The sequence below is a fragment of the Pseudomonas sp. P5_152 genome (assembly GCF_033989915.1).
Taxonomy (GTDB): domain Bacteria; phylum Pseudomonadota; class Gammaproteobacteria; order Pseudomonadales; family Pseudomonadaceae; genus Aquipseudomonas.
Genome location: NZ_JASFAH010000002.1, coordinates 5309627 through 5424969, shown reverse-complemented (window position 1 = coordinate 5424969; position 115343 = coordinate 5309627). Strand labels below are relative to the sequence as shown.

Here is a 115343-nt window from a genome sequence, read left to right as displayed (position 1 = left end):
ACTACACCGAAGCCGCCAAGGGCCTGATCGAGGGCGGCGCCGACCTGATCCTGATCGAGACCATTTTCGACACCCTCAACGCCAAGGCGGCGATTTTCGCTGTGCAGGGCGTGTTCGAGGAGCTGGGTTTCGAACTGCCGATCATGATTTCCGGGACCATCACCGATGCTTCCGGTCGCACCCTGTCGGGGCAGACCACCGAAGCCTTCTGGAACTCGATTGCCCACGCCAAGCCGATTTCCGTCGGCCTGAACTGCGCCCTGGGTGCCAGTGAGCTGCGTCCGTACCTCGAAGAGCTGTCGAACAAGGCCAACACCCATGTCTCGGCGCACCCCAACGCCGGCCTGCCGAACGAGTTTGGCGAGTACGACGAACTGCCGGAGGAAACCGCCAGGGTCATCGAAGAATTCGCCCAAAGCGGCTTCCTCAACATCGTCGGCGGTTGCTGCGGCACCACGCCGGGGCACATCGAGGCCATCGCCAAGGCCGTTGCCGGCTATGCCCCGCGGCAGATTCCAGAAATCCCCAAGGCTTGCCGCTTGTCGGGCCTGGAGCCCTTCACCATCGATCGCAACTCGCTGTTCGTCAACGTCGGCGAGCGGACCAACATCACCGGTTCCGCCAAGTTCGCCCGGCTGATTCGCGAAGACAACTACACCGAAGCCCTCGAAGTCGCCCTGCAGCAGGTGGAAGCCGGCGCCCAGGTGATCGACATCAACATGGACGAGGGCATGCTCGATTCGAAGAAGGCCATGGTCACCTTCCTCAATCTGATTGCCGGCGAGCCGGACATCTCCCGCGTGCCCATCATGATCGACTCCTCGAAATGGGAAGTGATCGAAGCCGGCCTCAAGTGCATCCAGGGCAAGGGCATCGTCAACTCCATCAGCATGAAGGAAGGCGTCGAGCAGTTCATTCACCACGCCAAGCTCTGCAAGCGCTACGGCGCCGCCGTGGTGGTGATGGCCTTCGACGAGGCCGGCCAGGCCGACACCGAAGCGCGCAAGAAAGAAATCTGCAAGCGCTCCTACGACATCCTGGTCAACGAAGTGGACTTCCCACCGGAAGACATCATCTTCGACCCGAACATCTTTGCCGTCGCCACCGGCATCGAGGAGCACAACAACTACGCGGTCGACTTCATCAACGCCTGCGCCTACATCCGTGACGAACTGCCCTACGCCCTGACGTCGGGCGGGGTGTCCAACGTGTCGTTCTCGTTCCGTGGCAACAACCCGGTGCGCGAGGCGATCCACTCGGTGTTCCTGCTGTACGCGATCCGCAACGGCCTGACCATGGGCATCGTCAACGCCGGCCAACTGGAGATCTACGACCAGATCCCGAGCGAGCTGCGCGACGCCGTGGAAGACGTGGTGCTCAACCGTACTCCGAACGGCACCGACGCCCTCCTCGCCATCGCCGACAAGTACAAGGGCGATGGCAGCGTCAAGGAAGCCGAGACCGAGGAATGGCGCGGCTGGGCCGTCAACAAGCGCCTGGAACACGCGTTGGTCAAGGGCATCACCACCCACATCGTCGAAGACACCGAAGAGTCGCGCCAGTCCTTCGCCCGGCCGATCGAAGTCATCGAAGGCCCGTTGATGTCCGGCATGAACATCGTCGGCGACCTGTTTGGCGCCGGCAAGATGTTCCTGCCCCAGGTGGTGAAGTCCGCCCGGGTAATGAAGCAGGCCGTAGCCCACCTGATTCCGTTCATCGAACTGGAAAAAGGCGACAAACCGGAGGCCAAGGGCAAGATCCTCATGGCCACCGTGAAAGGCGACGTGCACGACATCGGCAAGAACATCGTCGGCGTGGTCCTGGGGTGCAACGGCTACGACATCGTCGACCTCGGCGTGATGGTCCCGGCGGAGAAGATCCTGCAGGTGGCCAAGGAACAGAAGTGCGACATCATCGGCCTGTCCGGCCTGATCACCCCATCGCTGGACGAGATGGTCCACGTCGCCCGCGAGATGCAGCGCCAGGACTTCCACCTGCCGCTGATGATCGGTGGCGCGACCACCTCCAAGGCCCACACGGCGGTGAAGATCGAACCCAAGTACAGCAACGACGCAGTGGTCTACGTCACCGACGCTTCCCGTGCGGTGGGCGTGGCCACGCAGTTGCTGTCCAAGGAACTGAAGGCCGGTTTCGTCGCGAAAACCCGCGAGGAATACATCGAAGTCCGCGAGCGTACCGCCAACCGTAGCGCCCGCACCGAACGCCTGAGCTACCCAGCGGCGATTGCCAAGAAGCCGCAGTTCGACTGGAGCAGCTACGTACCGGTGAAGCCGACCTTCACCGGCGCCAAGGTCCTGGACAACATTGACCTGAAGGTCCTGGCGGAATACATCGACTGGACACCGTTCTTCATTTCCTGGGACCTGGCCGGCAAATTCCCGCGCATCCTGCAGGACGAAGTGGTGGGTGAAGCCGCTACCGCGCTGTACGCCGATGCCCAGGAGATGCTCGCCAAGCTGATCGACGAGAAACTGATCAGCGCCCGTGCGGTGTTCGGCTTCTGGCCGGCCAACCAGGTGCACGACGACGACCTGGAAGTCTACGGCGACGACGGCAAGCCAATCGCCCGCCTGCACCACCTGCGCCAGCAGATCATCAAGACCGACGGCAAGCCGAACTTTTCCCTGGCCGACTTCGTTGCACCCAAGGACAGCGGCGTCACCGACTACGTCGGTGGCTTCATCACCACCGCCGGGATCGGCGCCGAGGAAGTGGCCAAGGCCTACCAGGACGCGGGCGACGACTACAACTCGATCATGGTCAAGGCCCTGGCCGACCGCCTGGCCGAGGCCTGCGCCGAGTGGCTGCACCAACAGGTGCGCAAGGAACACTGGGGTTATGCCAAGGACGAAGTGCTGGACAACGAGGCGCTGATCAAGGAGCAGTACAGCGGTATCCGCCCTGCCCCCGGCTACCCGGCCTGCCCGGATCACACCGAGAAGTCGACCCTGTTCAAGCTACTCGACCCGCAAGCCTCGGAGCTCAAGGCCGGCCGCAGCGGCGTGTTCCTCACCGAGCACTATGCGATGTTCCCGGCAGCTGCGGTCAGCGGCTGGTACTTCGCCCATCCGCAGGCGCAGTATTTTGCCGTGGGCAAGATCGACAAGGATCAGGTGCAGAGCTACACCGCCCGCAAAGGCCAGGAATTGAGCGTGAGCGAGCGTTGGCTGGCACCCAACCTGGGCTATGACAACTGAGGCTTGAGTGGGTGCGGGTCGAACTTTATCGACGCCGCGCCCTCTAAACTTCAAGTTTCCCCCCACAGCGTGAACACACGGAAGACCCCCATCATGCGATTGATCCTGTCTACTCTTGCTCTAGGCATTCTGATCACCCAAGGCGCCATGGCTGCCGGAGATGGCACTGCTGCCGTCGGCGGCGGGATAGGTGGTGCGCTGGGTAACGTCCTCGGCCAACAGATCGGCGGCAGCACTGGCGCGGCGATTGGCGCGGGTGTTGGCGGTGCTGCGGGCGGTGCCATCGCCGCCCCCAAAGGCAACAAGAATGAAGCCGCGATTGGTGGCGGCCTCGGCGCAGCCGGTGGCTCGGTGATCGGTAACCAGTTGGGCGGCTCCACCGGCTCGACCATCGGCGCCGGCCTTGGCGGTGCCGCGGGCGGCGCGGTTGGCAACAACCTGGCCGATGACGACGATCATCACAGCTCTGGCGGCAACAGCCATAAGCACAAACACAAGAACAAGCACAAAAACAAAAACCACTGATTGGTGGTCTTCAGGGAGCTGCCTTGCGGCAGCTCCCACGGTCACACTGCAACCTTTACCCGCGCTTCACCCGCACCCCGGCATGGATCAAGCCATGCATCGCCAGCCCCACCAACACCCCCCAGAATGCCCCGCCCAGCCCGAGCAGGGTGACATTGGCCGCGGTCGCCAAAAAGGTGATCAACGCCGTTTCCCGTCCTCGCACATCACTCACCGCCGTCGCCAGGCTGCCCCCTATTGCCCCCAGCAAGGCCAGGCCGGCCAACGTGCTGATAAAGGTGGCTGGCAGGACCACGAACAAGGTGGCCAGGGTAGTGCCGAATACCCCCACCAGCACATAGAACAGCCCGCAGGCGAGGCCGGCGATGTAGCGTTTACCGGGCTCTTCGTGGGACTCCGGGCCGGTGCAGATAGCAGCCGTGATCGCCGCCACGTTGAACGCGTGGGAGCCGAACGGCGCCATCAGCAATGACCCCAGCCCCGTCATCGTGATAATCGGGTTGGCGCTGGTGGTGAAACCGTCGTTGCGCAACACCAGCATGCCCGGCATGTATTGCCCGGTGAGGGTGATCAGAAACAACGGCAAGGCGACGCTGAGCAGCGCGTTGACGGAAAACTCAGGCGTGGTCCAGACCGGCGCTGCCAGGCTCAACTCGACACGGTCGAAACTGACCTGGCCCATCCCCAGCAGTAGCGCGATACCGATCAGCAGCACGCCGACTATGGCGTAGCGGGCGGTGAAACGACGTAGTACGCCGTAGCTGACAATCAGCACGCCCACCAGCAGCGGATCGACACTCGCGCCACCAAACGCGCCCATGCCGAAGCGCAACAGAATGCCCGCCAGCAGACCTGCGGCAATCCCCGGCGGAATCAGCCTGACCAGCCGCTCGAAGTAGCCCGACAACCCCAATATCACGAAACCAGCGGCCGATAGCAGGTAGGCTCCGATGACTTCGGCAAAAGGCGTGTGGGGCAGCACCGTGATCAGAAAGGCCGCACCGGGGGTCGACCAGGCTGTGATGATCGGCTCGCGGTAGCGGTAGCTCAACCAGGCCCCGGTCAAGCCGACCCCGATCGAGATCGACCAGATCCACGAGGCGGTCAACTCAGGACTGAGTCCGGCGGCCGTGGCGCCCTGGAATACCAGGATGAAAGTGCCGCCGTAATTGACGATCACCGAGATCAGGGCCGCCACGATCGGGGGCAGCAGATCGCTGGACTTCAGGGGTAAGGCAACAGCGCTGTGGTTCATCCGTGATTGACCTTCAAACGTGCGCGCCACCAGGCCTGGCCTGGGGAGCTGGGCTAACAGTGGCGCCAGTATCGGGACAAAATGGACTGTTTGAAATATCCACTTCCAGCAGATAAATTAGACCACTTTCCCTTTGGCTGTCCCTTGCCCATGAAGACCCGCGCGACCGCTTACCCGGTCTGGAACGCCTTTGTCCCCAGCCCCGACAGCCCGCTGACATTGCGCGAACAACTGCTGCGGTTTTTCCGCAAGGGGGTCGCCGACGGCACCTTGAAGCCCGGCATCCGCCTGCCCGCCTCGCGCCTGCTGGCGCAGGAGTTGGGGGTGTCGCGCATGACCGTGACCGGGGTCTACGAGCAACTGCTGGCCGAGGGATTCTGCGAGGCACGACAAGGGGCCGGCACCTATGTCGCGAGCCGGATCAACGCCCGGCCGCCGCCCTCGCCCACCGCGCCGCCGGGGTTACTGGGCGGCTCCTTGCGCGCCCGGCAACTGGCCGGGCCGGACTCCATGTCGCTGGGGCATCCCGACTGGCCGCTGACCCCCGGCCTTCCTGCCCTGGATGCCTTCCCCTATGCCCTGTGGGGCCGACTCGAAGGGCGATTCTGGCGTGGCCGGCTGCCGACTCACTCGTCCTACGGCGATCCCCAGGGCTCGCTGCCCTTGCGCCAGGCCCTGGCGGAGTATCTGGGAGTGGCCCGTGGTGTGGTCTGTACGGCCGAGCAGATCATCATCACCCCCGGCGCCCAGGCCGCGGTCTCGATCGCCGCGCTCGCCCTCACCGACCGTGGCGAGCGGGCCTGGGTCGAAAACCCCGGCTACGATGCGACGTACCGCAGCCTGATCCTCGCCGGGCTGGAAACCGTCGGCGTGCCGGTGGATGCCGAGGGCCTGGACGTGCAGGCCGGTCGCCGCCTGGCCCCCGATGCCCGGCTGGCACTGGTGTCGCCCTCGCACCAATACCCCACCGGCGTGACCATGAGCCTGGCCCGGCGCCTGGCCCTGCTGCAATGGGCAGACCAAGCCAATGCGCTGATCCTCGAAGACGACTACGACAGCGAGTTCCGCTACGACTGTGGACCGACCCCTGCGCTCAAGGCGCTGGATGGCCACAACGGCCGGGTGATATATGTGGGCACCTTGAGCAAGCTGTTGATCCCCGGCCTGCGCCTGGGGTTCCTGGTGGCGCCCGAGGGCTTGGTGGATGTCCTGCAACGGGTGCGCAACGGCAGCGGGCATCGGGTGCCTAAGTCATTGCAGGCGACGGCCGCCGACTTCATTGGCAACGGCCACCTGGGCAGTCATATTCGCCGCGCCAAGGCACTCTATAGCGAGCGCCGCGCCGCCTTGCTCGCAGCCCTCGACAGCCACGCCGATGGTCTGCTTTCAGTGGCGACGGCGGCCACCGGCTTGCACCTGCTGGCGTACTTGCCTGAAGGCTGTGACGACCAGGCGCTGACCCTGGCCGCACGCCGCCGGCAGATCGGCGCAGGGTCCTTGTCGAGCCTGTGGGTGACGCGCCCGACCGCGGCGCGCCATGGACTCCTGCTGGGTTTTGGCAACACCGCGGCAGACGCCATGCCGGCAGCGGTACGCAGCCTGTGCCAACTGATTGAGGCCCAGCTCGCCGGGCGGTCCCTCGATTAAGCGCCCTCCCGGGGGGTTTTAGATACGGCTGGGTGAGACGATGATCTTGACGTTGTGCTCCTTGTTGTTGACCAGCTCCTCGAAACCCTGGCCGACGATCTGCTCCAACTGGATGCGCCCAGTCACCAGCGGCGTGATGTCCAGGCGGCCGTCGGCGATAAAGGCGATCACGTCGGCGAACTCGCCGTTGTAGGCCAGCGCGCCAAGCACCTGTTTCTCGGTGGCCACCAGCTCGAAAAAGTTGAACTCGCTGGGCTCCTCGAAGATGCCCACCAACACGCACTTGCCAGCCTTGCGGATCAGGTCGATGGCCAGCTTGGCCGTGTGCTTGTTGCCGATGCATTCGAAACTGACATCGGCCCCCAGGCCCCCTGTCAGGCGCCGGACCTCGGCCAGGGCATCACACTCCTGGGGATCGAGCACATGACTGGCGCCCACCTCCAGCGCCTTGGCCTTGCGCGCTCCGGACATTTCCAGGGCGATCACCTGTGCCGCTCCGGCGGCCTTGGCACACATGATGGTGCACAGGCCGATGGTCCCGGCACCAACCACCACCACGTTCTGCCCCAGCAGGCTGCCGGCCTTTTTCACCGCGTGCATGCCCACGGCCAAGGGCTCGATCAGCGCCCCGGCTTCGGCGGGAAAGTTGGCCGGCAGCTTGTACAGCAGGTTGGCCGGCACGTTGACCAGTTCGGCAAAGGCACCGTTGTTCATCAGGCCGGTGAAAGCCAGGTTCTCGCAGATGTTGTACAGCCCGTGGGTGCAGTAGTAACAGGTGCCGCAATGCTGGCAGGCATCGGCGGCCACCGGCTCGCCAACACTGAAGCCCTCGACCCCGGCGCCGATTTCGACGATCTCGCCACAGAACTCGTGACCGAGGATGCACTGGCCCTTGATCCCGGTCAGCGGATGCGGCGCGTCCACCGGGATGAACACCGGCCCGGCCACATACTCGTGCAGGTCGGAACCACAGATGCCGCACCACTCGACGCGGATCTGCACCCAACCGGCGGGAGGCGCCACGGGCAACGGTACGTCTTCGACCCGGATATCGTGGCGGCCATGCCAGACGGCGGCGCGCATGCTGCGGGGCGGGTTATTGATCAGGCTCATGGTGAAATCTCCTTGAAAACAAAGGCTGCCGGTGACCGTCGCGGGTCACCGGGAGCGCGTTCAGTGGCTCTGCACGAAGTCCAGGAGCAAGCAGTTGACCTGCTCCGCCGCTTCCATCTGCACCATGTGCGCCTGGCCCGGCAGGATCTCGACCTGGGCTGCCAGGCCTTGGCTATGGGCCGCCGGAATGATCGCGTCGTCGCTGCCCCAGATCACCAACACCGGGTGCCGGGCGTCCTGCACCACGGCACGCAGGTCGACTTGTTGCCGGCCCGCATGAAACAGCGTGGCCGCGAGTTGCCGCAGCGCATCGTCGACCCCTTCCAGGCGCTTGTACTTGAGCATGTCTTCGAGCATCTGCCGGTTGACCAGCTCGGCGTTGGAGAACAGTTGCACCAGCGGCGCCTTGAGGGCATTGCGGTTGCCTGCTTCGATGAAGCCTTGCAGGTAGTCGCCGTTGATTTGCGGGCCCAGGCCGGCGCTGCCGATCAGGCTCAGCGAGCGCACCCGCTGGGGCGCCAGGCGCGCCGCATTCAAGGACACCGCGCCGCCCATGGAATGGCCCACCAGGTGCACCTGGGCGATATCCAGGTGATCGAGCAAGGCCAGCAGCACGCCGCTCAACTCATCCAGGTCGCCGCGTTGCAGTTGCTTGCTCGACTCGCCATGCCCGGGCAGGTCCAGGGCGATCACCCGGCGTTCGGCCGCCAGGGCCTGGTGGTTGAACAGCCAGTTGTTCAGGTCGCCACCAAAGCCGTGCACCAGCACCAGCGGGATACCGCCTGCGCCGCGCTCGAAGTAGCGGATCACCCGGCCATCGAGCTCGACCTTCTGCGGTTTCGGTCCCAGGTCTTCCTCGGCGCCGGCACCCGGCACGAACGCCGCCTGGAACTGCTCGACCACGGCATCGATCTCGGCCTCGCTGGCGTCGCCCTCGACCACAATCCCGAGCAAGGCACCGACGGCCAGGGTTTCGTCCTGGCGGGCGATCTGGCGTCGCAGCACCCCGGAAAACGGCGCCTCGACACTGCTGGAGATCTTGTCGGTCTCCACGTCCAGCACTTCGTCGCCCTTGTTGATGGCTTGCCCCGGCTCCTTGAGCCAGGCATCCACCCGGCCTTCGGTCATCGACAGGCCCCACTTGGGCATGGTCAGGGTATGGATCTGGCTCATGAACGCTTGCTCCACTCAATCAGCTTGAGCACGGCGTTCTCGATCTTCGCCGCGTCAGGGATGTAGAGGTCTTCCAGGGCATCGGAAAACGGCACCGGGGTGTGCGGCGCGGTGACCATTTCAATCGGCGCCTTGAGTGCGCCGAAGGCCTTTTGCACCACCAGCGCCGAGATGTCGGTGGCCATCGAGCAGCGCGGGTTGGCTTCGTCGATCACCACCAGGCGCCCGGTCTTCTCGACGCTTTCGAGGATGCTGTCTTCGTCCAGCGGGCTGGTGGTGCGCAGGTCGATCACCTCGCAGTCGATACCGCGCCCGGCCAGGCTGCGGGCCGCGTCCATCGCGGTGTTGACGGTGCGCCCGTAGGACACCAGGGTCACGTCCTTGCCATCGCGCAGGAAGTTGGCCTCGCCAAACGGGATGGTGTAGAGCTCTTCCGGCACGTCGCCCTGCATGCTGTAGAGCAATTTGTGCTCGCAGAAAATCACCGGGTCGTTGTCGCGAATGGCCTGGATCAGCAAGCCCTTGGCGTCGTAGGGGGACGAGGGGCAGACCACTTTCAGGCCCGGGATGTGGGTCCACAGGGAGGTGAGCATTTGCGAGTGCTGGGCAGCGGCGCGCAGCCCGGCGCCGACCATGGTGCGAATCACCAGCGGCGTGGAGGCCTTGCCGCCGAACATGTAGCGAAATTTAGCGGCCTGGTTGAGGATCTGATCCAGGCAGCAACCGGCGAAGTCGACGAACATCAACTCACACACCGGACGCACGCCACAGGTCGCCGCCCCCACCGCCGCGCCGACATACCCCAGTTCCGACAACGGGGTGTCGAGCACCCGCCCGGGAAACTGGTGGTAGAGGCCCTTGGTCACGCCCAGTACGCCGCCCCAGGCATCGTTTTCGCCAGGGGCACCGGCACCGCCGGCCACGTCTTCACCCATGATGAACACGCTGGGATCGCGGCGCATTTCCTGGGCCAGGGCTTCGTTGATTGCCTGCTGATAACTGATTTTTCTCGCCATGATGAAAGTCTCGATTCTTGTTATAGGGGGGCGTTCAGGGATAGGAGACGTAGACGTCGGTCAGCAGGTCGGCCGCGCTCGGCTTGGGGTCGGACTTGGCCTTGCGTACGGCGTTCTCGATCAACGACTCGACCTCCTGGTCGATGCGGTCCAGTTGGCTGGCCTCAAGCAAGCCGGCGCGGGTGGTGCGTTCGCGAAACTGCATCAGGCAGTCGTTGTGCTCACGGAAATGCTTGACCTCGTCCGGCGCCCGATAGGTCTGGGCATCACCTTCGAAGTGTCCGTAGTAGCGGGTCAGCTTGACCTCGATCAGCGACGGCCCCTCCCCGGCCCGGGCCCGCTCCACGGCGGCACCGGCGGCTTCGTGGACGGCAAAGAAGTCGAACCCATCCACCGTGACCCCGGGCATGCCGAAACCGGCGGCGCGGTCGGCGATATGGTCGCAGGCCACCGACCAGTTGGAGGCAGTGGCCTCGGCGTAGCCGTTGTTCTCGGCAATGAACAGGCACGGCAGGTTCCACACCGAGGCCATGTTCATCGCTTCGAACACCGCCCCTTCGTTGGAGCCGCCGTCGCCGAAGAACACCACCGCAACGCTGTCGGTGCCCTTGAGCCGGGCGGCCAGCGCCGCGCCAACCACCAGCGGTGCGCCGGCCCCGACGATGCCGTTGGCGCCGAGCATGCCCTTCTCGAAGTCGGCGATGTGCATGGAGCCGCCCTTGCCCTGGCAGACCCCGGTTTTCTTGCCGTAGATCTCGGCCATCATCCCGTACACATCAACGCCCTTGGCGATGCAGTGACCGTGACCACGGTGGTTGGAGGCAATGCAATCGTCATCGCCCAGGTGGGCCATGACCCCGGCGGCCGACGCTTCCTCGCCGGCGTACAGGTGGACAAAACCGGGAATCTCGCCGGTGGCGAATTCCACGTGCAGGCGCTCTTCGAAGGCGCGGATGGTGCGCATCACCTGGTAGGCATGCAGCAATTTTTCAGCAGTCAGCGGTGTCGACATTTTTATTCTCCAGGAGTGTCTTGGGACTGAAGGTTCACGGGGTGTTGCGGGTGTTCGCGACCGATGGCCAGCAGGCGCTCTTGCGCGACATAGGCCAGGGCCGCATGCACATCGATGCTCAGCGGGCCGCCGGCATCGAGGGTGACGGTGGGTCGGTCGTGGACGTTGAATTCGATCTCGCGCTCGCCGTCCAGGGCCAGGGTCCCGCTGGCGAGCGCCAGGCCATGGGCGACGCCGGGTTCCAGGCTGCCGGCCGCCAGCACGCCGCAGCCTTGCAGCAGGCCTGGCGCCAGCGGCACCAGCAGGGCCTCCGGGGATTGGCCATCGAGGCGCATCCAGGCCCCGCCCGGCGCTTGCCGCGACACCGGCAACCAGAGCCCGCAGAGGGCCGACAGGCCGATCGATTGCGGCTCGGCAAAAGTCACGAAGACTTGTGCCAGGTCCGCGGCTCGGCTAATGGCCCGGGCGCCGATGAAGGGCAACGAGGACACCGCGACATCCACCAGAGCGATCTCGCACAAGCCCCGGTTTGGCTCGCGCACCACCAACCGCTTGTTGCGACGCAGGGCGATGGCCGGGGGAATCCGTCCGCTGGCGTACAAGCCACCGGCCAGGCCGGCACTGGTGGCTTCGCGCAGTTCCGGGAAAGCGTTGTTGGTGCCGGTAGACAGGGTCAGCATGGGGATGTCGCCGATCTCGCCGGCCACCGCCTTGTGGGTGCCGTCGCCGCCGAGCACGGCGATCAGGCTGACGCCGCGCTCGGCCATCAGGCGCGCGGCCTGGCGGGTGTCGGCGACGCTCTGGCGCAAGGTGATGTCGAGAAACTCCAGCGCCGGCCAGTGGCTCTCGCGGGCCTGGCGGCTGTGGCTGTTTTTCTGGACGGCGGCGGCGATACCGGTCATGTCGGTGGGCAGCAGCACCCGCTCGATGCCGGTGGCCCCAAAGGCGGCGAGCAGGCGCTGGATCACCGAGACCTTATCGGTACTGGAAAACAGCCCGGCATTGGCGGTCAGGCGGCGCACGTCACGCCCGGACGCCGGGTTGGCGATGATTCCCACGGTCAACGGCGGGCGGCTCATGGCGCGCTCCGGGACAGCTCAGGCACAAAGCCGCAATGGCAGGACATAAGGCACCTCGAATTATTGTTGTCAGGCTTGCCAGGGCTAGAGCAAGCCTGGTGCCAGTTTTCCAATAACCGCCGGAGAAGCCCGTTGCAGAGGCTTTTCATCCGCCTGATCGCAACGCCGGGCCAGGCCCGGTTGAGACGTCGGATGTCAGGTTGCACGGGGTGGCACCGAGACCGTGAGACGTCGCGTCTCACGCGCAGCCGTGCTCCCCCTGGCGCTTGTCTGCAGGCATTGATCGGCGCTTAATGGCCGCACAACGACAAGAAGCTGGAACCGGAGGCCTGAATGCTTTCCGTACACTCGAAGGCGCACGTGGATTGCGTCAGCCGGGTCTTGAAGAACGCTGCCCATTTGCCGCAGTTGCCTGTGCCCGACCTGATCCTCGACTCCTGGCGCCGCTCCATGGAGCAACACCATCTGGACCCCGGCTCGCTGCAGGGGCCACGGATCCTTTCGCACAACGTGCTGCAGGAATGCCGTGAGCGCTCGGAGCTGTTCTTGCGCATCGCCAGCGAAGAAGTCGCCCGCCTCCACGGCCGCGTGCGAGATGCCGACTACTGCGTGCTGCTCACCGATGCCCAGGGCCAGACCATCGACTACCGGGTCGAAAGCACGATCCGCAACGATTGCCAGAAAGCCGGCCTGTACCTGGGTACCTGCTGGTCGGAGGGCGAAGAAGGCACCTGCGGCGTGGCCGCGGTACTCACCGCCCGCACCCCGGTGACGGTGCACAAGCGCGACCACTTTCGGGCGGCCTTTATCGGCCTCACCTGCTCCGCGGCACCGGTGTTCGACCCTCAGGGTGAGTTGCTCGGGGTGCTTGATGTATCGGCCGTGCGCTCGCCGGACGAGCGTCGTTCCCAGCACCTGATCCGGCAGATGGTGGTGCAGAGCGCGCGGGAAATCGAACAGGCGTTTTTCATGAACAGCGTCCAGGGCTACTGGGTGCTGCGCGCGCACCGCAGCCCGGGGTACGTCGACAGCCAGCCCGATTACCTGCTGGCCTGGGACGACGACGGTCGCCTGCAAGCGCTCAACCCGGCGGCGCGCCAATGGCTGCTGCACGGCTTTGGCCGGCTGCCGGAACACATCGGCCAGGTGTTCGATCAAGCACAGCTGCAGGCCGCCCGCGACGAATCGCTGTGCCTGTTGCACCACCAGGCGGGCACCCAGGCCTTGCACGGACGCCTGAGCGCGCCCCGCCGCAGCAACCGCCGCCAGCGCCTGGTGTTGAGCCCGGCCGAACTGGACCCGCGCCTGGCCGAGAGCCTGCGCCTGGCGGTACGGGTCAAGGACCGCAACCTGCCGGTGCTGATCCAGGGCGAGACCGGATCGGGCAAGGAAGTCTTCGCCCGCCAATTGCACCAGGCCAGCCAACGCCGGGAGCAACCCTTCGTCGCGATCAACTGTGCGGCCATCCCGGAAAGCCTGATCGAGAGCGAGTTGTTCGGCTACGTCGCCGGGGCCTTTACCGGGGCCTCGCACAAGGGCATGCCCGGCCTGCTGCAACAGGCCGACGGCGGCACGCTGTTCCTCGACGAGATCGGCGACATGCCGCTGGCACTGCAGACCCGCCTGCTGCGGGTGCTGGCGGAAGGCGAAGTGGCCCCCCTGGGCGCTTCACGGCGCAAGGCGGTGGACCTGCAGGTGATCTGCGCCAGTCACCGTGACCTGGAAAGCCTGGTGGCCGCCGGCGAGTTCCGCGAGGACCTGTACTTTCGCCTGGGGGGCGCGCGTTTCCAGTTGCCCCCGCTGCGCGAACGCAGTGACCGCCTGGCCTTGATCAACCGGATCCTCGCTGAAGAGTCGAGCCACTGTGCTACTACCCTGCAACTGGGCAGCGCCGCCCTGGAGTGCCTGCTTGGCTATCGCTGGCCAGGCAATGTCCGGCAGTTGCGCCACGTGCTGCGCTACGCCTGCGCGGTGTGCGAAGGGCCGCTGATCCAGCCCTGCCACCTGCCCGAACCCCTGCACAGCCAGGGCCTGCCCGGCTCGGTACTCGAGGATGCCCGGGAGCTCGAGCCCAGCCCGCAACGCCAGGCCCTGATCGACGCCCTGATCCGTCACCGCTGGAAACCCACAGCCACCGCCAAGGCCCTCGGCATCTCCCGGGCAACCCTGTACCGCCGGGTGCACCAGCATGGCATCGAGATGCCGGGGAGAAGCCCAGCCTGAATCCCGCATACACCGTTCAAACCTGTGGGAGCGAGCTTGCTCGCGATGGCGGTGTGTCAGGCGACATTGATGTTGAATCTACTGGCCCCATCGCGAGCAAGCTCGCTCCTACAGGGGGGGTGGCGGCTTGCAGATTTTGCATGCCCCAGACACCTGGTCATATCTGGAAACATCCGGTCAATTGCCAATACCCCCCACCTCTGTTTGCATCCGCGCTCAATTCTGTCAGTCGGGTCAAGGAGACAATCGATGAAAACCCTGGTGGTCGGTGCTAGCAAAGGATTGGGCAGAGCCTTGATCGAGGGCCTGGGGGAGCCCGGGGACACGCTGATCGGGGTTTCCCGCAGCCGCCCGGAAAACCTGCTGCCCCTCGCCGGAGTGCAGGTGCGCTGGCTGGAAGCCAACCTCGGCGAACCGGCCGAGGCAGCCCGGGTCATCGAGCAGGCGGTGGCTGCCGACGGCCTCGACACCCTGGTCTACAACCTGGGCATCTGGGAAGAGCGCGCGTTTGATCCGGCCTACAGCTTCCTTGCCGATGACGACCAGCAACTGCAAGCCATCGTCAGTTGCAACATCACCGCGCCTATCCTGCTGATCAAACGCCTGCTGCCGCTGCTGCTGAAAAGCCCAAACCCACGGATCATCCTCACCGGCTCGACCTCCGGCCTGGCACAAAGTGGTCGTCCGGAAGTGGCCTTCGGCGCCTCCAAGTTTGCCCTGCACGGGATCGCCGATGCACTGCGCGAAGGCTACCGTCAGCAACGCCTGGCGGTCACCTGCCTGAACCTGGGCTACCTGAACACCGACGACCCGCTCAGCACGCCCCGCGAGTTGGCCGAGCAGCGTGGCGAAGGCCAGTTGATTCCGGTCCACGACGTGGTGCAGGTAGTGCGCATGGTGCTGAGCCTGTCCGCGGCCAGCTACGTCAAGGACATTACCCTGCCGGCCCTGCTGGATGAGCGCTTCTGAAATGATCAGGATCAGTACCCCGCAGGACACCGACGCGGTCCTGGATATCTGGCTGTCAGCTTCTATCCAGGCCCACGATTTTATCGACGCCTCGTTCTGGTTATCCCAGGTCGACGCCATGCGCACGCTTTACCTGCCAGCCTCAGAGGTCTACGTGTTCGAGCGTGACGGTGGGGTAGTCGGCTTCCATGCGCTGCACGGTGACAATTTGGCCGCCCTGTTTGTCGCGCCGGCATTGCAAGGCCAGGGCATTGGCAGCCAGTTGCTCGCCCATGCGAAAAACCAGAGAGCCGTGCTGAACCTGTCGGTTTACCAGGAGAACCAGGCCAGCTGTCGGTTCTATCTGGCCCAGGGCTTCGTCGTGGTCAGCGAGCAGACGGACGCACACACCGGCCACCGCGAATACAGCATGCGTAGCGGCGGCCAATAACCGCCAGGCAGGCTCAGCGCTCCGACATCACCACCATCACTTCGGCATCCGCCCCGTCGTCGCTTTGCGCCAGGTAGATATGACCAATGGCGCTGTTGAAATAGGCGGTTTCGCGGCAGCCGATGCTGATGGACTCGCCGGTTTCGAACTGGATGCGCACCCGCCCGCTGAGCACCAGGGCGAACTCTTGCCCGGGGTGGCGGATGTAGTCGTCGAACTGGGTCAGTTCCCGGGCAAAGATCCGCGCGTACATCGGCGTCATGCTGCGCCCGGGGAAATCGCCGGCCATCGGGTGGTAGTCGTAGTTGCCGGTGCTGTAGCCCGCGGCACTGTCGATGGCCGTGCTGACCACTGTCGGTTGCACCAGGTCCGTACGGTCCTTGGCCGGGCTGAACAACTGGGCAATGTCGACGCTCAGGGCACGCGCCGCCGCCGCGAGTTTTTCGTAGCTCACCGAGACTTGGGCCAACTCCATTTTCGACAGGGTCGACAAGGCCACGCCTGAACGTTCGGACAATTGCTTGAGGGTCAACTTCTGGAGTTTGCGGATCGCCCGCAGGCGTGCGCCAACCTGGGCTCGATCAATCAGCGGATGGGCCTGGGTATTGGAGGCGAGCGGTGGGCGGCTGGAACTCATGCAGTCTCTCTGTCATACCAATTTTCAGGCCCTGGGGAGCCGGGCCGGATGCGTGGCGCGATATTACCTCAAGACAATGGCTTGACTGGCAAATTCTCATATCTTACATTTCTCTTATGTGAGAATTTATCCAGCCGGTGCGGGCGTCGTCACTTCTCCCCCCACCCACCACGGAGGTCCTTGGGCATGCACGACAGCGATTGTTTCGATTTCGTCATCATCGGCGGCGGTATTGCAGGGGCCTCCCTGGCCTATCGCCTGGCGGGACAGGCCAGTGTGCTGGTCCTGGAACGCGAGTCGCAGCCCGGCTATCACGCCACCGGCCGCTCCGCCGCAATGTTCATGGAAGCCTACGGCACCCCGCAGATCCAGGCGCTGACCCGTGCCAGCCGGGCGTTCTACGAACAACCACCAGCAGGGTTTACGGAACATCCGTTGCTGGAACCCCGGGGCTGCCTGTACATCGCCAGCCCGCAACAACAGCCCCTGCTCGAACAAACCTATGCCAGCCTGCGCAGCTGCGCGGCCAATGTGTCCTTGATCGACGCCGAGCAAGCCCTGGCCCTGGTGCCGTGCCTGCGGGCCGAGGCAATCGGCGGGGCGATCCTCGAAACCGATGCCCGAGACCTCGATGTGCACGCCCTGCACCAGGGTTTTCTGCGGGCCATGCGCCGCGCCGGCGGTGAACTGATGTGTGATGCCGAACTGTGTGCAGCCAATCGAGAAGGCGATGCCTGGGCCCTGACCCTGGCCGACGGCCGTCAAGTGCGTGGGCGAACCCTGGTCAACGCGGCCGGCGCCTGGGCTGACCAGGTGGCGCAGCAGTGCGGTGTGGCCCCGATTGGCCTGCAGCCGTGCCGGCGCAGCGCCTTTACCTTCGACGGCCCCACAGACACCGACTTCTCCCGCTGGCCCGCGGTGATCGGCATCGACGAGAGTTTCTACTTCAAGCCCGATGCCGGCCAGTTGCTGGGCTCGCCGGCCAACGCCGACCCCGTACACGCCCAGGACGTGATGCCCGAAGAGCTGGACATCGCCACCGGGATCTATCACATCGAAGCCGCCACCTCTTTGCAGATTCGTCGCCCGCGCCACAGCTGGGCCGGCTTGCGCTCCTTCGTGGCCGACGGCGACCTGGTGGTCGGCTGGGACGATCAATGCGCTGGCTTCTTCTGGCTGGCGGCCCAGGGCGGCTATGGCATCCAGTCCGCGGCAGCGGTCTCGCAACTGGCCTGCGCCCTGCTGCTGGATCAACCCTTGCCCGACCACCTGCACCAGCAAGGCGTCGATCCCCTGCGCCTGGCGCCGGCGCGCTTGCGTTAATCACTCACCCAACAACCGAGGTTCCGTGCCATGTCCAACACTCTCCAGCGCTACCCCAGCACCCTGCCCTACCCCTTCTCCAAGGCGATCCGGGTTGGCGATCTACTGTTCCTTTCCGGGCAGATCCCGATGACCGCCGAAGGTCAAGTGGTTCGCGGCGATATCGCCACGCAAACCGCCGCCGTGATGACCCGCATCGGCGAGACCCTGGCCGAATGCGGCGTGGGCTTCGACCAGGTGGTCAAGGCCACGGTCTGGCTGTCGGACATGCAGCATTTCGCCGGTTTCAACCAGGAGTACCAGCGTCACTTCAGCAACGGCTTCCCGGTGCGCTCCACCGTCAGCGCCGGCCTGGCGCTCGGCGTCGACGTGGAAATCGAAGTCCAGGCCTGGCTCGGCGCAACCGCCTGAACCACCCCGCCCAAGCAGCAGTGCAATACCCCGTAGAGGCTCAACGAAGCCCATAACAACAATAGATCGAGGGAATTGGTCATGAAAGAAAGTCTGAAAATCGCCGGTGCATTTGTCGGTGTCATCGTCGGCGCGGGGTTTGCCTCGGGCCGGGAGCTGTTGTTGATGTTCGTCGACTTCGGCGTCTGGGGCCTGCTCGGCGCGGTGGTCAGCGCCGCGCTGTTCACCTTCCTCGGCATGGCGCTGGCCGGCATGGGCAGTCGCTTGCAGGCGACCTCCCACAAAGACGTGGTGTACGCCTTGTGCGGCCGCTACCTGGGGACCTTTGTCGACCTGATGATCACCTTCTTCATGTTCGCCGTGACCGTGGTCATGCTGGCAGGCGGGGGGGCGTTGCTGGAGCAGCAGTTCGGCATTCCGGCGGTGCTCGGCAGTGTCCTGGTGACCCTGATCGTGGTCGCGGTGGTATGCCTGGACGTGCACAAGGTGATCGGCATGATCGGTGCTGCGACACCCTTTCTGATTCTCACCGCAGTGGCCGTGGCACTGTATGGCGTGGCCAGCCGCGACCTGGAATTCGCCCAGCTCGATCAGTTGGCCAGCCAGCAACAGGCCGGTGCCAGCCATTGGTTGCTGGGGGCATTGCTCTATGTGTCGTACAACATTGTGGCGGGGGTGCCGATCCTGGCGATCATGGGCGGCGCGGCGAAAACCGAAAAGCAGGCGGTCTGGGGCGGCATCCTTGGTGGTGCGGCGCTGGGTCTGCTGATGCTGGTGATGAGCTTGGGCCTGCTGTCGCGCCTGGACAGCGTGGCGGACCTGCCGATGCCGATGCTGTCGATCGCCACCGAGATCTCTCCGGCGCTGGGGTTGCTGATGGCGTTGATCATTTTTTGCATGATCCTCAACACCGCCGTCGGCACGCTCTACTCCTTCTCGGCCCGCCTGCTGCCTGCCGGCACTCGCAAGTTCCGCATCGGCTCGGCCGCGGCCGGCGCCCTGGCCTTCGTGGGCAGCCTGGTGGGTTTCATCAACCTGGTGGGCCAGGTGTATCCGCTGTTCGGCTACCTGGGCTTCCTGCTGATCGCCGCCGTCCTGATCGGCTGGCTGCGCCGAGACCGCCTCGCAGCGGCCACGGTGTAAGGGCTTTGTAGGAGCGGGTGCCCGCTTGCGGCCTGCTCGCGATGACCTGGAGAGCACCGCGTGCACCCTGAATGCACGCGATATCGTTAACGACCATCGCGGGCAAGCCCGCTCCCACAGGGTTTGTGGCGTACCCGAGGTTGGTGTTGGCCTGGGATGGTGTGCGCAGGACGTGTAGGAGCGGGTGCCCGCTTGCGGCCTGCTCGCGATGGCCTGGAGAGCACCGCGTGCACCCTGAATGCATGCGATATCGTTAACGACCATCGCGGGCAAGCCCGCTCCCACAGGGTTTGTGGCGTACCCGAGGTTGGTGTTGGCCTGGGATGGTCTGGAGAGCACCGCGTGCACCCTGAATGCATGCGATATCGTTAACGACCATCGCCGGCAGGCTCCCACAACGCGGCCCTAGCGCTTGACCTTCACCCAGGCCATCAACAGGGCCGACGACAGCACCCCGGCCGTCATGAAGATGTAGGCCGCGCCGGGGTTGCCGGTCAGGCCGATCAGGTAGCCGACGATCCATGAGCCGATAAAGGCCCCCAGGGCGCCGCACGCATTGATCAGGCCGATGGCCCCGCCGAACACGTTGGCCGGCAGGATCTCCGGGATCAGCGCGAAGAACGGACCGTACGGGGCATACAGCGCGGCACCGGCAAGGGTCAGCAAGGCAAACGACCACCAGAAATGACTGGAGCCCAGCAGGTAGGAGCAGAAGAAAGCCAGTGCCCCCAGGGCCAGCAGCGGCCAGACGAAATGCTTGCGCTGCTGGGATTTATCCGAGGCCCAGGACACCGCCAGCATGGTGCCAACCGCCGCGACATAGGGCACCGCACTCAACCAGCCAACCGTGACGATGTCCGCCGCAGCCGCCTGCTTGATGATGGTCGGCAGCCACATGATGAAGCCATAGACCCCGATGCTCCACAGCGCGTGGACGCAGCACAGCTGAATCACGACCGGGCTGGTGAACGCCTGGCGGTAGTTGCGCACCACTGGCATGCCTTTCTGTTCTTCGGCCAGGGTCGCGGCCAACTGGTCTTTTTCCTGACGGCTGAGCCAGTCGACCTGCTCGGGTTTGTCCCGCGCCAGGCGCCACCAGACAAACGCCCACAGCACGGCAGGCGCGCCTTCGATGACGAACATTTCGCGCCAGCCCCAGGCGTGGATCAGGTAGCCCGAGACCACCGACATCCACAGCACCGTCACCGGATTGCCCAGCACCAGGAAGGTATTGGCCCGCGAGCGTTCCTTGCGGGTGAACCAGTTGCTGATGAAAATCAGCATCGCCGGCATAACCGCCGCTTCAACAATTCCCAGCGAAACCCGGATGATCATCAGCATCGGTATGTTGGTCACCAGCCCCGTGGCCATGGCGCAGAAGCCCCACAGGATCAGGCTCCAGAACACCAGTTTGCGCACGCTGTATTTCTGCGCGTAGATCGCCCCCGGCACCTGGAAGAAAAAGTAGCCGAGAAAGAACAAGGCACCGATCAACGACGAGGTGCTCTTGGTGATCCCCAGGTCCTGCTCGATCCCGGCGGCACTGGCAAAGCCATAGTTGGCGCGGTCCAGGTAGGCCAGGCTGTAGGTGATGAAAATCAGCGGGATCAAGTACCACCAGCGTTTGCTGGCAAAGCCCTGGACCTTGGTCTGCTGAACGCTGTTATCGGTCAGCGGCAGTAACGACTCTTTGAGTGCACTCATGGGTGTCCCCTGTTGTTGTTTTTATAACGACGGGTGTTCGGTTCAGACCACGCTGGTCAAGCCACCATCGACGAATAGCGTCTGGCCATTGATGAAGTCAGAAGCCGGTGAAGCAAGGAAAACCGCCGCGCCACACAACTCCTCGACCCGCCCCCAACGTCCGGCCGGCGTGCGTTTGCACAGCCACTGGGAGAACTCCTGGTTGTCCACCAGCGCGCGGTTCATCTCGGTAGCGAAGTAACCAGGGGCCAGGCCATTGGCCTGGATGCCGTGGCGCGCCCATTCGGCGCACATGCCCTTGGTGAGCATTTTCACCGCGCCCTTGGAGGCGGCGTAGGGCGCAATGGTCGGCCGCGCCAGCTCGCTCTGCACCGAGCAGATGTTGATGATCTTGCCGCGACCGCGGGCAATCATGTGCCGGGCGACGGCCTGGGAGACATGGAACACCCCGTCCAGGTTGACCCGCATCAGCTCGTGCCAGTCGTTGGGGTCGAAATCCTCCAGCGGTGCACGGCGCTGGGTCCCGGCGTTGTTGACCAGGATATCGATGGCCCCGCTGTTCGCTTCGAGGTGGTTGATCGCCTCCAGGAGCTGGACCCGATCGGTGACGTCGAACACGGCAAATTCGGCCTCGATCCCTTCCTCTCGCAGTTGGCTGGCAACCAAGCGTGCCTTGTCAGCATTGCGATCATTGATCACCACCCTGGCGCCCGCAGCACCCAGACCCCGGGCCAGTTCCAGGCCAATGCCCTTGCCTGAACCGGTGATCAGCGCCCTGCGCCCGTCCAGTCGAAAGCTGTTGCTGGTGAATCCCATACTGTTCTCCGTCAATGGCCCTTTGTTGTCGAACGGCCTTGGCAGCAGTTCACCGCAGCCCACCCACAGCGTCCAATGGTGATTGCTGATCTGGTGATCAAATTCTATGATCAACCTCTTTGGCGCCCGCCTTCCCGGAGTCCCTGCATGGAAATCAAGCTGCTGCGCTCATTCGTGACCCTGGCCCAGGAGCTGCATTTCGGCCGCGCCGCGCAACGGCTGTCCATCGTGCAGCCAGCCTTGAGCATGCAGATCAAGTTGCTCGAGGATGAACTCGGGGTGCGCCTGTTCGAGCGCAACCGCCACTCGGTGGCGCTGACCGAGGTCGGCGCGATGTTCCTCCCGGAAGCGCTGGCGACCCTGCATCAGGCGGCTCACGCCGTGGATGTGGCGAAGGCGTCGGGGCGCGGGGAAATCGGCCGGGTGCGCCTGGGTTTCGTCTCCTCGGTACTGCCGCAGCTGTTGCCCACCCTGGTGCGCTCGCTGCATGAGCAATTCCCGCGGATCGAACTGGAACTCAAGGACATGTCTGGACCTGAGCAAGCCACGGCCCTGAAAAGCGGCCAGCTGGACTTTGGCCTGATGCGCTTGCCGGCGGTGATTCCCGGGATCCAGACCCTCGAAGTGCTGCGCGAGACCGTGATGCTGGCCTTCCCCAGCGACCATCCCCTGGCCACACGCGCCAGCCTGGCGCCGGCATCACTTGCCGGGGTGCCGGTGTACATCCTCGCCAGACGCTACGCCCCCGGCTTTTACGATGGCTTGATGCAAGCGCTGGCCAGCCACGGCATCCAGCTGCAGATCAGTGCCGAACTGGGCGAATTCACCACCATGCTGGCCCTGGTTTCCGCCGGACTCGGGGTCGGCCTGTTGCCCGCCAATGCCGGGCGCGCACTGCCGGCGAATGTGCTGTCCCGACCCGTGGAGTTGGGCGACTATCGCGCCACCACTGGACTGGCCTGGGTCGACTTGAACAGTGCGGTAAAAAGCAACGTATTCGACCTTATAAATAAAGTGTTCAAAAACGTTACTTGAAAACATCCCATTTTAAATTTTGACGCCAATTAAAAGTCCAACTAACGAAAATCATCCGCAACTACAATCCGCATAATCGAACACTCTGAAAAATAATTAAAAACACAAAACCCAACAAATACGCACACTTCGATAACTTGGATCCATCTATAACCAACCATTCGTCGCCGGTCGCTCCCGCGCCACAAATGATCACCAACAAAACAACTACATTCGTCATAAGAGCAATCCATAACGGACCTGCGGCGCGCTGCTGGAGTTCTTATGAAAACAATAAATATGCTTGCTGTTGCCTGCGCAGTTATCGCGGCAACTGCTGCGCCCAACTCCACTGCGGCCGTAAGTACCGAGCCAGTTTTTGCAGTGGGCTTGCTCGGGAGTTACAGCGAACTGGAGTTCAAAGGGCAAAGCAACGACATCGAGCGCATGCCCGAAGGCGGAGTGTTCCTCAACTACGGCAACAAGCTGACCGGCCATGCCGGCCTGGTGTTTCAGGCCGAAATCAGTGGCCAGTACTCGGAAAAACAGGGGCAGCGAGTCAAAGACCTGCAGGCCGACCTGGATCTGGGTTGGCGCCTGGCGCTGGATGCCAACAACTTTCTCGACCTGCTGGTTGGCGCTGGCTACAAATGGAATCGATTTGATCCGGGCTATAACAAATACGATATTGAACTGACCAATCGCAGCCCCTTCGCCAAAGTTGCGATTGGCTATAACCATCAGTTCGATACTGCTGTCCTGCGCCTTGAAGCCGGCGCGCGAAGATCCCTGCAGGGCGAAGCGCAACTGGATATCCAGGGCGTTTCCAATCAAACCCTGGACTTGCAGGACAGTACCGACCCTTATGTTGAATTAAGCCTGCTGTTCAACCAGCAAGGCAGCTTGCCGATTATCGCCAGCCTGTACTACAACCGTTTCAACTATGACCCTGAGGGTCAGTTTGACTTCACTCATTACGACAAGCAGATCAGGAATGAATACGGGGCAAAACTGGGCATCGTGTTTTAACTGCCGCTCACGACGTTCGCCTTACTTGACCAGGCGCTTCTCCTTGGACGGCCGATACCCAAAGTATGCGCTGTAGCACTTGCTGAAATGGCTCGGCGAAACAAACCCGCAGGCCACCAGGACGTCCACCTGGGACAGTTCGGTGTGCTGCAGCAAGCGACGGGCTTCGGTTATGCGCAGTTCCAGGTAATAACGTTGCGGCGTGGTGCCTAATTGTTCCTTGAACAAGCGCTCGAGCTGGCGCCGCGAACGCCCGGCATAGACCGCCAGTTGCTCGAGTTCCAGCGGCTCTTCGAGGTTGGCATCCATGAGCTTCACCACTTCGCGCAAGGGCGCGCTGAGGCAGACGTTTTCCGTTGGCTTGATGCGTCGGTAGCGCGACTCCTCGAACGCCAGGATGTCCTCGACGCCCTCGACCAGGGCTTTGTCGTGCAGGCCCTTGATCCAGTCCAGCGCCATGTGGAAGGCCCCCGAAGGGCTGGACGCGGTGAGCCGGTCACGATCGATCACGTAGGGCTCACTGCTGACGTGGGTGGCCCGGGCGATTTCCGTGAGCGCGGGACGGTGTTCGGGGTGAATCGCGCAACGATAGCCGTCCAGCAAGCCCGCCCTGCCCAGGAACCAGGCACCATTCCACAGTCCGGCGAGGTGGGTGCCCCGTTCGGCTGCGGTCTTGAGCAAGCCGATGAAATCATCGCTGACCTTGAGTTCGGTGCGGTAACCGCCACAAATCACCAGCAGGTCGAGGTCGTTGAGCGCACCCGCATCAAGACGCGCATCCGGGCGAATGACCAGCCCCAAGTCACTGATAACCTCAGACTCACCCAGGCCGAACGTGCGGGTGGTGAACAACCCAGGGCGCAGCAGGTTGGCGGTGATCAGGGTATCCAGCGCCTGGGTGAATGCCGGCAAGGAGAAATGCTCGAGCAGCACAAACCCGGTACGAACCGTTGCCGGCATGGCGTTGGGGGTTTCCTTCAGGTACCGAAGATTCTTGCCCTTCATGCCACCGCTGAATTGCCGTCGCTCCATCACGTTCGATCCACTCGAATAGCTGCACCAGGCAGGTGTCTGCTGCGTTGCGAAAAAGCCAATGGTAACTGTAGATGCGGGCAAAGCCCTAGTGCTGTCACGGGGCGGTCTCGGCACTTGGTCGACCCGGACCTGGCCGGCGATGCAATCGACTACGCTCTAGGTACGGGGTGCCGGCTCCTCTTGCCTGGCCGCCAAGCGTCGGAGATAAGCATGTTCAAGTCCTTGAGCCCGATTGTCCTGCTCGCTGCCGCGATCTGTCTCAGCGGCGCGTCCTGCCACGACCAGAGCAGTACCGACCCCGCCACCCCACAGAAGCCGGCCACCCTGGACGGGGGCAACAATCGATCCGGCTCGGCGATTGTGCCCCGCCAACAGATTCAGCCGCGCATGCACCGCATGTAGCCATTAACGGCAGCCAAGTGTTCAGCGCTGATCTTGCCCCGCGAGCGCCAGGTAGCTGTCGACGGCGTCGTCGATGGTTGCAAAGAACGCCGCTTCACCAAGCCGGTCGAACAGTCCGAAGCGCTTGAGCTTGTCCTTGACCGGGTCCTTCATCTCAGCCACGCACAATCTGATTCCTGCCGCATGCAGGGTGTCGTACAGTTCGGCCAGCATGTCGGCGGACGTCACGTCGACACTGGTCACTGGCTCCGCCGCAACCACCAGCCAGCGCACCGGCGTTGGCGAGGCTGTTACGGCTTGCAGCACGCGGTCGTTGAACAGCTCGCCATTGGCAAAAAACAACGGCGCATCCCAGCGAAACAGCACCAGCCCCGGGATCAGGCTCGCGTTGGGGTAACGCTGCAGGTCGTGGTAACCCTTGACCCCGGCAGCTTGCCCGAGCACCGCGGAATAAGGGCGCCAGGCATCCCACAGGAACTCGATGATGGCGATCACGATGGCCAGGCCGATGCCCTCGATCGCACCCAATACGGCGACACCGATGGTGCAGACGATCGACAACCAGAACTCCCAGCGCTGGATACGATAAATCCGGCGCAGGTCACTGACCTCGATCAGACCGATGGCGGACGCAATTACCACGGCGGCCAGGGCACTGCTGGGCAGGTCCTGCAACAGGTTCGGCGCGACCATCAACAACCCCGCCACCGCCAGCGCACCGACCACCCCGGTGAGTTGGGTCTTGGCCCCGGCGGCTTCGGCTACCGGGGTGCGCGAAGAGCTGCTGCTGATGGGAAAACCCTGGAAAAACCCGGCGGCCAGATTGGCAAAACCCAACCCCGCCATTTCCTGGTTCGGGTCGACATAAGTGCGGGTCCGCGCCGCATAGACCCGTGACAACACGCTGGTGTCGGCGAACGACACCAGGGCCACGGCACAACCGCCGATCAGCACCGGGACAATATCGGCACGGGTGATCCACGGCAGCGCAAATGCCGGCAACCCTTGCGGCAGCGAGCCCAGCACCGCCACCCCGGCCCGCGTGCCAAGGTCCAGCACCCCCACGGCGATTGTCGCGCCGGCTACGGCGATGAGGATGCCTGGCACACGCTTGCTGCCCTTGAGCAGCAGGATCACTGCCAGGGTGGCAGCGCCCACGGCAAAGGTGGTCCAGTTGCTCCTGCCGTCCAGCACCCCGGTGGCGATCGACCACAGGTTACGCAGCGGGCCATCGGAGTCGATCGAAAACCCGAACAGCTTGGGCAACTGGCTGATCAGTACGGTCACGGCGATCCCGTTCATGTAGCCATAACGAATCGGTTTGGACAGCAGTTCGGTGATGAATCCCAGGCGCGCGATACCCGCCAGGATGCACACGGTTCCGGAGACGAGCGCCATCATTCCTGCCAGGGCGATGGCCCGTTGCGGATCGCCACCGGACAGGGGCAGGACCACGGCGAGGATCACCGCGGCCAGGGAAGAGTCCGGCCCCAGCACCAGGATCCGGCTGGGGCCGAACAAGGCATAGGCCAGCAGCGGAACGATGGTCGCGTAGAGCCCATAGATACCGGGGACGCCCGACGCCACCGCGTAGGCAATGCCCACGGGAACCAGCATGGTGGTCAGCACCAGCCCGGCGACAATGTCGTGACGCAACCAGGCGAGCTGGTACTGCCGCAGCGTTTGCAGGCCGGGAAGCCAGCGGGCCCAGCCCGGCTGGCTGTCGCTGGACTGACGATGGGCGATGCGCCCCGGTTCCGGGGCGGGAGGCAAGGGATCCGTCTGGCTCATGGGGTGGTGGCCTTCTACTGTAGAGCGAATGGAAAAATCAACGTGCAACAGGACTGGCTATCACCCTGATGCCCAGGTACGCAGCGCGGCGCTCAGCCGCCGAGGGCGATGATCGCGGCAATCAGCGCAGCGCCGGTGGTGGCTGTGGTCAAGGCGCCTTGCCAGGGTTTGCCACCGGCATACTTGGCCAGCACCCAACCGGCAATGAACAGCACCAGCAGCCCGATCAGGTTGGACAGACGTACCGCCAGCGCCGTCTGGTCGAGCAGCAGGAACGGCACCACGAGGGGAAATGTCGACAACACCACCAGCAGGAAAACCCCGGCAGCCCCCTTGAAGTCATCCCAGCCCAGGCGCGGCTGCACCGCCGTCGTCGCGTGCTGGAGCAAGCGTTGGCGCAACGCCTCCAGCTCCTCAGTACCGGCCGCGGCCACCAGGCGCCCAGGCAATGCCTGCGCGATCAACGCTCGCCCGGCAGCCGGGTCCGCCCCGCCACGCAGGCTGTCGAGCAAGGAACGCTTGCGGCTGTGTTCGATCAGGCTACGCAGCAGATACATCACCGCATCGGCCAGGCCCCAGGCCAGGTTGCATCCCAACGCGGCGATCATCATCGTGCGCTCTTCCTCCTGGCCACCGGTAGCGACGCTGATAGTGCCGGTGAAGGTCATTGCCATGAGCAGGCCGAAGATAACTTCGGTGACTCGTTCGACGGGGTCCAGGACCCGGGCGCACTTTGCGTGGTCGGTGTTGGCCATGCACTGATCCTCATCACTGTTAATTCGATCTGCTGCGCGTTGTGCAAAATACCTAGGCCAGAACATGGACAACGCCAGCCTCTGGGGCCCAATCCAGATTCAGTGTAGTGTGAAAAATTCTTCGCGCTGCCTGTCAAAGGCCTGGAGGTCGAGATGCCCACTGCCGAATCCGCCCTGCTGCAAAGCTGGCACCACAACGCCTCATCCTGGATCGAGGCGGTGCGCAGCGGCAGCATTGAAAGCCGTCGGCAGGTCACCGACCAGGCGATCCTGCTGGCGGTGCTGGGGCGCCAGCCCGAACGCGTGCTCGACCTCGGTTGCGGCGAGGGCTGGCTGTTGCGTGAGCTGAGCAAACGCGGGATCGAGGCGGTCGGCGTGGATGGCGCGCCAACCCTGGTGGAGGCCGCGCGGGCAGCAGGCTCGGCGCCCGTACACCTGGCCAGCTACGAGGCGCTGGTCGAGTCCCGGGTCGACATCGGGAACCAGTACCCGCTGATCTGCGCCAACTTCGCCCTGCTGCACCAGGACATCATCCCCCTGCTCGCCGCCCTGCACGCCCTGCTCGCTCCTGGCGGCGCCCTGCTGATCCAGACCCTGCACCCCTGGACAGCGGCGGCGGGCGAATATCAGGACGGCTGGCGCGAAGAAACCTTCGCCGGGTTCAAGGGCGACTGGCAACCGATGCCGTGGTACATGCGCACCTTGTCCAGTTGGCTCAACGCCCTGGACATGGCTGGTTTGCGCCTGAGCGCCCTGCAGGAACCGCAGCACCCACAGAGCCCGGTGCCGCAGTCGCTGCTGTTGATTGCCCAGCGCCAGGACTAAAAGATCCGCGAGTACTCAGTAGCTTTTCCAATCTCGCTGCTACGCTGATTTCACCTGCCGGGGGCAATGTGGATCGAGGAGTGGTTGATGGCCGACTCAAGCAAAAAAATGAGCCTCACCGGGCTCACCACGCTGGTGACGGTGAACATGATGGGGTCGGGCATCATCCTGCTGCCGACGAGCATGGCCCAACTGGGGGCCGTCTCGTTGCTGTCCTGGATCGTCACGGCCATCGGCTCCATGGCCATCGCCTATTGTTTTTCCCAGTGCGGCATCTATTGCATGCGTTCTGGCGGGTTGTCCGCCTACACCGAGGAGGCCCACGCCAAATCGGGCTTCTTTCTCTGTTCGTACCTGTACTTTCTCTCGCTGGGCATCGCCAATGTGGCCGTCGCCATCTCTGCGGTGGGCTACATGACCGCGTTCTTGCCCTGGCTGGGCAGTGGCGCCATTCCTCTGTTCGTCGGTACAGTCGGCCTGCTCTGGTTGACCACCGTGGCCAACTTCGGTGGCCCGCGAATCACCGGCAAGATCGGGGCGCTGACCGTCTGGGGGGTGATTGTCCCAGTGGCCGGCTTGAGCATCATCGGCTGGTTCTGGTTCAAGCCCGAGGTGCTGATTGCCGCCTGGAACCCCAATGAGCTGCCGATCTCCGAAGCCATCAGCAAGGCCATTCCCCTGACCCTGTGGGCGTTTCTTGGCATGGAGTCGGCGGCCCAGGCCAGCGATGCGGTGGAGAACCCCAAGCGCAACGTACCTCTGGCCTGCCTGTTCGGCACCCTCGGTGCGGCTGTGGTCTATGTGCTGTCGACGACGGTGATCCAAGGCATGATCCCCAACGCTGAACTGGCCAACTCGACCGCGCCCTTCGCGCTCGTCTATGCCCATATGTTCAACCCCATGGTGGGTAACATCGTCATGGCGCTGGCCGTAATGGCGTGTGTCGGTTCGCTGCTGGGCTGGCAGTTCACCCTGGCACAAACCGCAAAGATGACCGCTGACCAAGGGATGTTCCCGAAATTCTTCAGCAAGGTCAGTGCGCAGGATGCCCCCATCATCGGCATGCTGGTGTGCGGCGTATTGCAGACCTTGATGGCGCTGTCGACCATTTCGCCCAATGCCAGCGCCCAGTTCGCCAAACTGGTGAGCCTGGCGGCGGTGACCAACCTGATTCCCTACGTGACAGCTGCCACCGGGCTGATGGTGATGATGTACAAAGCCCGCGTCAGCACGGCGATCTACACCCGCAACACCCTGCTGTTGCTGATCGCCGTGGCTTACTCGTTGTACGCCCTGTATGCCTGCGGCAAGGATGCGGTGTTCGGCGGCCTGATTGTCCTGGCATTCGGTTACTTGCTCTACGGTTTCCTCTCCAAGCGGTTTGTCGACATCCAGGCACCCGCCCCGAGCGGGACCGGTAATCCCTAGCACTGATTTGCCGATCGCACAGACAGCCGACTGCGGGGCCAGACGATGAATCAACAACGCACCAGAACTACCCACCTGCTCTTTACCTGCCTGCTGGCAATTGCGCCGATGATCGCCAGCGCCAGTACCCTGGAGCGCGTGCGGGCGAGCCATACCTTGACCCTCGGTTACCTGGCGAATTTCGCCCCCTTTAGCGTCCAGACTGGCGACAACGCCAACGGCTATGCCATCGACCTGTGCCTGAAAGTCGCCGACAAGCTCAAGAACGAGCTGGGATTACCAACGTTGCAGGTGCGCTACCAACCGGTGGCCAACGACGACGAGATGCTGGCCGTCAGCTCAGGCAAGGTCGATATCCTCTGTACGCCGACGCCACCGACCCTGGCGCGGCGCCAGCGGGTGAGCTACTCGATCCCGATCTATACCGCGGGCCTGTCGGCCGTGGTGCGCCAGGATGCATCCGAATCGCTGCTCAACGTGCTGGACGGCAAGGTCGCTCGGACCGGGCCGACCTGGCGCGCGACCGTCAATCATGGGCTGGCCAACCAGACCTACGCCACCACCGCCGGCGGTATCACCGAAGCCTGGATCCGCCAGCAAATGCAATTGCTGGGCGTGGTGTCCAGCCTGGTCACCGTGCCGGACACCGCGGCGGGTCTCAAGTTGGTCGCCGAAGGCCAGGCCGATGCCTTCTTCGCCGAACGCATGCTGCTGAGCAACCTGCTCGCTAATCAACCCGCCGCCAACCTGGTCCTGCTGGATCGCGTGTTCGAGTACTCGCCGACGGCCATGGCGCTGGCGCGCGAGGATGAAGATTGGCGCCTGCTGGTCGACACCGTCTTGAGTGAGATGTATCGCTCGGGCGAGATCGAACAGGCCTACGCCAGGCACCTGGGTGGTGTCGGCGAGACGGCGAAAAAGCTGTTCAAGGTCTATGCGATTCCTTGAGCGCGACCGGGCCGGGAGCCCGTACAGCACGATCGGCGATCGTTGCGCTGAACAGACTGCGCCCCAACTGCCGCGCCAGTTGCAGATGCGCTCGCGGGTCTTGGGTTTCCGACTCCAGCAGTAACTCAGACGTCATGACCTGGGCCCCGCAGTAATCGAAGATCCCGTGATCTATCTGGGTCTTCATCGCCAGCCCATAGCCGTGCCGTTCGTAGGTGCCGCGGTCCGCGCCACCGACCCCGATCAGGTGCACCTGCAGGTGCTGGAGTTTTTTCAGCAGTGGCGCATCGGCGGTGAAATCGAACGCCCAGCCATTGCTGAACACTCGATCGATCCAGCCCTTGAGCAGCGCCGGCATCGACCACCAGAACACCGGATACACCAGCACCAGGGCATCGGCGCGGTCGATCCGTGCCTGCTCGGCCGCCACCTCGGCAGGCGCCGGGGCTTGGCGGTGATGCACGGCAAAATCGGCAGCACCAAACCTGGGGTCGAAACCTTCCGCCCACAGGTCAGCGACTTCCAATGTGTTGCCAGTATCGGCCAGGCCCTGGGCGATCTGCGCCGCGATACTCTGGCTCAGCGAGCGGGGATCATGATGAGCGACCACGATGAGTGCATGCATGGCAAAACTCCTGCTGACGGGTGAGGACGAGAGCTATATACTTTTAGTAAGTTAACGCCACTAAGTTACGTTTGGTATATAAGCATGTCAAGTCGCCAACCGCCTCAGTCAGATCCCACCGCCCCAGCGCGGCGCCGCCTGTCTCGCGAGGACCGCCTGCGTCAGTTATTGGATGTCGCCTGGCAACTGGTCCGGGAGGAAGGCACCGAGGCCTTGACCCTGGGACGCCTGGCCGAGGCAGCCGGGGTCACCAAACCCGTGGTCTATGACCATTTCATCACCCGGCCGGGGCTGCTGGCGGCGCTCTATCAGGATTTCGACGGACGCCAGACGTCACTGATGGATGCGGCGCTCGAGGCTAGCGAACCGACCCTGGCCAGTCGGGCGAGTGTAATCGCCAGCTCCTATGTCGAGTGCGTCTTGCTACAGGGCAACGAGATACCAGGGGTAATCGCAGCGCTGGCGAGCTCGCCGGAGCTGGAAAAAATCAAGGCTGAGTACCAGGCGATCTTCATCGAGAAATGCCGCAGCGCCCTCGCCCCTTTCGCCAAGGGTGGGCAGATTGCAGCCGCCGGCCTGCGAGCAATGCTCGGCGCCGCCGAGGCGCTCTCCCACGCCGCCACGACGGCTGAAATCACCCCTACCGAGGCGCAAGACGAACTGTTTGCAACCATCGTCGCGATGGTCGAACGCAGTGGCAGCTCGGCAGGCCTTGAGTAAACGTTGAAACAGGGTGTTCCCAGCCAGAACGCCTCACACGCCGTTGCCACTGGAAGGCTTCAGGCCTGTGGCGAGGACCTGCAGCAAGGCACTGATGCGGGGAAGTACCTGCCGGCTTTTTTGCCAGACCAGGTTGATCGCCTGGCCGTCGGTTGCCAACCGAGGGAGCACTTCGACCAGAGTCCCCACTTCCAGGTGCTGCTGGATCAACCACGTCGGTAGTTGCGCGATTCCGCCCCCCGCCAGTACCGCGACCAACAATCCTTCGCCATCCCCCACCACCAGCGTGGCAGGCACCTGCCGGCGCTCGGTTTCCCCGGCGCGGGTGCCGGCAAAGCTCCACGGGCTGACGTTGCCATCGACCCAGCCGTAGGCGATGCACTGGTGATGCTGCAGATCGTCCTCGGACACGGGCGTGCCATGCTGGCTCAAGTACGCGGGTGACGCGCAGAAGACATGCCACTCATTGCCCAGGTAGTGATGCCCCAGGGTATCGGGCCAGATGTCCGCGCCCCCAATGCGCACCACAATGTCGACACCTTCGGCAATCGGATCGCTGTAACGGTCGGAAAAGGAAATATGCGGCAGCAGCCGCGGATGCTCCTGGGCAAACTGCAGTATCAGTGGCAGTGCCTGGGCCCGGCCGAAGGCACCGGGAAGATCCAGCCGAACCCGCCCCTGAAGCTCAGTGGTTTCGCTATGCAGCGCCAGCTCTGCCTCTTCCAGATTGGCCAGCACCCCGCTACAGGTGCGATAGAACGTCATCCCCGCATCGGTCAATGCCAGGCGTCGCGTCGTGCGCTGGAACAACCGCGCCCCCAGCCGCGCCTCAAGGCGGGCGATGCTTTTGCTGATGGCCGAGGCCGTCAGGTGCATCCGCTCGGCGGCAACCCGGAAACTGCCAGCGTCCGCGACACAGACAAACACATCAATGCCCTTCAAGCGTTCTGAAGAAAACATACACGTCCCACATTAATGAATCAGATTCCGGCAGCAGTGGAAAAACCATCACCAATCCGAACAGCATTCCCCAGTAAGCTGGATTCCAGCGCATCTATCAATGCCCCGCGCCTGACAACGCTGCTGAATCCACCCCGTTGAACGATGAGGAACGGATGCTTGCCACCCTGAAAAATTATCCACGCACAGTACAACTACTGCTCAGTGCCTCCCTGGTCTTGACCCTGGCGCGGGCAGTCACCCTGCCCTATCTAGTGATCTACTTGAGCGCCAACTTCGGCTTGAGTGTGGCGGATGTCGGACTGGTGATTGGCAGCAGCCTGATCGTCGGGTCGTTGTTGAGCCTCTACGGCGGCTTCCTGGTGGACAGAGTGTGCAGCCACCGCCTGATCCTGGTTTGCAGCGCGGTGTTTGCCCTGGGTTTTCTCGGCACGTTCCTGGCGCGCAACCTGTGGCTGTTCTACCTCTGCCTGGTGGTGATCAACCTGGCATTTGCGGTAATCGATATCGCGGTCAAATCCGGGTTCGGCCGCCTGCTCGCACCAGGCGAGCGCAGCCGGGTGTTTTCGATCAAGTACACCCTGAGCAATATCGGTTACGCCGTCGGCCCATTGCTGGGCGCCGGGATGGCCCGGCTGGATATCAGCTTGCCTTTCCTGTTGTCCGCGGGGCTCGGCGCAGGCTTCTTCGGGGTCTATTGGCGGTGGGGCGACAGAGCGCTGCAGGTGCTTGATACGACCCGTGCGCCCGGCGCATTTCTGGCGACGGGCAAACTGCTGCTCAAGGACCGGCGACTGGTCTGCTTCACCCTGGGCGGGCTGCTCAGTGCCGTGGTCTTTGGTCAGTTCACGGCCTACCTCTCGCAGTACCTGGTGGTCACGACCACGCCCGAGTTCGCTTATCAGGTCATCAGCGCCCTGGTCACGACCAATGCCGTCATGGTGATCAGCCTGCAATACCTGATCGGCCGGAGGATCTCCCAGCGCCAGCTGAACCTCTGGCTGGCGGCGGGCTTGAGCATGTTCCTGCTGGGGTTGGGCGGGTTTGCCCTCTCGACCAGCGTCATGCTCTGGGTGCTGTCCATGGCCATTTTCACCCTCGGCGAAATCATCGTGTTCCCCGCCGAATACATGTTCATCGACCACATTGCCCCAGCCCCTCTGCGCGGTTTGTACTACGGCGCACAAAACCTCAGCAACCTCGGCGCGGCACTGGGGCCGGTGCTGTGCGGTATGGTCCTGGCGAGCCAGCCTGCGCACTTTATCTTCTACATGCTTGGGGGGTTTGTGGTTGCCGGTGGGGTGTTTTACTTTCTCGGGGCTTCTGACCTGGTTACAGGTAGAAAAGCCTGACCAGCAATCCGCTATCGAAGCAATGTCTTTACCTTGACTTTCAGCCAAAGTTTAAAATTGTAAAATGTGCGCTTTAGATTATTTCTTAACAGGCGCACACCGCGCTCTTTCCACTGTTCCTTGGTAGGGAGCATCAAGTGATGGGGCTTTTTGACTGGAGCCGCGACTTTTTCAATGACAATGAATTGGTCATCGCCGCGCCCGGAAAGATCATAACCTGAGCTAGCGAGAAAATTTTCGAGTGGGGTGAAATCCCAGAGATGCCAGACGAATTCGGTATTGTGAGCAACTATTTTAAAACCTGCATGCTCTACGATTTGCTGCATCTCGCTCAAGGTAAATTCGCGGAAATGCCAGTCATACATCAGCGGGGCATTTTTCACCAGCGCTTGTTGGAGCGCCCACAAACTGCTGGCGTTGGGAGTAGAAATCAGCGCCCTGCCACCCACTCTCAGTACTCGATGCACTTCACCAAGGAAAAAAAATACGCCATCCAAGGTGGTTGCCTGCTCGTAATCTATATCTGAAATATGTTCGATAACTTCTGTGCAGATCACATTATCAATAGAATTATCGGCATAGGGGATTGGATCTTTGCGCAGGTCATGGGAAGTTCCTCGCGCAATCGCTTCTGGAAAAAAAGACCAGATCACACGAGAGCTAAGGTATTCAAGGCTGCCGATCTCAAGGCAATAACCTTGATGCAACCCATAGGCCTTCATGTATTCGACGGTCACCGCAAAACGACGACTATCGAAATGTAACCCTCCGTCCCCAACCCCCAGGCTCAGGCCCTGCGCCGCGACACGCTGCACGACCTCATTGATGGTATGTTCAACGACAAATGGAGAGTCAAAATCAGTTCCGACAGAGTGTACTTGTGTGGCGAGCGTGGGTTTCATAGACGTGAGTGGCTCCTGGCGCATAGCGTGGATCTGCATGCAAATTGGCTCCCGTCCAACCAAGGATCCAGAAGCTTTCCCGTCAAACCTATCTGTACGTACTTTTTAACCACAAAAAAGCATAGACCTGATTCGACAATCCCTCAACGTGATCCCAATACATCGCTGTTAAACCACTGGCACTGCCGGTGCCGTGTCACGATCTAAATCGTGTTCAACGACTCCACACCCACCTCGTCCCAGATGGACTCAGCAAGATGGAAGCTCGCGTTGGCAGCAGGAATGCCACAGTAGATAGCACTCTGCATCAAGACTTCCTTGATCTCATCACGGGTCACGCCATTGTTCTTCGCCGCACGTAGATGCAGGCGTAACTCACCTTCGCGATTCATCCCGATCAGCATGGCAATGGTGATCAGGCTGCGGGTATGGCGTGGCAGGCCGGGACGGGTCCAGATGTCGCCCCAGGCATGTCGGGTAATCATTTCCTGGAACTGCGCATTGAAGGGCGTCAGTTGTTCCAGGCTGCGATCAACATGGGCATCGCCCAGCACCTCGCGGCGCACTTGCATGCCGGCTTCGTAACGTTGCTTTTCGTCCATTTCACAATCCTCTTGCCAAGCGTTCAAAGGGTAAAAGCCTGATGATCGGCAACCGCGCGCTCGACCCAGCACTGCGCTTGCCCCAGGTAATGGGAGGGGTCGAGCAGCCGCTCCAGTTCATCCGCGGACAGCTGCGCGCTGACTTGCGGTTCGCTGTCGAGTACTTCACGTAAATGCACGCCGTGCTCTACGGCGCGGCGACAGCATTGCTCTATCAGGTGGTGGGCAGCATCGCGACCGATACGCTGGGCAAGAGCGATACTGACGGCCTCTGCCAGCACCAGCCCCTGGCTCAGCTGCAAGTTGTGCAGCATGCGCTCGGCATCGACTTCCAGCCAGGGAACCACCTGCAGCGCCTGTTGCAATGAGCCCGATACCAGGCAGCACAATTGCGGCAAGGTTTCCCATTCGGCATGCCAGAGCCCGAGGCTACGTTCATGTTCTTGTGGCATGGCGGCAAACATGGTCGACACCAGTCCCGGCGCACGGGTCGCCGCACCGATCATCACCGCTGCGCCAACCGGATTGCGCTTGTGCGGCATGGTCGAAGAACCACCCTTGCCCGGCGCAGTGGGTTCGAACACTTCCCCCACTTCGGTCTGCATCAGCAGGCTCAGATCCCGGCCGACCTTGCCCAGACTGCCGGCGATCATTCCCAGCAGGCTGGCAAATTCCACCAGGCGATCACGCTGGGTGTGCCAGGGCTGCTCGGGCAGGTTCAATTTCAGTTCAGTGGCCAGGGCTTGCGCCACAACAAAGGCTTGATCACCTAGCGCCGCCAAGCTGCCGGAGGCACCGCCAAACTGCAGGCAGAGCAAACGCGGCTTGATTTCAACCAGGCGTTGGCGATGACGGGTGATGGCGCCCAGCCAGCCAGCGATCTTCATACCGAGGGTCACCGGCGTTGCCTGTTGCAACCACGTACGTCCGACCATCGGCGTGCCCGCATAACGCAGCGCCTGCTGCGCAAGCACGTCGGCCAGTTGCGCCATATCGCCTTCCAACAACTCGATGGCTGCACGCAATTGCAACACCAGGCCGCTGTCCATCGCGTCCTGGCTGGTTGCGCCCAGGTGTACGTAACGTTCAGCCGCCGGATTCTGCCCCGCCACCTCCTTGCCCAGCGCCTTGACCAAGGGAATCGCCGAGTTGCCCGCGCTGCCAATGGCAATGGCCAACGCATCGAAATCGTAGCGTTCGGCGCGACAGGCCGCGACGATATCCGCCACCACTTCGGGGGGAATGAGCTTGATGCCGGCTTCGGCGCGGGCCAGCGCGGCTTCGAAATCCAGCATGCCCTGCACCCGGCCCCGGTCGGAAAAAATCTCGCGCATGGCCGACTGTGTGAAATAGCTATCGAAGAGTTGATTGGTGGGTCTGTTCACGCCATTACTCCAGAATTCAGAAATCAGTCAGGTCATCTCAGGTGGCGTCCGCATGGCTCACCAGCCCCTTGATCACGACCGCAACGGTGGCCAATGCCGCGGGCACCACCAAGGCGCTCAGCACCTGCTCGAAGTTCCACCCCAGCCCCAGTAATGTCGCCCCAGTCCAAGCACCGAGGATTGCCCCAAAACGGCCAACGCCGAGCATCCACGACACACCCGTGGCGCGCCCCTGGGTCGGATAAAAACGCGCCGCCAGCGATGGCATCGCCGATTGTGCGCCGTTGATGCACATACCCGCCAACAGCACCAGGGTCGCAAGCAAGGTGACATTGCCCAGGCTCTGCCCGACCAGCCAGACAAAGACGCCAGCCAACAGGTAGGTGATGCCGATGACCTTGTGCGGATTGAACTTGTCCATCGCCCAGCCCACACCCACTGCACTGAGCACGCCACCGAACTGGAACAATGCACCGATGAACGCCGACTGCTCCATGCTCGCGCCGCTGTCACGCATCAGGGTTGGCAGCCAACTGGTCAACAGGTAAACGATCACCAAGCCCATGAAGTAGGTGAGCCAGAGCAACAAGGTGCCGACGCTGTAAGTACCGGAGAAAATCACTTTCAGCACATTGCGGCTTTGCACCACGCCCTGCTCCGGCACGCTGAAGCCCGCCGCCGAGGCGACCTCCTGCGGGGCGATCGGTGCCAGTACCTGGCGAATCCGCTTTACGCTGTGATTACGCACCACCAGAAAGCGCGCCGACTCCGGTAGCCAGAGCAACAGCACCACGGACAACACCAATGGCAAGATCCCGCCGAGCATCAACAGGCTGTGCCAGCCCAGCAGCGGAATCATCTTCGCCGAGACGAATCCGCCACACGCCATTCCCAGGTTGAAACCGCAGAACATGCTGGTCACCAGCAGTGACTTGAGTCGATCCGGGGTGTATTCGGACAGCAATGTGGTGGCGTTGGGCATCGCTGCTCCCAACCCCAGGCCGGTCAGCAGACGCAAAGCCAGCAACTGCTCGACGTTGTTGCTGTAGGCCGAGAGCAAGCTGAACAAGCCGAACAGAAACACCGAGACCACCAGCACCACTTTGCGCCCGAAACGGTCCGCCAGTGGCCCGGAACCCAGGGCGCCGAAGACCATGCCAATCAATGCCGCACTCATCACCGGCCCCAGGCTGGCGCGATCAATGCCCCAGTCCTGGCTCAGCGCCGGTGCGATAAAGCCCATGGCGGCCGTGTCCAGACCATCCAGGAACACGATCAGAAAGCACAGCAAGACGATCCGCCATTGGTAGGTGGAGAGTGCCTTGGTGTTGATCAACGCCTCGACATCGAGCGTGCCGGCCACCGGCGCAGGTACGGAGACAGTCATGCAAAATTTCCTTTATTTTTATTAGACGCTTGGAAAACCGGTACAGCGCACGCAGGCTTGCAACCCTAGAAGTCGAAGAACACTGTTTCCGCCTCACCTTGGACACGAATGTCAAAGCGGTAGGCCAGCTTGCCGTCAACGGTGCAACGCTTGGCGATCAAGCTTTCCCGACGTTGCGGCTGCTCGATCAGGTTAAGTACCGGATCGAGGGAATTGGCCTCGACCTCATCGTCGAAGTACAGGCGGGTCTGCAGGTGAATGTTGATGCCACGGGCAAACAACGCCACATTGATATGCGCCGCCATGGGCACACCGGCTGCGTTGCGAACGACGCCCGGCTTGATGGTATGCAACCGCCACTCGCCGACATCCGTGGTGGCAGTCCGGCCAAAACTATTGAAGGGGTTTTCAAGGTTGTATTCGACCTCGTACACACCCTCGTGGTTGGCCTGCCAAAACTCCAGGAACGAGTCACGGATCAGGTGGCCATTGCCGTCATAGACATTGCCCAGCAGCAGAATATGCTCGCCCGGGGCTCCGGGTTTGGCCATCTCGTTCCAGATTTCCTGCTCGCGGGGTGGATTGCCAGCCGCCTCCAGCGCCAGGCCGATATGCACGTAAGGGCCAGCCGTTTGCGAAGGGGTTTCAGGTAAAAGTTGAACGGGCATGCGCGAGCCTCCTCAGCAGTTTTCGAAATGGGTCTGGCGTTGACCGCGCAAAACGATATCAAAGCGATAAGCCAGGCAGTCCATCGGATTGGCCATGCTCATGTCGAGCTTGGCGATCAAGCTCTGTACCGCATCCGGATTGGCGATCGACTTGACGATCGGGCACATGGGGATCAGTGGGTCGCCTTCAAAATACAGCTGAGTGATCAAGCGGGTCGCAATGGACGGGCCACTGATCGAGAAGTGAATATGCGCAGGCCGCCAGTCATTGGGTCCGTTGCGCCATGGGTACGGGCCAGGTTTGACCGTGCGGAAACTGTAGTTGCCGTCGCGGTCGGTCAAGGCCCGGCCAACGCCACCAAAATTGGGGTCGATGGCTGCCAGGTAGCTGTCTTTCTTGTGCCGGTAGCGACCACCGGCATTGGCTTGCCACATCTCGACCAGGGTATGGGGGATTGGCTTGCCGTATTGGTCACAGACCCGCCCGGCCACGATGATGCGCTCGCCGACGGGAAGCCCACCGTGGTTGAAGTTGAGCAGCAGATCGTTATCGTGCTGGCCCATTTTCAGGTGGGAAAAGTCCGGCCCGGTGGTTTCCGAGAGAGACTGAGGAATGCTGACCAGGGCCTGCCGGGGGGAACGCAAGATCGAGGTTTTGTAATCCGGGGTCAGGGCCTTGGGATGCCAATTGCGGTCACGAATGACGAAGCGGGCATTGTCCGCATCAGACATATCAGTCTCCTTGATTGTTATGGGTAACGGCTGATAGGCAACAGCCTGTCGCCCAGTCTCTCCCGGCAAGAGCTGATCCAAAACTGAAAAAACAGCCGCTATCCATATCCAAATGGTTATGGATAGCGTCCCTCGCGATACTCCTCCCCCACTTCGCGCAGCACCTCCACGCACCATTGGGTTGCCAGCGGCATGGGCAGCGCGGGGTTGCTGCACATGCCAACCGAGCCACCCGGTTCACGAATGCCCAAATCCAATTCGACCAATGCACCGCGGCTCAGGTCTTGCCTGACGGCATCCAACGGCGCGACCCAGACCGCCTCACTGCACTCCACGTAACGCCGACTCAGGGTCAGCGACAAGGTTTCAAGACGCCGGCGCGGCGGGCTGATGTCGTGCTGCACAAACAGGCTGTCGGCGAACTTGCGGATCGTCGTCCCGGCCAATGGCAGTACCAGCGGATAGTCTTCAAGACTTTGGTGACCGTGGGGATCGCTCAGCAGCGGATGGCCGCTACGCACCACCAGGGTCATGGATTCGCTGTACAGGTGCTCGAATGCCAGGCCAAGAATCTGTGGACTATCGGTCATCCGCCCGACCACCAGATCCAACTCACCGACGCGCAGTTGCGACAGCAGGTACGCGCTGGGTCCGGTCACCACGCTCACGACCAAGGCCGGATGGCGGGCGTGCAAGCGGCAGATGACTTCCGGTACCAGCAGGCTTTCCACTGTGGACAGTACGCCGAGCCTTGCGGTGATCGGCGCATGTTCACCGGAACGCAGGTTATTGACCCCTTCGCGCAGGGCTTGCACGCTCGGTCCGGCATAGCGCAGAAAAGCCACCCCAGCGTCGGTCAGCGCGGCGCCACTCTTGCTGCGTGTGAACAAGCGGGTGGCCAGCAAGGTTTCCAGTTCCTTGAGGGTTTTGGAAAGCGCTGGCTGGCTGATTGCCAATTTATCCGAGGCACGGGCCAGGCTTCCCTGGCGCGCTACTTCGAGAAAACACAGCAAATGACGAAATTTTATCCGGGTATCGATATTCACCGCAGTTGGCTGCCTTGCAGGTCTGGCATCCGCTAACGCGGGATGCGAAATTGTTTCGGTGACTGCCCGGTTCCGCGTTTGAAGAAGCGCGAGAAGTAGGCAGGCTCGGAAAAGCCCAGGCTGTCCGACACCTGATTGACGGTCATCGCCGTATACACCAGATTGCGCTTGGCTTCGAGCAGCAGTCGCTGGTTGATCATCGCCAATGCCGATTGCCCACACAAGCGCCGACACAGGGCATTGAGGTGAGCAGCGCTGATCCCCAGCGCCGTCGCATAGTGCTCGATGGGCAGGTGCTCGCGAAAGCGTAACTCCAAGGCTCGGGTAAACCCCTGCAGATGCTCTCGACCACGCTCACGGAGTTTGGTGTCGGGCGGTGAAAGCGCCAGGCTGCGACGACTGAGCCAGACAACCAGCAACGTGATCAACGAGTGCAACATCGGATCGCGGCCAGGTTGGTCCTGGCTATATTCCCGACTGATCGCGGCGAACAGCGTGTCCAGGTAAGCAGACTCAGGACCTGGCAAATAACAGCCCGGGGTATTCAGCGCCGTGCTGTCCAGCGCAGCGCCGAGCTGCTCGACCAAGGGCACGGCCAGAGTAATGACATGGCCCTGGATATCCTCGGAAAACCTGAAGGCGTGCACACTCAATGCGGGTACCACCTGTAACGCCGGGCCTTGAACTTGCGTGCTCAGGTCTTCGACTTCCAGTACCGCCTGTCCCGCCTGCACATACAACAGCTGGACCAGATCGCTGTGCCAGTGCGGTTTTATTTCCCAACTGTGCAGCTGACTGCGCTCTGGAATGGACTCGCAATGCAGCAGATCGGGAGTCGGCCAGACCGTGGTCTCACCATAGAGTTTGAACACTGGAACAGACATGGCAGAAGATTTCACGTTTCCCCCCAATGGCGACGATCCACGAAAAGTCCATGGATCTTGCCGGATAGTGCCTTCTTATCGGTACTTTAGTCATCAAAAATACAGGAGACAAAAATAACAGCGTTCTGTAAGGCGTAACGCCTTCAGCCGCACAGACAGGACTACAACAATGAAAACTCAAGTCGCCATCATCGGCGCCGGCCCCTCCGGCTTGCTGCTCGGTCAATTGCTGCATCGCGCCGGCATCGACAACGTCATCATCGAACGCAAGAACCCGCCGTACATCCTTTCGCGTATCCGTGCGGGTGTGCTGGAGCAAGGCATGGTCGATCTGTTGCGCGAGGCTGGTGTCAGTGAACGCATGGATGCCAATGGCCTGGTGCACGACGGTTTCGAACTGGCCTTCGATGGACGTCGTGAACACATTGACCTCAAACAGCTGACCGGCGGCAAGACCGTGATGATCTACGGTCAGACCGAAGTCACCCGTGACTTGATGGAGGCTCGCGCTACCGCAGGTGCCACGACCGTCTACGACGCCGAGAACGTGCAACCTCACGGCATGAAGAGTGACAGCCCTTACGTCACCTTTGAGCGTAACGGCGAGATCGTCCGCCTGGACTGCGATTACATTGCCGGTTGCGACGGTTTCCATGGCGTCTCGCGACAGTCAATACCGGCAGACACCCTGCAGGTGTTCGAGCGCGTCTATCCCTTTGGCTGGCTCGGTATCCTCGCCGACACCCCACCCGTCCACGAGGAACTGGTCTACGCCAACCATGAGCGCGGCTTCGCCCTGTGCAGCATGCGCTCGAAAACTCGCACCCGTTATTACGTGCAAGTGGGAACCGAGGAAAAACTCGAGGACTGGCCCGATGAGCGCTTCTGGGGCGAACTCAAACTGCGCCTGCCCGCGCACCTCGCCGACCAGTTGGTGACCGGCCCCTCCATTGAAAAAAGTATCGCGCCGCTGCGCAGTTTCGTCGTCGAACCCATGCAATATGGCCGCCTGTTCCTGCTCGGTGATGCGGCTCACATCGTCCCGCCGACCGGTGCCAAGGGCCTGAATCTCGCCGCCAGCGATGTCAGCACGCTGTATCGAATTTTGCTCAAGGTCTATGGCGAGGGTCGCACCGATCTGCTGGAGAAATACTCGCAGATCTGCCTGCGCCGAGTGTGGAAAGCCGAGCGTTTTTCCTGGTGGATGACCTCGCTGCTACACCGGTTCCCAGACACCGACGCCTTTGGCCTGCGCATGCAGCAAACCGAGCTCGACTACTTCGTTAGTTCGCCCGCCGGGCGCCAGAGCATTGCCGAGAATTACGTCGGCCTGCCCTACGAAGCCATAGAGTAATGGGCAAGTCGTGACCTGAGCCCGGTGCTCAGGTCAATGTGCAGGAAACACCACACCGACCTGCTCGGCATACTGCAACCATGCAGCCTTGAGCCGTTGCACCGTCTCGGGCCGGGAGGCAGCCAGGTCGGTGGTTTCGCCGCGATCCTGCGCTACATCGAACAATTGCCATTGCAGCGCCTGCGCGTTATCGCCAAAGCCTGCCTGGGGTCGCATACCCAACAGCTTGAGATTTCCCTCGCGGTAATAAGCGTTGCCAAACAGCTCTGCGGCCAGGCTATGGTTGCTGTGCGCGCTGCCCTTGCCGGCGAGCATTGGCAGCATGGATTTGCCGGTAATCGGGTGTTTAGCGCTATCGCTCGGCAATGCGATACCAGCCATTTCCAGAAACGTCGGCGCTATGTCATCCACTCGCGCAACGCCACGTTCCACACCCTGACGACGCAGTGTCTTGGGCAACTGGACAATCGCCGGCACGCTGATCCCACCTTCTGCGGTGGTGCCTTTGAACAGATGGAACGGTGCCGCGCTGACTTCAGCCCAGCGCAGGCCATAGTCAATCTGTGAGCCTTTTTTTCCGAGGTTGGCCAAGCTATTGTCGGTGTGCGCGCCCAACGCAGAGAACTGAGTGTGGTTTTCGCCTGCTGCGCCGTTGTCCGACATAAACACAATCAGCGTGTTGTCGTACTGCCCGCTCTGGCGCAGGTAGTCGATCAAGCGGCCAATGTTATGGTCGAGGTTATCGACCATGGCGGCGTAGATTTCCATCTTCCGTGCTTCGACTCGTTGTTGTTCAGGGCTCAGTTGCTCCCACCCAGGCAGCTTGGGGTTCGCCGGCAACGGCTGCGCAGGCAGGGCATCGCTCGCCATGAGGCCGAGGCTTTTCATCCGTTGAATGCGGGCCAGACGCACGCTGTCGTACCCCTGATCAAACCGCCCACGGTATTTGTCCAGATATTCCCTGGGGGCTTGCAGCGGCCAGTGCGGCGAAGTGAAAGCCGCGTAGGCGAAAAACGGTTTCCCGTCTTTTTGGCTGTTTTGCAGGTAACCGATCAACTTGTCGGTGTAGAAATCCGTGGAGTAGAAGTTATCCGGCAGCACCACGGCCTTGCCATTTTCGCGGTAGTGCACTTGTTCAAGCTTGCTTGGGTCGACACTGGACGGCTTGAAGTGCGAGGCGCCGCCCTCCAGCAGGGTGAACGATTGCCCGAATCCGCGCTGATCCGGTCCTTGATCCGGCTCTAGCCCCAGGTGCCACTTACCAACCATCAGCGTGCTGTAGCCGCCTTGTTTCAGCAGCTCGGCAATCGAATACGAGCGCTGGTTCAGATACCCCTCGTAACCCGGCTTGCCGCGTTGAAACGGTTGCAAGGCTTCAGCCATGGTGCCGAGTCCGGCCAGGTGGTTGTCGGTACCGGACATCAGCATCGAACGCGTGATCGAACAGGTCGGCGCGGCGTACATGTTAGTGAACTGCAAACCCTCCCTGGCCAGTTGATCCAGGGTTGGCGTGCTGATTTCACCGCCATAGCTGCCCAGGTCCGAGTAACCCAGGTCATCAGCCACGATCAACAGGATATTGGGCTGCGCCGGATCAGCACTGGCCGCCACGGCCAGACTGCTGCCCAGGACCAGAACGGTCGTGCGTAAGGTTTGAGGCAGACGCAAAAGAGCCATGTTTTTTCTCTTGTTATGTTTGACCGAGGGCTTTTTCTGCTTTTCCCGCAGGCGCCCTACTCTTCGAATATCGCCACCGCACGAACAAAACCCGCCGATGCATGCTTGATCTTGTAGGGGAAACACGACACCACGAATCCACTGGCCGGCAGGGATTGCAGGTTGGCGAGCTTTTCCATTTGCCCATAACCGATATCGCGCCCGGCCTTGTGCCCTTCCCAAATAATCGAGGCATCGCCGTTGGCGGCAAAACGCTCACGGGTGTACTTGAACGGTGCATCCCAACTCCAGGCATCGGTGCCGACGACCCGCACGCCACGCTCCAGCAAATACATCGTGGCTTCGCGACCGATTCCGACACCGGCATCCAGATAACCCGGTTGACCGAACAAGGCGCCGGCACGGGTGTTGATCAGTACGATTTCCAGAGGCTGCAATTGATGGCCGATTCGCGCCAGCTCGGCTTCGATCTCGCCGGCAGTCACCACATGACCATCGGCCAGATGTCGAAAATCCAGCTTCACACCCGGCTGTAGACACCAATCGAGCGGCAGCTCATCAATACCAAAAGCCGGCTGGCCGCCATCGGTGGTCGAAGCGTAATGCCAGGGCGCATCCATGTGTGTGCCGCTGTGGGTGGTGATGTGCAATCGTTCGGCTGCCCAGGATTCGTTGCCCGGCATCTGCTCAAGTTGCAGGCCCGGAAACATCGCGGCCATTTCCGGCCAGCCTTGCTGGTGATCCATGTAATCGATCTTGGGCAGCAACGGTGGTGGATCGGTGTAGGGGTTGTTGTCGAGGGTGACCGAGAGGTCCACGAGACGACGTTTGGATTTAGTTGGCTGCGACATGCAAGGTGTCTCCGGTCAGTGGCAAGGGTCGACGGGGCGAAGGATTCAGGGCGTTGCGCACCAGCGTGGCGGCGTTGCGGTCATGGTTGAAGCCGGCGGCGCGTGCCAGTGGTGTTTTTAATGGCGGCATACAGGCGAACAATGCTTGCAGGCGGGCGTCGGGTGCATAGCTGATCAATGCGCGGCGCTCCTGGCCGTAACGATCGGCCAATGCGTCGACCACCTGGGCGATCGACAGATGCAATACCGGCAACTGCCACACCCGTTGCGCCCCAAGTAAGCCGCTGTCCAGTTCTGCAGCGTGGATCAGGTTGCTCACGCAACAACGGGCTGACATCCACCATGCCGTCGCCTCGGGAGATACCGGGCAGCAATAGGCTTCACCTTCAGCGAAGGCCCGCATCAGATCGCTCATGAATGCAGAACGCAGTCCATTGGGCTCGCGGGGCCGAGCGACGATGCCCGGCAAGCGCAACACCCGCCCATCGACATCGCCGCGCCTGGCAAGATCGCTTATGGCACTTTCCACCATGGCTTTGTGGGCGCCATAGGACAACTCAGGATGCAGTTCGGCAGCCTCGCTCATTCGCGCCGGGAGGTCGCCGCCGTACACCGCAACGCTGCTGGCATACACCAGCACCGGTGGCTGATTTACGTTACGCAGTTGGTTGAGCAATTCCAGGCTGGCCAACAGGTTGACCTGATAGCCGAGTTCGTAATGCTCTTCCGCCGCGCCACCTGGAACACTGACCAAATGGAACACCACATCAACGCCGTCGGCCAATACCCGCCGCATCAAGGCCGGGTCGGTCACGCTACCGAAATGACGCCGAAGACGCTTGTCCTCCGGCAAGGCCTGCAAGTCTTTATCCAGCACCAGCAACGAGCCAATGGCCCGTCCGCGCAAGCTGCCCTGCGCCAGCAGGCAACGCACCAGCTCTCGCCCGACAAAACCATTGGCACCGGTAATCAACACACGCATAGGGCGCCCCTCAGCCTTGGGCCTGAACAACACATTGATCGATTGCACCGAACAGCGACTGGCCATCGCTGCCTGTGACATCCATGTGCACGCGGTCGCCAAACCGCATGTAACCTGTGTGGGCGGCGCCATGCTCAATCATCTCGATGGCGCGACGCTCGGCAATGCACGCCGACCCCGCACTTCTTCCAGCATTGGAGACCGTACCGGAGCCAATCAACGTCCCCGCTCGCAGCCTGCGGGTGAGCGCAGCGTGAGCGATCAACTGGCCGAAACTGAAGTTCATCTGCCCGCCATGGGGATGACCAAACCATTGGCCGTTCCAGTGCACCTGCAAAGGCAAATGCACTCGACCGTCATGCCAGGCATCGCCCAGTTCGTCCGGGGTAATGGCCAGCGGCGCGAAGCTGGAGGACGGCTTGGCCTGCAAGAACCCAAAACCTGTACTCATTTCACGGGGGGCCAAGGCGCGCAAACTGACGTCGTTGATTTGCAGGATCAGCTTGATGTGTTGCAGCGCCTGCCCCGCTGCGCAGCCCATGGGTACATCATCCACCAACACGACAAACTCACCTTCGAAGTCGATGCCCTGGCTCTCGCTGGGCAACGCGATATCGTCGCGTGCGCCAATGAAATCGTCGCCTGCCCCCTGGTACATCAGCGGCGTATGTTCGACGCCGTCGATTGGATCGAGGTTGAACGCTTTCTGCATCAAGGCGCCGTGACTGAGAAATGCCGAGCCATCGCACCATTGATAAGCGCGGGGCAATGGAGCCATGGCCTGGCTTGGGTCAAAAACAAAGGCATCCGCCGCCTCGCCCGCATTCAACTGATTCGACAGCACCTGCAAGCGAGGCTGGCTGCTACTCCAGCTCTCGATCGCCTGTTGCAAGGTGAGCGCCACGGAGCCGGCATCCAAGGCCCAAGCGAGATCCCGCGAGACCACCACGAGTCGACCATCGCGACTACCGTTTTTCAGGGTGGCGAGTTTCATGCCGATGCTTCCTTGTCGTTGCTCAATTCAGCGCCATAGCGCCCGTCGAGGAGGATGAAGACCATGCGCGCCATCGCTTCGGTGCGATTGCTCCAGGCATGATTGGTACCGCGTTGAACCACCACGTCGCCGCGCTTGAGGTGCACCTCCTCTTCATCCAGGACCAGCCAGACCTCGCCTTCGGTGACGATGCCGTAGTCGAGCGTCTCGGTGCGGTGCATCAACTTGTGTTTGGAGTCGCGTTGGCCAGTGGCTGCGTGGGGCTCGCCGATTTCGGCGAACACCGCCGCGGCATCTTCAGCGCTGACCTGGTCCTGCACGCTATCCGGTGGAATGTCCACCACCCGGATGACACTGCCCCGGGCCCCAGGGCTCAGTTGCAGGGGCTTGCTGCTGGGGTCACCGGCGTTGTCGAGCAAAGCCGGGCTGGTGCTGCTGTTCCACAGTTCATAAAACACCGTACCTGGCACCGCTGATAGCGCGAACACGTTCGGCGTGGGTCCGTTGCTGGCGACGATGGCCTGGCCATGCTGATCGTGACCGGTGACCACTCGTTTGAATTCAGGAAGCGTTTGCATGGAAAATCCTCGTTCAGTTTCCGTCACCGATGGTCGTGCCACCGGGTACAGCATTTGCGTCGTGCAACAGACCGCCGAGCCTCGGTACGGCCAGGCAAAACAGCGCGACCAGCAGTTGCAACCCACCGACAATGGCCAGCGCCTGAGGTAGCTCGGTGGCGACACCTCGGCTCAGGCCCAGAACCACCAGGGGGCTGATAAATTCGCCGGCAAAGATCGCGGCAGTGAAACACCCCGCCGCCCGCCCACGCTGATGGAAATTGACTTGCGCCATAATCCAGGTGATCAGTGTTGGCAGCATCAAGCCGATGCCCAGTCCATTGATCGTCACTGCGACCACAACCTGCAGATGGCTCGCGGCACCCGCCATCAACAACCCGCCGACGCCCGCCAACACGTAGGCAATCAGCAGCATGTGCTGCCCACGCATGCCACTGAACAAACGAAAACTCAGCGCCCCGACGAGCACGCCCAGCTGGTTGGCGCCCATGGTCATACCGATTTGTTGAGGAGCATCCACGTGCAGCAGGTTGAGCAAGTAACCGGCCTGCACCGGCACGATAAACAGGCTCAAACCTGCCAACAGCGACAGCACATACATGGGCGTGAGCGCACGCCACGGAAACTTCCCGGTCGGCACCGACTGTGTGGGTTGCTCGGGTTGTGTGCGGGCTTGCGGTTCCCACAATTTCCAGGCCATCAGCGGCAGGAAAATCAGACCCACGGCATACAACGCAAATGGCGTACGCCAGTCGTTTTGCCCCAGAAAGCCACCCAACGCGATGAACACCGCAGCCGACAACGACGTGGCGACCATCTGCAAGGCAAACAGACGCTCGCGCCTGGCGCCGCTGTAGTAGTCGCCCATCAGTGTGGTGCAGCAGGTCATGATGCCCGCCTCGGCCAAGCCAATGCCCGCTCGGCTGAGCACGATGGCCTGCAGTGAGTCGAGCCACAGCGGCAGCACGCCGCAGATCACGTACAGCAGCATGCTTGCCAGCAACAACGGCTTGCGCCCAAGGCGATCGGCGATCAGCCCGGCGAATGGCGCCAGCACTGCGATCACCAACGCTGGCAACGTCAGAACGATGGGAACCAGCACGGCGCTACCCTCCACGCCGGCAAAATGCGCCTGCATCCGTGGCAGCACCGGGGCCAGCAACACCGCGCCCAACACCGGCAGGCAGCTGCCCAGCAGGAGCAATAGCGATTGCATCGATCCGGCTTGGCGCGCGGGTTTTACGAAGGTATCAGCGACCATGACAAAGCTCCTTGATGCGCAAGGGCTGAACATCCACGTCCACCGCCGCCTCAGCGCCCACCACGTGAGTCACCGACCTCGGCACAACGGCACCCTGCGGCTGGTTACGCGCTGGTAACAGGAAGTACGCCAGCGCCGGCAGCAACACCAAGGCACCGACCATGTTCCAGACAAACATGAAGGCCAACAGCACACCCATGTCGGCCTGAAACTTGATGGGTGAAAACGTCCAGGTCGCCACGCCGATAGCCAGGGTGATACCGGTCAGCATCACCACCTTGCCGGTGGAAACCAGTGCACGGTAATACGCTTCGGACAGGCTCGCCCCTTGGCGCAGATGGCCCAACAGAATGCTCATCACGTACAACGCATAATCGACGCCGATACCGACGCCCAGGGCGATGACCGGCAGCGTGGCGACTTTCACACCGATGTTCAGCCAGACCATCAAGGCTTCGCAGAGGATGGACGTGAGCATCAGCGGAATCACCGCACACAGCGTCGCGCGCCAGGAACGGAAGGTAATCAGGCACAGCACAATGACCGCGCCGTAGACCCAGACGAGCATCTCGCGGTTGGCTTGTTTGACCACAATGTTGGTGGCCGCTTCGATCCCAGCGTTTCCGGCCGCCAACAGAAATTGCACTTCGTCTGTATTGTTCTCGGCAGCGAACTGCTCGACGTGCTCCACCAGACGGGTCAGCGTTTCGGCCTTGTGGTCGGTGAGATAGGCATAAAGGGTCAACAGACTGCAGTCTTCGTTGTACAACCCGCGCGGTGCGCTGGCGGTGATCATGTTGAGCATCGCCTGGTTGTTCTGCAGCTCGTACCATTTTGGGTTGCCTTCACTGAGCCCGACCAGCATGCGCCGGTTGAGCAACGCCAGCGAGTTGGTCGAGTCCACGCCCGGCAAGGCACGCAGTTGCCAGTCCAGCGCATCGACTTTGGCCAGGATGTCGTAGCGTGCACAGCTGCTGGCTGGGGTTTTCACCATCACCGCAAACAGGTCACTGCTGGCACCGTAATGACGGGTCAGGAAGGCATCGTCCTGGTTGTAACGCGAGTCTGCACGCAGTTCCGGCGCACCGGCATCCAGGTCACCAATTTTCAGTTGCAAGCTGACCAAAAAGCCCACGGCTGCCAACGCAAGGCTGATGGCGATACACAGGCTGGCCCAACGACGATGGGTGAACAGATCCAGAAAACGCCAGAACCCATGGCGGGTCTGACCGCTTTGCTCGGCCTGCTCGCTCTTCAGGCTCAGTTGGGCGGCACGCGGTGAAACACCAACATAAGAGAGCAAAACCGGCAGCAGGATCAAGTTGGTGAAAATCAACACGGCCACGCCAATGCTGGCGATTACCGCAAGGTCTTGAATCACCTGGATCTTGATCAGCATCAGCACCGCGAACCCCACGGCATCGCATAGCAGCGCTGTCAGCCCCGCCAGGAACAGGCGTCGGAAGGTAAATCGTGCTGCCACCACCCGGTGCATGCCACGCCCGATGTCCTGCATGATGCCGTTCATTTTCTGCGCGCCGTGGCTCATGCCGATGGCAAACACGAGAAACGGCACAAGCACCGAATACGGGTCCAACTGGTAGTTCAGCAATGGCAGCAACCCAAGTTGCCAGACCACCGCCACTAGCGAGCACAGCACCACCAGCACCGTGCTGCGCAGGCAGCGGGTGTACCAGAACAGCACAGCGGTGGTGATCAGGATCGCGACGGCGAAGAACAGCAGAATCTGCTTCAGGCCGGCAATAAGATCGCCGACTTTTTTCGCGAAACCGGTGATGCGAATATCAATGTTGTCACTTTGATAGGTGCTGCGCAGGGTTTCCAATTGCTCGGACAAGACCGAGTAATCCAGCGGTTTACCATCAGTGGTGCTCGCCAGCAACGGCACATAAATGATGCTGGAGGTCTGGTCCAGGGCCACCAGTTGCCCCAGTTCGTTGGAGCGCTGCACATTGCGGCGCAAGGCATCCAGGTTGGCGACGGTGCCGCTGTAGTCGTCCGGTATCACCGGCCCGCCGTCGAGGCCGTCTTCGGTCACGGCGACCCAGCGCGTGGCCGGTGTCCAAAGTGACTTCATGTATGCCCGGTCGACACCCGGCAGAAGGTAGAGTCGGTCGCTCAGGGCCTGCAGGGTCTTGAGGTACTCGGCGTCATAGATATCGCCTTGCTTGTTCGCAACCACGATGCGCAGGGCGTTGCCCAATCCCGTGAGCTGTTTCTGATGCTCAAGGTAGTTGGCAATGTAGGGTTGCTGTGTGGGGATCATTTTTTCGAAGCTGGCATTGAGCTCGATACGGGTGGCTTGATATCCCAGCACCAGCGTCGTCAGTACACACACCAGCAGAACCCACAGGCGGTGATTAAACAGCGTGCGTTCGACCACTGAACCGGAGCGTGGATCGAAATTCGCCAGGCTAGCCGTGGCGTTGTCGAAAGACTTCATAACCTCACTCCGAAGCGCTAGTGGTTGACGGCGATACGCGCGTCAATCCAGTAAAACCAGCCAGCGTCAGGCTGCCATCGGCGGCCTGGATAACACTGGAGACGGGCTTGCCGAGCGGTTTGCCGAAGGGCTTGAGCATTGCGCCGGGCTGACTGTTGGTGCGAAACAAGGCGCCGCTCTGGTTAACCAGCAGCAACTGGCCGTCGTCGGTGCGAATGGCATCGCTGAAAGACACCGGCATCGAGACCGGCGCAGGTTTGAAACTGTCGCCCAGGTCACTGGAGACAAACGCATTGCCCTTTAACCCAGCCACCAGCAAGACGCCGTCATCGCGCATTTGTAGGGTGAAAAAGCTGCCCGCATAGGGGCTTTGCAATGGCGCGAACGATTTGCCGGCATCGTCCGAACGCGCGAGGTAGCCCTGCTCGCCGGCCAGGAACCAGTGCTCTCCTTGCTGAGCGATGGCGGACAGATGGGCGCCCATCGGGTTATCGATGTTGCCCATGAGCGATTGCCAGGTTGTACCGCCATCGAGGGTGCGCAAGGCCAGGCCGTATGCCCCCACGATCAGACCGCGCTGGGCGTCCACAAAGTGCACGGCCAGAAACGGCTTGTCAGCACCCTCATCGACCAGGCGCTCGGCTGTTTGGACCCGCGCGGCGGCAGCCTCCAGGTCATTGGCCAACGGCAGTTGCCGGCGAGCGTCTGCCAGCTCTAGCTGTGCCGCTCGCAGTCCATCCAGTTGCGTAACCCAATGCTCACCCGCGTCATGCGAGACCAAGACCACACCCGCATGCCCGACTGCCCAACCCGTATGGGCGTCGACAAACTGCACGGCCGTGAGGCTGACCGACACCGGCACTTGCGCTTGACGCCAGCTGACACCGTTGTCATCGGAAAGCAGCACGATGCCCCGCTCGCCCACCGCCACCAGCCGCGCACCTGCACGGGCCAAGTCCAGCAACACCGCGGATTTTGCTTGTGGGGCCTGCATTGCCGGCGTAGCGAGCGCGTCGCCCACCGCCGCGGCGTGCGCCTGACTCAACGGCAACGCCATAAGACACATCAGCCGACCGACCACCTGACAGATTCTGTTCATTGCGACCTCGACAACCCTTGTGAAACCGAATCACGGTTGGTAAACCGCGATCCGGCCTTGCTCAACGAACCCCGGCACCCGCCATCGCCGCCGGTGAAAACTCGGAGGCCTTGTAGCGATCCACCATGCCGTACTGCTCAGGCTGGCCGGTGTAGACGTTCTGGATAAACCAGGCGCCGGAGGTCAGGTCGTAGAAACCCGAGGACAATTGCGCTTGCGCAGGCAGGTCCGGAAGTACCGCCGGCAACGACCACAGCGTCTTGGCCAATTGGCCGTTGGCGTCCCAGCGGTCGCCCAACATGGCTTGCCAAGTGTCCTCATCGAGGTAGTAACGGCCCTTCGGCAACTGGTGACGTTTGCCCGGTGCCAGGTCCGCTTCCACGACCCACACCCGGTGTAGCTCCCAACGCACGTAATCCGGGTTCATGTGGTGAGCGAGGAACAGGTCTTCAGGTTTGGCGGCGGCTTGCACCTTGTTGGTGTTGTAGGGGATGTACATCTCCTGCTTGCCGATCAGCTTCCAGTCGAAGCGGTCCATGCGACCCTGGAACACGCTCAATTCGTCAAACGACATGACCCCGGCTGTCGCTGGTGTCGGCGTATCGCAGCAGGCATTGGGCAGCTTGCGCACACGGCGCTGACCGGTCAGGTAAACGTGCGCCTGGGACAGGTCGCCGTTGATGTTGGTGCGGCCCATGATCTGCTCGCCAGCGCGCAATGGTGGGCCGACGTTGAGCAGCCGGAACAGCCAGTAGTCACCGGCAAACGACTCTGGTGTCCCTTCCTGGTAGTAATACGGCATCTCCTGAATGGCCTTGCCGTCGGTGGTCATCACCTGCTTGCCGTCGGCCGTCATCAGGTAATGCCGAAAATGCATCGACACCGAGGTCCCGCGCCAATTGAGCACGTGGTTCCACATGGCTTCGGCGCCGTTTTTCGGGATCGGAAACGGAATGCCGCCAAAAGCGCCTTCGGGAACCGGACCGGCGCTGCTCTCGACTAATTTGGCGCGGGTGGCGTTTTTCAGGGTGTTGTCATACACCCATTGCGGCGCGGCGGCGGTGCGCCGTGTCGGGTAAACGTCGATGCGATAAGTCTCGGGGAAACGCTTGAACATTTCCTTGGTGCCGTCGCTGAGCTTGCCAGCGTATTGCGCGAGGTTTTTCGAGGTAATGCTCAACAGCGGTTTGTCGGCAGCGAATGGATCGGAGCGCTTGCCGCCCTCCTTGTACGAAGGATCCACCTTGGTGTAACCACCGTCCCAGGCGGGAATGCTGCCGTCAGCGTTACCAGCGCGCTCGGCGCCGAACGGTGTCAGGTTCTTTGACAGTTTGGCCGCCTCTTCAGCCGTCGCCGCCAATGTCACTTGGCTGCAAATGGCCAGGCCGCCGAGCAGCGCCAGGCAAAGGGCTTTGAGCTTGAAGGCTGCGGTTTTCTTATTGTGGGTCATGCGCAAGTCCTCTTAAAACGTGGTCTTGACGGAAAAGGCCAGGTAGTCCCGGTCTTTGAGCGATTGCTTGTAATTGAACTGGCTGGCAGCGTTGAGGTTGGTGTCCTCGGCGCCGTAGTAATGCGTGTAGGTCAGGCCGGCGGTGACGCGATCCAGGTAGGTGGCGGTGATACCGATGTTCATATCGCCGCCTTTGTCCGGACCGAACGAGCTGACAACGGCCGATTTACCCAGCGGGAAGTAGCTGAGGCCAAGCGGAATGCTGATATCGATGCCGGAGAAAAACTGGCGATAGGTCGGGGTGTAGACCACCTTGAACCCGAGACCGTCATCGGTAGCGTTGGGGTCAAGGGCGGCACGGTTTTTTGTGACGCTCAGCAGGCGGTTCCAGGCGATCTCACCGACCAGTCCCGACTCCCTGGCAAGGAAGTTCGGCCCGAATGAAGCCAGGACGTTTAGGTTGACGTGAGCGGTACGGCCCACTGCATACAGTGCATCGTCATCGTTGTCGGCGACGACACCCGGCAGGACGGTTTGCCCGTTGGAAACCAGCGGCATGTTCCAGCGCATCGAGGCTTCACCGGCGAAACTGTATTCGTCGACCGTGGTGGAAAAACTGCCCCCAAAGGCGCGAATATCCTCCGGGTACACCCAGTAGTACTCGCCGATCTGGCCGGTACTGAAGTTCGGCACACCGGTAGAGGGTTTGAGGTACAGCTTGGGGGTCTTGTCGTGATATTGAATCGCGTACAGGCCGTACTCGACCGTTTCCGCGCTGTATTTCAACTGCAGGCCGCCCTGCCCTGAACTTTTCGCTTCCTTGTCGTTGCCATGGAAGAACGCCGCCGGACTGCTGGGATTGCCACCGAGGAACGCAGGAAACGGCGCCCCTACGATCAAGCGTTCATTGCCTTCACCAATGGTGTCGCTAGTGGAGAAATAACTACCGGCACCCGGCAGGCGTGTCTCCTCCCACTCCAACTGGTAGAAGGCGCCGAGCGACACATCGTCGGTCAGCTGGAAGGTACCCGACAGCTGATTGACCGGCCGGGTGATTTCCTTGAACTGGGTGTTGGGGACGGACTGCGCTTTCACCACGTCGACCGGCGCCATGCCACCGGCAATGCCGTTGGCGCCGAAGAACAGGCTCTCGCCCCAGATCAACCCGTGGCGGCCGACACGCACGGACGTGGAATGATCAGCCAGCTCGCCGTTCCAGTACACGAACGCATCGAGCAATTCGCCGTCGCCGCCATGCAGGTGGCGGGTGTCGTCGGTGAATTCGTCATAGCCCACGGAACGCGCGTTGGCCCGCGCCGGATCGTCGTTATCGTTGTCGTGCTGGTAGGCGGTGTCGTACCAGGCGGCTCCACTGAGGCGCGCGCCGACGTTTTTGAACGACATATCCAGCTCGGAGAGGATGTCCGTGCGGTTGGAAATCAGACCCTTTTTGAACGCCCGATCGCCATCGTCCTGGTTGAGTGCCACCTGGCCCTCGGTCAGCTTGCTGCTGGGATTCTGGGTGCGCCAGGCGGCGCTGTACTTCACGGTGTTATCCCAGCGCAGGTTGAAATCCGGATTGCCGGTATCCACCGAAAAGGCATGGGCGGCCTGGCTGAACAGCACCAACGCCGCGGCCAAACTGAAACCAAAGGGTGCAGACGTGCAGACCCGGCGGCGCGCAAGCGTCGCAGTCGTGGAACTAACCATCGCGTTAACCTCTTGTTTTTATAGTGGTAACTGCTGTGGGTGACGGCCCTGTCGAATCAGATCGGCTCAGCCGTGCGCGCAAGCATCTGCTTGACCAGGCCGATGCGGTCGAAGTCCCGGTCGTGCTGCATTTCCTTGTCGCCGGCCAGCACCGAGCTTTCGCTGATGTACTTGCAGCGCTCGAAACGGCGCGTCATGAAGCGTTGAAGCTGCTGCTCGACGCTGCCGTCGCGGGTCAGCTCTTCGCTGAGCACGATGGCATCTTCAATTGCCATGCCGGCCCCTTGCCCGAGGTGCGGCGTAGTCGCGTGCGCGGCGTCACCGATCAGCAGAACGCGACCGCGGTACCAGGGCTCGTCGACGAAGACCACTTCCATTGGCTTGTAAACCACTTGGCTGCTGTCGGTGATCTGTTCACGCAATTGGCCGATGAGGCCGGTGAAGCCTTGCAAGCGCTGCCGCATCTGTTCGGCCAGCGTCGCGGGGTCCATCCGCGGATTGGACGGTTCATGGGAGGTGAGGAACAGGTACATCAAGTCGCCGGCCAGCGGTACCAGGCCGGCGTTGCCTTCGGCGCTCTGGTAGTTGGCGAGGTGATCGATTTGCGGATCACGCGCGAAGTTGTAGCGCCACACCGATTGGCCGGTGAAGCGCGGCGTGTAGGTGTCGCCGAGCAGCAAATCTCGAACCTTGGAGAACAGGCCGTCAGCTCCAACCACCAGGTCGTAGGCGGCGCTGCTGGCATCGGTGAACAGCACTTCCACGCTGTCGCCATTGTCGTTCAGGGATTCAACGCTAAGCCCCAAACGGACCTTGGCGCCCAGCTCCAGCGCCGTTTCACTGAGGACTTTGTGCAGCGCCAGACGCGAGATGCCGACGTTGGCCGGGTACGCAGGCCCTGCCAGGCGCTGGCCCGGGATGCGCGCCAGTTGCTGACCCGCCGGGCCGTAGATCGCGACGTCTTCAAAGGCATACGCCGCATCGAGATAACCGTCGAGCACACCCAGCTTGGCCATTTCGCGGACCACGTTGCTTTGCTGGATGATCCCGACACCGTAAACGGTCCATTCTGACTTGAGTTCGACCAGATCGACCTCAATGCCCTTGCGTCGTAGGGCTATGGCCGCACACAAGCCACCAATACCACCGCCCACGATCAGAACTTTGTTCACTGCACTCATGGCTTACTCACTTTTTATTCTTGTGATTCGATGCAGCGCCGGGCACTGCGTCGGTAGGTCCAGCTTCCGGTCAAAACAAGGATTTGACTAATCGCGTGTAGGGATGCGATGTATCGCCAAACGCAATACCTCAATCGCCCCTGAGCACGCTGTTGTTACAGGCCTTCCAGCACCACCCAGCCGGCCTCCTGGTGCCAAGGCAAGGCGGCCAGTTTTTGGCCCAGGCACGGGCCGTAGACACATTCGCCAGTGCTCGGGAGGAACTGCGCACCGTGGGCGTAACAGACAATCAACCGCCCATCAGCCGACAAGAACCGGTCCTTGCGGTACTCCAGGCGCACGTCCAGATGCGGGCAACTGTTGCGATAAATCCGCACCTGCCCCTCGTGCACCAGTGCAAAGACACTGTCCCTGCCGCGCTGCAATGGATCGAAGCCGCGCGCCTGTCCTTCCACCAGTTCGTCCATCCGGCACAGGGAGAAATCGCTGTGATCCATGACAGATACCTACCGCGGCGGGCCGCCCGGCGCCCATTTTTCCTTCGAGGTGAACAGGAACAGCTGCGAGTTATCCGCCGACAGAGGGGCACGGCGCGCCTCCCAGGCGTCATCGTGCTTGTCCATGTCGGCGTCGTATTCGATGTGGCAGCCCAGCGGACTGTTGAAGTACCAGAACCAGTTGGAGCCAAACAGGTGACGGCCAGGGCCCCAAAAACTGGTCCAGCCTTTTTGCTCGAAGCGTGTACCGGCCAGCAACACTTCAGTGCCGCTGCCCATGTGGAAGGTGAAGTGCTCGCAGCCCTTCATGTGCGGCGGGGTCTGGATCATGAACAGGCAATGGTGATCATCGGAACCCGCCGGACGCATGAATGGCCCCGCCCCAATGAAGGTGTCAGTGGTTCTGAAACCCAGGCGGTCGGCGTAGAAGGCCTCGGCCTTGGCGGCATCGGGGACGAAATACACCACATGGGACAAGGTACGTGGCACCGCACGCATGTCGAGGGTAATGCCGGGTTGGTTGAGCGGACGCTGTGGCGCATGGCCGGCGGCGTTGGTCAAGTCATCCGGGGCGCTGTAGGACCTGCGAACAGTGACCTGGAATGCGATGGCAAACCCCATGTCGTCGAAGCTGTGCAGCACACCGTTTTCACGGGTGACCTGACGATCGCGCGCCAACTCATCTTCGATTGCATCAAGGTCTGCCGCGCTGGCAACGCCGTAAATGGTTTCGCGAATCGACGGTGCCGGGCCGATGGCAACCGGCAGCGTTGGATCGTCCGCTCGACGAATGATCACAGACGTGCCGTCCAATGCTTCAAAACGCCCACCCGTGTTGTCGACGTCAACCGGCGTCAGGCCGTAATCACGCAGGCAATCGGTACAGGCTTGGATGTCATCGACGCCAAAGATCAGGGCATCAAGGCCAATGATGTTCATGGCTACCACTCCATTGAAATTAGTATCCGCAAACCGGCACCGACGGCTCGACAGGCCATTGAGCGATGCAGGGAATCCGGTGGTGGTGTCGGCAAGAAGTCCGACTGCGGCGAAGATTGCCGTGCGGTTTGGCAGCTGACTAATCGCGAGTGGGGATGCGACCTATCCGAAAACGCGATACCTGAGTGCGCGGGACGGCAGCGCACAGGTGGGGTTGACGGGATGCTCAATTCACCGGAATGTATCGCGAAAATAAATACAAAAACGGACCTGCCCAATGCGTTTCAATCATCTGGATTTGAACCTGCTGGTCGCCCTCGATGTTTTGCTCGAAGAGCAGAACATCACCCGTGCCGCCGAACGCCTGCACATGACTCAGTCCGCCACCAGCGGTGTATTGGGACGCCTGCGTACTTATTTCGAAGACGAACTGCTGGTACAGGTGGGGCGTAAGATGCAGCCCACACCGTATGCCCAGGAACTGGCCAAACCGATCCGCGAGGTACTGTTGACGATCCAGTCGTCGATCACTGCCAAGCCGGTGTTCGACCCCACGACCAGCAAACGTCATTTCCGCCTCGTGACCTCGGACTACCTGATCAGCGTGCTGTTTGCCCAGGTGATTCAGAAGATTCACCAAGAGGCGCCCAACATCACTTTCGAGATGCTTGGCCCTGGCGACAATTCCGGTGAGTTACTGGTTCGCGGCGAGGTCGACCTGATGATCGTGCCTGAGCGTTACATCATTGACGGTCACCCTCACAAGCTGCTGTTTGAAGAGGAGCATGTCTGCGTGGTGTGGGACGGCAATACCCAGGTCGGCGACAGCCTGACCCTTGAGCAGTACATGGGCATGGGCCACGTTTCTGTCGGGTTCGGCCGTAGCCGGCACTTGAGCATCGAAGAGTGGTTCATGAACCAGTACGGTTTCAATCGGCGTATCGAGGTCATCACGAACGACTTCAACACCCTGCCACAACTAGTCGTTGGCACCCAACGCATCGCCACCATGCACCAGCGTCTGGCGCGGTTGTATGCCGAACACCTGCCGCTGCGCATCCTCAATCCGCCGGTGAAGATACCGGTGATGCGCGAGGTCATGCTCTGGCACCGCAGCGTCGACGGCGACCCCATGCACCGCTGGCTGCGCGAACGCATCAGCGAATTCATCCAGCATCTTGAACACGATCATATCGCTGCTCGCGATACCTCCCATCCCGACTCACGATTGGCCAATTAGTCGGGGCGTCCTTACCTTGCCTTGTAAACGCCAAGGCAACCATAAGGACAACAACAATCATGTTCCGCTACTTCCCGACCAATTACGTGTGGAATCTCTCAGTCGACCTGGCCATCGAGATGGGTGCCCGGATGGGCGAAATTGAGGAGATGTGTGCACCGCTTCAGGAAGCCGCCCAGCAGCCTGACGCCGCTGGAACCAAAGCATTTCGCGAAACCTGGGCGAAGATGGCTGACAAGCTCTGCGGCCTGGCCGAAGAAGATGAAGGCCATGGACGACTGCTGTCCGCCGGCGAGAAGTACAGCCGCGCCGCCACTTACTACCTCACCTGCGAGCGCCTTCAAGCCCACGGGGCCCCTGGTCGTACAGCGCTTTACCAGCGCTTCCTTCAGACATTCAAACGCGGTATCGAACTGTCACGGGAGAACTGCGAGCGCGTTGAAATCCCCTACGAGGGCAAACATATTTCCGGCTTGCTGGTGCGTGCCGAAGGCGTGACCGGCCCAGCGCCGATCCTGGTGCAGGTCAATGGACTGGACTCGACCAAAGAAATGAAATATCGCGTCGGACTGCCGGGGTGGTTGGCAAAACGCGGAGTGTCATCGTTGATTATCGACCAACCCGGAACGGGTGAAGCACTGCGCTTGCATAACCTGATTGCCCGATATGACAGCGAGCATTGGGCCAGCCGCGTGGTCGACTGGCTGCAAACCCGAAGTGACGTTGATGCCCAGCGTATCGGCCTGGAAGGCGTTTCACTCGGCGGTTATTACTGCCCGCGTGCGGTGGCGTTTGAACCACGGTTTGCCTGTGGTGTGGTGTGGGGCGCCAACCATGACTGGCGCGACGTGCAAAAACGCCGCCTGGAAAAAGAAGGTAGCTTCCCCGTCCCGCACTATTGGGCGCACGTGTGCTGGGTGTGGGGGGCAAAGGATATGGATGAGTTCATGACCATCGCCGAAAATGTGCACCTGGACGGCGTACTGGACCGCATCAAGGTTCCGTTCCTGGTCACCCACGGTGAAAAGGACTCGCAGATACCGCTCAAGTGGGCACAGCGTACTTACGAGCAACTGGTTAACAGCCCTAAACGTGAGCTTAAAATCTTCACCGAGCGCGAAGGCGGCGTACAGCATTCCAGCTTTGATAACAGCATCAACGCGGGTCATTACATCGCTGACTGGATTGCCGAAACCTTAGGCGGCCACACCGCTTAAAACGCTTGGCAAGACAACAAACGCCGGACAGCCCTGGGGCTCTCCGGCGTTTTTCGCATACCCCAGATACTCCGACTTGCCTTGCACCACCCCCGCGGTGTGTAAGTACACCCGATCGTCGGCGAACAACTGCGCGACACGCGAATAGTCTTCCTCTACCAATGCCCGGCGACGTGCTTGCTCAAGTGCCCGGAGTTCGGTTTTTTCGGTTGCGGTGGTCATCGGACCGCTATCGACGCCATCAATACGTGAGCATTGATACAAGTTGCTGGTGGCATCCAAGGCTCTGCCCTAGCTTCGCTTTGCATAACAATCAGCAAAGTGAAATTGCCATGCCCGCCCTGCACCTGAAATGCCAGACGCTGTTCGACGGAACCGGTCTGCACACCCGTCAACAGCAAACCCTGGTCGTGGAAAACGGCCTGCTGTCATATGTCGGCCCGACCGCTGCTGCACCGCAGCCACAACCGGGAGACACGCTGCTGGACGCCGGCGATAACTTTGTCATGCCCGGCCTGGTGGATGTGCACACCCACCTGGCCTTTGGCAACGCGCAGAGCGAAGAAGACATTGATATCTGGACCAGTGACGAGTTCCGCGCCCTGCGCGGCATGTTCTTCGCCCAACATGTACTGGCCGCTGGCGTGACCAGCATGGTCTGCCCTGGCGATAGCGGCCAACTCAGCATCGCGGTGCGCACTGCAATCGCGGCCGGCTTGTTCGAGGGCCCGCGCATCGCCGCCAGCAGCCGGGTCATCACCAATCGACAGAGCCTCAACGACTGGTTCCCGAGCCGCGTAGGCGCTCCGGAATATTTCACCGCGCACCTGGTCACCAGCCGCAGTGAAGCATTGGCGCAAATCCGCAAACAAGCCAAGGATGGCGTCGACCTGATCAAGATCGCCATGGACGGTACTCACCGCCGCTCGAATGGCGAAATCATCGCCGCGTTCACCGCAGAAGAAACCTATGAAATGGTCCAGGAAGCCCATCGCCTGGGCTGCAAAGTAGCGACCCATGCCTATGGTCGAGAGGCGGTGATGTATGCCGCGCGCGCCGGTGTCGATCTGGTGTTCCATGCCTTCTACATGGACGACGCATGCATCGAGGCCTTGCTCGAAGCCGGCAGCATCCTCGCGCCGACCATGACCTTCCCGCAAAACACCGTGGACTTCTGCCAGCCCCACGATCCGGCCATCAGCACCGGTTACGCCGGCTATTGTGCCCGCACCCTGGAAATCGGTTCAGCGGTGCTCAAGCGTGCCAAAGCCGCGGGCGTGCCTTTCGCCTGCGGCAGTGACAGTGGTTTTGCAGTAACGCCTTATGGCGAATGGCATGCCCGTGAACTGGAGTTGTTGGTCACTCGCCTGGGCTTCACACCCGCAGAAGCGTTGTACGCCGCCACGGCCGTCGGCGCACGTTGCATGCCACGTGGTGAAACCATCGGCACCCTCGAAGTGGGCAAGCAAGCGGACTTCCTGTTGCTCGACGGTTCGCCGCTGCACGACATCCGCATCCTGCAAGACCGCTCTCGCCTTAAAGCCGTGTACAAGGCAGGCCAACCTGCGCGCATGGAGCGCAGCCCTTACAACCCCAAGCAGGTTTCTGATTTCAACTCGCTGAAATGGACTGACCTGTACACCAGGGACCGCGTTACCCAATTGGGCAAGTGGGCGCAATGAGAACCGACACGATGCAACACCTCGACCTGATGACCGCCACCCATATCGCCAGTAGCGCGATCCGTATCGCCCGGGAAACGGGCATCAAGCCACTGGCCGTCGCCGTGCTGGATGCTGCAGGTCATCCGCTGGCAGTCTTGCGTGATGAAAGTGCCAGTTTCCTGCGCCCACAAATTGCCACCGGCAAGGCCCGGGGTTGCCTGGGAATGGGTTTCGGCGGGCGTGAACTGGCCCGGCGCGCACAGGCGATGCCGGCGTTTTACGACGCCATTAACAGCCTGACCGGCGGCGAGGTCATTCCCGCGGCCGGCGGCGTGCTGATTCGCAATGCCGAGGGCCTGATCCTGGGGGCCGTGGGTGTCAGCGGCGACACTTCGGACAATGACGAACGATGCGCTTTGCAGGCTATTGAGCAGGCGGCACTGGTGGCGGACACCGGTGATCAGTTGGCACTTTGATCAAGCAACGCGGCCTGCTCCGATAGCAGGCCGCGGAACCACGCCATTGCCGGGTCATGGTCTTGATAGGGATGCCATTGCAGCACCTGCACAGCGTCGGGAAATGCCAACGGTGTCGGGTGAATACGCAGCGGATAATGTTGAGCGAAGCGCTGTGCCTGTCGGCGAAACACCGTGGCGATCCGCGCAGTACCTACGATGAACTCGGGCATCAGCACAAAACTTTCCAGGGCCACCGCCACTCGACGTTGAATACCCAACTCATGCAGATGCACAGCATCCATCGCCAGGTTTTGACCCTCGGCAAACTCGCGAACCACGTGCTCGGCGCTGCAGTAGTCGGCCAGGCTTAATCCGTCGGCGAACTGCGGCTCCCGCGCGCAGACGATGCAACAGAGCTGGTCACTCATCAGTGGTACATGAGGGTAAGCCGGGTTCAAGCGCCGCTTGGGAACAATCACATAGTCACTGCGTCGATAATCGAGCGCTTCGCTGACCACATCACCGTCGCGCGGTACGGGCAAATCCCGCAGACTCAAGCGAACGCCAGGTGCGACTCGGGCCAATTCAAGGCTGACTGCCGGCAACAACACGCCAGCCACGTAGTCGGACGCCACCAACGTGAAGTTGCGATAACAGTCGGCCGGCTCGAAGTTGACCGGTGCATCGATGATTTCACGCGTCAGTGCCAATGCTTCACGCACTTTGGGAAGCAGCGCCACCCCCAGTGCCGTGGCTTCCAATCGCCGTCCTACCTGGACCAGCAACGGATCATTGAAATGCTCGCGCAAACGCCCGAGTGCCGAACTGGTTGCCGACTGACCCAGGCACAATCGCTCGGCGGCCCTGCTGACGCTGCCTTCGCTCAACAAGGCTTCCAGCGCGACCAGCAGGTTCAAGTCAAGGCGTCGATAACGCATGTTTTACCTGTCTCGCACCCTGGAGTTTTCTGATGACAGCCAGACTGCCGTGACTGAGGGAGGCTGACTAATCGAGTTCAGGGATGCAACCTATCGTCAATCGCGATACCTGGCGCGCAGGCGCATTGGGTGTGAACTCAAGCGTCTAGCGGGTCGTACTCGTTGACGTTGGTGACCTGCGAATGCAGCCGGCCCAACAACTCGACGAGGGTGTCCACTTCCGAGGCAGAGAGCCCGCTGAGCAGGCGCCGCTCGCGTTCCAGTGCCACCTTCAATACTCGTTCATGCAAGGCTTTGCCGGTGTCCGTCAGGCTGACGGTGTAGCGTCGGGCATCGGTTGAATCGACTTGGCTGCGAATGTGCCCTGCCGTTTCCAGGGACTGGAGTGAGCGACTGACCGCGCTCTTGTCCAGACCGATCGTCTGGCAGATTCGATTGGCCGTGATGTCATTTTCCACGGCAAGCATCGAGAGCATTCGCCACTCGACCACACCGATACCGAAGTGTTTGCGATAGCACTGCGATGCCCCTGCAGAGAGCTTGTTGGACAAAAAATTCAACAGTGCAGGGACATAACGCGTCAGGTTCAGTTGGGATTCTGCGGACATTGAGCGAATACCTTGGATCGGCGGGGCCTTGGAATATTGGTTGACACCGCAACTAAATAATCGGAGGATTTCTCAACCGAACATTACGGGCGATTCGCTGCATGATAGGCCGTCGCCCTGCCTCATAAAAATAATTATCAGGTTTTGGTCATGCACCCTTTCAATCTCATCGCCTTCGTTTTTCTCGTGCCAGCACCCGGCTGACCCGTCCCCGGCCAGTGCTCTAACCGACGCTTTTTTTCAGCAGCCACTTCAGTGTGGAGGGACAGGTCATGCTTCAAGTCAACGTCACCCGCAAAACAGACGAAGCCGAAGGCATCTGCAGTTTCGAGTTATGCGCCGCGCACGGCAGCCCGCTGCCGGCGTTCGAGGCCGGTGCCCACATCGACATTCATCTTGCCGATGGCCTCACCCGCCAGTACTCCTTGTGCAACGATCCCAAGGAACGTCACCGCTACCTGATCAGCGTGCTCAAGGACCCGAACTCACGGGGCGGCTCCAGGGCCATGCACGAGCAGATTAAGTCTGGGCAAACAATCACCATCAGCGCTCCGCGCAATCTGTTCCCGCTTGATCGCTCAGCCAAGCGACACCTGCTATTTGGTGGTGGAATCGGTATCACACCCATGCTGGCCATGGCCTGGGAGCTGTCGCATCAAGGAGCAGATTTCGAGCTGCACTACTGCTTCCGTTCGAGCGAGCGTGCAGCGTTCGTCGCGATGCTCGAGCAAACCCCTTTCGCCGACCGCATAAAGCTTCATGACGACAGCGGCCCCCAGATGCAGAAGCTGGATGCACGCGCCTTGCTCACACCCTGCCAGGCTGGCACGCATCTGTATGTGTGCGGGCCGAGCGGTTTCATCAACTACATCCTCGATTCGGCGCAGAACGGCGGGTGGCCGCAGGAGCGGGTACACAAAGAGTTCTTCGCCGCCGCCCCTATCGATCAAGGCGCCAATGCAGCGTTCGAAGTTGAACTGGCAAGCAGTGGCCAGGTTTTTCAGATTCCTGCCGAACGTACGGTGTTTGAAGTACTCGACGAGGCCGGCATAGCGATCGAGTCATCCTGCGAGCAAGGCGTCTGCGGTACGTGCGTCACCCGCATCCTCAAGGGTATTCCCGAACACCGGGACAAGTTCCTGACCGTGGCCGAACACGCCGCAAACGATCGTTTTACCCCCTGCTGCTCCCGCGCCAGATCATCACGCCTGGTGCTCGACCTGTGAATTCAAACAACAACATCAACCGTGCCTCCTGGAGAACACCATGAACACCTCCACTCTCCAAACCCTTGCCGAAGAAATTCCGGCACCTGCCTTGCCCAGCTTTCCCCTCAACCAGTGGTACGTCGCTGCCCTGGGTTGGGAGTTGAAGGACAAACCTGTGGGCCGAACATTACTCAACAAGCCAGTGGTGCTGTTTCGCAAGGCCAACGGCGAGGTCGCGGCATTGGAGGACCGCTGTTGCCACAGGGCACTCCCCCTGTCGAACGGCACGCTCGAAGCAATGGGCATTCGTTGCGGTTATCACGGCCTGCTGTTCGATGACCATGGAAAATGCATCGAGATCCCGGGCCAGGACAAGATCCCGAGCAAAGCCAAAGTGCCGGCGTATCACGTGCGTGAGCAGGACCAGATCGTCTGGATCTGGTTTGGCAGCGAGGCACAACCTGAGCCTATGTGTGAGCCACCGGCCTACGCCGTGCACAGCAGTGGCAAATACCTGTTCGACGGCAACGTGTACCACTACAACGCGCCCTATCAGCTGATCCACGACAACCTCATGGACTTGAGCCATTTGGGGTATGTCCACCTGCGCACCATCGGCGGTAACGCCAGCATCCACATGAATGCGCGGATGAGTGTGGAAAGCGAAGACAACGTCGTACGGGTGGTGCGCCATATGCCGGACTCTGTTCCACCGCCCACTTACACCGCCGCCTACCCCTTCAAAGGCAACGTGGACCGTTGGCAGGAAATCGAATTTCACGTCAGTCATCTGCGGATCTGGACCGGCGCGGTGGATGCCGGCACCGACTCGCTGGACGACCCCGATCGCGGTGGCTTCCACATGCGCGGGTTCCACGGCGTAACGCCGGAAACCGACACCACCAGTCACTACTTCTGGACCATTGCCACCAACCCGGCGAGTGATCCAGAAACCATCAAGGCCAAGGTCGTCGAGCAAACTATCCTGACCTTCGATGAAGACAAGGAAGTGATTGAAGCCCAGTATCAGAACATGTGCCGGTTCGGTGCGCGTCCGATGATCGACATCCACGTTGATGTCGGCGCCAATCGCGCCCGCCGAATCATCGAGCAACTTCGCCAATCCAATCGTTGAATCCAGTTAAATAAACGCCAACTTTGCTCGCGCCCCACGCACCGCAGCCATGTGCTGCTCGGCCTGGGGCAGCAGGTAGCTGAAAAAGAACCCGGCGGTTTCCAGTTTGACGGCGCGCAGCGGATCGTCTTCAGGCAATTGCCGCGAGACCCGAGCCGCCCGTGCCCAGGCCTGCGCTAGCAAGGTCAGGCCGCATAGCTGAAGAAAACTCCCTGCAGCTCGATAGGGGTACTCGACATCTTCGAGTGATCGCTCACGCACCTCGCCAACCAGCACGTGAAGCGCACTACACAGGTTCGCCAGTTGTGCAGCAAAGTCGGCGCACTGTGGCATTTCGGCGCCCAGCCTGGACTCCTCGCGCAATTGCGCCAACAACAGGTCGAAAGCCTGGCCCTGGTCGCCCAGTACCTTGCGTAGCAGCAGGTCGTTGGCCTGAATCTCGTTGCTACCTTCGTAGATCATGGCGATACGGCTGTCGCGCAGGGTTTGCTCGATGGCAAATTCGGTGACGTAACCGTAACCGCCAAACACCTGCAAGGCGTTGCTGGCCTGGCGAAAACCCTGTTCGGTGAAAAACGCCTTAATGATCGGCGTTAGCAGTTGCGCCAGTTGCCCGGCTTGTTGCCGAGCCAGCAGCTGCGGGTCATGTTCGGCCTGGTCCAACAGGTGTGCGACCCAATAGCCAATAGCGCGCATGCCTTCGCTGGTGGCGCGTAACTCGAGCAGGACGCGGCGTATTGCCGGATGGTAGTGGATCGGGTCGGCTGCCTGCGCCACGACCCCGGCCGGTCTTGACGGTGCACGCATCTGCTGGCGTTGACTGGCGTAGCTACGGCAGTTCTGCCAGGCCGCTTCACAGTGCCCCAGGCCTTGCAGGCCTACGTGAAGACGTGCTGAGTTCATCATCACGAACATCGCCTTCAAGCCACGATTGACCTCGCCAATCAACCAGCCCTGGGCCGCCTCGAACACGAGGGAACAGGTGGCACTGCCCCTAATCCCCATCTTGTGCTCGATACCGTCGCAGGCCACGCCGTTGGCCTGTCCTTGATTCAATAACTTCGGCACCAGGAACAGCGAAACCCCTTGGCTGCCGGTTGGCGCTCCCGGCACGCGAGCCAGCACCAGATGCAGGATGTTGTTGGTGAGGTCGTGCTCGCCGCCCGAGATAAACAGCTTGCTGCCACTGAGCCGATAACTGCCGTCGTCCTGAGGTTCGGCGCGACAGCGTAGCAGGCCGACATCACTGCCAGCCTGGGGCTCAGTCAGGCACATGGTGGCCAAGGTTTCGCCACTGATTATCCCGGGAAGATAGCGCTCCTGCAGCCAAGCGGCTGCGTGGGTCTTCAAACACAGGTAGGCGCCGTGGGCGATGCCGGTGTACATGGCCCACGCGTGGTTACTGGCGTAAAGCATCTCTTGCAGCGCCGCGTCGAGCACTTGCGGCAAGCCTTGTCCGCCCAGTGCCTCGGCACAGGCCAGGGCCGGCCAACCGCCTTCGACATAGGCCCGATACGCTTCGGCAAAGCCATCCGCAGTGGTGACCCGCCCCTCGACCAAACGGCAACCCTGACGATCGCCAATGCTGTTTAACGGCGCAAGGATGCCACTGCTGAAACGCCCAGCTTGCTCCAGTACCTGCACGGCCAGCGGCAAATCCAGCGCCTCGAATACCGAACTCCGACGCCACGCTTCGGGTGCCTGCAGCCAGTGTTCAAGAACAAATTGCATATCGCGCAAGGGCGCCTGATAGCTCCACATGTGAAACCTCATAGGGTAGTGAACAGGTGACATCCGTCGCTACGAGCGGGCTACTGATGCCTCAGGCGCGCCAGGTCGGGTTCTCGATCAGCAGGGCCATGCCCTGCCCGCCGCCGACACAGGCCGCGGCAATCCCATAGCGCAGGTTGTGTTCGCGCAGTTGCCGGGACAGGGTCAATACCAGGCGCAGGCCACTGGCAGCCAACGGGTGACCGAGGGCCAGCGAGCCCCCCTGGACGTTGAGACGGCAGCGGTCCAGCTGCAACTCCTGAGCCACGGCGAGGACCTGGGCGGCTTGGGCTTCGTTGATTTCAAACCTGTCGATCTGATCCAGGCTCAAGCCGCTGCGCTGCACCAACAGACGAATCGCCGGTGCAGGTCCGATCCCCATGAACTCCGGTGCCACTCCCACCACCGCGCTGGCCCGCAGCAAGGCTAACGGTGTGCCGCGGCTAGCCGAAGCAGGTCCGACTAGCGCCGCCGCCGCACCATCGGCTACCGCACAGCTGTTTCCAGCGGTTTGTACGCCGCCCTCGTGCACGGCGCGCAGCCGGGCCAGGGCGGCGAGATTTGCGGGTCGTGGGTGGCTGTCTTTACTCACTGAGTCGACGCCCCGAGGCAAGCGAATACTGCGAGATTGATAGCCTTCAAGTTCGAAGATCTGTGGAGCCACAGCAACAATCTCCGGCGCCAGCCACCCTGCCTGCTGCGCTGCAAACGCCTGCTGATGACTGGCACAGGCATAGGCGTCCACGGCTTCGCGACTCAGCCCATAGCGCCGTGCCAGCTTGTCGGCAGTGGCGATCATGTCCACCCCGGGCGCTGGGTCGTACAACGCTTCCCAGAGAAAGTCCTTGAACTGTACCTCGGCGCCAAGGCGAAAACCGCCACGATGGGTATAGGCGGCAATCGGATTGCGTGACATCGACTCGGTGGCCACGCACAGCGCCAGTTGCACACCGTCATCCAGTTGCCTGGCGGCCTGGCGCAGCAATTCGAATCCGGTGGCACAGATGCGCTGCACGCCCAGTGCCGGAACCGATTGCGCCACGCCGCTATACAGACCGATATGCCGTGGCAGCAGGTAGGCATCGAAACTGGCCTGGGCCATGGAGCCCGCCAGCACGCTGTCTACCGCCAGTGGATCGACGCCCGCACGAGCCAGTACTTCGCGCCCGACCTTGATGCCCAGGTCGATCGGCGAAACTTCGGCCAGTGCACCACCGAGGTCCACCCACGGCGTGCGCACTGCATCGAAAATCGCCGCATCGGCAAAGGCCGAGTACTGCCCGCCGGTGTTCAGCACTTCGCTCACGATTTCGCCCCGGCCCGCAGGATGGTCGGATCGAGCCCGCGATACAGGGCCTCGACCTGCTCCGCGCGCCACTGCAACACCGCACGCTGATTGATCGAGCCCTTGTCGGTGATTTCCCCACGATCAATGGAGGCCGGCTCGTCGAGCAAGGCAATCCATTCCAGGCGACTGGCATTGCCGCCGGCTTCGCGATTGAGCCGCTGCAACCAATTGGCGAACCACTCGCGTACCGGCGCGCTTGCCAACACCTGGGCGTCGCTGGCACTGGCCGCCAGCCCCGCCAGGCGTCGGCATTCGTACAATCGCGGGAACACCAGCGCGCCGAGGCATTGACGATCCGGCGCGGTCACTACCAGGTCCTGGACATAGGGCGAACCCTCCAGTACTGCACGATTGCGCAGCGGGCCGACACTGACGAACACCCCTGAAGACAGCTTGAAGTCCTCGGCGATGCGCCCATCGAACATCAGCCCCAGTTGCGGGTCATGCGCGTTGGCCAGCTTGAGCGCATCCCCGGAGCAGTAAAAGCCTTGTTCGTCGAACACCTCGGCGGTCTGCTGCGGTGACCGCCAGTAACCGGGCATGATGTGCGGCCCACGGAAGCGCCCTTCCAGCTTGCCGTCCTTGGGTACCAACCGAACCTCGCAACCCGGCGCCGGCAAGCCGATATAACCGGCCATGGACAATGGCCCGGTGGTAAAGGTGCAGGAAGGCGCGGCCTCGGTCATGCCGAGCCCGGCCATCATCCGGATGCGTTCGCCACAGTGTTGTTCGGCGACCCGGTCCAGGCGGTCCCAGACGCTTTGCGACAGCCCGGCAGCGGCGAAGAAAAATAGGCTGACGCGCTTGAAAAAACACTCCCGGAGCTCCGCGTCCTGTTCCAGGGCCGAGACCAGTTCTTCCCAACCCTTGGGCACGGTCAGGTAGGCAGTGGGAGATACCTCCTTGAGGTTGCGCAGGGTCTGGGCAAAGCCCTGAGCAGTAGGTTTGCCGTCGTCCAGGTAAAAACTGCCGCCGTTGTAGAGCACGATGCCCAGGTTATGGCTGCCGCCGAACGTGTGGTTCCACGGCAGCCAATCCACTAGCACCGGAGGCTCTTGACCGAACACTGGAAAAGTCTGCAACAACATCTGTTGGTTGGCGCAGAGCATGCGCTGGGTGGTGATTACGGCCTTGGGCAGCCTGGTCGAGCCGGAAGTGAACAGAAACTTGGCGATGCTGTCCGGGCCGGTGGCGGCAAAAGCGGCTTCAGCCTCGGCGCCGCCCGGTTGCTCAAGCAGGCTGGAAAAGCTCACCTGGCGGCGGCCCGCGACCTGGCCACGGACGCTGATCAGTGGCGTATCGGCCGGCAGCACAGCCTCGATGGCGCGCTGGTACGCCGGGGCATCACTGACGAACACCAGGCCTGGTTGCAACAGGTCGCACACATGGCGCAGCTTGGAGAAGTCCTGGGACAGCAGCGAATAGGCTGGCGACACCGGGCAGTAGGGAATGCCCGCATACATGGCACCGAAGGCGACTTGCAAATGCTCGATGTCATTACCCGAAAGCAGCACCAGGGGTTTGTCAGCCGAAAGGCCATGGCCCAGCAGGCATTGGGCGATAGCCCGGACACTGGCGAGCATTTGCGCGTAACTCACCCGACGCCATTCACCGTCGTCCTGGCGGGCGGCGATAAAGGTCTGCTCGGGACGCACCTGGGCCCAATGCACCAGACGGTCGAGCAACCGCCTGGGCATCTCGGCCAACGGTTCGAGGGAGCGCATGTGCAATACACCCTGCTGCTCGGTAACCTCGACCGCCGCGCAACCAATGGACACGTGGCGATAGCGCGGTGCGCTGGCTTGGGCATGGGGTTGCAAACTGAATTCGGAACTCACCTGTTTCTTCTCCGTCGAGGCACGCTAAACCCAAGCCACACACAGGCGACTCAGCGATAGCGTGGCAGCCGTTGGCTGCAGCCTTGTTATTGTTATTTCGGCCTTGCACACGGGCATTTGACTTGCGGGGGAAGCCAATGCCCGCCTGTTCAGATCGGGTAGTGCCGCGGTCCATTCTGCAAGGTGACCCAACGCAACTGGGTGAAGTGCTCGATGGATGCCTTGCCACCGAAACTTCCGTAGCCGCTGGACTTGACCCCGCCAAAGGGCATCTGCGCCTCGTCGTGCACGGTCGGGCCGTTGATATGACAGATGCCCGACTCGACCCGTTGGGCCAAGGCCAGGGCACGCCCGCTATCGCGGCTGAAAATCGCCGCCGACAAACCAAACTCGGAGTCGTTGGCCAAGTGCAGAAGTGCTTCATCCCCCTCACCGCGCAGCAACACGGCCACCGGTCCGAACGACTCCTCGCGGTACAGGCGCATGCTTGCGTTGACGCCGTCGAGCAGGGTCGGCTGCAAGATGCTGCCGTCCAGTTGCCCGCCGACCACCAGCCGCGCGCCCTTGGCCAGGGCATCGTCGATCAAGCCCTTGATGCGCGTTCCGGCGCTTGCGTCCACCAGCGAACCGAGCACCGACTCCGCAGCCGCAGGGTCTCCCGCGCGCAGGGTGGCGACCTTGGCCGCCAACTTGTCGACAAAGGCATCGGCAACCTTGGCATCGACGATCAGACGCTCGGTGGACATGCAGATCTGCCCCTGGTTGAAATAAGCGCCAAAGGCGGCCGCCTCTACCGCGGCGTCCAGGTCGGCATCGTCGAGCACCAGCAGCGGTGCCTTGCCGCCCAGTTCCAGCAACGCCGGCTTGAGGTGGCGCGCGGCGAGTTCACCGACGATACGTCCGACATGGGTCGATCCGGTGAAATTGACCCGGCGTACCGCCGGGTTGGCGATCAGCCGCTCGACAATCGCCGCGGCATCCTCAGGTGCGTTGCTGATCACATTGACCACGCCATCGCCCAGGCCGGCGTCTTGCAACACCTGACCGATCAGGCGATGCACCGCAGGACTGAGCTCGGAGGCCTTGAGCACCACGGTGTTGCCGCACGCCAATGGCATGGCGATCGCGCGGGTGGCGAGAATCACCGGGGCGTTCCAGGGAGCGATACCCAAGACGACGCCGCAGGGTTGGCGCAGGGCCATGGCGAAACTGCCAGGCACATCCGAGGGGATGACTTCGCCATTGATCTGCGTGGTCATCGACGCCGCTTCACGCAGCATGTTGGCCGCCAGCCGCACGTTGAACGCGTACCAGTTGGCCATGGCGCCGGTTTCGCCGGCCGCCTCGATGAACTCGGCACTGCGTGCCTGCAATTGCTCGGCCGCCTTGAGCAAACGGCTCCGGCGTTCATTGGGGGCCAGGGCAGCCCAGGCGGGAAACGCCTTCTGCGCAGCGGCCACCGCGGCGTCGGCATCTTCCAGGGTAGCGGCGGCGACCCGCGACACCAACTCGCCAGTCACCGGGTTACGGCGTTCGAAGGTTCGACCGTCGCGGGCGGGGCACGACTGGCCGCCAATCAGCAGGGGCACGTCCAGCATGGTGATTCCTCTTTATAGTCTTTGTCGGGAATACATAGGAACGAGGTAACCGCAGCTCCCGGCGCATCCGCCCGTAGCAGGATGCGCCCGACTGCCTGGCGCGGCACCTCAGCGTTTGTACGCTTGCAGGCCCGGCTTGATGCTCTTGTCGTCGAGGAATTGTTTCATGCCCTGCTCACGGCCGCCTTCGGTGTCCAGCAGGCGTGACTGATCGAGCTTGGCGTACAGGTAATCCTCGTTCTGCTCCCACGTCAGTTCGCGGCAACGTTTGAAACCATGCTTGGCCGCACGCAGCACCACCGGGTTTTTCTCCAGCAGGTTACGCGCCAGCGCCACAGTGACTTCCCGCAGTTGTGCCAGGGGTACGCTTTCATTGACCAGGCCCATCTCGGCGGCCTTCTGCCCGCCAAAGGTCTTGCCGGTCATGATGTAGTACAGCGACTGGCGATGGCCCACGGTGTCGGCCATGGCCTTGCTGACCAGGTTGCCCGGCGGGATACCCCAGTTGATCTCCGAAAGGCCGAAGGTCGCTTCGTCGGCACAGATCGCCAGGTCGCAGGCCACCAAGGGGCTGAAGCCGCCGCCGAAGCACCAGCCGTTGACCATGGCAATGGTCGGCTTGGCGTACATGCGCAACAGCTTCCATTGCCATTGCGAGGCTTCGCGGCGGATTTTTTCCTGGAGGATCTCCGGGCCAGCGTCCACTTCGCGAAAGTATTCCTTGAGATCCATCCCCGCAGTCCAGGCTTCGCCCGCACCGGTCAGTACCAGCACACCGGCGTCCGGATCCTGCTCCAGGGTCTCCAGAACATCGATCATCTCGCGGTTCAGGGTCGGGCTCATGGCGTTGCGTTTTTCCGGGCGGTTGAGGATGACCCACGCGATGCCTTCCTCGATTTCCACTTTGACCGTTGTCCAGCGACCTTCGTAATTGCTCATGACGATGCTCTCTTGTTCTTGGTTTGAAGATGACTGGAAATTAAATCAGCCAATTAGTTATGTCAATTAACTATTAATAGAATTAACCAATTTCCTCGCACTGGAAGCTTCCATCCCCCAAACGCCAGGCAACATTGGTCATAGCAATCACCGGTCAACGCCGGCAAAATAGATAGTCTTGTTAACCTCCAACCTTCAGGACTCACCTGCAATGGCCAAGCCCTCCCCCCTCGCCGAGTCGATCGAGGCAGCGTCGACCAACGTCGAGATGCAGGCACCACTCGATTCGGCGTTGAACGACCTGATCGGCTACGCCATGCGCCGCGCACAACTCAAACTGTTCCAGAACCTGATTGGCCGCCTCTCGGCCCACGATCTGCGACCCGCCCAGTTCTCGGCCCTGGCGATCATCAATCAGAACCCCGGCCTGATGCAGGCCGACCTGGCCCGGGCACTGACTATCGAGCCGCCCCAGGTGGTACCTCTGCTCAATAAACTGGAAAGCCGTGCGCTGGCGGTTCGCGTGCGTTGCAAGCCGGACAAGCGTTCCTATGGGATCTTCCTGAGCAAGACCGGCGAGACCCTGCTCAAGGAACTCAACCAGATCGCCGCGCAAAGCGACCTGGATGCCACCGCGGCACTGGACGATCAGGAACGCGAAGAGCTGCTGCGACTGCTGAAGAAGATTTATCAGGAGTGACGCACGCCCCCAACGGGCGTGTCGGTGAGAAGCCTGCAGTCCCCGGGGTTACCAGATCGGCAAGGTGTAGGTCACCAGGAAGCGGGTCTGGTTTTCATCGCGAAATGCTGCGCCGGCCGGGAAATCGTTGCGATAAATCGCCTTGCGCGCCACCAGTCCAACGTTTTTCAGCGGCCCGCTCTGCACCACATAGCCCAGCTCCATCTGGAACTCGCGCTCCTTGCGATCTTCGGCGTTGAAGGCTGCCAGCTCGATATTGTCACCGCGCAAATAACGCAACCGCCCCCTTAGCCCGGGCACTCCGGACGCTGCGAAATCATAGTCATAGATGGCCTGCCACGTGCGCTCCCTGGCGTTGAGAAAGTCCGAAGCCATGGTCAGCTCACTCATCCCCATCAACTCTGTCCCGGAGATGTAGGGCGTCGCCGAGTCGCCACTGGAATGCATGTAGCCGAGGCCCAGGCGATGCCCGCCATAGCGGTAGCTGAACAGCCCCGAGACGTTGCGGTTGTCCACTTCACCGGCCTTGGCACTGCCATCCTCGCGACTGAAAAAACTGCGCAGGTCGCTGGTCAATGTCCCACCGCCCAGCGGCAGGTCATGCAGCAAGGCAAAGGTATCCTGTTGGTACAGGTCGGCCACCTCGGCGTGGTACGCACGCAGGCTCAGCGTCTTGCTGACCTGATAATCGCCCCCCAGATAGGCCATGTGCGAGGTCGTGGCAGTCGCGTTGAAGCGCCGGTTGGGCGAGGCGATGGTCATCGCCTCATAGTTGGTGGAATTGCGCTTGTCGATGCGATCGATGTACCCGGTGTTCAGCGTCAGGTCATTGATGTCCCTGGAGCTCAGGATGGTGCCGCGAAAGGTTTGCGGCAGCAGTCGCGAGGGGCTGGCAAACGCAAACGGCAGGAAGATCGACACGTCCCCGGACTTCACCGTGGTCTGGGCAAAACGCAGCTTGGCGGTCGGGGCCAGGCGCGAGTACTCATCCGCCGCCCGATTGTCGCTGGCCGACACCGGCAACAACTCGGTGCCGCTGCGATCCGGCGCGGAGTCGAGCTTGACCCCCAGCAGCCCGCGGACGTCCAGTCCAAAACCCAGCGGCCCCTGGGTAAATCCCGACTCCATGTTCATGATGAAACCCTGGGCCCACTCCTGGGCAGCGGTCTTGGCCCCATCGTCCTTGTATTGGCGGTCCAGGTAGTAATTACGCAGGGTCAAGGTGCCATGGCTGTCTTCGATAAAGCCCCCGGCGCGAAGCTGGGTGGGCAGAACGCTCAAGCCGAGCAGTGCCAGGACACACCCGCGACCGATACCGGGCACACAGGTGGCTGACGCCGTCGCAACGTCGTACGTGGGGAGATTGGGCATGTTCGATTTCCATTTTTTATTATTGTTTGTGCTGCCAGGAGAGCGCAGCACAGCCGGCTTCGCGGACAGAGAATGGAAATTGCCCATGACTCCTGTCAATGGTAACTGACCGATAATCGAACATTAATATTGTTATCTATTTTTCATAAGGTCTCATGATCAGTTGTTTAGCCATTGATTTATATAACTTTTATCCTGTTTTTATAGATTTTTATGGGTCAGTTCATTTTTTAGTTATCTTTGTTATCTTATTAATCAGCAGTCATCTTCAGCGTACCTCGTGCGATGGGACGGCTCGACTCCACAACAAAAACAACAATGAGGTTCCCCCCATGGACAGCCCATCGCGTCGTTCGACGCTGACAATCGCTTTGTGCTTTATCGTTGCGTTGATCGAGGGTTTCGATCTGCAGGCCGCCGGCACTGCTGCCGCCGGGCTGCGCCAGAGTTTTGCCCTGGACCCGAAAATGATGGGTTGGGTGTTCAGTGCCGGGATCATCGGCCTGCTGCCTGGGGCGTTTTTTGGCGGCTGGGTCGCCGATCGCATCGGCCGCAAGAAAATCCTCGTCGGTGCAGTGCTGCTGTTCGGCCTGTTTTCCCTTTGCACTGCCTATGTCGAGAGCTACTCCAGCCTGTTGCTGGTGCGCTTCATGACCGGGTTGGGCCTGGGTGCCGCCCTGCCCAACCTGATAGCCCTGTGCGCCGAGGCCGTAAGCGAACGCAACCGCGGCACCGCCATCAGTGTCATGTACTGCGGCGTGCCCCTGGGCGGTGCGCTCGCGGCAGTGGTGGCGATGTTTTCCAGTGAACACTGGCAAACCACCTTCATCATCGGCGGCCTGGTGCCCTTGCTGGTTGTACCGCTGATGGCCCTGCTGCTGCCCGAGTCCACTGCCTTCCGCCAGCAACGTTCAGCAACTGGCAGCCCACGGCCGTCCACCGCACAGGCGCTGTTCGGCGAAGGCCGGACACGCAACACCCTGGCCTTGTGGCTGAGCTATTTCTTCACCTTGACCGTGATGTACATGCTGCTCAACTGGCTCCCTTCATTGCTGCTGGAACAGGGCTTCAGCAAACCCCAAGCGGGCATGATCCAGATGCTGTTCAACATCGGTGGCGCCCTCGGCTCGCTGCTCGGTGGCCTGCTTCTGGACCGTTGCAACGGCCTCAAGGTCGTGCTGTTCGTGTATGCCGGGTTGCTGGCGGCGCTGGCCGGGGTCGGCCTGTCTAGCGGAATCGTGCCAATGTCGATCGCCGGGTTTGCCGCCGGGCTTTTCGTCATGGCTGCGCAACTGGTGCTCTACGCCCTGGCGCCACCGTCCTACCCGACCGCAGTGCGCGCCACCGGCGTCGGTGCGGCCGTGGCCATCGGTCGCCTGGGCTCAGTGGCAGGCCCCTTGGCCGCCGGGCAGATCCTTGCCGCCGGTGCCGGCACTACTGGCGTGCTGCTGGCGACTTCGCCCGGGCTGGTGATCGCCGCCTTGTCGATCATCACCGTGATTGCCCGCTCCAGTTCGACCACTGAAGCACCGCTGAATACCGCCAACTGAGCATCACTGCGAAGTTTTCAACCTTGCAGCAAAATCCAATCGAGTAAGGGGCGGTTTCACCACCGCCGTCCTCTCCCAGTGCCAGCGTGCACTGGGACTGGGCGCGTGCAGTTACAACATCCCGAATCGCAAAGCATGTCCCAGGCTCTACCCCATCAGCCCATCACGCCCCTCTATTGGATCCCTTGCGAGGAAATCCACGAAACGTTCGATAATCGAACACTTTAAAAAATTATAAGTATTTGTTTTTTAAACGTTTTTATAAACCAATATCAAGAAACAGAGCAAAACCCTCTAACAGCCACTTTTCAATGGATCCATAAATCGATTGACTGGCGCCACACGGTGTCAGGTAAACGCCTGCCCGCTCATAAAAATAACAAGGGTGTCGTGATGAGTGACTTCTCAATCGGGCTCAAGTCTTGGCTTGTACCCACCTTCGTGTGCCTTTCTCGTTTTACCTGTACGCAGCCTCGTCTCAAGGGGCAGCAGCTATGACTGTCGCGCTGAAGAACGTGGTAGATGAACGGCCGATGGCGTCGTTCCAGTGGTTGGCCGTGGGTATCTGTATTGTCCTGAACATGATCGATGGGTTCGACGTGCTGGTGATGGCCTTCACGGCCTCCTCGGTCTCTGCCGAATGGGGCCTGAACGGCGCGCAGATCGGGCTGTTGTTAAGTGCCGGGTTGTTTGGCATGGCGGCCGGCTCTCTGTTTATTGCACCGTGGGCGGATCGCTTTGGTCGTCGACCATTGATTCTGTTTTGCCTGCTGCTCTCGGGGGTCGGCATGCTGTTGTCGGCGCTGAGCCAGACGCCCGTGCAACTGGCGCTACTGCGTGGGCTGACCGGCTTGGGAATCGGCGGGATCCTGGCCAGCAGCAACGTGATTGCCAGTGAATACGCCAACAAACGCTGGCGTGGGTTAGCGGTGAGCCTGCAATCCACCGGTTATGCCCTGGGTGCGACCTTCGGTGGCCTGCTTTCAGTATGGCTGTTGACGCACTTTGGCTGGCGCTCGGTATTCATCTTCGGTGGTGCCGTAACCCTGGCAGTGATTCCGCTGGTGCTGGTGTATTTGCCCGAATCGCTGGACTTTCTGCTCGCCCGCCGCCCCGACAACGCCTTGGCACGTATCAATCGCCTGGCCGCCCGCCTCGGTCAGCCATCACTGCGCGAGCTGCCCGCCGCCCTCTCGGCGCCGACTTCAGGCCGCGGGCGCTTGGCGCAGTTGCTCTCACCGGCGTCACGGCGCACGACCCTGCTGATCTGGCTGCTGTTCTTCCTGGTGATGTTCGGCTTCTATTTCGTGATGAGCTGGACACCCAAGCTGCTGGTATCGGCAGGGCTTTCGGCACAGCAAGGGATCAGCGGCGGCGTGTTGTTGAGCGTCGGCGGTATTTTCGGCGCAGCCCTGATTGGTGCCCTGGCCTCGCGCTGGCGCCTGACCCGTGTGCTGTCGCTGTTCATGCTGGCTACGGCAGGTTTGCTGGTGCTGTTCGTTGACTCGGCCTCATCAGTATCCATGGCCCTCGGACTGGGTCTGTTGATCGGGCTGTTTGCCAATGGCTGCGTGGCGGGCTTGTACGCGCTGTCACCGATTGTCTATGACGCTTCGGTACGAGCAACTGGCGTCGGCTGGGGCATCGGTATCGGGCGGATCGGCGCGATTCTGTCGCCGACCGTGGCCGGCCTGTTGCTCGATAGCGGCTGGCAGCCACTGCATCTGTATGGGGTGTTTGCTGTGGTTTTCGTCATCGCCGCAGCCGTGCTGCTACTACTGCGACCTGAAGCCAAACAGCAACCTGACGCCCAATTCAGCCAGGCTTGAGCCTATGCCAAGAGTAGCGAGGGGCCGCCCTCGCTACTGACTACATCCTCCAGGAATACAATAATAATGACTCGCTCCCCCCTCCCTCCCCGGGCCTTGCTCGGCGGTGCAATCCTGATCGCCCTCCTACCTTCAGCGCATGCTGAGGACGGTGGCTTTTTCGAGGATTCCAAGACCAGCCTGGTGCTGCGAAATTACTACTTCAATCGTGATTTCAACGATCCGGGCGCCAGCAAGAGCAAGATAGAAGAATGGGCCCAAGGCGCTATCCTCAAGTTCAATTCTGGCTATACCCCTGGCGTGCTCGGTTTTGGCCTTGACGGTATCGCGATGCTTGGCCTCAAGCTCGACAGCGGCCCACAACGCAGCGGTTCGGAACTGCTTCCGGTGCACGACGACGGACGCTCCGCCGACGATTACGGGCGCATTGGCGTGGCCGCCAAAATGCGCCTATCCGCCACAGAACTGATGCTCGGCGAGCTCATGCCGGACATCCCGCTGCTGCGCTACGATGACGGCCGCCTGCTGCCACAGACCTTTCAGGGCACCATGCTGGTGTCCCGAGAGTTGCCGGGACTGAACCTGCAAGCAGGTCAATACACCGACGTGAGCTTGCGCAATTCCTCGAACATGCAAGACCTCTCGGCGTGGGCAGCCCCCACCGTGATGTCGGACGGTTTCAACTACATGGGCGCCGAATACCGCTTCAACCAACAACAAACCCTGGTCGGCGCCTGGCACTCGCAACTCGAAGACATCTATCAGCAAAGCTATCTGAACCTGCTGCATAAACAGCAGTTCGCTGACTGGACCCTCGGCGCGAACCTGGGCTATTTCATCGACAAGGAAGACGGCAGCGCACGGATCGGCAATGTGCAAAGCCACACCGCCTACGGGTTGTTCTCAGCCAAACTTGGCGGCCACACCCTGTACCTGGGCCTGCAGAAGGTCAGCGGTGACACCGCCTGGATGTCGGTATATGGCAGTAGCGGGCGAACCCTGGGCAATGACATGTTCAACGGTAATTTCAGCAACGCCGACGAACGCTCCTGGCAGGCTCGATATGATTACGATTTCGCTGCCGCCGGGATCCCCGGCCTGTTGCTGATGACCCGCTACGGTCACGGCGAAAACGCCACCACCAAGGCCGGCACCGATGGCAAGGAATGGGAGCGCGACACTGAAGTCAGCTACACCCTGCAGAGCGGTCCACTGAAAAGCCTGAGCGTGCGCGTCAACAACGCCACCAACCGTCGCAGCTTCAACAGTGACTTCGATCAGACCCGCATCATCATCAACTACCCGCTGTCACTCTGATCCTCCCTGCAGGGGCGCTTGTCGCCCCTGCAGCTCTCCCCCTCCTTGCGTTACTATGGCGAACCCCCTCTCTGGAAGTCGCCTGCATGAGTAAACCCGGTCAAATGGTGCTAGTGGCACTGCGCAAAATGATTGCCTCGGGCGAGCTGGCGGCGGGCGAGCGGCTGATGGAGATTCCGACGGCGGATCGCTTCGGCGTCTCGCGCATGCCGGTACGCATGGCTTTCCTGACCCTCGAACAGGAAGGCTTGCTGGTACGCCACGGCGGACGGGGTTATCAGGTGCGCTCGGTGAGTGCCGACGATATTGCCGGCGCCGTGGAAGTGCGTGGGGTGCTGGAGGGGCTGGCCGCCCGGCAGAGTGCCGAACGTGGCTTGAGCGAGCAAGCGCGGGCGGCACTGCATGAATGCCTGGTGCAAGGCGATGCACTGTTCGACAAAGGCTACGTGACAGAAGAAGACCTTGAGGCGTTTCATGACCTCAACATGCGCTTTCACCAGGTGATCGTCGAAAGCAGCGCCAACCCGGCCATCGCCGAAGCCCTGGCGCGCAATGACCATCGTCCCTTCGCTTCAGTGTCGGCGCTGGCTTTCGATCGCGAGGACATGGCACGCGAATACCGGCGCTTCAACTTCGCTCACATGCAACACCACTCGGTGGTCGACGCGCTGGTCAGTCGCCAGGGTGCTCGCGCCGAAGCCATCATGCGCGAACATGCCAATGCGACCCTGCGTTATGCCGAGGTGTTCGGTGCGAGCGGCACCAGTAGCGAAGGGATTAAAGTGATCGCGCGCGGCGAATGATCGTTTGGCTCAGAGGTCCAGCACCAGCAACGCCGATCTGGATCTCGAACAGCAGGGTGTGAACTGATCATTGGCAGCTTGCTCCTCTTCGGTGAGAAACAGGTCACGGTGCTCGGGCACCCCTTCCAGCACACGGGTCAGGCAGGTTCCACAAACACCCTGCTCACAGGAAATCGCGATCTCGACACCGTGACTTTCCAGCACCTGGACCACCGTCTTGTCGGCCGGAATGTCGAACACCCGGCCGCTACTGCCAAGCTTCACCTGGAACGACCCATCGGCACTGGTATCCACCGGCGCTGCGGCGAAATATTCACGGTGTAACTGCGCTTCACTCCAGCCCTGGAGCCTGGCGCTGTCGAGCACATGCTGCATGAAGCCTGAAGGACCACAGACATATAGGTGCAAGTCCGGTGCCGGACCGGCGAGAACGTTGGCCGCATCCAAGCGCGAATCGGGGTCTTGATCAAAATGCAGGTGCACGCGGTCCGCAAAGGGTGACCCCTTGAGTCGCTCGACAAAAGCCGCACGGTCACCGGCGCGCGCGCAGTAATGCAGTTCGAAATCGGCACCGCTGTCGGCCAGTTGCTCGGCCATGCAGAGAATCGGGGTGATGCCGATACCGCCGGCGAACAACAGGCTGCGCCGCGCTTCAGCCACCAACGGGAATAGATTACGCGGCTCGCTGATGTACAGCCGATCGCCGCTGTTGACCTGCTCATGCATGCACTGGGAACCACCGCGCGAGGCTGCGTCCTTGAGTACGCTGATCTGGTAGCGATGGCGCTCTTGCGGGTGATTGCACAGTGAGTACTGACGGATCAGCCCGCCAGGCAAGTGCACATCGATGTGGGCGCCGGCAGTGAAGCCGGGCAGCTCCCCACCCTGGGCACAGGTCAGCTCGTAGCTACAAATATCCAGCGCTTCGTTGTTGCGGGATGTCACGACGACTTCAATCATGTCGCACCTTCAAGACCGGCCACCGCAGTGGCCGCGATATAGGGGAATGGGAGTGGACCGCGGTATGTTGGAGGGCGCTCGTCGTCGCTATTTGACCGAGGTGATCAGCTCGACCGCCGGGGTCCGCTCTCGGGCGATGATGCGCTCCAGCACTCGCCTGGACTGCACGCCACCGGCATCGATATTGAGCTTGAGCAAGTTGCGCTCAGGGTTGGCCAGCAGGTTTTTCTGCTGTTGCTCGAGCATGTCCAGGTCTTCGCTGAAGATCTTGCCCTGGCCCTCACGGATGCTTGCGGTCAGCGCTTCGTCATGCGGATTGAAGTTGCGTGCCATACCCCAGAAGTACCAGATCGAGGTGTCGGTTTCCGGTGTAATGAAGTCGACCACGATACTCGCGGCTTTGTGTTGCGGCTCGGCGTCGTAACCGCCCTTGCCGGCATGGGCCACCCCCACCTCGATCAATACGTGACTGGGCGGACTGAAGCGGCAGATCTGCCAACGGTCCACCAGCACGTCGTCGGCCAGGTTGTTACCCCGCAGGGCCATGCGCCAGAACGGCGGCGCCATGATGTTTTGCATGTGCCGCGCGGTGACCACTTCGTCACCCTGAACGGTGGTGACCGGTGCCGCTTCATCGATTTCCTTCTGGCCAATGCTGGAAGCGTGCACGTAGGTTTCGTGGGTCAGGTCCATCAGGTTATCGATCATCAGGCGATAGTCGCAGCCGATATGGAACAGCCCACCACCATAGGCCCACTCATCGCTGACCGCCCATTGCAGATGGTGGATCAGCGCAGGGTCGGCCTTGTCCTGTTCCCCAGGCCAGACCCAGATAAAACCGTAACGCTCTTCAACGGCATAGGTCTTGTTGCACGGAAAGCCCCGTACGCGCTGCCCCGGCATTTCGACGGTCTTGCCGTCACAGCCCATCACCAGGCCGTGGTAGCCGCAGACCAGGTTGCCGTTCTCGACATAGCCAAGCGATAAGGGAGCGCCGCGATGCGGGCAAAAATTCTCGACGGCGGCAACACGCCCTTCATGGCCGCGATAGAAAACGATTTTCTCACCGCATATTTGCCGCCCCAGGGGCTTCTCGGCGATCTCGTCGGGGGTACAGGCGACATACCAGGTGTTTTTCGGATACATGGGGATCTCCAGGCCAGGTTTATTCTTATGGATCCATTTGATCGATTTTGACCCGGGCAAGTCAAGAGATTTTACCTTATTAAGTATTTAATGGATCCATTAATGCGTTTGCAGTGTTTTAATCCTGCGCATTAACCCCATGCCTGGCGTGGTCGATGCGGTGATCTTCAGCTTGGGGGGCGATGGTTATTCCCTGGCAGTCAGGACCGTTGAGGACCTGCTGCGTCGTCAAGTGGGCAACCGCTAACCATGGGCTACTTCATTGGCAAGGAAGAGGGTGCCAGCTTGGCCGGCGACACGGACAACAAAACAGGGGAGCAGCACGTTACATGCTGGCTTGCAGAAGCTCACCGCAGATACCGCCTGGGTGCGGGTTAACGGTGCCAGTGGCGGCACCTTGGTCAACGACCGCTTCAACTCTAGTTTCGATAACGCGCAGGAACGCACTTGGCAGTGCTCGTCACGACTTCACGCTGCTTCAGGCCGATTACTACCTGAAGTGAAGGGCCGCTGCCGCCCCTTCGCTTCAGGCAGCCAGCCCCTCGGACAATCGCCTGCTCAGGCCTGCAACCCGAACGGGTCGTCCACGGAGTGGCTCGGCTGGGTAAACCAGCGCGGGCCAGTGGCGGTCATGTAGAAATGATCCTCCAGGCGAATGCCGAACTCGCCAGGCACACAAATCATCGGTTCATTGGAGAAGCACATGCCCTCGGCCAGCGGCGTCTGATCACCCCGCACCAGGTAGGGACCCTCGTGAATGTCCAGGCCGATGCCATGTCCGGTGCGGTGCGGCAGGCCGGGCAACTGATAGTCCGGGCCGAGACCGGCGACTTCCAGGCTAAGCCGTGCGGCGGCATCCACCGCCTGGCAGGGTTCGCCCAGGCGTGCGGCGTCGAAGGCAGCCAACTGGGCGGCCTTTTCCAGGTTCCACAGCGCGCGCTGGCGGTCGCTCGGGGTGCCGAACACGTAACTGCGAGTGATATCCGACTGGTAGCCGTGGAGCAGGCAGCCCGTGTCGATCAGCACCATGTCGCCGTCCTTGAGCACCTGCGCGTGCTTCACCCCATGGGGAAAGGCGCTGGCCTCGCCGAACAGCACGATGCAGAAGGTCGAACCCGGCGCGCCCACCTTGCGGTGCGCCTCGCGGATGAACTCGGCAACCTCGGTGGTGCTGATACCTGCGCGCAGGATGCTGGCGGCAGCCTTGTGCACTTGCAAGGTCATGTCTTTGGCGCGCTGCATCAGCGCCAATTCTGTAGCGCTCTTGTGATAGCGACACAGGTTGATCACGCAGGAAGCGTCTATGAACTCCAAGCGCGATTCGAGGCGGCGGATTGCCTCGAACATGCAGAACGCCAGGGACGGGCATAGACCCACCACTGCGTCGTCGGCGATGCCCATTCCAGCGAGCATGTCGAGCAGCAGGCGGTAAGGACTCTCATGCTCCTGCCAACCATGGATAACCCCATCCACCTCGCGGAAGTCGCGGATGGTGCCCTCTTCAAAAGCCGGGGCGATATAGGCCAGCGGGCCGTTGGCGGGCAGCACGGCACCGACCAAACGTTCGCTCGGGTTCCACTTCACTCCGGTGAAGTAGTACAGGTTGCTGCCGGCGTTCAGATAGAGGGCAGCAATGCCCTGCTCAAGCATCAGGCTCTGGGCCTTGGCAATGCGTGACAGGTATTCGTCGAGGCCGATGGGCTGCATGCCCGCAGTCATCTTCGTCAGGCCGGCCAGCGCCTGTTCCGCAGTTTTGCCACCAACACCGACTGTCATCTCGTTCTCCTGAATTATGTGTAATGCTCTAAATTTAAGCCTGACTTAAACTTCAGTCAACGCCTATTTTCAGTGCTACTTAATTTCAGCTAGGCGAAAAGCCTTCTCAGCGATGCGTCGCCCGCTATACTGGCGCCTTCCAGAATACGAGCCACGCCAATGACCGTAGAACAGATCGGGGAACGGTTGCGCCGCTACCGCCGTGCCGCCAACAAGACCCTGAACCAAGTCGCCACTGAAACAGGCCTCACCGCCAGCTTCCTGTCCCAAGCGGAGCGTAACCTCACTGGCGTGTCCATCTCCTCGCTGGCGAAAATCGCAAGTGCCTTGGGCATTCCGCTCAATTCCCTGTTCGAACAGCCTCCCCAGCCCCAGCCTGACTCCCACCAGGGCCAGCGCGTGCGGTACACGGTCGGCAGCCAGCCGTTGGTCTACGAGCGCCTGTCCAGCAGCTTTCCCGGCAACCTGATCAACGCGATGAAGATGACCATGGCGGTGGGCTACCAGTCCGAACTCATCTCCCACGAAGGCGCAGAGTTTACCTATGTGCTCTCCGGGCAGATCGTCTACACCATCGAAGGCCACACCTACCCGCTCGGCCCGGGGGGATCGGTGCATTTCGACTCCACCAAGCACCATTCCATCGCCAACTCTGGCGACGATGTTGCCGAAGTGCTGGTTGTCACCACCATGGGCGGCCTGCTCGACGACCACCCCGCGACTTGAGCGGTCACGTCGAATAAGTAAGTGTCACTGAATTTAAGTTGTATTTAATTTTAGAATAACTTAAGTTTTGCCTCGGCCGCTGACGGCGCGAGTTTCCCTCTCCCCTTCAGCGTCACCGCCCAAGCCAGCACGTCGGCCTTTGGCTCCCTGTCGCACATGACGGGCAGCCTACAGCCCGTAAAGCCGCAGGGTCAGGTGCCCCTCCCCTGGAATGAACGACCTGATCTGCCGCCCTCAAAAATAACAACAATGAGGTTCGCATGCGCAAAACAACCACGCTCAAGACCATGATTGCCGCCGGCCTGATCCTCGGCTCCGGCTTCACCCACGCCGCCAGCAACCTGGTGTTCTGTTCCGAAGGTAGCCCTGCTGGCTTCGACCCAGGCCAATACACCACGGGGACCGACTTCGACGCCTCAGCCGAAACTGTCTTCAACCGTCTTTCGCAATTTGAACGTGGCGGGACCAAGGTCATCCCGGGGCTGGCAACCCGCTGGGACGTTTCTCCCGACGGCCTGACCTACACCTTCCACCTGCGTGATGGGGTCAAGTTCCACACCACCGACTACTTCAAGCCGACTCGCGACTTCAACGCCGACGACGTGCTGTTCACCTTCAAGCGCATGCTCGACAAGGACATGCCGTTCCGCAAGGCCTACCCCACCGAGTTCCCCTACTTCACCGACATGGGGATGCACGAAAACATCACCCAGGTCGAAAAAGTCGACGACCATACCGTCAAGTTCACCCTCAAGGGTGTCGACGCAGCCTTCATCCAGAACATGGCCATGAGCTTCGCCTCGATCCAGTCGGCCGAATATGCCGACCAGTTGCTCAAGCAAGGCAAGGCCCAGGACATCAACCAGAAGCCGATCGGCACTGGCCCGTTCGTGTTCAGCAAATACCAGAAAGACGCCCAGATTCGCTACAAGGGCAACAAGGATTACTGGAAGCCTGAAGACGTGAAGATCGACAATCTGATCTTCGCCATCACCACCGACGCCTCGGTGCGCATGCAAAAGCTGAAAAAGAACGAATGCCAGATCACCTCCTTCCCGCGCCCGGCCGATATCAAGCCGCTGCAGGAAGACAAGAACCTCAAGATGCCTAGCCAACCAGGCTTCAACCTTGGCTATATCGCCTACAACTTCACCCGCAAGCCGTTTGACCAGCTCCAAGTACGCCAGGCGCTAGATATGGCGGTAAACAAGCAAGCCATCATCGACGCCGTTTACCAGGGCGCCGGCCAGTTGGCCGTCAACGGCTTGCCGCCGACCCAGTGGTCCTACGACGAGACCATCAAGGATGCCGACTACAACCCGCAAAAGGCCAAGGAGTTGCTCAAGGCTGCAGGCGTCAAAGAAGGCACGGCAATCAACCTCTGGGCCATGCCGGTGCAGCGCCCCTACAACCCCAACGCCAGGCTGATGGCCGAAATGCTCCAGGCCGACTGGGCCAAAATCGGCATCAAGGCCAACATCGTCAGCTACGAATGGGGCGAGTACATCAAGCGCGCCCACGCCGGCGAGCAGGACATCATGTTGATTGGCTTCACTGGCGATAACGGTGACCCAGACAACTGGCTGGGCACCCTCTACACCTGCAACGCGGTCAACGGCAACAACTTCTCCAAGTGGTGCAATGATGGCTACGACAAGTTGGTAGGGGCCGCCAAGGCCACCGCCGATGTGGAGCAGCGCACCGCGCTGTACAAACAAGCGCAGCATCTCCTGAAAGCGCAGGTGCCGATGACCCCGGTCGCCCACTCCACGGTCTACCAGCCGATGCGCGCCAGTGTGCAGAACTTCCAGATCAGCCCTTTCGGGCTCAGCAGCTTCTACGGCGTCTACAACCAGCAGTGAGCAACAGGGGCCGGCCAAACGGCCCCCTTCGCCTTCCTCGAGCCGGCGCCAGACCGGCGAGGACGGTCTCACCTGCTACAACCAAAAATATCCAGCGCCACACCGGGACACGTCGAGCCCAAGCCTTTACCCATGCAGCCTGAACTGCTGAGAACGGCCAGCACGATGACCGGCATTACAAAAAAGATAAGGAGTGAGTCGCCCAAATGCTGAGTTTTATTGCCCGCCGACTGGGGTTGTTGATCCCCACCTTTTTCGGCATCACCCTGCTGACTTTCGCGTTGATTCGCATGATTCCTGGCGACCCTGTGGAAGTCATGATGGGCGAACGCCGGGTCGACCCCGAAATGCACGCTCAGGCAATGGAACGCCTTGGCCTGAACAAGCCGCTGTATGCCCAGTACCTGGACTACATCGGCAAACTGGCCCAGGGCGACCTCGGTGAATCGCTGCGCACCCGTGAAAGTGTCTGGAGCGAGTTCACTTCGCTGTTCCCCGCGACCCTCGAACTGTCCATGGCTGCCCTGCTGTTCGCCGGGATCCTCGGTTTGCTGGCCGGGGTGATCGCGGCCCTCAAGCGCGGATCGCTGTTCGACCATGGGGTGATGGGCATCTCCCTGGCCGGGTATTCGATGCCGATCTTCTGGTGGGGCCTGATCCTGATCATGTTCTTCTCGGTGTCCCTGGGCTGGACCCCGGTTTCCGGGCGGATCGACCTGCTCTACGACATCGAGCCGGTCACCGGTTTCATGCTGATCGACACCCTGCTGGCCGATGACACGGGCGCATTCCTCGACGCCCTGCACCACCTGATCCTGCCGGCCATCGTGCTCGGCACCATCCCGCTGGCGGTGATTGCGCGGATGACCCGCTCCTCGATGCTCGAAGTGCTGCGCGAAGACTACATCCGCACCGCACGGGCCAAAGGCCTGTCGCCGTCGCGCGTGGTGTTCGTCCACGGCCTGCGCAACGCGCTGATTCCGGTACTGACCGTGGTCGGCCTGCAGGTCGGCACGCTGCTGGCCGGTGCGGTCCTGACCGAGACCATCTTCTCCTGGCCCGGCATCGGCAAATGGCTGATCGAAGCCATCGGCGCCCGGGACTACCCCGTCGTACAAAACGGCATCCTGCTAATCGCCTGCCTGGTGATCCTGGTCAACTTCGTGGTGGACATCCTCTACGGCTTTGCCAACCCACGCATCCGTCATCAGCGCTGAGATCATTACCCATGAGTACTCCAACACCCTCGGTAGCAGTCGATCAAAGCCTGCTGTATCCGTCCCCGTACAAAGAATTCTGGCAAGCGTTCTCCAAAAACAAAGGCGCCGTTGCCGGCCTGATGTTCATGTTGCTGGTGATCTTCTGCGCGATCTTCGCGCCCTGGGTTGCCCCGCATAACCCCAGCGAGCAGTACCGCGACTTCCTGCTGACCCCGCCGGCCTGGCTCGAAGGCGGGCAACTGCAGTTCCTGCTCGGCACCGATGAACTGGGGCGCGACCTGCTGTCGCGCTTGATCCAGGGTTCGCGCCTGTCGCTGATGATCGGCTTGTCGTCGGTGGTGATGTCGTTGATCCCGGGGATCCTGCTGGGCCTGTTCGCCGGGTTCTTCCCGCGTCTACTAGGCCCGACCATCATGCGCCTGATGGACATCATGCTGGCCCTGCCCTCCTTGCTGCTGGCCGTGGCGATTGTCGCCATCCTCGGCCCTGGCCTGATCAACACCGTGATCGCCATCGCCATCGTGTCCCTGCCGTCCTACGTGCGCCTGACCCGCGCCGCGGTGATGGGCGAGCTGAATCGTGACTACGTGACGGCCGCGCGCCTGGCCGGTGCCGGCCTGCCCCGCCTGATGTTCATCACCGTGCTGCCCAACTGCATGGCTCCGCTGATCGTCCAGGCGACCCTGAGTTTCTCCTCGGCGATTCTCGATGCCGCCGCCCTGGGCTTCCTCGGTCTTGGCGTGCAACCGCCAACCCCGGAGTGGGGCACCATGCTGGCCTCGGCCCGCGACTACATCGAACGCGCCTGGTGGGTGGTAAGCCTGCCTGGCTTGACCATTTTGCTCAGCGTGCTGGCAATCAACTTGATGGGCGACGGCCTGCGCGATGCGCTGGACCCGAAACTCAAGAACGCCGCCTGAGGAGATTCCCATGTCACTGTTAGAAATCAAGAATCTCAACGTGCGTTTCGGCGACAAGACCGCCGTTCCGGTGGTCGACGGCCTCGACATTAGCGTGGACAAGGGCGAAGTCCTGGCCATCGTTGGCGAGTCGGGGTCGGGTAAATCGGTGACCATGATGGCGCTGATGGGCCTGATCGAGCACCCCGGAATCGTCACCGCCGACGCCCTGAACTTCGACGGCAAGAACATGCTCAAGCTGAGCAACCGGCAGCGGCGGCAGATCGTCGGCAAAGACCTGGCCATGGTCTTCCAGGACCCGATGACCGCGCTGAACCCGAGCTACACCGTCGGTTTCCAGATTGAAGAAGTGCTGCGCCTGCACCTGAAAATGTCCGGCCGCGCGGCGCGCAAGCGTGCCATCGAACTGCTGGAAAAAGTCGAGATCCCCGGGGCCGCCAGCCGCATGGACGCCTACCCGCACCAGCTCTCCGGCGGCATGAGCCAACGCGTGGCGATTGCCATGGCAATTGCGGGCGAACCCAAGCTGCTGATCGCCGACGAACCGACCACCGCCCTCGACGTGACCATTCAGGCGCAGATCATGGACCTGCTGCTGGCCCTGCAGAAAGAGCAGAACATGGGCCTGGTGCTGATCACCCACGACCTTGCCGTGGTCGCCGAAACCGCCCAGCGCGTGTGCGTGATGTACGCCGGCCAAGCGGTGGAAGTCGGCCAGGTGCCGCAGCTGTTCGACATTCCCGCGCACCCGTACAGCGAAGCCCTGCTCAAGGCGATTCCGGAACACAGCCTGGGCGAATCGCGCCTGGCCACGCTGCCGGGTATCGTTCCCGGCCGTTACGACCGCCCGCAGGGTTGCCTGCTGTCGCCACGCTGCCCTTACGTGCAGGACAACTGCCGCGCCCAACGCCCGGCCCTCGATCCGAAAAGCAACAGCCTCGCTCGCTGCTTCTATCCTTTGAATCAGGAGGTGGCGTAATGGCCGTCGTTCTCACCGCCCGTGACCTGACCCGTCACTACGAAGTCTCCCGCGGCCTGTTCAAGGGCCACGCCACCGTGCGTGCGCTCAACGGCGTGTCGTTCGAACTGGAAGCCGGCAAGACCCTGGCCGTGGTCGGCGAATCCGGTTGCGGCAAGTCGACCCTGGCCCGCGCCCTGACGCTGATCGAAGAGCCGTCTTCCGGCTCGTTGAAAATCGCCGGCCAGGAAGTCACCGGGGCCAACAAGGCCGAGCGCAAGCAGTTGCGCAAAGACGTGCAGATGGTGTTCCAGAGCCCGTACGCGTCGCTCAACCCGCGGCAGAAAATCGGTGACCAATTGGCCGAGCCGCTGCTGATCAACACCAACCTCTCGGCCAGCGAGCGGCGCGACAAAGTCCAGGCGATGATGAAGCAGGTCGGCCTGCGTCCCGAGCATTACCAGCGTTATCCGCACATGTTTTCCGGCGGCCAGCGCCAGCGGATCGCCCTCGCCCGGGCAATGATGCTGCAACCGAAAGTGCTGGTGGCGGACGAACCGACCTCGGCGCTGGACGTGTCGATCCAGGCCCAGGTGCTGAACCTGTTCATGGACCTGCAGCAGGAATTCAACACCGCCTACGTGTTCATCTCCCACAACCTGGCGGTGGTGCGCCATGTGGCCGACCACGTGATGGTGATGTACCTCGGCCGTCCGGTGGAAATGGGCCCCAAAGAGGACATCTACACCCGCCCGCTGCACCCCTACACCCAGGCCCTGCTGTCGGCCACCCCGACCATCCACCCGGACCCGGACAAGCCGAAAATCAAGATCGTCGGCGAACTGCCCAACCCGCTGAACCCACCGTCCGGCTGCGCCTTCCACAAGCGCTGCCCGTACGCCACCGAGCGTTGTAGTACCGAAGAGCCGGCCTTGCGTTTGCTCGACAGCCGCCAGGTAGCGTGTCATTACGCCGAGCAATTTCTCGAGGGGGCGGCCCGACAAACTGCTGCACGGGTATCTGTAGCTCTGCCACTCAACGCGTCCTAGCTTGCCGACAGACTGTTCACCTTGAGTCGTTGCGGTCGAGCAGTTGCAGCAGACTGTGCACATCCGTCAGCGCTGGCGCATGGGCGCCGGCATGGCGGCAAGATATGGATGCACAAGCCGCTGAAAATCGCAGGCGCGCGCGCAGGTCGGAGATCCCCAGCAACTGCGCCGCCAGCCAACCGGCCATGCACGCGTCTCCTGCGCCCACCGTGTCTGCCACGTTCACGGCAATCGCCGGCTGCTCGAGTTGGCTGTCCGGGGTGTGGAGAATCATCCCGTGCTCGCCTCGAGTAAACAGGATCTGCGCGTGAGGATTGAGCGCACGCAGCTCATCCATTGCCTGTTGTTCGGACAGTCCTGGATAGATATGCCGAAGGTCTTCGTCGGAGAGCTTGATCATGTCGGCAAGGGCGGTCATCGTCGGGAAGGTCTGCTCGCGATAATGGCTGTCCATCAAATTGCGCCAGTTCGGGTCAAAACTGATCCGCTTGCCCGCTGCCTTGGCCTGCTGAGCTATGTTCACCAGCCTGCCGGCCAGTGGCTGTCGCGCCAGGCTGATGCAACTGAAATGACACAGTTGCGCCTGGTCAATCCATCCTTCAGGCATCAACTGCGGATCAAAAAACAGATCGGCCTCTCCCGCAAAAAAATACTGTGGGGGGCGGCTGGATGGAACGATGGCGACCAAAGGCGTGCGGTCTACCCGTTGGATAAACCGCCTATCCAGCCCTGCGGCTTGCGACTGCGCCACGATCTCGTCACCCAGTGAATCCATGCTCACCGAACCTGCAAAAGCGCAGCTAACACCCAAGCGACTGAGCGCGCGTGCCACGTTCCAGGGCGCACCACCCGGGTAGCCCTGCCACTGTCCAGGAGTGCCCTGGACAAGGTCGGTCAGCGCTTCGCCAAATACGACTGCGCGAGGCAATCCCATGCTCATTTCCTCAATGCTGTGTTGTAGGTAACTGCTGGCCAACTAGCTTGGACCGTTAATCACTGACGCACTATGCCTTGCTGTTGGCCGGACGGGTTCAGATATTAAAACCAGGTTTCCATCTGGATGCCGTACTGCCATACGCCACCTGCATTGAAGTCCGACTTGCCGAAGGAGTCAGCGGTACTGTAGCTGTCCAGGTCCGACGACCAGTCCATGACACTGGCGAACACGCGCAACTCGGGACGTGTGAGCAGGTCGCCAACATCCGGTTTGAACGTCGGGGCAATGGTGAACTTCCAGAAGTCACCGTCGACCGCATTCCGTTGCAGGTAGCCCTTGGGGTCGAGGTCCATGGTTTGCCAGCTCACTTCGTAGGCCATCTCGAAGTTGCGGTTGATTTCATTGGCCAACCGTACGTTCAGGGTCATCCAGCGGTAATCGTCACCCTTGACGTACCGGTCCTTGCTTTGCTCGGCCAACAGGCTGGGGCCGATGCGCCAGCCCTGTGCGATTGGCGTCTCGCCGTAAACCGCCAGACGCAGAGCGCGGGCGTCGTCGATCAGTTCGCCATCCGAGCCGATATTCTTGACCTCTGCCCCCAGGCCTTGCCCGTAGAGCAGCGCCGTCTTGAAGAAGCCTTGCCGGCCGAAAAAGTCTTTCTGGTGGTTGGCCAGCATGCTCTGCAAACCGGAATCCGCAGGCGACAGACCCGCTTCATTGCTGCGGATGGAAATGTCGTTTTTCTTTGCCCCAATGGCATTGAACATCCACTGCCACTGCCCCCTGTCGAAGAACTGGTTGGAGGTCAGGATGTAGCTTTCCACATCGGCATCGACACCGCCCTCACTGAAATCGCCGTAGTTACGCCCGACCAGGGAGTAATTCGAACGCCAGTCCTGGTTCATCTGCACATCGTAGATGCCACCGCCGGTGCCGGCCAGGAAGACCACGTCCGAGTCCAGCCAGTGGATATCGAAGTTATCCCGGTCGAATCGTTTGCCTGCCCACAAGGTGGAGTTCTCGAACACTGAGTTGCCCTTGAAGGCGGCGAGATGATCGAGTTCGGTGAACACCTGACGCACGTTGAGGTTGCTCTCGTCGGCCGTCCAGTCATTGGAACTCTCCACACCGTCGGCGATGGACACGGTGAATTTGGCCCGGGTGCCGTTTTGCGCATAGGTCTCTTTCGACAGGTCTATGCGCATGTACGTGTCGTCTTCGTTGCCAAGTCGTCCCACGGCACCATCGACTGAACCGGCCGGGGTTGTGTAGGGACCGCCGCGACCACCACCGAGCCCATCGTTGACCAGCAATCCGGAACGGGCATAGCCCTTGAAGCTGAAGCCGTCGGTGAGGTGTCCGCTGCTGCCCTGCTTTTCCAGGCTTTGCTGACGGGCTTCGAGTTTTGCCACACGGGTGTCCAGGGCCGGCGCCGAACTGGCTGCAGCCGTCGACGCTGCTGGCTGCAAGGCGGGAGTGGCAAGCTTGAGCTGTTGCAATTCCCTGGCAAGTGCCTGGGTTTGCTGCTCGGCAGCGGCAGCGCGTTTTTCCGCGGCGCTGGCACGGGCTTCAAACGCGGCCATGCGTTGTTCCAATGTCGCGGCCTGGGTGGTTGCCGCCGAGGTGCCAAGCACACCTGCGAGTAGCCAGCTTGATGCTTTCTGCATGTCGATTTCCTGTGTTGTTTTTATTGTCGTTGCTGCCGTGACTGGGCTCTTTTTCGCGAAGGGTGATTTGTCAAAAACCACGAAAAAAAGGATGCCTCATCGCAAATTCGCTGTTACATTTGGCGATGTTAACGTTAACTTTTATAAAAACAAAAATAAAGGGGCCTTTATGAAACTGCTCAAATCGATCTTTCCAGCAGCACTGTTCACCCTCTGTGCCGGGCTTCCATCCCTCTCGAATGCAGCCGATCTGACGATCTCCTGCGGTGCCGTGGGTGCGGAGTTGCAACTGTGCAAGGAGGCTGTCGAGGCGTGGTCAAAACAGACCGGTCACCACGTCGAGGTGGTTTCTACGCCTAATTCGGCAACCGAAAGGTTGTCGTTCTACCAGCAGATCCTCAGTGCGCAGTCCGCCGACATCGACATCATTCAAATCGATATGGTCTGGCCAGGGATGTTGGCCAAACACCTGATGGATCTGCGCGAGGTGCTTGCAGCCAACGCCACCCAAGGCTATTTCCAGGCACAGGTGGATAACGCCACGGTGAACGGACGGCTGGTGACGATGCCGTGGTTCACCGACTCGGGCCTGCTGTATTACCGCAAGGACTTGCTCGAGAAGTACCACCTGCCGGTTCCCCAGACGTGGGAGGAAATGACCGCGACCGCCAGGAGTGTCCAGCAGGCCGAGCGCACGGCCGGGAATCCCAATGCCTGGGGTTACATCTTCCAAGGGCGTGCCTACGAAGGCCTGACCTGCAATGCGCTGGAGTGGATCAGCAGCCATCCGGAAGGCGGGCTGGTCAATTCACGAGGCGATATCGTGGTCAACAGCCAGGCCTCGAGAACGGCGTTGACCCTGGCCAAAAGCTGGGTCGGCGACATCTCCCCACGGGGCGTGCTCAATTACACCGAGGAAGAAGGTCGCGGCGTATTCCAGTCGGGCAATGCGCTGTTCATGCGTAACTGGCCGTATGTCTGGGCCTTGGTACAAAGCCAGGACAGCGCAGTAAAAGACAAGGTTGGCGTCGCTCCCCTGCCCCGCGGCGGCGACGCTGGCAGCCATGCATCGACCCTCGGTGGTTGGGGCCTGGCGGTGTCGCGGTACAGCGCCCAGCCAAAACTTGCCGCCGAGCTGGTGAGCTACCTGAGCAGTGCCCAAGAGCAAAAACGTCGTGCGCTGATCGGCGCCTATAACCCGGTTATCGAGTCGCTCTACCAAGACCCTGAATTGCTCGCGGCAATGCCTTACTACAGCCAGCTGCACAGCATTCTCAACGCTGGAGTGATGCGCCCCGCCTCGATCACTGCCGATCGCTATCCACGGGTCTCCAATGCGTTCTTCGATCGAGTACATGGCGTGCTGGCGGACGAGTTGCCTGTCGATCAGGCGCTGGTCGACCTGGAAAGCGAACTCACGCGCATCAAACGCCGGAACTGGTAAGTCAAAGGAAGGAAATCAGCATGTCTGTCTCTGCTACCCACGCCCCCGGTGACGAGCTCCTGCTCACCCGGGAAACGCCCGTACAACGTCGCCGAGTGCGCGCCGCCTGGTTGTTCCTGACACCCATGCTGCTGTGTCTGGCCCTGGTGGCAGCCTGGCCGCTGCTGCGCACATTCTGGTTCAGCCTGACCGACGCCAACCTGGCGGACACCGATGGCGGATCCTTCGTTGGCTTGAGCAATTACCTGTTCCACAACGGTTCGTCCTGGTCGGGCATCCTGGTCGATCCTCAATGGTGGAACGCGGTGCGTAACACCTTGCATTTCACCGTGGTGTCGGTGGGCCTGGAAATCGTCCTGGGACTGCTGGTGGCGTTGCTGCTCAACATCAAGTTCTCCGGACGCTCAATGGTGCGTGCGTTGATTCTGATTCCCTGGGCGATTCCGACCATTGTCTCGGCGAAAATCTGGTCATGGATGCTCAACGACCAGTTCGGCATCATCAATCACATGATGCTCAGCCTCGGCCTGATTGATGCGCCCCTGGCCTGGACGGCCGATGCGGATCTGTCGATGTGGGCGGTGATCATCGTCGATGTCTGGAAGACCGTACCTTTTGTCACGCTGCTGATGCTGGCGGCCTTGCAGATGTTGCCGAGCGATTGCTACGAGGCTGCCAGGGTCGATGGCATTCACCCGCTGAAGGTGTTCTGGCGGGTCACGCTGCCGCTGCTGATGCCCGCGCTGCTGGTGGCGGCGATCTTCCGCATCCTCGATTCGCTGCGGGTATTCGACGTTATCTATGTGCTGACCTCGAACTCATCGAGCACCATGAGCATGTCGGTCTACGCCCGCCAGCATCTGGTGGAGTTCCAGGACGTTGGCTACGGCAGCGCGGCTTCGACGCTGCTGTTCCTGGTGGTTGCGGTCATCGCCCTGCTTTACCTGTACCTCGGACGTCGTCAATTGGAGGTGCGCGCATGAGCCCGCGCCTACTGAAAAAAGCCCTGTTGCGCCTCGGGTTCTGGTGTCTGATCGGGATATTGCTGCTGTATGCGGTCTTCCCTTTCTACTACGCCATCGTGACGTCGCTGAAGCCGTCCAGCGCCTTGTTCGAGGTGAGCTACTGGATCAAGAACCCCGACTTCTCCAATTATTCGGCGGTCCTGCATCAAGCCTCATTCTTGCAGGCCATCGGCAATTCGCTGGTGGTTGCCCTGTGCGTGGTGGCGCTGGCGCTATTCCTCAGCCTGACCGCCGCCTACGCCTTGGGCCGGGTCAAGTTCCGTGGCCGTGGCACGGTCTTGATGCTGGTCCTGGGGGTGTCGATGTTTCCCCAGGTCGCGGTGCTGTCAGGGCTGTTCGAGGTGATCCGCGCGCTGGGCCTGTACAACACGTCCTGGGCGTTGATCCTGAGCTACACGATTTTCACCCTGCCCTTCACTGTCTGGGTGCTGACCACGTTCATGGGACAACTGCCCCATGAACTGGAGGAAGCGGCAATCATGGACGGCGCGTCCCCCTGGGTCACGCTGACCCGAGTGTTGTTGCCGCTGCTCTGGCCCGCACTGGTTACCACTGGCTTATTGGCGTTCATTGCCGCGTGGAACGAGTTCCTGTTTGCCCTGACCTTCACCCTCACCGACACGCAACGCACAGTGCCAGTCGCCATCGCCTTGATTTCCGGCGGCAGCCCCCACGAGTTGCCTTGGGGGTTGTTGATGGCGGCCTCGGTGATAGTCACCGTCCCACTGGTGATTCTGGTGTTGATCTTCCAGCGCCGAATCGTTTCCGGTCTCACTGCCGGCGCGTTAAAGGGTTGATGCCCAACAAAGACAAGGAACAGCATCGTGATCAAACTGAAACTAGACAACGTCAACAAACAACTGGGCGGCGCGCGGATTCTGCGCGACATCAGCCTCGAAATCGCGGCGGGTGAATTCGTGGTGTTCGTCGGTCCTTCGGGCTGCGGCAAATCGACCCTGCTGCGACTGATCGCCGGACTGGATTCGATCTGCGGCGGCGACCTGCTGATCGATGGGCAGCGAGCCAACGACCTGGAGCCACGCGAACGTGGGGTCGGCATGGTGTTTCAGTCGTATGCGCTGTACCCGCACATGAGCGTCTACGACAACATCAGTTTTGGTCTCAAGTTGGCCAAGACGGAGAAGAGCAGCCTGCGCGAACGCGTGCTGAAAACCGCGCAGATCCTGCAATTGGAAAAACTGCTGCAACGCAAGCCAAGGGAACTGTCCGGAGGACAACGCCAGCGTGTGGCAATGGGCAGGGCCATGGCGCGGGAACCGGACATTCTGTTGTTCGATGAGCCGCTCTCCAACCTGGATGCATCCTTGCGCGTACAGATGCGCAACGAAATCGCCCGGCTGCATGATCGGCTGGGCTCGACCATGATCTATGTGACCCACGATCAGGTTGAAGCGATGACCCTGGCCGACAAGATTGTCGTGCTCAATGGGGGGCACGTCGAACAGGTCGGTTCGCCGCGCGAACTCTATGAGCGCCCGGCCAGCCGCTTTGTCGCCGGCTTCCTGGGTTCGCCCACGATGAATTTCCTGCCCGCGCTCCTGCAGGCACCCGGTGAACACAGCCAGGTCGATACCGGTATCTGGGGCGCCACGTCCCTGCCCTTCGATAGCTCGAATCTGGCGCCGGGCACGCCGCTGAGCCTGGGGATTCGCCCGGAGCACATGTCACTCAAGGCAGCCACGGGCAGCAGCGGCATCGCCGTGACCGGGGTTGAATACCTGGGCAGCGAAACCTATGTGCACCTCAAGACAGCGCAGGACGAACCGCTGGTTTGTCGTTGCGAGGTCAGCGCCGGATGGCAGGTCGGCGATCGGGTCGAGCTGCGACTGGAGGTCGCCCATCTGCACCTGTTCGACGCCGACGGCAGCGCCTTGAAGCGCTACCCACAGACGATTGAAACCCCATCGGATGGCGTCCCGTTGCGCTCGGCACGAGCAGGCGCCCTATGACTGAGTCCTTGAATCCCATGAACGCTCCCATGCCTGGCGCCCTCGAGCTTGCGCAGCATGCGCTGCGTGACGGCCTGTCTCGCGTCATCCACGATTATCGACCCGGGTATCACATTGCCCCCCCTGTGGGCTGGATGAACGACCCTAACGGAGTGGTGTACTTTCGTGGCGAATATCACGTGTTCTATCAGCACTACCCCTTCGAAGCGAAATGGGGCCCGATGTATTGGGGGCATGCAAAGAGTGCCGACCTGGTCCATTGGCAGCATCTGCCCATTGCATTGGCGCCCGGCGATGACTTCGACCGTGACGGTTGTTTTTCCGGTAGCGCGGTAGTCTGTGGCGATACCCTGGCGCTGATCTACACCGGGCATACCTGGCTTGGGGAAGTCGGTGACGAGCGTTGCATCCGTCAAGTCCAGTGCCTGGCCACCAGCAGCGACGGCAACCGGTTCGTCAAGCATGGCGTCGTCATCGAGCGCGCGCCGCAAGAAGATATCATGCACTTTCGCGACCCCAAGGTCTGGCAGGAGAATGACTGCTGGTACCTGATTGCCGGCGCCCGCCTGGGCAATGTGCCGTTGCTCCCGCTGTACCGTTCCACGGACCTGCATACCTGGGAGTTCCTCGACTATGTGTCCCGCGGCAGCGAGGGTGATGGTTATATGTGGGAGTGCCCGGATCTGTTCCGCCTGAACGGACGCGATGTGCTGCTGTACTCCCCGCAAGGCATGCATCCCCAGGGCTACGAACGGCTCAATAAGTACCAGACCGGTTATCGAGTGGGCCGACTCGACAGCGAATGGCACTTCACGGGCGGGCCTTTTATCGAGCTGGATCACGGCCATGATTTCTATGCCGCACAAACCCTACTTGCCGCCGACGGTCGACGCCTGGTGTGGGCGTGGCTCGACATGTGGGAAAGCCCTATGCCGAGCCAGGCCCATCACTGGTGCGGCATGCTCGGTTTGCCGCGCGAGCTGGAACTGTGTGCCGATCGCCTGTACATGTATCCGGCGCGGGAACTCACCGCTCTGCGCCAAGCGCCATTGCCGGGTACGCCGTGGTGGGATGAGTCGGGAACCCGCTGGGTGCCGGAAGTGAAGGGCGACATGCTCGAAATCCATGTGCATCTGGACCTGCTCGGCTGCACCGGGCAGGTGGGGGTCGCCTTGCGTTGCAGTGAGGACGGCCAGGAGGAAACGCTGCTGTACTACGATGCGGCCCTGCATCGTCTGGTGCTTGACCGCAGCCGCTCGGGTGCGCAAGTCAGCGGGCAGCGCAGCGTGGCGATAGACCCGGCACAAGAGCACCTGGAACTGCATGTGTTCCTCGATCGCTCGTCCATCGAGGTGTTCGACGAAAACGGTCAATTCACCCTCAGCAGTCGCCTTTATCCGCGGCCAGACAGTCTGGGCGTGAAGCTGCTTGCCAGTGGCAGTGGCGGGCGCGTCTCCATCCCCAACGCCTGGCCTCTTGCCTCGGGCTGGTTATGAGCCGCGTCATTGGAGTCGCGAGAAGCGCGGGCCCTGTGGCATGATCGCGCGTCAACCTGACAGGTTTCGCCTCGCATGACTTCAGTGAAAGACGTTGCACAGCTGGCCGGCGTGTCCCTGATGACGGTTTCTCGAGCGCTCAATAATCCGGAAAAGTTGAGCCCCGAAACCCTGCAGCGGGTGCGCCAGGCGATTGATCAACTGCAATTCGTGCCGAGCTTGTCGGCGCGCAGAATGCGCGGCGACAATCTGCAGTCGCGAACCATTGGTGTGTTCGCGCTGGACACCGCGACCACACCGTTTGCGGTCGAGTTGCTGCTGTCCATCGAACAGACCGCACAGCAAGCCGGCTGGAACGTCTTTATCCTCAACCTGTTGAGCAACCCGCCCACCGACCAGAACATCGACCTGATGTTGTCGCACCGTCCCGACGGCTTGATCTTCAGCGCCATGGGCTTTCGCCAGGTGAGCATTCCGGAGCGTTTGAAGAGCAAACCCCTGGTACTCGCCAATTGCCTGGCAGATGACAGCCACCTGGTGAGTTATGTGCCGGACGACGAATCAGGCCAGTATCGAGCCGTACACCATGCGTTGAGCCTGGGCTATCGGCGCCCGCTGTGTATCAATCTGCCCAAACAAAGCCTGGCCTGGGGCCTGCGACAGAAAGGCCTGCAGCGTGCCTGTGAGGCATTCGGCCTGGCGCCTGACTCACTCCTGCAATACGACCTTTCCGATCATGACGCCTATGGTGAAACCGCAGCCATCCTCGACCGGCACATCCTCGACGGTCGCCCGCAATTCGACATTCTGATCTGTGGCAACGACCGCATTGCCTTTTGTGCCTATCAGTTGTTGTTCGGCCGCGGCCTGAAAATCCCCGACGATGTCGCCGTGCTCGGCTACGACAACATGATCGGTATCGCCGAGCTGTTCATCCCGCCCCTGACCACGGTGCAACTGCCCTACTACGAGATCGGTCGCCATGCTGCCCGGCACCTGATCGAGACCCTTGAGGTATCGGGAACCCAGCCGGTTGATTGTCCATTGGTGGTCAGGTCATCTCTCTAGGAAGATCAACTTCCCTCCCCTGCTGGAAAAGCATGAGTTGGCGACTGGGATTCTCGGCATGATCAATGGTTATCTGGGTGACCGTGACTCGGGGCTGTCGCGGGAAAACACCCGGCGACTTCAGAGTCGCACTGGGTCGCTTTCAACGCACAGGGCTTCGAGCAGCACCTGCTCCAAGATAGCGAAGAAGCATTTGATGTGGGGCTGCTTCAATGCCTGAGGGCGGGTCACCAGGTAGACGTCCATATCGGGTAGATCGATATCCGCAAACAACTCAATCAAGTCTTTCGCCAGGACTCGAGGCAGCACGGCGACTCCCAATCCCTCTCTCACCGACTCGAGTTGCACGGCGAATGAACTCACGCTGATCTGCGTACGCTCCAAACCCGCTGCCTTTGCTGCACGCATTTGCGGCAACATGTCTTGAGGAGGAAGCAAGGCGATATTGCCTGCTGTGGCCGGGGTCAACTCAGGAAAGCGCTTCAGGTACCCTGCAGCAGCGAAGATGCCATAGGCAAGCTTGCCTATGGGTCGATAAATCAGCGATGGCTCGCCCAGATGTACCGTGCGTACAGCAATGTCGGCCACACCGCGGACAATCTTGTGAAAGTCGGCTGAGACCAGCAACTCCACCGAGCAAAGCGGATGCACGGTGGTGAAACGACGTGCAGCCTCCAATACCCGAGAAGAGAACCCCTCTCCTGCACTGACCAGAACACTGCAAGATAGCTCGGTTTGCAAACCGGACAAATCAGCCACGGCTTGACGCCTCAAGCCTGCCTCCGCAGCGAGGGCAACATCCACCAGAGATAAACCCCGCGAGGTCAACCGACATCCCTCGACACCACGTTCGAGGAGTGGCTCGCCGAGAGCCGCCTCAAGTTGGCTCAGGCGACGAGACAGGGTAGACGCCGCGATACCTAGCAACTGGCCCGCTTGAAGAAAGCTGCCACGCCGCGAGACTGCCAACAACAGCCGCAGATCATCCCAATTTGCTTGCACCGCCATGCGCTCTTCCTTCCTTGGTTTGCAGATATGCAAATCCATTATGCCGTAGTGGTTGTTTTTCAGGAGAGATCTCAACGGTATATCTACTGGCCTTTGAAACAACGGGAATGCACTGTATGACTACTGGCCCCAACGACTATGCGCAACGCGCCGCGGCAGCCTTCAATCGCCGCGATGTAGAGACAATGCTTGCATTGGTGCATGAAGACTTTATCTACCTCGATAGCATGGGGATTCAAGTCGGTCGCCAATCCATGCGCAAACGCGAGACCGCGATTTTCGACGCACTGCCCGATGCGCAAGTGACTCTCAGCCCATTCATGGTCGCGGACGATCGTTTGGCGTTGACGGCCTTGCTGAGCGGTACCTTCACCGCCCCGCTGGTGCTGCCTGGCCGGGTGATTGCCCCCCACGGACGGCCTATCACCCTCCACTATGCTGCGCATTTCACCTTCAAGGATGGGCTGGTGATCCGTGAGGAGGCCTTCTTCGACAGTGCTGTGTTGATGCCGTTAGCCCAACAGGGGGAGAGTTAATCCATGCGCAACGCATTTGTTACTGGCGCAACCGGCTTGCTGGGCAACAATCTGGTACGAGAACTGATCGCTCGTGGCTACTCCGTCAAAGCCCTGGTCCGCTCCAGAGCCAAAGGTGAACAGCAGTTCAACAAACTACCGAAGGTGGAACTGGTCGTTGGGGACATGGCCGACGTCAGCGCATTCGCACCATCGTTGCAAGGTTGCAATGTGGTGTTTCATACCGCGGCCTTTTTTCGCGACAACTACAAGGGCGGCAGCCACTGGAAAGAACTGGAAAAGGTCAATGTCATCGGTACGCAGGACCTGATTGATCAGGCCTACCGCGCCGGTATACGACAGTTTATCCACACCTCTTCGATTGCCGTGCTCGACGGTGCGCCTGGCACCTCCATCGATGAGACGTGTCTGCGGGCCGAAGCCGACGCAGACGACTACTACCGCAGCAAGATACTCGCCGACCAAGTCATCCTATCGTTCCTGGAAGCACATCCTGATATGCATGCCTGCATGGTGCTGCCTGGCTGGATGTGGGGCCCCGCCGACATCGGTCCGACCTCCTCGGGACAGTTGGTACAGGATGTCGTGAACGGCAAATTGCCCGGATTGATCCCCGGTAGCGTCTCAGTGGTCGATGCACGTGATGTCGCTCGGGCGCTGATAGCCGCCGCCGAACATGGGCGGCGCGGCCAGCGCTATCTCGCGGCAGGCCGGCACATGACGATGCGCCAGTTGGTACCTATCCTGGGCCGTATTGCGGGGGTCAAGACACCCTCGCGGGAACTACCGCTCGTGCTTCTATACACCTTGGCGGCTGTGCAGGAGATCTATGCTCGGCTTACCGGCAAGCCCATACTGTTGAGCATGGCCACCTTACGCCTGATGATACGAGAGGAGTACCGCACCCACTTCAATCACAGCAAGAGCGAACAAGAACTTGGCCTCAGTTTCCGGTCGCTAGAGCTGACAATCACTGACACCGTAGCGTGGTACCGCGATCACGGCTGGTTTGAAAAACACAATGCGCGGACCTCGAACAAAAACGCTCGTTCGACATAGTCGAAAAGTAACCTTCAAAGCGCACCAGACAAGGAAGTAAATTCGCTGTGAACAGGGAAATAATTCTGATGCGACATGGCCAGCCACAACTGGCGAACGTCGATAAAGTCTCAGCACTCGAGATGAAAGACTGGATCGAACACTACAACCGATCCGAAATCACCCAGCAGCCGGTTCCGGATGCCAGTCAACGACTCGCTGCATCCGCCACGGTCATTGCTTCAAGCAGCGCGCCTCGTGCGCTTAGCTCCGTGCAAGCGCTCGGGCTGAAGCCGGTACTGGTCGACGCCGTTTTCTGCGAAGCCCAACTACCTTTTGGTCATTGGAAACGCCCACGGCTCTCGCCCTTTACCTGGGCATTTATCCTTAGAATCTTATGGCTTTGTGGCTACTCAGGCAGCGTCGAATCGGCCAACACTGCGAGGATGCGGGCCAGCAAAGCCGCTGAACTATTGCAGTCCCTTACTGGCGAAGGATCCGTCCTGCTGCTCGGTCATGGCTTCATGAACCGAATGATCGCCAAACAGTTGGTGAAAGATGGTTGGGTTCGCCATACGCGTAACGGTAGCCAGTATTGGAGCGCAGCGGTGTACCGCTATGTTGGTGTGTAAGTAGCGCTAGTTGATCGAGAGTAAGTGGCTGCTGCTGGAAGCAAGGCAGCGAGTGAACCCGCACGAACTTTTTGCACTCAGTCGAATTCTCTTAACAAGAACCGCCACAGGCGAGCCGCCCAGACATTGATCAACTCAAAGACATAATACAACTTATTGATTTACAACAAAAAATAAAAAAATACAAACTGGCACAATAGTTGAGAAGGACAACCTTGCGCAGTTAAACGCTGCTGCACGCCGCTCATAACAATAAGGTTGGCCTCTCATGCACCATTCACTCACTCGTTGCACTCCCCTTACGCTCAGCGCTGCCCTGTTGCTGGCCGGCAGCACTTCACTTGCCCAGGCTACCGAAGGCGGTGTGTCGTCGTGGCCGATGGGCATTGAAATCTACGGCATGGGTATCCTGCCGCCACCCGGCACCTACGGTCAGGTATTCGTCGGCGACTACCTGGCCGATACCCTGCGCGATAACGCTGGCGACAAGGTGGCCGACATCGATCTGCGCGTCACTACTGTCGTGCCTCGGTTCATCTGGGTCACCGAACAGCAGGTACTCGGTGGCAACCTGGGCTTCCACGCACTGCTCCCGCTCAATGACATACGGCTGAACATCAAGAGCGGTCCACACGACCATAAGCGCGGCATCGGCGACGCTCACCTCGGCCCGGTGGTCGGTTTCCACCACAGTGACAAGTTCCACACCGCCGTGGGTGTCGACTTCGTACTGCCTACCGCCAGCGAGTACGACAAAAACGACCTGGTCAACCTCGGCACGAACTATTACACCGTACAAGCGGTGTATGCCATGACCTATATGGACCCCACGGGTTTTAACGCCGATGTGCGCCTGATGTACGATTACAACTTCGAAAATCAGGACACCCATTACCAGTCCGGCCGCGAGCTCCATGCCGACTACACCCTAGGCTGGGGCTTGGGCAATGGCTGGGTGCTCGGCGTTGGTGGTCACGCTTACAAGCAGGTGAGCGATGACCAGTGCAGCGCCTCCCATTGCGCCGCCGCAGCCTTGGTCGATGCCGCCGATGGCAACCGTGGCCGCTCTTTCTCCATTGGCCCGGCGGTACAGTACACCAGCAAAAACGGCTGGTTTTTCAGTGCCAAATGGCAGGACGAATCGGGTGTGCGCAACCGTGCCGAGGGCCAGGCCTACTGGCTGAAGTTGACCACCGCATTTTGATCAAGACCCACGCCCCACGACCTTCAACAGGTCGCGGGGCATTGCTTGTTGGAAGCGCCCAGGTCGCTCGCCGCCTCAGCTCCCCTTGAGACGATAACTGACTTGCGCGCGACTCATGCCGAGCATCTGCGCCGCCGCCGTAATGTTGCCCCCGGACCGTTCCATTGCCAGGCGCACCAGGCGTAACTCGATTTCCTCCAAGGAGGTGCTTAATACCCGCTGGCGTCCGGAGACGAAGTCCTGCAGGCTTTCCAGCGCCGGCTCAGCGAGCGCGCCCATGACACTATCGTCCTCGGCTGACGCTGACGGAGTACCCGTCGTTTTCTCACTGCGCTGGGCTGCCGACAAGCGCCCCTGGGAGGTCAGGCCGATGGCTGTTGCCATCAACGACGCCCCGGCCTCGGCCAGGTGCACGACATCCATCACCTCGCCGTCACCGGCGGCAATCACACCCCGTTCTATCAAGTTCTGCAGCTCGCGAATATTTCCCGGGAATCGGTACGTCAACAGCGCGTTGACCAGCCGCGTGCTGAAGCCGGCCAATTGGCGCCCGTGGCGCAGGCTGAAGGTGCGCAGGAAGTAACTCATCAGCAACGGGATATCTTCGCGGCGCTCACGCAGCGGCGGCAGGTGGATGGGGAAGACATTGAGGCGATAGAACAAATCTTCGCGAAAACGCCCCGCCTCAACCTCGCGACGCAGATCCACGTTGGTCGCGGCGATCACCCGCACATTCACCTTGATCGGCGCCGTGCCGCCGACACGCTCGATCTCGCCCTCCTGCAAGGCACGCAAAATCTTGCTCTGGGCACTGAGGCCGAGGGTCGCGATCTCGTCCAGGAACAAGGTACCGCCATGCGCCCGCTCGAAGCGCCCGGGGCGCGAACGATCGGCGCCGGTGAAAGCACCGCGCTCAACGCCAAACAGCTCGGCCTCCACCAGGTTCTCCGGCAAGGTCGCGCAGTTCAGCGCCACCAACGGCATATCCCGGCAAGCACTGGCCTGATGCAGGGTGCGCGCGAACAGTTCTTTGCCCACGCCCGATTCCCCGGTCAACAACACGGTTGCCTGGGTCGGCGCCACCCGTTGCAGCAACTGACTGGCAGCGACGAACGAGGCTGAAATACCCACCAACTGTTTGCTGTCGGCGGGCTCCTTCAGATCGGCAACGGTGGTTTCAATGCCCGAGGCGTAAGTGCTGCGACTGAGGAAGTCACTCGGATCGAGATAAGCCAGGTCGACATCGATATCGTCCCACTGGTCGGCCGGCTTTCCGACAATGCGACAGGCCTGATGACCCATTGCGCGGCATTCCTGCTCGCGGAACACCACCAGGCGTCCGAGCAGCGACGAGGCGTAGCCACTGGCATAACCGATCTCCATCCAGCAAGCCGGCTCGCCCCCCAGGCCAAAGGCCGCGATGTGCTCGTCGTCTTCGAGTGAATTGTGCCAAAGGAACTCAGAGTAGAAGTGACCGACGCCGGAGTCGATTTCGAAACGCACCACCTCGACATTGACCATGCCTTCAAGCATGTGCAGTCGCGGCCCGGCGCTGTACAGGCTGGCGTGATCGCCTTGCGGCCACTGTTCGCTGACCTGCGCGGCGTCCCGCGCACCGGCCTGCCAGCCGATTCGCGTCAACAGGCCACGGGCCCTGTCGAACCCCAGCGCCTCGATCAGCTCGCGGCGGATGGCACCGAACGCAGAGCCTTGCAGCAACATCATGCGCTGGCCACACAACCAGATATTGCCATCCTCTGGGGCGAAGGCCACGGTCTCTGCCAACTGTTCGGCAGACGGCAGACCGCTGGCGCCGAACTGGCTCGCCCGGTCGACGAGCAAGCGCTTCTTTCGGCCAAGCATCTGCTTGAGGAATTCCTCGTCCGCTGGACGACCGGGCTTGTTGGACGGAGTACGAGTCATGGGCAATCAACAAGAGGCAGGTAGGTAGCCTTTCAGTATGCTCACTCACCCCGCGGGGTCAATCTGCCAGCGGGTGACTCGGCGCTTCAGCCGCGCCCTTCGCTCGATAATCGCACATATTCTGTCCCTCCCAACGGTTGCAAAGCTTTCAACAAGCCTGCGACTTCTTCTGCATAAATTTCTGCACCCCCTGGTTTGTCACTGTTGGGCGGCGATCGTCACTCACCACCAAAAACAGCATATGCATTTGTTTTATAAGGGTTTTCAACTACGAAACAGAGCTTGGCACAGTAATTGTTACATCGGGTCATGTGCATGCTGACAAAACACCTATAAGAGAGAACGTCATGACCGCTACTCGTCCTGCCTATCAGAACCTTGAACTGCAACCGCTCGCCGGACAATGGCGTGCCGGCGGCACCGGTCGCTCGTTGGAGGTGTTCGACCCTTTTACTCAGTCGCGCTTGCTGCAGATCACCCTGGCCAACCGCGAAGATCTCAACGCCGCCTACCTCACTGCACGCGAGACCCAGGTCGAATGGGCCACGCGGGGGCCTGCCGCCCGTGGCCAGGTGCTGCTCAACGTCGTGAAGGTTTTCGACGAGCGCCGCGAGGAAATCATCGACTGGATCATCCGCGAATCCGGTAGTACGCGTATCAAGGCACAGATCGAATGGGGCGCCGCGCGCGCGATCATCCTGGAGTCGGCCAGCCTGCCCAGCCGCGTGCATGGCCGTATTATTGCCTCCAACGTTCCGGGCAAGGAAAGCCGGGTCTACCGCACGCCGCTGGGCGTGATCGGTGTGATCAGCCCATGGAACTTCCCGCTGCACCTGACAGCCCGCTCCCTGGCACCTGCCCTGGCGCTAGGCAACGCCGTGGTGGTCAAGCCAGCCAGCGATACCCCCGTTACCGGCGGCCTGCTGCTGGCACGCATCTTCGAGGAAGCCGGATTGCCGTCGGGCGTACTCAGTGTGGTGGTGGGCTCCGGCGCAGAGATCGGCGACGCCTTCGTCGAGCATCCGGTACCGGCCTTCATTTCCTTTACCGGCTCGACCCAGGTCGGACGCAACATCGGCCGCATCGCCAGCGGCGGTGAATACCTCAAGCACGTGGCCCTGGAGCTTGGCGGGAACAGTCCGTTCGTGGTCCTGGCCGATGCCGACGTCGAACAGGCCGTCAGCGCCGCCGTGGTGGGCAAATTCCTCCACCAGGGCCAGATCTGCATGGCGATCAACCGCATCATCGTCGAGCAGCCGCTGCTGGAAACGTTCACCCGGCGATTCGTCGAGCGAGTCAAGGCCCTGCCCTATGGCGACCCGAATAGAGCTGAAACCGTGATCGGTCCCGTGATCAACAGCAAGCAACTGGCAGGCTTGCAAGAGAAGATCGCCACGGCGCAGGCCGAAGGTGCAACGCTGCTGGCAGGCGGGCAGGCCCAGGGCAACGTCCTGCCGCCGCACGTGTTCGGCGGGGTCACGGCTGACATGGAGATTGCCCGCGAAGAAATTTTCGGCCCTCTGGTTGGCATCCAGTCGGCGCGTGACGCCGAGCATGCCCTTGAACTGGCCAACAGCAGTGAATACGGGCTCTCCAGTGCTGTATTCAGCGCGAGCCTGGAGCGCGGCGTGCAGTTCGCCAAACGCATCCATGCCGGCATGACCCACGTCAACGACATCCCGGTCAACGACGAACCCAACGCCCCCTTCGGCGGCGAAAAGAATTCCGGCCTGGGTCGCTTCAATGGCGATTGGGCGATCGACGAGTTCACCACCGACCACTGGATCACCTTGCAACACACGCCTCGGCAGTACCCCTTCTGATCCGGACCAAGGCTCCCACGAACCAACCTACCAATAAGAATAAGGAGTACGAAATGTCCTCACTGCTCAACAACCCGGTTGTGAAACGGACCTTCGCTGCTTGCTTTGCGTTGCCGTATGTCCTGCTGGCCGGGAATGCTGCCGCCGATGGCGATGGCGTCTGGAAAGGCGGAGAAAACGTTTACGCCAAGGTGTGCGGCCACTGCCACGAGAAACAGGTCGGCCCGCAAATCACCGGCCGCCAGCTGCCACCGCAGTACATCACGGCAATTGTGCGCAATGGCTTTCGCGCCATGCCGGCCTTCCCTGCCTCGTTCATCGACGATCACTCGCTGCAACAGGTCGCCGAATACATTTCCAAAACGCCCGCCCCAGCGGCCAAGCCTTGAGGAGCCAGCCATGAACGTCGAACGTCGTGTACTGCTCAAGGGCATGGCTCTGGGCAGCCTGGCGGGTATAGCCATGGGCAGCTCCGGCCTGACCATGGCCAAAACGGTATTGGGTAACCAGGCCCGTGCAGCGCTGCCGATCCTGGCCCTTGTCAGTGGCGAAGTCGCCGAATCGGCCTTTCTCGAGGGTATGGCTGCAATCCCGGGAGGCAGTCAAGTCAAGGTGCAGCGCAGCGACCTCAGCCTGGACTTCATTCTCGGCCTGGAACAACGCCTGAGCAGCGGTGAACCGCAACGCATGATCGGCTTGGTCGACGATGCCAGTGCCGCGCTGATCATTGACCTGGCGCGCAGTGCCGGCGCTCGCGTGCAGTGGCTCGGCCAGCATCGGGCCACGGCCAACGCCTCACAGCACCGACTGCTCAGCGCCGAAGCGGCCAGCGGCTGTGCTCCACAACTTGGCCTGAGCCTGAACACCTGCGGGACCGGTTTCAGTCTTACAGAACACCGCATGCATGGCCTACAAGCTCCGTTGCAAATGTCCGCGGCTGCCCGCCACAGCAGCGGCTCGGACCAATGGCTGGCCACGCTGGGCTACACCCTCGCTGCCCTGGGCACCACCAGCAACGGGCAAGCACCACAGGTCACCCGCCGAACGTCGCCGCTTACCGGTAATTTCGTTTCGTTTTCGATCGAGGCTTGAAGGAGCTAACCAAATGACTGAGCAAATCAACAAGACCCTGCTCCCGCGCGGTGTCGACAGCGCAAACTTCGAACAAGCAATCGCCAAGTTTCGCAAACTGCTGGGCGATGAAAACGTTCTGGTCAAAGACGATCAACTGATCCCCTACTCCAAGATCATGATCGCCGTGGACAATGCCGAGCACACGCCGTCTGCCGCCGTCACCGCCACCACCGTCGAAGAGGTGCAAGGCGTGGTGAAGATCTGCAACGAACACAAGATCCCGGTGTGGACCATCTCCACAGGTCGCAACTTCGGTTACGGCTCTGCAGCACCAGGCCAGCGTGGCCAGATCATTCTCGACCTGAAGAAGATGAACAAAGTTCTCCACGTCGACCCTGAACTGTGTACCGCCCTGGTTGAGCCGGGCGTGACCTATCAGCAGCTTTACGACTACATCCAGGAACGTAACCTGCCGTTGATGCTGTCGTTCTCCGCGCCGTCGGCCATTGCCGGGCCGTTGGGCAACACCATGGATCGCGGCGTGGGCTACACGCCTTACGGCGAACACTTTCTGATGCAGTGCGGTATGGAAGTGGTGCTGGCCAACGGCGATGTGTACCGAACCGGCATGGGCGCAGTGAAAGGCGACAACGCCTGGCAGGTCTTCAAGTGGGGCTATGGCCCGACCCTGGACGGCATGTTCACTCAGGCCAACTACGGTATCTGCACGAAGATGGGCTTCTGGTTGATGCCAAAACCGCCCGTGTTCAAACCGTTCGAAATCAAGTTCGAGAACGAGTCGGACATCGCCGAGATCGTCGAATTTATCCGTCCGCTGCGCATCGCCCAGGTTATTCCCAATTCGGTAGTGATCGCTGGCGTGCTCTGGGAGGCATCCACCTGCAACACCCGCCGCTCCGACTACACCAGCGAGCCGGGTGCAACCTCCGACGCGATCCTCAAGCAGATCCAGAAAGACAAGAACCTCGGCGCCTGGAACGTTTACGCCGCCCTGTACGGCACTCAGGAACAGGTCGACGTCAATTGGAATATCGTCATTGGAGCCCTGAAGCAACTGGGCAAGGGCCGAATCGTCACCCAGGAAGAGGCCGGTGAAACCCAGCCGTTCAAGTACCGCGCCCAGTTGATGTCCGGGGTGCCTAACTTGCAGGAATTTGGCCTGTACAACTGGCGCGGCGGTGGTGGCTCGATGTGGTTTGCACCGGTGAGCCAGGCCCGAGGCAGCGAGTGCGACAAACAGCAGGTGCTGGCCAAGAAGACCCTCAACAAGCACGGTCTGGACTATGTCGGCGAGTTCATCGTCGGCTGGCGCGACATGCACCACGTAATCGACGTGTTGTATGACCGCACCAACCCGCAAGAAACCAAGCGCGCTAACGCCTGCTTTGCCGAGTTGCTGGATGTATTCGAGAAGGAAGGCTACGCCGTATACCGCGTCAACACCGCATTCCAGGATCGAGTTGCGCAGAGCTACGGCCCTGTCAAACGCAAGCTTGAGCATGCCATCAAGCGTGCACTGGACCCGAACAACATTCTGGCACCGGGCAAGTCGGGCATCGACCTCGCCAACACATTCTGATTGCCCTTGAGGCCCCGCCAAGTCTGTCTTGGCGGGGCTTTTTTATTTGTAGGTAACGCAATGACTTACACACAATTACTGGTTGCCAGCGCCCTGCTGCTGGCCGCCCCTCTGACGCTGGCCCAGGGCGACGTCACTCAGGGCCAAACCCTTTTCGCCGCTCAATGCGGCTTCTGTCACAGCCCCGAAGCGGGCAAAAACCTGATGGGGCCGAGTTTGCACGGCGTGTTCGATCGCGCCAGCGCCCAGGCGCCGGCCTTTACCTATTCCGCCGCCCTGCAAGGCGCCAAGCTGCAGTGGAGTGATGCCACTCTGGACAAGTGGCTGGCGAGCCCTGCCACCCTCCTACCGGGCAACATGATGATGTTCCCGGGGCAGCCCGATGCGCAGAGTCGTCAGCACCTCATCGCTTATCTCAAGAGTTTGAAGTGAGGACCCAAGGGCGCTTTACCCCTAAACGGAAGCTAAAAGGATTCCATCCAGAACCAGCCGTTCTGTAAGGGAAAAACGCCTAAAAATAAAAAAGGGTCGCGAGATAAAATCTCGCAACCCCTTGAATTATATGGTCGGGACGGAGTGATTCGAACACTCGACCCCTAGCACCCCATCTTCTTTTTTATACTTCTTGAAAGCTTCCAAAATTTTACTCTGGATTTTTCCAAGCTAGTATTTACTTGAGCTCCAGCGGTGTTCTGCTCTACGAGAGTCCAGTAACGTCCATCAAGAGCCGACGTTTTTGTGGGGGTAAAAGTAGGGGGAACCCATTTTATGGCCAAAATCACCATCAAAGAACTCGAGTCGTTGACCGCCAATGATGCCGGCCGGATCCTCAGGGAGGATGGCAATCTCGCCGGGCGAATCTCAGTCCGCAAGGACGGTGTGTCGGTCAGCTTTTTCTATCGCTATCGGTGGGGCGAGCAGAACAAAGAGTACTCCTGCGGAACCTGGCCGCGCAAATCCCTGACGGACATCCGTAAAGCACGCAACCAGGCCAGGGCGCTCATTGATGAGCAAATCAATCCCAACGAGCAAAAGAAAACCGCCAAGGCAGAGGCATACGCCGCGGCTAACGTAGAGGCCGAACAAGTAAAAACGACGAAGGTGCAAACGCTGACAGTCCAGGATCTGGCCAAGGCCTGGCTGTTGGATGGTGTTGCACGCAAAGACGGTAACGCCGAACTACAACGCCGTTTTAACAAGGACCTTTTTCCGGCACTCGGCAAGACCGCGGTGAGCAGCGTCTCCGAACACGATGTTCGGGCGCTGATCCGCACCGTGCTCAACCGCGGCGCTCACCGGCAAGCCATCAGCTTCTTCGCCGACCTCACCCAGATGTTTGGCTGGGCCAGAAAGCGCCAGCCCTGGCAGGCCTTATTGGTCGAGGGCGACCCGACGGAACTGGTCGACATCTCCCCCCTGATCCCGGCCGACTACGAGGCCGAAAGAAGCCGGATCCTTTCGCCGGCGGAGCTATTGGAATTGCATAACCGCTTCCAGCAAATGACCGCCGATTACAACGCCCTCCCCGC

The 115343-nt window shown here is 61.2% G+C and carries 102 protein-coding genes and 1 pseudogene (2 of these 103 running past the window's edge); 52 read left to right on the top strand and 51 right to left on the bottom strand.

The window, feature by feature from the left end; all coding sequences use genetic code 11:
* Together metH and QMK50_RS24970 are read left to right on the top strand one after the other, a co-directional pair.
* A protein-coding gene (metH, locus tag QMK50_RS24975; protein WP_320334268.1) for a methionine synthase crosses the window boundary here: on the top strand, positions 1–3218 show its 3' portion. The gene continues 493 nt to the left of window position 1, outside the view; only the last 3218 of its 3711 coding nucleotides appear in the window; its start codon lies off the left edge, out of view; the stop codon is at positions 3216–3218.
* 93 nt (positions 3219–3311) lie between these two features.
* A complete protein-coding gene (locus QMK50_RS24970; RefSeq protein WP_320334267.1) occupies positions 3312–3743 on the top strand; it encodes a glycine zipper domain-containing protein in 432 nt (143 codons plus the stop codon).
* A 55-nt stretch (positions 3744–3798) separates the two neighbouring features.
* Here the strand turns inward: QMK50_RS24970 and QMK50_RS24965 are convergent, their stop codons facing one another.
* Positions 3799–4998 carry a benzoate/H(+) symporter BenE family transporter gene (locus QMK50_RS24965; protein WP_320334266.1) on the bottom strand — a complete coding sequence of 400 codons (1200 nt, stop codon included), beginning with the start codon at positions 4996–4998 and terminating at the stop codon, positions 3799–3801.
* Between the two features lie 150 nt (positions 4999–5148).
* On the opposite strand from QMK50_RS24965, the gene QMK50_RS24960 reads away from it, so the two are divergent.
* A complete protein-coding gene (locus QMK50_RS24960; RefSeq protein ID WP_320334265.1) occupies positions 5149–6645 on the top strand; it encodes a PLP-dependent aminotransferase family protein in 1497 nt (498 codons plus the stop codon).
* A gap of 18 nt (positions 6646–6663) precedes the next feature.
* On the opposite strand, the gene QMK50_RS24955 is transcribed toward QMK50_RS24960, so the two are convergent.
* The 5 genes from QMK50_RS24955 to QMK50_RS24935 form a co-directional block, all read right to left on the bottom strand.
* The gene (locus tag QMK50_RS24955; RefSeq protein WP_320334553.1) at positions 6664–7728 is read right to left on the bottom strand and encodes a 2,3-butanediol dehydrogenase; all 1065 of its coding nucleotides are present in this window, start codon (positions 7726–7728) and stop codon (positions 6664–6666) included.
* Positions 7729–7818: 90 nt separating this feature from the next.
* Positions 7819–8931, bottom strand: a complete 1113-nt coding sequence (locus QMK50_RS24950; RefSeq protein WP_320334264.1) for an acetoin dehydrogenase dihydrolipoyllysine-residue acetyltransferase subunit — start codon at positions 8929–8931, stop codon at positions 7819–7821.
* Entirely contained in the window at positions 8928–9947 is a 1020-nt protein-coding gene (locus tag QMK50_RS24945; protein WP_320334263.1) for an alpha-ketoacid dehydrogenase subunit beta, read from the bottom strand. Before QMK50_RS24945 ends, QMK50_RS24950 begins: the two co-directional genes overlap by 4 nt.
* Positions 9948–9981: 34 nt before the next feature.
* Positions 9982–10959, bottom strand: coding sequence for a thiamine pyrophosphate-dependent dehydrogenase E1 component subunit alpha (locus QMK50_RS24940; protein WP_159995184.1), 978 nt, complete (start codon positions 10957–10959; stop codon positions 9982–9984).
* Between the two features lie 2 nt (positions 10960–10961).
* Positions 10962–12038: an ATP-NAD kinase family protein gene (locus QMK50_RS24935; protein ID WP_320334262.1), complete on the bottom strand. Its 1077-nt coding sequence runs from the start codon at positions 12036–12038 to the stop codon at positions 10962–10964.
* A 333-nt stretch (positions 12039–12371) separates the two neighbouring features.
* Here QMK50_RS24935 and QMK50_RS24930 point away from each other — a divergent pair, with 333 nt between their 5' ends.
* The 3 genes from QMK50_RS24930 to QMK50_RS24920 all read left to right on the top strand — a co-directional run bounded on the left by QMK50_RS24930 (position 12372) and on the right by QMK50_RS24920 (position 15660).
* Positions 12372–14261 carry a sigma-54-dependent Fis family transcriptional regulator gene (locus QMK50_RS24930; protein ID WP_320334261.1) on the top strand — a complete coding sequence of 630 codons (1890 nt, stop codon included), beginning with the start codon at positions 12372–12374 and terminating at the stop codon, positions 14259–14261.
* A 249-nt stretch (positions 14262–14510) separates the two neighbouring features.
* Positions 14511–15230 carry an SDR family oxidoreductase gene (locus QMK50_RS24925; protein WP_320334260.1) on the top strand — a complete coding sequence of 240 codons (720 nt, stop codon included), beginning with the start codon at positions 14511–14513 and terminating at the stop codon, positions 15228–15230.
* Position 15231: 1 nt separating this feature from the next.
* Positions 15232–15660, top strand: coding sequence for an N-acetyltransferase (locus tag QMK50_RS24920; protein ID WP_320334259.1), 429 nt, complete (start codon positions 15232–15234; stop codon positions 15658–15660).
* Positions 15661–15673: 13 nt separating this feature from the next.
* Here QMK50_RS24920 and QMK50_RS24915 read toward each other — a convergent pair whose 3' ends face one another.
* On the bottom strand, positions 15674–16297 hold the full coding sequence (locus QMK50_RS24915) for a helix-turn-helix domain-containing protein (protein WP_095170153.1): 624 nt from the start codon (positions 16295–16297) through the stop codon (positions 15674–15676).
* Between the two features lie 186 nt (positions 16298–16483).
* Between QMK50_RS24915 and QMK50_RS24910 the strand changes: the two genes are divergently transcribed.
* The 3 genes from QMK50_RS24910 (at position 16484) to QMK50_RS24900 (ending at position 19174) form a co-directional block, all read left to right on the top strand.
* Positions 16484–17620 carry an NAD(P)/FAD-dependent oxidoreductase gene (locus tag QMK50_RS24910; RefSeq protein WP_159995176.1) on the top strand — a complete coding sequence of 379 codons (1137 nt, stop codon included), beginning with the start codon at positions 16484–16486 and terminating at the stop codon, positions 17618–17620.
* 30 nt (positions 17621–17650) lie between these two features.
* Complete coding sequence (locus QMK50_RS24905; protein ID WP_095170151.1) at positions 17651–18031, top strand: RidA family protein; 381 nt, start codon at positions 17651–17653, stop codon at positions 18029–18031.
* Positions 18032–18112: 81 nt separating this feature from the next.
* Positions 18113–19174 (top strand): hypothetical protein, encoded by a 1062-nt coding sequence (locus QMK50_RS24900; protein ID WP_320334258.1) that lies wholly within the window; start codon positions 18113–18115, stop codon positions 19172–19174.
* A 405-nt stretch (positions 19175–19579) separates the two neighbouring features.
* Here the strand turns inward: QMK50_RS24900 and QMK50_RS24895 are convergent, their stop codons facing one another.
* Together QMK50_RS24895 and QMK50_RS24890 are read right to left on the bottom strand one after the other, a co-directional pair.
* Complete coding sequence (locus QMK50_RS24895) at positions 19580–20878, bottom strand: MFS transporter (protein WP_159995172.1); 1299 nt, start codon at positions 20876–20878, stop codon at positions 19580–19582.
* A 42-nt stretch (positions 20879–20920) separates the two neighbouring features.
* The gene (locus QMK50_RS24890; protein WP_320334257.1) at positions 20921–21694 is read right to left on the bottom strand and encodes an SDR family NAD(P)-dependent oxidoreductase; all 774 of its coding nucleotides are present in this window, start codon (positions 21692–21694) and stop codon (positions 20921–20923) included.
* Positions 21695–21841: 147 nt separating this feature from the next.
* Here QMK50_RS24890 and QMK50_RS24885 point away from each other — a divergent pair, with 147 nt between their 5' ends.
* Together QMK50_RS24885 and QMK50_RS24880 are read left to right on the top strand one after the other, a co-directional pair.
* Positions 21842–22729 (top strand): LysR family transcriptional regulator, encoded by an 888-nt coding sequence (locus tag QMK50_RS24885; protein WP_320334256.1) that lies wholly within the window; start codon positions 21842–21844, stop codon positions 22727–22729.
* Positions 22730–22993: 264 nt separating this feature from the next.
* Positions 22994–23737 (top strand): outer membrane beta-barrel protein, encoded by a 744-nt coding sequence (locus tag QMK50_RS24880; protein ID WP_095170147.1) that lies wholly within the window; start codon positions 22994–22996, stop codon positions 23735–23737.
* Positions 23738–23758: 21 nt separating this feature from the next.
* Here QMK50_RS24880 and QMK50_RS24875 read toward each other — a convergent pair whose 3' ends face one another.
* Positions 23759–24769 (bottom strand): GlxA family transcriptional regulator, encoded by a 1011-nt coding sequence (locus QMK50_RS24875; protein ID WP_320334255.1) that lies wholly within the window; start codon positions 24767–24769, stop codon positions 23759–23761.
* Between the two features lie 213 nt (positions 24770–24982).
* On the opposite strand from QMK50_RS24875, the gene QMK50_RS24870 reads away from it, so the two are divergent.
* Positions 24983–25174 (top strand): hypothetical protein, encoded by a 192-nt coding sequence (locus QMK50_RS24870; protein ID WP_320334254.1) that lies wholly within the window; start codon positions 24983–24985, stop codon positions 25172–25174.
* Positions 25175–25195: 21 nt separating this feature from the next.
* Here QMK50_RS24870 and QMK50_RS24865 read toward each other — a convergent pair whose 3' ends face one another.
* Together QMK50_RS24865 and QMK50_RS24860 are read right to left on the bottom strand one after the other, a co-directional pair.
* Positions 25196–26965, bottom strand: a complete 1770-nt coding sequence (locus QMK50_RS24865; protein ID WP_320334253.1) for a SulP family inorganic anion transporter — start codon at positions 26963–26965, stop codon at positions 25196–25198.
* A 92-nt stretch (positions 26966–27057) separates the two neighbouring features.
* Positions 27058–27720: a hypothetical protein gene (locus QMK50_RS24860; protein ID WP_095170143.1), complete on the bottom strand. Its 663-nt coding sequence runs from the start codon at positions 27718–27720 to the stop codon at positions 27058–27060.
* Positions 27721–27873: 153 nt separating this feature from the next.
* Here QMK50_RS24860 and QMK50_RS24855 point away from each other — a divergent pair, with 153 nt between their 5' ends.
* From QMK50_RS24855 to QMK50_RS24845, 3 genes are all read left to right on the top strand, one after another.
* Positions 27874–28545, top strand: a complete 672-nt coding sequence (locus QMK50_RS24855; RefSeq protein ID WP_095170142.1) for a class I SAM-dependent methyltransferase — start codon at positions 27874–27876, stop codon at positions 28543–28545.
* A gap of 87 nt (positions 28546–28632) precedes the next feature.
* Positions 28633–29973 carry a putrescine-ornithine antiporter gene (gene potE, locus QMK50_RS24850; protein WP_320334252.1) on the top strand — a complete coding sequence of 447 codons (1341 nt, stop codon included), beginning with the start codon at positions 28633–28635 and terminating at the stop codon, positions 29971–29973.
* 45 nt (positions 29974–30018) lie between these two features.
* On the top strand, positions 30019–30921 hold the full coding sequence (locus QMK50_RS24845; RefSeq protein WP_320334251.1) for an amino acid ABC transporter substrate-binding protein: 903 nt from the start codon (positions 30019–30021) through the stop codon (positions 30919–30921).
* On the opposite strand, the gene QMK50_RS24840 is transcribed toward QMK50_RS24845, so the two are convergent.
* The gene (locus QMK50_RS24840) at positions 30899–31546 is read right to left on the bottom strand and encodes an NAD(P)H-dependent oxidoreductase (RefSeq protein WP_320334250.1); all 648 of its coding nucleotides are present in this window, start codon (positions 31544–31546) and stop codon (positions 30899–30901) included. The genes QMK50_RS24845 and QMK50_RS24840 overlap by 23 nt on opposite strands.
* Before the next feature lie 84 nt (positions 31547–31630).
* On the opposite strand from QMK50_RS24840, the gene QMK50_RS24835 reads away from it, so the two are divergent.
* Entirely contained in the window at positions 31631–32266 is a 636-nt protein-coding gene (locus QMK50_RS24835; protein WP_320334249.1) for a TetR/AcrR family transcriptional regulator, read from the top strand.
* 33 nt (positions 32267–32299) lie between these two features.
* On the opposite strand, the gene QMK50_RS24830 is transcribed toward QMK50_RS24835, so the two are convergent.
* Entirely contained in the window at positions 32300–33226 is a 927-nt protein-coding gene (locus QMK50_RS24830; protein ID WP_320334248.1) for a LysR family transcriptional regulator, read from the bottom strand.
* A gap of 155 nt (positions 33227–33381) precedes the next feature.
* On the opposite strand from QMK50_RS24830, the gene QMK50_RS24825 reads away from it, so the two are divergent.
* Positions 33382–34578 carry an MFS transporter gene (locus QMK50_RS24825; protein WP_320334247.1) on the top strand — a complete coding sequence of 399 codons (1197 nt, stop codon included), beginning with the start codon at positions 33382–33384 and terminating at the stop codon, positions 34576–34578.
* Between the two features lie 11 nt (positions 34579–34589).
* Here QMK50_RS24825 and QMK50_RS24820 read toward each other — a convergent pair whose 3' ends face one another.
* From QMK50_RS24820 to QMK50_RS24785, 8 genes are all read right to left on the bottom strand, one after another.
* Complete coding sequence (locus QMK50_RS24820) at positions 34590–35519, bottom strand: methyltransferase domain-containing protein (RefSeq protein WP_320334246.1); 930 nt, start codon at positions 35517–35519, stop codon at positions 34590–34592.
* 164 nt (positions 35520–35683) lie between these two features.
* The gene (gene pcaC, locus QMK50_RS24815) at positions 35684–36082 is read right to left on the bottom strand and encodes a 4-carboxymuconolactone decarboxylase (RefSeq protein WP_320334245.1); all 399 of its coding nucleotides are present in this window, start codon (positions 36080–36082) and stop codon (positions 35684–35686) included.
* 23 nt (positions 36083–36105) lie between these two features.
* Positions 36106–37467, bottom strand: coding sequence for a 3-carboxy-cis,cis-muconate cycloisomerase (locus tag QMK50_RS24810; protein WP_320334244.1), 1362 nt, complete (start codon positions 37465–37467; stop codon positions 36106–36108).
* 37 nt (positions 37468–37504) lie between these two features.
* Positions 37505–38854, bottom strand: coding sequence for an MFS transporter (locus QMK50_RS24805; protein WP_320334243.1), 1350 nt, complete (start codon positions 38852–38854; stop codon positions 37505–37507).
* A 65-nt stretch (positions 38855–38919) separates the two neighbouring features.
* The gene (gene pcaG, locus QMK50_RS24800; RefSeq protein ID WP_095170116.1) at positions 38920–39522 is read right to left on the bottom strand and encodes a protocatechuate 3,4-dioxygenase subunit alpha; all 603 of its coding nucleotides are present in this window, start codon (positions 39520–39522) and stop codon (positions 38920–38922) included.
* Positions 39523–39534: 12 nt separating this feature from the next.
* Complete coding sequence (gene pcaH, locus QMK50_RS24795; RefSeq protein WP_095170115.1) at positions 39535–40254, bottom strand: protocatechuate 3,4-dioxygenase subunit beta; 720 nt, start codon at positions 40252–40254, stop codon at positions 39535–39537.
* A gap of 116 nt (positions 40255–40370) precedes the next feature.
* Entirely contained in the window at positions 40371–41300 is a 930-nt protein-coding gene (pcaQ, locus tag QMK50_RS24790; RefSeq protein WP_320334242.1) for a pca operon transcription factor PcaQ, read from the bottom strand.
* Positions 41301–41332: 32 nt separating this feature from the next.
* On the bottom strand, positions 41333–42184 hold the full coding sequence (locus tag QMK50_RS24785) for a helix-turn-helix domain-containing protein (RefSeq protein ID WP_095170113.1): 852 nt from the start codon (positions 42182–42184) through the stop codon (positions 41333–41335).
* A gap of 169 nt (positions 42185–42353) precedes the next feature.
* Between QMK50_RS24785 and pobA the strand changes: the two genes are divergently transcribed.
* Complete coding sequence (pobA, locus tag QMK50_RS24780; protein ID WP_320334241.1) at positions 42354–43538, top strand: 4-hydroxybenzoate 3-monooxygenase; 1185 nt, start codon at positions 42354–42356, stop codon at positions 43536–43538.
* 33 nt (positions 43539–43571) lie between these two features.
* On the opposite strand, the gene QMK50_RS24775 is transcribed toward pobA, so the two are convergent.
* The 13 genes from QMK50_RS24775 to QMK50_RS24715 form a co-directional block, all read right to left on the bottom strand.
* Positions 43572–45215: an arylsulfatase gene (locus QMK50_RS24775; RefSeq protein ID WP_320334240.1), complete on the bottom strand. Its 1644-nt coding sequence runs from the start codon at positions 45213–45215 to the stop codon at positions 43572–43574.
* A gap of 56 nt (positions 45216–45271) precedes the next feature.
* On the bottom strand, positions 45272–46066 hold the full coding sequence (locus QMK50_RS24770) for a cyclase family protein (RefSeq protein WP_159995146.1): 795 nt from the start codon (positions 46064–46066) through the stop codon (positions 45272–45274).
* Positions 46050–47048: an NAD-dependent epimerase/dehydratase family protein gene (locus tag QMK50_RS24765; RefSeq protein WP_320334239.1), complete on the bottom strand. Its 999-nt coding sequence runs from the start codon at positions 47046–47048 to the stop codon at positions 46050–46052. Before QMK50_RS24765 ends, QMK50_RS24770 begins: the two co-directional genes overlap by 17 nt.
* A gap of 10 nt (positions 47049–47058) precedes the next feature.
* Positions 47059–48042, bottom strand: a complete 984-nt coding sequence (locus QMK50_RS24760; protein ID WP_320334238.1) for a fumarylacetoacetate hydrolase family protein — start codon at positions 48040–48042, stop codon at positions 47059–47061.
* Positions 48039–48620, bottom strand: a complete 582-nt coding sequence (locus tag QMK50_RS24755; protein ID WP_320334237.1) for a cupin domain-containing protein — start codon at positions 48618–48620, stop codon at positions 48039–48041. Before QMK50_RS24755 ends, QMK50_RS24760 begins: the two co-directional genes overlap by 4 nt.
* A gap of 13 nt (positions 48621–48633) precedes the next feature.
* Entirely contained in the window at positions 48634–49881 is a 1248-nt protein-coding gene (locus QMK50_RS24750; protein WP_320334236.1) for an MFS transporter, read from the bottom strand.
* Entirely contained in the window at positions 49871–52345 is a 2475-nt protein-coding gene (locus tag QMK50_RS24745) for an efflux RND transporter permease subunit (RefSeq protein WP_320334235.1), read from the bottom strand. The genes QMK50_RS24750 and QMK50_RS24745 overlap by 11 nt, the downstream gene beginning before the upstream one ends.
* A 4-nt stretch (positions 52346–52349) precedes the next feature.
* Positions 52350–53444 carry a WD40/YVTN/BNR-like repeat-containing protein gene (locus QMK50_RS24740; RefSeq protein WP_320334234.1) on the bottom strand — a complete coding sequence of 365 codons (1095 nt, stop codon included), beginning with the start codon at positions 53442–53444 and terminating at the stop codon, positions 52350–52352.
* Positions 53445–53505: 61 nt separating this feature from the next.
* Positions 53506–54894, bottom strand: coding sequence for a DUF1329 domain-containing protein (locus QMK50_RS24735; protein ID WP_159995132.1), 1389 nt, complete (start codon positions 54892–54894; stop codon positions 53506–53508).
* 12 nt (positions 54895–54906) lie between these two features.
* A complete protein-coding gene (locus QMK50_RS24730) occupies positions 54907–56604 on the bottom strand; it encodes a DUF1302 domain-containing protein (RefSeq protein ID WP_320334233.1) in 1698 nt (565 codons plus the stop codon).
* Between the two features lie 56 nt (positions 56605–56660).
* Entirely contained in the window at positions 56661–57785 is a 1125-nt protein-coding gene (locus QMK50_RS24725) for an FAD-dependent oxidoreductase (protein WP_159995128.1), read from the bottom strand.
* Between the two features lie 155 nt (positions 57786–57940).
* Positions 57941–58282, bottom strand: a complete 342-nt coding sequence (locus tag QMK50_RS24720) for a Rieske (2Fe-2S) protein (RefSeq protein ID WP_320334232.1) — start codon at positions 58280–58282, stop codon at positions 57941–57943.
* Positions 58283–58291: 9 nt separating this feature from the next.
* Positions 58292–59221, bottom strand: a complete 930-nt coding sequence (locus tag QMK50_RS24715) for a VOC family protein (RefSeq protein WP_320334231.1) — start codon at positions 59219–59221, stop codon at positions 58292–58294.
* 277 nt (positions 59222–59498) lie between these two features.
* Between QMK50_RS24715 and QMK50_RS24710 the strand changes: the two genes are divergently transcribed.
* A complete protein-coding gene (locus QMK50_RS24710) occupies positions 59499–60461 on the top strand; it encodes a LysR family transcriptional regulator (protein ID WP_159995122.1) in 963 nt (320 codons plus the stop codon).
* A gap of 59 nt (positions 60462–60520) precedes the next feature.
* Entirely contained in the window at positions 60521–61678 is a 1158-nt protein-coding gene (locus tag QMK50_RS24705) for an alpha/beta hydrolase family protein (RefSeq protein ID WP_159995120.1), read from the top strand.
* On the opposite strand, the gene QMK50_RS24700 is transcribed toward QMK50_RS24705, so the two are convergent.
* Positions 61658–61960, bottom strand: a complete 303-nt coding sequence (locus QMK50_RS24700) for a nuclear transport factor 2 family protein (protein ID WP_159995118.1) — start codon at positions 61958–61960, stop codon at positions 61658–61660. The two genes, QMK50_RS24705 and QMK50_RS24700, sit on opposite strands and share 21 nt — an antisense overlap.
* A 50-nt stretch (positions 61961–62010) precedes the next feature.
* On the opposite strand from QMK50_RS24700, the gene QMK50_RS24695 reads away from it, so the two are divergent.
* Both QMK50_RS24695 and QMK50_RS24690 read left to right on the top strand, forming a co-directional pair.
* Positions 62011–63360 carry an amidohydrolase family protein gene (locus tag QMK50_RS24695; RefSeq protein WP_320334230.1) on the top strand — a complete coding sequence of 450 codons (1350 nt, stop codon included), beginning with the start codon at positions 62011–62013 and terminating at the stop codon, positions 63358–63360.
* Between the two features lie 11 nt (positions 63361–63371).
* Positions 63372–63818 carry a GlcG/HbpS family heme-binding protein gene (locus tag QMK50_RS24690; protein WP_159998788.1) on the top strand — a complete coding sequence of 149 codons (447 nt, stop codon included), beginning with the start codon at positions 63372–63374 and terminating at the stop codon, positions 63816–63818.
* Here QMK50_RS24690 and QMK50_RS24685 read toward each other — a convergent pair.
* Both QMK50_RS24685 and QMK50_RS24680 read right to left on the bottom strand, forming a co-directional pair.
* Complete coding sequence (locus QMK50_RS24685) at positions 63803–64738, bottom strand: LysR family transcriptional regulator (protein ID WP_159995114.1); 936 nt, start codon at positions 64736–64738, stop codon at positions 63803–63805. The genes QMK50_RS24690 and QMK50_RS24685 overlap by 16 nt on opposite strands.
* 137 nt (positions 64739–64875) lie before the next feature.
* Positions 64876–65346, bottom strand: a complete 471-nt coding sequence (locus QMK50_RS24680) for a MarR family winged helix-turn-helix transcriptional regulator (RefSeq protein WP_320334229.1) — start codon at positions 65344–65346, stop codon at positions 64876–64878.
* A 272-nt stretch (positions 65347–65618) separates the two neighbouring features.
* Between QMK50_RS24680 and QMK50_RS24675 the strand changes: the two genes are divergently transcribed.
* Both QMK50_RS24675 and QMK50_RS24670 read left to right on the top strand, forming a co-directional pair.
* Complete coding sequence (locus tag QMK50_RS24675; protein WP_320334228.1) at positions 65619–66572, top strand: PDR/VanB family oxidoreductase; 954 nt, start codon at positions 65619–65621, stop codon at positions 66570–66572.
* 40 nt (positions 66573–66612) lie between these two features.
* The gene (locus QMK50_RS24670) at positions 66613–67689 is read left to right on the top strand and encodes an aromatic ring-hydroxylating dioxygenase subunit alpha (RefSeq protein ID WP_320334227.1); all 1077 of its coding nucleotides are present in this window, start codon (positions 66613–66615) and stop codon (positions 67687–67689) included.
* Between the two features lie 6 nt (positions 67690–67695).
* On the opposite strand, the gene QMK50_RS24665 is transcribed toward QMK50_RS24670, so the two are convergent.
* The 5 genes from QMK50_RS24665 to QMK50_RS24645 form a co-directional block, all read right to left on the bottom strand.
* A complete protein-coding gene (locus QMK50_RS24665; protein WP_320334226.1) occupies positions 67696–69450 on the bottom strand; it encodes an acyl-CoA dehydrogenase in 1755 nt (584 codons plus the stop codon).
* Positions 69451–69511: 61 nt separating this feature from the next.
* On the bottom strand, positions 69512–70753 hold the full coding sequence (locus tag QMK50_RS24660) for a thiolase family protein (protein WP_320334552.1): 1242 nt from the start codon (positions 70751–70753) through the stop codon (positions 69512–69514).
* 8 nt (positions 70754–70761) lie between these two features.
* Positions 70762–72645, bottom strand: coding sequence for a feruloyl-CoA synthase (locus tag QMK50_RS24655; RefSeq protein ID WP_320334225.1), 1884 nt, complete (start codon positions 72643–72645; stop codon positions 70762–70764).
* Between the two features lie 149 nt (positions 72646–72794).
* On the bottom strand, positions 72795–74243 hold the full coding sequence (locus QMK50_RS24650) for an aldehyde dehydrogenase (protein WP_320334224.1): 1449 nt from the start codon (positions 74241–74243) through the stop codon (positions 72795–72797).
* Between the two features lie 108 nt (positions 74244–74351).
* The gene (locus QMK50_RS24645) at positions 74352–75182 is read right to left on the bottom strand and encodes a p-hydroxycinnamoyl CoA hydratase/lyase (protein ID WP_095170108.1); all 831 of its coding nucleotides are present in this window, start codon (positions 75180–75182) and stop codon (positions 74352–74354) included.
* 211 nt (positions 75183–75393) lie between these two features.
* Here QMK50_RS24645 and QMK50_RS24640 point away from each other — a divergent pair, with 211 nt between their 5' ends.
* The gene (locus QMK50_RS24640) at positions 75394–75882 is read left to right on the top strand and encodes a MarR family winged helix-turn-helix transcriptional regulator (RefSeq protein WP_095170107.1); all 489 of its coding nucleotides are present in this window, start codon (positions 75394–75396) and stop codon (positions 75880–75882) included.
* 48 nt (positions 75883–75930) lie between these two features.
* Here QMK50_RS24640 and QMK50_RS24635 read toward each other — a convergent pair whose 3' ends face one another.
* A complete protein-coding gene (locus QMK50_RS24635; protein ID WP_320334223.1) occupies positions 75931–77253 on the bottom strand; it encodes an OprD family porin in 1323 nt (440 codons plus the stop codon).
* 332 nt (positions 77254–77585) lie between these two features.
* Between QMK50_RS24635 and mhpT the strand changes: the two genes are divergently transcribed.
* The 4 genes from mhpT (at position 77586) to QMK50_RS24615 (ending at position 82752) form a co-directional block, all read left to right on the top strand.
* A complete protein-coding gene (gene mhpT / locus QMK50_RS24630; protein WP_095170105.1) occupies positions 77586–78803 on the top strand; it encodes a 3-(3-hydroxy-phenyl)propionate transporter MhpT in 1218 nt (405 codons plus the stop codon).
* 494 nt (positions 78804–79297) lie between these two features.
* Positions 79298–80632: an MFS transporter gene (locus QMK50_RS24625; protein ID WP_320334222.1), complete on the top strand. Its 1335-nt coding sequence runs from the start codon at positions 79298–79300 to the stop codon at positions 80630–80632.
* A gap of 66 nt (positions 80633–80698) precedes the next feature.
* Positions 80699–81949, top strand: a complete 1251-nt coding sequence (locus QMK50_RS24620) for an OprD family porin (RefSeq protein WP_095170103.1) — start codon at positions 80699–80701, stop codon at positions 81947–81949.
* Between the two features lie 86 nt (positions 81950–82035).
* Positions 82036–82752, top strand: a complete 717-nt coding sequence (locus QMK50_RS24615) for a GntR family transcriptional regulator (RefSeq protein ID WP_095170102.1) — start codon at positions 82036–82038, stop codon at positions 82750–82752.
* A 9-nt stretch (positions 82753–82761) separates the two neighbouring features.
* Here the strand turns inward: QMK50_RS24615 and QMK50_RS24610 are convergent, their stop codons facing one another.
* Both QMK50_RS24610 and QMK50_RS24605 read right to left on the bottom strand, forming a co-directional pair.
* Entirely contained in the window at positions 82762–83712 is a 951-nt protein-coding gene (locus QMK50_RS24610) for a PDR/VanB family oxidoreductase (protein WP_095170101.1), read from the bottom strand.
* 87 nt (positions 83713–83799) lie between these two features.
* Positions 83800–84858 carry an aromatic ring-hydroxylating dioxygenase subunit alpha gene (locus QMK50_RS24605; protein WP_320334221.1) on the bottom strand — a complete coding sequence of 353 codons (1059 nt, stop codon included), beginning with the start codon at positions 84856–84858 and terminating at the stop codon, positions 83800–83802.
* A 249-nt stretch (positions 84859–85107) separates the two neighbouring features.
* Between QMK50_RS24605 and QMK50_RS24600 the strand changes: the two are divergent.
* A pseudogene (locus QMK50_RS24600) lies at positions 85108–85312 on the top strand (OprD family outer membrane porin); the annotation flags it as partial.
* 104 nt (positions 85313–85416) lie between these two features.
* Here the strand turns inward: QMK50_RS24600 and QMK50_RS24595 are convergent.
* Positions 85417–86634 (bottom strand): Xaa-Pro peptidase family protein, encoded by a 1218-nt coding sequence (locus tag QMK50_RS24595; RefSeq protein ID WP_320334220.1) that lies wholly within the window; start codon positions 86632–86634, stop codon positions 85417–85419.
* Between the two features lie 159 nt (positions 86635–86793).
* Between QMK50_RS24595 and QMK50_RS24590 the strand changes: the two genes are divergently transcribed.
* The 6 genes from QMK50_RS24590 (at position 86794) to QMK50_RS24565 (ending at position 93369) form a co-directional block, all read left to right on the top strand.
* On the top strand, positions 86794–87360 hold the full coding sequence (locus QMK50_RS24590) for a helix-turn-helix domain-containing protein (RefSeq protein ID WP_095170098.1): 567 nt from the start codon (positions 86794–86796) through the stop codon (positions 87358–87360).
* Between the two features lie 260 nt (positions 87361–87620).
* Positions 87621–89222, top strand: a complete 1602-nt coding sequence (locus QMK50_RS24585; RefSeq protein WP_320334219.1) for an ABC transporter substrate-binding protein — start codon at positions 87621–87623, stop codon at positions 89220–89222.
* A gap of 206 nt (positions 89223–89428) precedes the next feature.
* Positions 89429–90439 (top strand): ABC transporter permease subunit, encoded by a 1011-nt coding sequence (locus QMK50_RS24580; protein WP_159995088.1) that lies wholly within the window; start codon positions 89429–89431, stop codon positions 90437–90439.
* An 11-nt stretch (positions 90440–90450) separates the two neighbouring features.
* Positions 90451–91362 (top strand): ABC transporter permease subunit, encoded by a 912-nt coding sequence (locus QMK50_RS24575; RefSeq protein ID WP_159993742.1) that lies wholly within the window; start codon positions 90451–90453, stop codon positions 91360–91362.
* 10 nt (positions 91363–91372) lie between these two features.
* Entirely contained in the window at positions 91373–92341 is a 969-nt protein-coding gene (locus tag QMK50_RS24570) for an oligopeptide/dipeptide ABC transporter ATP-binding protein (protein ID WP_320333645.1), read from the top strand.
* On the top strand, positions 92341–93369 hold the full coding sequence (locus tag QMK50_RS24565) for a peptide ABC transporter ATP-binding protein (protein ID WP_320334218.1): 1029 nt from the start codon (positions 92341–92343) through the stop codon (positions 93367–93369). Before QMK50_RS24570 ends, QMK50_RS24565 begins: the two co-directional genes overlap by 1 nt.
* 16 nt (positions 93370–93385) lie before the next feature.
* Here QMK50_RS24565 and QMK50_RS24560 read toward each other — a convergent pair whose 3' ends face one another.
* The gene (locus QMK50_RS24560) at positions 93386–94303 is read right to left on the bottom strand and encodes a carbohydrate kinase (protein WP_320334217.1); all 918 of its coding nucleotides are present in this window, start codon (positions 94301–94303) and stop codon (positions 93386–93388) included.
* A 104-nt stretch (positions 94304–94407) separates the two neighbouring features.
* The gene (locus QMK50_RS24555) at positions 94408–95973 is read right to left on the bottom strand and encodes a carbohydrate porin (protein WP_320334216.1); all 1566 of its coding nucleotides are present in this window, start codon (positions 95971–95973) and stop codon (positions 94408–94410) included.
* 169 nt (positions 95974–96142) lie between these two features.
* On the opposite strand from QMK50_RS24555, the gene QMK50_RS24550 reads away from it, so the two are divergent.
* The 6 genes from QMK50_RS24550 (at position 96143) to QMK50_RS24525 (ending at position 102976) form a co-directional block, all read left to right on the top strand.
* Positions 96143–97417: an ABC transporter substrate-binding protein gene (locus QMK50_RS24550; RefSeq protein WP_095169171.1), complete on the top strand. Its 1275-nt coding sequence runs from the start codon at positions 96143–96145 to the stop codon at positions 97415–97417.
* Positions 97418–97437: 20 nt separating this feature from the next.
* A complete protein-coding gene (locus QMK50_RS24545; RefSeq protein WP_320334215.1) occupies positions 97438–98400 on the top strand; it encodes a sugar ABC transporter permease in 963 nt (320 codons plus the stop codon).
* Positions 98397–99239, top strand: coding sequence for a carbohydrate ABC transporter permease (locus tag QMK50_RS24540; RefSeq protein WP_095169173.1), 843 nt, complete (start codon positions 98397–98399; stop codon positions 99237–99239). Before QMK50_RS24545 ends, QMK50_RS24540 begins: the two co-directional genes overlap by 4 nt.
* 27 nt (positions 99240–99266) lie before the next feature.
* Positions 99267–100412 (top strand): sn-glycerol-3-phosphate ABC transporter ATP-binding protein UgpC, encoded by a 1146-nt coding sequence (locus QMK50_RS24535; protein ID WP_320334214.1) that lies wholly within the window; start codon positions 99267–99269, stop codon positions 100410–100412.
* Positions 100409–101908 (top strand): sucrose-6-phosphate hydrolase, encoded by a 1500-nt coding sequence (locus QMK50_RS24530; protein WP_320334213.1) that lies wholly within the window; start codon positions 100409–100411, stop codon positions 101906–101908. Before QMK50_RS24535 ends, QMK50_RS24530 begins: the two co-directional genes overlap by 4 nt.
* Positions 101909–101983: 75 nt before the next feature.
* Positions 101984–102976 carry a LacI family DNA-binding transcriptional regulator gene (locus tag QMK50_RS24525; protein WP_320334212.1) on the top strand — a complete coding sequence of 331 codons (993 nt, stop codon included), beginning with the start codon at positions 101984–101986 and terminating at the stop codon, positions 102974–102976.
* A gap of 120 nt (positions 102977–103096) precedes the next feature.
* On the opposite strand, the gene QMK50_RS24520 is transcribed toward QMK50_RS24525, so the two are convergent.
* The gene (locus QMK50_RS24520) at positions 103097–103984 is read right to left on the bottom strand and encodes a LysR family transcriptional regulator (protein WP_320334211.1); all 888 of its coding nucleotides are present in this window, start codon (positions 103982–103984) and stop codon (positions 103097–103099) included.
* A 116-nt stretch (positions 103985–104100) separates the two neighbouring features.
* Here QMK50_RS24520 and QMK50_RS24515 point away from each other — a divergent pair, with 116 nt between their 5' ends.
* The 4 genes from QMK50_RS24515 to QMK50_RS24500 all read left to right on the top strand — a co-directional run bounded on the left by QMK50_RS24515 (position 104101) and on the right by QMK50_RS24500 (position 107394).
* On the top strand, positions 104101–104520 hold the full coding sequence (locus tag QMK50_RS24515; protein WP_320334210.1) for a nuclear transport factor 2 family protein: 420 nt from the start codon (positions 104101–104103) through the stop codon (positions 104518–104520).
* 3 nt (positions 104521–104523) lie between these two features.
* Positions 104524–105579: an SDR family oxidoreductase gene (locus QMK50_RS24510; protein WP_320334209.1), complete on the top strand. Its 1056-nt coding sequence runs from the start codon at positions 104524–104526 to the stop codon at positions 105577–105579.
* 68 nt (positions 105580–105647) lie between these two features.
* Complete coding sequence (locus QMK50_RS24505) at positions 105648–106190, top strand: histidine phosphatase family protein (RefSeq protein ID WP_320334551.1); 543 nt, start codon at positions 105648–105650, stop codon at positions 106188–106190.
* Positions 106191–106458: 268 nt separating this feature from the next.
* A complete protein-coding gene (locus tag QMK50_RS24500) occupies positions 106459–107394 on the top strand; it encodes a transporter (protein WP_320334208.1) in 936 nt (311 codons plus the stop codon).
* A gap of 75 nt (positions 107395–107469) precedes the next feature.
* Here QMK50_RS24500 and QMK50_RS24495 read toward each other — a convergent pair whose 3' ends face one another.
* Positions 107470–109317, bottom strand: a complete 1848-nt coding sequence (locus tag QMK50_RS24495) for a sigma 54-interacting transcriptional regulator (RefSeq protein WP_320334207.1) — start codon at positions 109315–109317, stop codon at positions 107470–107472.
* Positions 109318–109664: 347 nt separating this feature from the next.
* On the opposite strand from QMK50_RS24495, the gene pchA reads away from it, so the two are divergent.
* From pchA to QMK50_RS24465, 6 genes are all read left to right on the top strand, one after another.
* Entirely contained in the window at positions 109665–111140 is a 1476-nt protein-coding gene (gene pchA / locus QMK50_RS24490; RefSeq protein WP_320334206.1) for a 4-hydroxybenzaldehyde dehydrogenase, read from the top strand.
* Between the two features lie 53 nt (positions 111141–111193).
* Positions 111194–111529 (top strand): cytochrome c, encoded by a 336-nt coding sequence (locus QMK50_RS24485; RefSeq protein ID WP_320334205.1) that lies wholly within the window; start codon positions 111194–111196, stop codon positions 111527–111529.
* A gap of 10 nt (positions 111530–111539) precedes the next feature.
* On the top strand, positions 111540–112232 hold the full coding sequence (locus tag QMK50_RS24480) for a hypothetical protein (protein WP_320334204.1): 693 nt from the start codon (positions 111540–111542) through the stop codon (positions 112230–112232).
* A 13-nt stretch (positions 112233–112245) separates the two neighbouring features.
* The gene (locus QMK50_RS24475; protein ID WP_320334203.1) at positions 112246–113814 is read left to right on the top strand and encodes an FAD-binding oxidoreductase; all 1569 of its coding nucleotides are present in this window, start codon (positions 112246–112248) and stop codon (positions 113812–113814) included.
* A gap of 60 nt (positions 113815–113874) precedes the next feature.
* Positions 113875–114246, top strand: a complete 372-nt coding sequence (locus QMK50_RS24470) for a c-type cytochrome (protein WP_320334202.1) — start codon at positions 113875–113877, stop codon at positions 114244–114246.
* A 336-nt stretch (positions 114247–114582) separates the two neighbouring features.
* On the top strand, positions 114583–115343 hold the 5' portion of the coding sequence (locus QMK50_RS24465; protein ID WP_320334201.1) for a tyrosine-type recombinase/integrase. The gene runs 694 nt beyond the window's last position; the window shows 761 of its 1455 coding nt (coding positions 1–761); it begins with the start codon at positions 114583–114585; the stop codon falls past the right edge of the window.

Bases quoted from the DNA above. Each gene is read 5' to 3' on its own strand.
- QMK50_RS24970 (WP_320334267.1), top strand. From the start codon at position 3,312: ATGCGATTGATCCTGTCTACTCTTGCTCTAGGCATTCTGATCACCCAA.
- QMK50_RS24965 (WP_320334266.1), bottom strand. From the start codon at position 4,998: ATGAACCACAGCGCTGTTGCCTTACCCCTGAAGTCCAGCGATCTGCTG.
- QMK50_RS24960 (WP_320334265.1), top strand. From the start codon at position 5,149: ATGAAGACCCGCGCGACCGCTTACCCGGTCTGGAACGCCTTTGTCCCC.
- QMK50_RS24955 (WP_320334553.1), bottom strand. From the start codon at position 7,728: ATGCGCGCCGCCGTCTGGCATGGCCGCCACGATATCCGGGTCGAAGAC.
- QMK50_RS24950 (WP_320334264.1), bottom strand. From the start codon at position 8,931: ATGAGCCAGATCCATACCCTGACCATGCCCAAGTGGGGCCTGTCGATG.
- QMK50_RS24945 (WP_320334263.1), bottom strand. From the start codon at position 9,947: ATGGCGAGAAAAATCAGTTATCAGCAGGCAATCAACGAAGCCCTGGCC.
- QMK50_RS24940 (WP_159995184.1), bottom strand. From the start codon at position 10,959: ATGTCGACACCGCTGACTGCTGAAAAATTGCTGCATGCCTACCAGGTG.
- QMK50_RS24935 (WP_320334262.1), bottom strand. From the start codon at position 12,038: ATGAGCCGCCCGCCGTTGACCGTGGGAATCATCGCCAACCCGGCGTCC.
- QMK50_RS24930 (WP_320334261.1), top strand. From the start codon at position 12,372: ATGCTTTCCGTACACTCGAAGGCGCACGTGGATTGCGTCAGCCGGGTC.
- QMK50_RS24925 (WP_320334260.1), top strand. From the start codon at position 14,511: ATGAAAACCCTGGTGGTCGGTGCTAGCAAAGGATTGGGCAGAGCCTTG.
- QMK50_RS24920 (WP_320334259.1), top strand. From the start codon at position 15,232: ATGATCAGGATCAGTACCCCGCAGGACACCGACGCGGTCCTGGATATC.
- QMK50_RS24915 (WP_095170153.1), bottom strand. From the start codon at position 16,297: ATGAGTTCCAGCCGCCCACCGCTCGCCTCCAATACCCAGGCCCATCCG.
- QMK50_RS24910 (WP_159995176.1), top strand. From the start codon at position 16,484: ATGCACGACAGCGATTGTTTCGATTTCGTCATCATCGGCGGCGGTATT.
- QMK50_RS24905 (WP_095170151.1), top strand. From the start codon at position 17,651: ATGTCCAACACTCTCCAGCGCTACCCCAGCACCCTGCCCTACCCCTTC.
- QMK50_RS24900 (WP_320334258.1), top strand. From the start codon at position 18,113: ATGAAAGAAAGTCTGAAAATCGCCGGTGCATTTGTCGGTGTCATCGTC.
- QMK50_RS24895 (WP_159995172.1), bottom strand. From the start codon at position 20,878: ATGAGTGCACTCAAAGAGTCGTTACTGCCGCTGACCGATAACAGCGTT.
- QMK50_RS24890 (WP_320334257.1), bottom strand. From the start codon at position 21,694: ATGGGATTCACCAGCAACAGCTTTCGACTGGACGGGCGCAGGGCGCTG.
- QMK50_RS24885 (WP_320334256.1), top strand. From the start codon at position 21,842: ATGGAAATCAAGCTGCTGCGCTCATTCGTGACCCTGGCCCAGGAGCTG.
- QMK50_RS24880 (WP_095170147.1), top strand. From the start codon at position 22,994: ATGAAAACAATAAATATGCTTGCTGTTGCCTGCGCAGTTATCGCGGCA.
- QMK50_RS24875 (WP_320334255.1), bottom strand. From the start codon at position 24,769: ATGGAGCGACGGCAATTCAGCGGTGGCATGAAGGGCAAGAATCTTCGG.
- QMK50_RS24870 (WP_320334254.1), top strand. From the start codon at position 24,983: ATGTTCAAGTCCTTGAGCCCGATTGTCCTGCTCGCTGCCGCGATCTGT.
- QMK50_RS24865 (WP_320334253.1), bottom strand. From the start codon at position 26,965: ATGAGCCAGACGGATCCCTTGCCTCCCGCCCCGGAACCGGGGCGCATC.
- QMK50_RS24860 (WP_095170143.1), bottom strand. From the start codon at position 27,720: ATGGCCAACACCGACCACGCAAAGTGCGCCCGGGTCCTGGACCCCGTC.
- QMK50_RS24855 (WP_095170142.1), top strand. From the start codon at position 27,874: ATGCCCACTGCCGAATCCGCCCTGCTGCAAAGCTGGCACCACAACGCC.
- potE (WP_320334252.1), top strand. From the start codon at position 28,633: ATGGCCGACTCAAGCAAAAAAATGAGCCTCACCGGGCTCACCACGCTG.
- QMK50_RS24845 (WP_320334251.1), top strand. From the start codon at position 30,019: ATGAATCAACAACGCACCAGAACTACCCACCTGCTCTTTACCTGCCTG.
- QMK50_RS24840 (WP_320334250.1), bottom strand. From the start codon at position 31,546: ATGCATGCACTCATCGTGGTCGCTCATCATGATCCCCGCTCGCTGAGC.
- QMK50_RS24835 (WP_320334249.1), top strand. From the start codon at position 31,631: ATGTCAAGTCGCCAACCGCCTCAGTCAGATCCCACCGCCCCAGCGCGG.
- QMK50_RS24830 (WP_320334248.1), bottom strand. From the start codon at position 33,226: ATGTTTTCTTCAGAACGCTTGAAGGGCATTGATGTGTTTGTCTGTGTC.
- QMK50_RS24825 (WP_320334247.1), top strand. From the start codon at position 33,382: ATGCTTGCCACCCTGAAAAATTATCCACGCACAGTACAACTACTGCTC.
- QMK50_RS24820 (WP_320334246.1), bottom strand. From the start codon at position 35,519: ATGCAGATCCACGCTATGCGCCAGGAGCCACTCACGTCTATGAAACCC.
- pcaC (WP_320334245.1), bottom strand. From the start codon at position 36,082: ATGGACGAAAAGCAACGTTACGAAGCCGGCATGCAAGTGCGCCGCGAG.
- QMK50_RS24805 (WP_320334243.1), bottom strand. From the start codon at position 38,854: ATGACTGTCTCCGTACCTGCGCCGGTGGCCGGCACGCTCGATGTCGAG.
- pcaG (WP_095170116.1), bottom strand. From the start codon at position 39,522: ATGCCCGTTCAACTTTTACCTGAAACCCCTTCGCAAACGGCTGGCCCT.
- pcaH (WP_095170115.1), bottom strand. From the start codon at position 40,254: ATGTCTGATGCGGACAATGCCCGCTTCGTCATTCGTGACCGCAATTGG.
- QMK50_RS24785 (WP_095170113.1), bottom strand. From the start codon at position 42,184: ATGTCTGTTCCAGTGTTCAAACTCTATGGTGAGACCACGGTCTGGCCG.
- pobA (WP_320334241.1), top strand. From the start codon at position 42,354: ATGAAAACTCAAGTCGCCATCATCGGCGCCGGCCCCTCCGGCTTGCTG.
- QMK50_RS24775 (WP_320334240.1), bottom strand. From the start codon at position 45,215: ATGGCTCTTTTGCGTCTGCCTCAAACCTTACGCACGACCGTTCTGGTC.
- QMK50_RS24770 (WP_159995146.1), bottom strand. From the start codon at position 46,066: ATGTCGCAGCCAACTAAATCCAAACGTCGTCTCGTGGACCTCTCGGTC.
- QMK50_RS24765 (WP_320334239.1), bottom strand. From the start codon at position 47,048: ATGCGTGTGTTGATTACCGGTGCCAATGGTTTTGTCGGGCGAGAGCTG.
- QMK50_RS24760 (WP_320334238.1), bottom strand. From the start codon at position 48,042: ATGAAACTCGCCACCCTGAAAAACGGTAGTCGCGATGGTCGACTCGTG.
- QMK50_RS24755 (WP_320334237.1), bottom strand. From the start codon at position 48,620: ATGCAAACGCTTCCTGAATTCAAACGAGTGGTCACCGGTCACGATCAG.
- QMK50_RS24750 (WP_320334236.1), bottom strand. From the start codon at position 49,881: ATGGTCGCTGATACCTTCGTAAAACCCGCGCGCCAAGCCGGATCGATG.
- QMK50_RS24745 (WP_320334235.1), bottom strand. From the start codon at position 52,345: ATGAAGTCTTTCGACAACGCCACGGCTAGCCTGGCGAATTTCGATCCA.
- QMK50_RS24740 (WP_320334234.1), bottom strand. From the start codon at position 53,444: ATGAACAGAATCTGTCAGGTGGTCGGTCGGCTGATGTGTCTTATGGCG.
- QMK50_RS24735 (WP_159995132.1), bottom strand. From the start codon at position 54,894: ATGACCCACAATAAGAAAACCGCAGCCTTCAAGCTCAAAGCCCTTTGC.
- QMK50_RS24730 (WP_320334233.1), bottom strand. From the start codon at position 56,604: ATGGTTAGTTCCACGACTGCGACGCTTGCGCGCCGCCGGGTCTGCACG.
- QMK50_RS24725 (WP_159995128.1), bottom strand. From the start codon at position 57,785: ATGAGTGCAGTGAACAAAGTTCTGATCGTGGGCGGTGGTATTGGTGGC.
- QMK50_RS24720 (WP_320334232.1), bottom strand. From the start codon at position 58,282: ATGGATCACAGCGATTTCTCCCTGTGCCGGATGGACGAACTGGTGGAA.
- QMK50_RS24715 (WP_320334231.1), bottom strand. From the start codon at position 59,221: ATGAACATCATTGGCCTTGATGCCCTGATCTTTGGCGTCGATGACATC.
- QMK50_RS24710 (WP_159995122.1), top strand. From the start codon at position 59,499: ATGCGTTTCAATCATCTGGATTTGAACCTGCTGGTCGCCCTCGATGTT.
- QMK50_RS24705 (WP_159995120.1), top strand. From the start codon at position 60,521: ATGTTCCGCTACTTCCCGACCAATTACGTGTGGAATCTCTCAGTCGAC.
- QMK50_RS24695 (WP_320334230.1), top strand. From the start codon at position 62,011: ATGCCCGCCCTGCACCTGAAATGCCAGACGCTGTTCGACGGAACCGGT.
- QMK50_RS24690 (WP_159998788.1), top strand. From the start codon at position 63,372: ATGCAACACCTCGACCTGATGACCGCCACCCATATCGCCAGTAGCGCG.
- QMK50_RS24685 (WP_159995114.1), bottom strand. From the start codon at position 64,738: ATGCGTTATCGACGCCTTGACTTGAACCTGCTGGTCGCGCTGGAAGCC.
- QMK50_RS24680 (WP_320334229.1), bottom strand. From the start codon at position 65,346: ATGTCCGCAGAATCCCAACTGAACCTGACGCGTTATGTCCCTGCACTG.
- QMK50_RS24675 (WP_320334228.1), top strand. From the start codon at position 65,619: ATGCTTCAAGTCAACGTCACCCGCAAAACAGACGAAGCCGAAGGCATC.
- QMK50_RS24670 (WP_320334227.1), top strand. From the start codon at position 66,613: ATGAACACCTCCACTCTCCAAACCCTTGCCGAAGAAATTCCGGCACCT.
- QMK50_RS24665 (WP_320334226.1), bottom strand. From the start codon at position 69,450: ATGTGGAGCTATCAGGCGCCCTTGCGCGATATGCAATTTGTTCTTGAA.
- QMK50_RS24650 (WP_320334224.1), bottom strand. From the start codon at position 74,243: ATGCTGGACGTGCCCCTGCTGATTGGCGGCCAGTCGTGCCCCGCCCGC.
- QMK50_RS24645 (WP_095170108.1), bottom strand. From the start codon at position 75,182: ATGAGCAATTACGAAGGTCGCTGGACAACGGTCAAAGTGGAAATCGAG.
- QMK50_RS24640 (WP_095170107.1), top strand. From the start codon at position 75,394: ATGGCCAAGCCCTCCCCCCTCGCCGAGTCGATCGAGGCAGCGTCGACC.
- QMK50_RS24635 (WP_320334223.1), bottom strand. From the start codon at position 77,253: ATGCCCAATCTCCCCACGTACGACGTTGCGACGGCGTCAGCCACCTGT.
- mhpT (WP_095170105.1), top strand. From the start codon at position 77,586: ATGGACAGCCCATCGCGTCGTTCGACGCTGACAATCGCTTTGTGCTTT.
- QMK50_RS24625 (WP_320334222.1), top strand. From the start codon at position 79,298: ATGACTGTCGCGCTGAAGAACGTGGTAGATGAACGGCCGATGGCGTCG.
- QMK50_RS24620 (WP_095170103.1), top strand. From the start codon at position 80,699: ATGACTCGCTCCCCCCTCCCTCCCCGGGCCTTGCTCGGCGGTGCAATC.
- QMK50_RS24615 (WP_095170102.1), top strand. From the start codon at position 82,036: ATGAGTAAACCCGGTCAAATGGTGCTAGTGGCACTGCGCAAAATGATT.
- QMK50_RS24610 (WP_095170101.1), bottom strand. From the start codon at position 83,712: ATGATTGAAGTCGTCGTGACATCCCGCAACAACGAAGCGCTGGATATT.
- QMK50_RS24605 (WP_320334221.1), bottom strand. From the start codon at position 84,858: ATGTATCCGAAAAACACCTGGTATGTCGCCTGTACCCCCGACGAGATC.
- QMK50_RS24595 (WP_320334220.1), bottom strand. From the start codon at position 86,634: ATGACAGTCGGTGTTGGTGGCAAAACTGCGGAACAGGCGCTGGCCGGC.
- QMK50_RS24590 (WP_095170098.1), top strand. From the start codon at position 86,794: ATGACCGTAGAACAGATCGGGGAACGGTTGCGCCGCTACCGCCGTGCC.
- QMK50_RS24585 (WP_320334219.1), top strand. From the start codon at position 87,621: ATGCGCAAAACAACCACGCTCAAGACCATGATTGCCGCCGGCCTGATC.
- QMK50_RS24580 (WP_159995088.1), top strand. From the start codon at position 89,429: ATGCTGAGTTTTATTGCCCGCCGACTGGGGTTGTTGATCCCCACCTTT.
- QMK50_RS24575 (WP_159993742.1), top strand. From the start codon at position 90,451: ATGAGTACTCCAACACCCTCGGTAGCAGTCGATCAAAGCCTGCTGTAT.
- QMK50_RS24570 (WP_320333645.1), top strand. From the start codon at position 91,373: ATGTCACTGTTAGAAATCAAGAATCTCAACGTGCGTTTCGGCGACAAG.
- QMK50_RS24565 (WP_320334218.1), top strand. From the start codon at position 92,341: ATGGCCGTCGTTCTCACCGCCCGTGACCTGACCCGTCACTACGAAGTC.
- QMK50_RS24560 (WP_320334217.1), bottom strand. From the start codon at position 94,303: ATGGGATTGCCTCGCGCAGTCGTATTTGGCGAAGCGCTGACCGACCTT.
- QMK50_RS24555 (WP_320334216.1), bottom strand. From the start codon at position 95,973: ATGCAGAAAGCATCAAGCTGGCTACTCGCAGGTGTGCTTGGCACCTCG.
- QMK50_RS24550 (WP_095169171.1), top strand. From the start codon at position 96,143: ATGAAACTGCTCAAATCGATCTTTCCAGCAGCACTGTTCACCCTCTGT.
- QMK50_RS24545 (WP_320334215.1), top strand. From the start codon at position 97,438: ATGTCTGTCTCTGCTACCCACGCCCCCGGTGACGAGCTCCTGCTCACC.
- QMK50_RS24540 (WP_095169173.1), top strand. From the start codon at position 98,397: ATGAGCCCGCGCCTACTGAAAAAAGCCCTGTTGCGCCTCGGGTTCTGG.
- QMK50_RS24530 (WP_320334213.1), top strand. From the start codon at position 100,409: ATGACTGAGTCCTTGAATCCCATGAACGCTCCCATGCCTGGCGCCCTC.
- QMK50_RS24525 (WP_320334212.1), top strand. From the start codon at position 101,984: ATGACTTCAGTGAAAGACGTTGCACAGCTGGCCGGCGTGTCCCTGATG.
- QMK50_RS24520 (WP_320334211.1), bottom strand. From the start codon at position 103,984: ATGGCGGTGCAAGCAAATTGGGATGATCTGCGGCTGTTGTTGGCAGTC.
- QMK50_RS24515 (WP_320334210.1), top strand. From the start codon at position 104,101: ATGACTACTGGCCCCAACGACTATGCGCAACGCGCCGCGGCAGCCTTC.
- QMK50_RS24510 (WP_320334209.1), top strand. From the start codon at position 104,524: ATGCGCAACGCATTTGTTACTGGCGCAACCGGCTTGCTGGGCAACAAT.
- QMK50_RS24505 (WP_320334551.1), top strand. From the start codon at position 105,648: ATGCGACATGGCCAGCCACAACTGGCGAACGTCGATAAAGTCTCAGCA.
- QMK50_RS24500 (WP_320334208.1), top strand. From the start codon at position 106,459: ATGCACCATTCACTCACTCGTTGCACTCCCCTTACGCTCAGCGCTGCC.
- QMK50_RS24495 (WP_320334207.1), bottom strand. From the start codon at position 109,317: ATGACTCGTACTCCGTCCAACAAGCCCGGTCGTCCAGCGGACGAGGAA.
- pchA (WP_320334206.1), top strand. From the start codon at position 109,665: ATGACCGCTACTCGTCCTGCCTATCAGAACCTTGAACTGCAACCGCTC.
- QMK50_RS24485 (WP_320334205.1), top strand. From the start codon at position 111,194: ATGTCCTCACTGCTCAACAACCCGGTTGTGAAACGGACCTTCGCTGCT.
- QMK50_RS24480 (WP_320334204.1), top strand. From the start codon at position 111,540: ATGAACGTCGAACGTCGTGTACTGCTCAAGGGCATGGCTCTGGGCAGC.
- QMK50_RS24475 (WP_320334203.1), top strand. From the start codon at position 112,246: ATGACTGAGCAAATCAACAAGACCCTGCTCCCGCGCGGTGTCGACAGC.
- QMK50_RS24470 (WP_320334202.1), top strand. From the start codon at position 113,875: ATGACTTACACACAATTACTGGTTGCCAGCGCCCTGCTGCTGGCCGCC.